This is a genomic window from Pseudomonas sp. LBUM920 (genome assembly GCF_003852315.1).
Taxonomy (GTDB): domain Bacteria; phylum Pseudomonadota; class Gammaproteobacteria; order Pseudomonadales; family Pseudomonadaceae; genus Aquipseudomonas.
This window is the reverse complement of the sequence record NZ_CP027762.1, coordinates 3297010-3409495: the sequence shown is the minus strand read 5'-3', so window position 1 is coordinate 3409495 and position 112486 is coordinate 3297010. Positions and strand designations below refer to the sequence as shown.

At 60.0% G+C, this 112486-nt stretch carries 104 protein-coding genes, 1 tRNA gene and 3 pseudogenes (2 of these 108 running past the window's edge); 37 read left to right on the top strand and 71 right to left on the bottom strand.

Going from position 1 to position 112486, the window contains the following annotated elements; translation table 11 throughout:
* Both C4J83_RS15825 and C4J83_RS15820 read right to left on the bottom strand, forming a co-directional pair.
* Positions 1-730 carry the 5' portion of an SDR family NAD(P)-dependent oxidoreductase gene (locus C4J83_RS15825; protein WP_124417548.1) on the bottom strand. Its footprint begins 125 nt before the window's first position, so only the first 730 of its 855 coding nucleotides appear in the window; its start codon is at positions 728-730; the stop codon falls past the left edge of the window.
* Positions 727-1626, bottom strand: coding sequence for an NAD-dependent epimerase/dehydratase family protein (locus C4J83_RS15820; protein WP_124417547.1), 900 nt, complete (start codon positions 1624-1626; stop codon positions 727-729). Before C4J83_RS15820 ends, C4J83_RS15825 begins: the two co-directional genes overlap by 4 nt.
* A gap of 130 nt (positions 1627-1756) precedes the next feature.
* Here C4J83_RS15820 and C4J83_RS15815 point away from each other — a divergent pair, with 130 nt between their 5' ends.
* Together C4J83_RS15815 and treS are read left to right on the top strand one after the other, a co-directional pair.
* Complete coding sequence (locus C4J83_RS15815; RefSeq protein WP_124417546.1) at positions 1757-2644, top strand: LysR family transcriptional regulator; 888 nt, start codon at positions 1757-1759, stop codon at positions 2642-2644.
* 85 nt (positions 2645-2729) lie between these two features.
* A complete protein-coding gene (gene treS, locus C4J83_RS15810) occupies positions 2730-4796 on the top strand; it encodes a maltose alpha-D-glucosyltransferase (RefSeq protein WP_106579112.1) in 2067 nt (688 codons plus the stop codon).
* Between the two features lie 40 nt (positions 4797-4836).
* On the opposite strand, the gene C4J83_RS15805 is transcribed toward treS, so the two are convergent.
* A complete protein-coding gene (locus tag C4J83_RS15805) occupies positions 4837-5781 on the bottom strand; it encodes a LysR family transcriptional regulator (protein WP_124417545.1) in 945 nt (314 codons plus the stop codon).
* 117 nt (positions 5782-5898) lie between these two features.
* On the opposite strand from C4J83_RS15805, the gene C4J83_RS15800 reads away from it, so the two are divergent.
* The gene (locus tag C4J83_RS15800; RefSeq protein ID WP_119740229.1) at positions 5899-6291 is read left to right on the top strand and encodes a tautomerase family protein; all 393 of its coding nucleotides are present in this window, start codon (positions 5899-5901) and stop codon (positions 6289-6291) included.
* Between the two features lie 46 nt (positions 6292-6337).
* Here C4J83_RS15800 and C4J83_RS15795 read toward each other — a convergent pair whose 3' ends face one another.
* Genes C4J83_RS15795 through C4J83_RS15785 form a run of 3 tightly spaced genes read right to left on the bottom strand, consistent with a single transcriptional unit; the run spans position 6338 to position 8254 of the window.
* A complete protein-coding gene (locus C4J83_RS15795) occupies positions 6338-6943 on the bottom strand; it encodes a cysteine hydrolase family protein (RefSeq protein ID WP_119740231.1) in 606 nt (201 codons plus the stop codon).
* A gap of 23 nt (positions 6944-6966) precedes the next feature.
* Complete coding sequence (locus C4J83_RS15790; protein WP_119740233.1) at positions 6967-7257, bottom strand: DUF1330 domain-containing protein; 291 nt, start codon at positions 7255-7257, stop codon at positions 6967-6969.
* Position 7258: 1 nt separating this feature from the next.
* Entirely contained in the window at positions 7259-8254 is a 996-nt protein-coding gene (locus C4J83_RS15785; protein WP_119740235.1) for an aldo/keto reductase, read from the bottom strand.
* A gap of 275 nt (positions 8255-8529) precedes the next feature.
* Here C4J83_RS15785 and C4J83_RS15780 point away from each other — a divergent pair, with 275 nt between their 5' ends.
* Positions 8530-9069, top strand: a complete 540-nt coding sequence (locus tag C4J83_RS15780; RefSeq protein WP_124417544.1) for a GNAT family N-acetyltransferase — start codon at positions 8530-8532, stop codon at positions 9067-9069.
* A 698-nt stretch (positions 9070-9767) separates the two neighbouring features.
* Here the strand turns inward: C4J83_RS15780 and C4J83_RS15775 are convergent.
* The 9 genes and pseudogenes from C4J83_RS15775 to C4J83_RS15735 all read right to left on the bottom strand — a co-directional run bounded on the left by C4J83_RS15775 (position 9768) and on the right by C4J83_RS15735 (position 17351).
* Positions 9768-11282 carry a sensor histidine kinase gene (locus tag C4J83_RS15775; RefSeq protein WP_124417543.1) on the bottom strand — a complete coding sequence of 505 codons (1515 nt, stop codon included), beginning with the start codon at positions 11280-11282 and terminating at the stop codon, positions 9768-9770.
* Positions 11272-12093, bottom strand: a complete 822-nt coding sequence (locus C4J83_RS15770) for an alpha/beta fold hydrolase (protein WP_119740244.1) — start codon at positions 12091-12093, stop codon at positions 11272-11274. The genes C4J83_RS15775 and C4J83_RS15770 overlap by 11 nt, the downstream gene beginning before the upstream one ends.
* A 256-nt stretch (positions 12094-12349) precedes the next feature.
* A complete protein-coding gene (locus C4J83_RS30760) occupies positions 12350-12625 on the bottom strand; it encodes an NUDIX hydrolase (protein ID WP_256660600.1) in 276 nt (91 codons plus the stop codon).
* The gene (locus C4J83_RS15760; RefSeq protein ID WP_106579221.1) at positions 12610-13140 is read right to left on the bottom strand and encodes a GAF domain-containing protein; all 531 of its coding nucleotides are present in this window, start codon (positions 13138-13140) and stop codon (positions 12610-12612) included. Before C4J83_RS15760 ends, C4J83_RS30760 begins: the two co-directional genes overlap by 16 nt.
* A gap of 87 nt (positions 13141-13227) precedes the next feature.
* Positions 13228-13827, bottom strand: a pseudogene (locus C4J83_RS31165) (methyl-accepting chemotaxis protein); the annotation flags it as partial.
* A 306-nt stretch (positions 13828-14133) separates the two neighbouring features.
* Positions 14134-14853 (bottom strand): annotated as a pseudogene (locus C4J83_RS31160) (MCP four helix bundle domain-containing protein); the annotation flags it as partial.
* Positions 14854-16007: 1154 nt separating this feature from the next.
* Entirely contained in the window at positions 16008-16184 is a 177-nt protein-coding gene (locus tag C4J83_RS15750; protein ID WP_119740252.1) for a DUF3606 domain-containing protein, read from the bottom strand.
* A gap of 203 nt (positions 16185-16387) precedes the next feature.
* Positions 16388-16474, bottom strand: a tRNA-Leu gene (locus C4J83_RS15745).
* A gap of 595 nt (positions 16475-17069) precedes the next feature.
* A complete protein-coding gene (locus C4J83_RS15735; RefSeq protein WP_124417541.1) occupies positions 17070-17351 on the bottom strand; it encodes a hypothetical protein in 282 nt (93 codons plus the stop codon).
* A gap of 182 nt (positions 17352-17533) precedes the next feature.
* Between C4J83_RS15735 and C4J83_RS15730 the strand changes: the two genes are divergently transcribed.
* A complete protein-coding gene (locus tag C4J83_RS15730; protein WP_106579127.1) occupies positions 17534-17992 on the top strand; it encodes a GFA family protein in 459 nt (152 codons plus the stop codon).
* 2 nt (positions 17993-17994) lie between these two features.
* Here the strand turns inward: C4J83_RS15730 and C4J83_RS15725 are convergent, their stop codons facing one another.
* On the bottom strand, positions 17995-18522 hold the full coding sequence (locus C4J83_RS15725) for a DinB family protein (RefSeq protein WP_124417540.1): 528 nt from the start codon (positions 18520-18522) through the stop codon (positions 17995-17997).
* Between the two features lie 125 nt (positions 18523-18647).
* Between C4J83_RS15725 and C4J83_RS15720 the strand changes: the two are divergent.
* Positions 18648-19337: pseudogene (locus tag C4J83_RS15720) on the top strand (tellurite resistance TerB family protein).
* On the opposite strand, the gene C4J83_RS15715 reads toward C4J83_RS15720, so the two are convergent.
* The 9 genes from C4J83_RS15715 to C4J83_RS15675 all read right to left on the bottom strand — a co-directional run bounded on the left by C4J83_RS15715 (position 19334) and on the right by C4J83_RS15675 (position 28136).
* A complete protein-coding gene (locus C4J83_RS15715) occupies positions 19334-20155 on the bottom strand; it encodes a PA4824 family protein (protein WP_124417539.1) in 822 nt (273 codons plus the stop codon). The pseudogene C4J83_RS15720 and the gene C4J83_RS15715 overlap by 4 nt on opposite strands.
* An 18-nt stretch (positions 20156-20173) precedes the next feature.
* Positions 20174-20521 carry a DUF2493 domain-containing protein gene (locus C4J83_RS15710; RefSeq protein ID WP_106579131.1) on the bottom strand — a complete coding sequence of 116 codons (348 nt, stop codon included), beginning with the start codon at positions 20519-20521 and terminating at the stop codon, positions 20174-20176.
* Between the two features lie 64 nt (positions 20522-20585).
* Positions 20586-23300 (bottom strand): magnesium-translocating P-type ATPase, encoded by a 2715-nt coding sequence (gene mgtA, locus C4J83_RS15705; protein ID WP_124417538.1) that lies wholly within the window; start codon positions 23298-23300, stop codon positions 20586-20588.
* A 235-nt stretch (positions 23301-23535) separates the two neighbouring features.
* Positions 23536-23844 (bottom strand): hypothetical protein, encoded by a 309-nt coding sequence (locus tag C4J83_RS15700; protein WP_124417537.1) that lies wholly within the window; start codon positions 23842-23844, stop codon positions 23536-23538.
* A gap of 317 nt (positions 23845-24161) precedes the next feature.
* Positions 24162-24773, bottom strand: coding sequence for a LysE family transporter (locus C4J83_RS15695; RefSeq protein ID WP_124417536.1), 612 nt, complete (start codon positions 24771-24773; stop codon positions 24162-24164).
* Between the two features lie 72 nt (positions 24774-24845).
* Positions 24846-25637, bottom strand: coding sequence for a helix-turn-helix transcriptional regulator (locus C4J83_RS15690; protein ID WP_124417535.1), 792 nt, complete (start codon positions 25635-25637; stop codon positions 24846-24848).
* 173 nt (positions 25638-25810) lie between these two features.
* On the bottom strand, positions 25811-26350 hold the full coding sequence (locus tag C4J83_RS15685) for a hypothetical protein (RefSeq protein WP_124417534.1): 540 nt from the start codon (positions 26348-26350) through the stop codon (positions 25811-25813).
* A gap of 126 nt (positions 26351-26476) precedes the next feature.
* Positions 26477-27760: an arsenic transporter gene (locus C4J83_RS15680; RefSeq protein ID WP_106579136.1), complete on the bottom strand. Its 1284-nt coding sequence runs from the start codon at positions 27758-27760 to the stop codon at positions 26477-26479.
* A gap of 19 nt (positions 27761-27779) precedes the next feature.
* Positions 27780-28136, bottom strand: a complete 357-nt coding sequence (locus tag C4J83_RS15675; RefSeq protein ID WP_119740270.1) for a metalloregulator ArsR/SmtB family transcription factor — start codon at positions 28134-28136, stop codon at positions 27780-27782.
* A gap of 178 nt (positions 28137-28314) precedes the next feature.
* Here C4J83_RS15675 and C4J83_RS15670 point away from each other — a divergent pair, with 178 nt between their 5' ends.
* The 3 genes from C4J83_RS15670 to C4J83_RS15660 all read left to right on the top strand — a co-directional run bounded on the left by C4J83_RS15670 (position 28315) and on the right by C4J83_RS15660 (position 29605).
* Positions 28315-28530: a hypothetical protein gene (locus tag C4J83_RS15670; protein WP_017138831.1), complete on the top strand. Its 216-nt coding sequence runs from the start codon at positions 28315-28317 to the stop codon at positions 28528-28530.
* Positions 28531-28601: 71 nt separating this feature from the next.
* Positions 28602-29297: an AzlC family ABC transporter permease gene (locus C4J83_RS15665; RefSeq protein WP_106579139.1), complete on the top strand. Its 696-nt coding sequence runs from the start codon at positions 28602-28604 to the stop codon at positions 29295-29297.
* Positions 29294-29605, top strand: coding sequence for an AzlD domain-containing protein (locus C4J83_RS15660; protein WP_106579140.1), 312 nt, complete (start codon positions 29294-29296; stop codon positions 29603-29605). The genes C4J83_RS15665 and C4J83_RS15660 overlap by 4 nt, the downstream gene beginning before the upstream one ends.
* Before the next feature lie 140 nt (positions 29606-29745).
* Here the strand turns inward: C4J83_RS15660 and C4J83_RS15655 are convergent, their stop codons facing one another.
* Positions 29746-30003, bottom strand: coding sequence for a hypothetical protein (locus tag C4J83_RS15655; RefSeq protein ID WP_124417533.1), 258 nt, complete (start codon positions 30001-30003; stop codon positions 29746-29748).
* A gap of 110 nt (positions 30004-30113) precedes the next feature.
* On the opposite strand from C4J83_RS15655, the gene C4J83_RS15650 reads away from it, so the two are divergent.
* Positions 30114-30467: a lipoprotein gene (locus C4J83_RS15650; RefSeq protein WP_106579142.1), complete on the top strand. Its 354-nt coding sequence runs from the start codon at positions 30114-30116 to the stop codon at positions 30465-30467.
* Positions 30468-30609: 142 nt separating this feature from the next.
* On the opposite strand, the gene C4J83_RS15645 is transcribed toward C4J83_RS15650, so the two are convergent.
* The 8 genes from C4J83_RS15645 to C4J83_RS15610 all read right to left on the bottom strand — a co-directional run bounded on the left by C4J83_RS15645 (position 30610) and on the right by C4J83_RS15610 (position 38971).
* Complete coding sequence (locus C4J83_RS15645) at positions 30610-31314, bottom strand: YoaK family protein (RefSeq protein WP_119740279.1); 705 nt, start codon at positions 31312-31314, stop codon at positions 30610-30612.
* A gap of 69 nt (positions 31315-31383) precedes the next feature.
* Positions 31384-33018: an ABC-F family ATP-binding cassette domain-containing protein gene (locus tag C4J83_RS15640; protein ID WP_124417532.1), complete on the bottom strand. Its 1635-nt coding sequence runs from the start codon at positions 33016-33018 to the stop codon at positions 31384-31386.
* Positions 33019-33142: 124 nt separating this feature from the next.
* Positions 33143-34192 carry a DNA topoisomerase IB gene (locus C4J83_RS15635; protein ID WP_124417531.1) on the bottom strand — a complete coding sequence of 350 codons (1050 nt, stop codon included), beginning with the start codon at positions 34190-34192 and terminating at the stop codon, positions 33143-33145.
* A 73-nt stretch (positions 34193-34265) separates the two neighbouring features.
* Positions 34266-35345 (bottom strand): molybdenum ABC transporter ATP-binding protein, encoded by a 1080-nt coding sequence (gene modC, locus C4J83_RS15630; RefSeq protein WP_119740285.1) that lies wholly within the window; start codon positions 35343-35345, stop codon positions 34266-34268.
* Between the two features lie 5 nt (positions 35346-35350).
* The gene (gene modB / locus C4J83_RS15625) at positions 35351-36031 is read right to left on the bottom strand and encodes a molybdate ABC transporter permease subunit (RefSeq protein WP_124417530.1); all 681 of its coding nucleotides are present in this window, start codon (positions 36029-36031) and stop codon (positions 35351-35353) included.
* Positions 36032-36805, bottom strand: a complete 774-nt coding sequence (gene modA, locus C4J83_RS15620) for a molybdate ABC transporter substrate-binding protein (RefSeq protein WP_124417529.1) — start codon at positions 36803-36805, stop codon at positions 36032-36034. It abuts the gene before it with no gap.
* A 113-nt stretch (positions 36806-36918) separates the two neighbouring features.
* Positions 36919-37983, bottom strand: coding sequence for an NAD(P)H-dependent flavin oxidoreductase (locus tag C4J83_RS15615; protein WP_124417528.1), 1065 nt, complete (start codon positions 37981-37983; stop codon positions 36919-36921).
* 109 nt (positions 37984-38092) lie between these two features.
* On the bottom strand, positions 38093-38971 hold the full coding sequence (locus tag C4J83_RS15610) for an alpha/beta fold hydrolase (protein ID WP_124417527.1): 879 nt from the start codon (positions 38969-38971) through the stop codon (positions 38093-38095).
* Between the two features lie 172 nt (positions 38972-39143).
* Between C4J83_RS15610 and C4J83_RS15605 the strand changes: the two genes are divergently transcribed.
* Entirely contained in the window at positions 39144-39734 is a 591-nt protein-coding gene (locus tag C4J83_RS15605; protein ID WP_124417526.1) for a CGNR zinc finger domain-containing protein, read from the top strand.
* A gap of 143 nt (positions 39735-39877) precedes the next feature.
* Here the strand turns inward: C4J83_RS15605 and ada are convergent, their stop codons facing one another.
* From ada to C4J83_RS15590, 4 genes are all read right to left on the bottom strand, one after another.
* Positions 39878-40921, bottom strand: coding sequence for a bifunctional DNA-binding transcriptional regulator/O6-methylguanine-DNA methyltransferase Ada (ada, locus tag C4J83_RS15600; RefSeq protein ID WP_124417525.1), 1044 nt, complete (start codon positions 40919-40921; stop codon positions 39878-39880).
* A gap of 75 nt (positions 40922-40996) precedes the next feature.
* Entirely contained in the window at positions 40997-41662 is a 666-nt protein-coding gene (alkB, locus tag C4J83_RS15595; protein WP_124417524.1) for a DNA oxidative demethylase AlkB, read from the bottom strand.
* A 3-nt stretch (positions 41663-41665) separates the two neighbouring features.
* Positions 41666-41833 (bottom strand): hypothetical protein, encoded by a 168-nt coding sequence (locus tag C4J83_RS30515; protein ID WP_164487941.1) that lies wholly within the window; start codon positions 41831-41833, stop codon positions 41666-41668.
* 25 nt (positions 41834-41858) lie between these two features.
* A complete protein-coding gene (locus C4J83_RS15590) occupies positions 41859-42161 on the bottom strand; it encodes a DUF1883 domain-containing protein (RefSeq protein WP_003173824.1) in 303 nt (100 codons plus the stop codon).
* A gap of 212 nt (positions 42162-42373) precedes the next feature.
* Between C4J83_RS15590 and C4J83_RS15585 the strand changes: the two genes are divergently transcribed.
* Both C4J83_RS15585 and C4J83_RS15580 read left to right on the top strand, forming a co-directional pair.
* Positions 42374-42724 (top strand): hypothetical protein, encoded by a 351-nt coding sequence (locus tag C4J83_RS15585; RefSeq protein ID WP_106579154.1) that lies wholly within the window; start codon positions 42374-42376, stop codon positions 42722-42724.
* A 279-nt stretch (positions 42725-43003) separates the two neighbouring features.
* Positions 43004-43234 (top strand): hypothetical protein, encoded by a 231-nt coding sequence (locus C4J83_RS15580; protein ID WP_106579155.1) that lies wholly within the window; start codon positions 43004-43006, stop codon positions 43232-43234.
* Between the two features lie 7 nt (positions 43235-43241).
* Here the strand turns inward: C4J83_RS15580 and C4J83_RS15575 are convergent, their stop codons facing one another.
* Positions 43242-43526 (bottom strand): hypothetical protein, encoded by a 285-nt coding sequence (locus C4J83_RS15575; protein ID WP_106579156.1) that lies wholly within the window; start codon positions 43524-43526, stop codon positions 43242-43244.
* 145 nt (positions 43527-43671) lie between these two features.
* A complete protein-coding gene (locus C4J83_RS15570; RefSeq protein WP_028616218.1) occupies positions 43672-43857 on the bottom strand; it encodes a hypothetical protein in 186 nt (61 codons plus the stop codon).
* A gap of 309 nt (positions 43858-44166) precedes the next feature.
* On the opposite strand from C4J83_RS15570, the gene galU reads away from it, so the two are divergent.
* A complete protein-coding gene (gene galU, locus C4J83_RS15565) occupies positions 44167-45006 on the top strand; it encodes a UTP--glucose-1-phosphate uridylyltransferase GalU (RefSeq protein ID WP_003230743.1) in 840 nt (279 codons plus the stop codon).
* 104 nt (positions 45007-45110) lie between these two features.
* Positions 45111-46469 (top strand): glutathione-disulfide reductase, encoded by a 1359-nt coding sequence (gene gorA / locus C4J83_RS15560; protein WP_124417523.1) that lies wholly within the window; start codon positions 45111-45113, stop codon positions 46467-46469.
* Here gorA and C4J83_RS15555 read toward each other — a convergent pair whose 3' ends face one another.
* Entirely contained in the window at positions 46470-47477 is a 1008-nt protein-coding gene (locus tag C4J83_RS15555) for a DNA-binding protein (protein ID WP_124417522.1), read from the bottom strand. It lies immediately after the preceding gene.
* 170 nt (positions 47478-47647) lie between these two features.
* Between C4J83_RS15555 and C4J83_RS15550 the strand changes: the two genes are divergently transcribed.
* The 3 genes from C4J83_RS15550 to ahpF all read left to right on the top strand — a co-directional run bounded on the left by C4J83_RS15550 (position 47648) and on the right by ahpF (position 50970).
* A complete protein-coding gene (locus tag C4J83_RS15550; protein WP_124417521.1) occupies positions 47648-48580 on the top strand; it encodes a site-specific integrase in 933 nt (310 codons plus the stop codon).
* Between the two features lie 133 nt (positions 48581-48713).
* Positions 48714-49277: an alkyl hydroperoxide reductase subunit C gene (gene ahpC, locus C4J83_RS15545; RefSeq protein ID WP_053255965.1), complete on the top strand. Its 564-nt coding sequence runs from the start codon at positions 48714-48716 to the stop codon at positions 49275-49277.
* A 127-nt stretch (positions 49278-49404) separates the two neighbouring features.
* Positions 49405-50970 (top strand): alkyl hydroperoxide reductase subunit F, encoded by a 1566-nt coding sequence (gene ahpF / locus C4J83_RS15540; protein WP_119740306.1) that lies wholly within the window; start codon positions 49405-49407, stop codon positions 50968-50970.
* 63 nt (positions 50971-51033) lie between these two features.
* On the opposite strand, the gene gloA is transcribed toward ahpF, so the two are convergent.
* On the bottom strand, positions 51034-51555 hold the full coding sequence (gloA, locus tag C4J83_RS15535; RefSeq protein WP_106579161.1) for a lactoylglutathione lyase: 522 nt from the start codon (positions 51553-51555) through the stop codon (positions 51034-51036).
* Between the two features lie 199 nt (positions 51556-51754).
* Between gloA and C4J83_RS15530 the strand changes: the two genes are divergently transcribed.
* Entirely contained in the window at positions 51755-52291 is a 537-nt protein-coding gene (locus C4J83_RS15530) for a DUF4946 domain-containing protein (RefSeq protein ID WP_106579223.1), read from the top strand.
* 112 nt (positions 52292-52403) lie between these two features.
* Here C4J83_RS15530 and C4J83_RS15525 read toward each other — a convergent pair whose 3' ends face one another.
* From C4J83_RS15525 to C4J83_RS15515, 3 genes are all read right to left on the bottom strand, one after another.
* A complete protein-coding gene (locus C4J83_RS15525; RefSeq protein ID WP_106579162.1) occupies positions 52404-52769 on the bottom strand; it encodes a histone-like nucleoid-structuring protein, MvaT/MvaU family in 366 nt (121 codons plus the stop codon).
* Positions 52770-52969: 200 nt separating this feature from the next.
* On the bottom strand, positions 52970-54511 hold the full coding sequence (locus C4J83_RS15520) for an EAL domain-containing protein (protein ID WP_124417520.1): 1542 nt from the start codon (positions 54509-54511) through the stop codon (positions 52970-52972).
* 110 nt (positions 54512-54621) lie between these two features.
* The gene (locus C4J83_RS15515) at positions 54622-55500 is read right to left on the bottom strand and encodes a LysR family transcriptional regulator (RefSeq protein WP_119740312.1); all 879 of its coding nucleotides are present in this window, start codon (positions 55498-55500) and stop codon (positions 54622-54624) included.
* A 76-nt stretch (positions 55501-55576) separates the two neighbouring features.
* On the opposite strand from C4J83_RS15515, the gene C4J83_RS15510 reads away from it, so the two are divergent.
* Positions 55577-56500 (top strand): DMT family transporter, encoded by a 924-nt coding sequence (locus C4J83_RS15510; protein WP_124417519.1) that lies wholly within the window; start codon positions 55577-55579, stop codon positions 56498-56500.
* Positions 56501-56745: 245 nt separating this feature from the next.
* Positions 56746-57822 carry a 4-hydroxyphenylpyruvate dioxygenase gene (gene hppD, locus C4J83_RS15505; RefSeq protein WP_106579166.1) on the top strand — a complete coding sequence of 359 codons (1077 nt, stop codon included), beginning with the start codon at positions 56746-56748 and terminating at the stop codon, positions 57820-57822.
* 55 nt (positions 57823-57877) lie between these two features.
* Here the strand turns inward: hppD and rarD are convergent, their stop codons facing one another.
* The 3 genes from rarD to C4J83_RS15490 all read right to left on the bottom strand — a co-directional run bounded on the left by rarD (position 57878) and on the right by C4J83_RS15490 (position 61049).
* Complete coding sequence (gene rarD / locus C4J83_RS15500) at positions 57878-58759, bottom strand: EamA family transporter RarD (protein ID WP_124417518.1); 882 nt, start codon at positions 58757-58759, stop codon at positions 57878-57880.
* A 295-nt stretch (positions 58760-59054) separates the two neighbouring features.
* Positions 59055-60065 (bottom strand): aldo/keto reductase, encoded by a 1011-nt coding sequence (locus tag C4J83_RS15495; protein WP_106579168.1) that lies wholly within the window; start codon positions 60063-60065, stop codon positions 59055-59057.
* A gap of 81 nt (positions 60066-60146) precedes the next feature.
* Complete coding sequence (locus C4J83_RS15490; protein WP_124417517.1) at positions 60147-61049, bottom strand: LysR family transcriptional regulator; 903 nt, start codon at positions 61047-61049, stop codon at positions 60147-60149.
* A 101-nt stretch (positions 61050-61150) separates the two neighbouring features.
* On the opposite strand from C4J83_RS15490, the gene C4J83_RS15485 reads away from it, so the two are divergent.
* A complete protein-coding gene (locus tag C4J83_RS15485) occupies positions 61151-61855 on the top strand; it encodes an SDR family oxidoreductase (protein ID WP_124417516.1) in 705 nt (234 codons plus the stop codon).
* Positions 61856-61985: 130 nt separating this feature from the next.
* Here C4J83_RS15485 and C4J83_RS15480 read toward each other — a convergent pair whose 3' ends face one another.
* Complete coding sequence (locus tag C4J83_RS15480; protein ID WP_106579171.1) at positions 61986-63296, bottom strand: MFS transporter; 1311 nt, start codon at positions 63294-63296, stop codon at positions 61986-61988.
* Between the two features lie 161 nt (positions 63297-63457).
* On the opposite strand from C4J83_RS15480, the gene C4J83_RS15475 reads away from it, so the two are divergent.
* From C4J83_RS15475 to C4J83_RS15460, 4 genes are all read left to right on the top strand, one after another.
* Positions 63458-64564 carry a sugar diacid recognition domain-containing protein gene (locus C4J83_RS15475; protein WP_124417515.1) on the top strand — a complete coding sequence of 369 codons (1107 nt, stop codon included), beginning with the start codon at positions 63458-63460 and terminating at the stop codon, positions 64562-64564.
* A 91-nt stretch (positions 64565-64655) separates the two neighbouring features.
* Positions 64656-65795: a glycerate kinase gene (locus C4J83_RS15470; protein ID WP_119740322.1), complete on the top strand. Its 1140-nt coding sequence runs from the start codon at positions 64656-64658 to the stop codon at positions 65793-65795.
* Positions 65796-65850: 55 nt separating this feature from the next.
* Positions 65851-66924 carry a DUF1176 domain-containing protein gene (locus C4J83_RS15465; RefSeq protein WP_124417514.1) on the top strand — a complete coding sequence of 358 codons (1074 nt, stop codon included), beginning with the start codon at positions 65851-65853 and terminating at the stop codon, positions 66922-66924.
* Positions 66925-66985: 61 nt separating this feature from the next.
* Complete coding sequence (locus C4J83_RS15460) at positions 66986-67498, top strand: GNAT family N-acetyltransferase (protein ID WP_106579175.1); 513 nt, start codon at positions 66986-66988, stop codon at positions 67496-67498.
* Here the strand turns inward: C4J83_RS15460 and C4J83_RS15455 are convergent.
* A complete protein-coding gene (locus tag C4J83_RS15455; RefSeq protein ID WP_124417513.1) occupies positions 67495-68187 on the bottom strand; it encodes an aspartate/glutamate racemase family protein in 693 nt (230 codons plus the stop codon). The two genes, C4J83_RS15460 and C4J83_RS15455, sit on opposite strands and share 4 nt — an antisense overlap.
* A 161-nt stretch (positions 68188-68348) precedes the next feature.
* On the opposite strand from C4J83_RS15455, the gene C4J83_RS15450 reads away from it, so the two are divergent.
* On the top strand, positions 68349-68843 hold the full coding sequence (locus C4J83_RS15450) for a hypothetical protein (protein WP_124417512.1): 495 nt from the start codon (positions 68349-68351) through the stop codon (positions 68841-68843).
* Between the two features lie 64 nt (positions 68844-68907).
* Here C4J83_RS15450 and C4J83_RS15445 read toward each other — a convergent pair whose 3' ends face one another.
* The 5 genes from C4J83_RS15445 to C4J83_RS15425 form a co-directional block, all read right to left on the bottom strand.
* Positions 68908-69906, bottom strand: a complete 999-nt coding sequence (locus tag C4J83_RS15445; RefSeq protein ID WP_124417511.1) for a DUF3829 domain-containing protein — start codon at positions 69904-69906, stop codon at positions 68908-68910.
* Positions 69903-71471, bottom strand: a complete 1569-nt coding sequence (locus C4J83_RS15440) for a J domain-containing protein (RefSeq protein WP_124417510.1) — start codon at positions 71469-71471, stop codon at positions 69903-69905. Before C4J83_RS15440 ends, C4J83_RS15445 begins: the two co-directional genes overlap by 4 nt.
* A 180-nt stretch (positions 71472-71651) precedes the next feature.
* Positions 71652-73052, bottom strand: coding sequence for a DUF1254 domain-containing protein (locus tag C4J83_RS15435; protein WP_119740331.1), 1401 nt, complete (start codon positions 73050-73052; stop codon positions 71652-71654).
* 327 nt (positions 73053-73379) lie between these two features.
* Positions 73380-73745 (bottom strand): response regulator, encoded by a 366-nt coding sequence (locus C4J83_RS15430; RefSeq protein WP_106579181.1) that lies wholly within the window; start codon positions 73743-73745, stop codon positions 73380-73382.
* A gap of 215 nt (positions 73746-73960) precedes the next feature.
* A complete protein-coding gene (locus C4J83_RS15425) occupies positions 73961-78088 on the bottom strand; it encodes an Mcf1 protease effector domain-containing protein (protein WP_124417509.1) in 4128 nt (1375 codons plus the stop codon).
* Positions 78089-78364: 276 nt separating this feature from the next.
* On the opposite strand from C4J83_RS15425, the gene C4J83_RS15420 reads away from it, so the two are divergent.
* From C4J83_RS15420 to C4J83_RS15400, 5 genes are all read left to right on the top strand, one after another.
* Complete coding sequence (locus C4J83_RS15420; RefSeq protein WP_119740336.1) at positions 78365-81862, top strand: response regulator; 3498 nt, start codon at positions 78365-78367, stop codon at positions 81860-81862.
* Positions 81863-82693 (top strand): CheR family methyltransferase, encoded by an 831-nt coding sequence (locus tag C4J83_RS15415; RefSeq protein ID WP_177410116.1) that lies wholly within the window; start codon positions 81863-81865, stop codon positions 82691-82693.
* Positions 82690-83289 (top strand): chemotaxis protein CheB, encoded by a 600-nt coding sequence (locus C4J83_RS15410; RefSeq protein ID WP_124417508.1) that lies wholly within the window; start codon positions 82690-82692, stop codon positions 83287-83289. Before C4J83_RS15415 ends, C4J83_RS15410 begins: the two co-directional genes overlap by 4 nt.
* Positions 83283-84476, top strand: coding sequence for a hybrid sensor histidine kinase/response regulator (locus tag C4J83_RS15405; RefSeq protein WP_106579185.1), 1194 nt, complete (start codon positions 83283-83285; stop codon positions 84474-84476). The genes C4J83_RS15410 and C4J83_RS15405 overlap by 7 nt, the downstream gene beginning before the upstream one ends.
* Before the next feature lie 78 nt (positions 84477-84554).
* Positions 84555-84932: a response regulator gene (locus C4J83_RS15400; RefSeq protein WP_003217591.1), complete on the top strand. Its 378-nt coding sequence runs from the start codon at positions 84555-84557 to the stop codon at positions 84930-84932.
* A 52-nt stretch (positions 84933-84984) separates the two neighbouring features.
* Here C4J83_RS15400 and C4J83_RS15395 read toward each other — a convergent pair whose 3' ends face one another.
* The 5 genes from C4J83_RS15395 to C4J83_RS15375 all read right to left on the bottom strand — a co-directional run bounded on the left by C4J83_RS15395 (position 84985) and on the right by C4J83_RS15375 (position 95124).
* Entirely contained in the window at positions 84985-89643 is a 4659-nt protein-coding gene (locus tag C4J83_RS15395; protein ID WP_124417507.1) for an Mcf1 protease effector domain-containing protein, read from the bottom strand.
* 138 nt (positions 89644-89781) lie between these two features.
* Positions 89782-91404 carry an ATP-binding protein gene (locus tag C4J83_RS15390; protein ID WP_372239329.1) on the bottom strand — a complete coding sequence of 541 codons (1623 nt, stop codon included), beginning with the start codon at positions 91402-91404 and terminating at the stop codon, positions 89782-89784.
* A gap of 44 nt (positions 91405-91448) precedes the next feature.
* Complete coding sequence (locus C4J83_RS15385; RefSeq protein WP_119740343.1) at positions 91449-92951, bottom strand: ATPase domain-containing protein; 1503 nt, start codon at positions 92949-92951, stop codon at positions 91449-91451.
* Positions 92952-93094: 143 nt separating this feature from the next.
* A complete protein-coding gene (locus C4J83_RS15380) occupies positions 93095-94153 on the bottom strand; it encodes a tetratricopeptide repeat protein (protein WP_119740345.1) in 1059 nt (352 codons plus the stop codon).
* Between the two features lie 77 nt (positions 94154-94230).
* Positions 94231-95124 carry a bestrophin family protein gene (locus C4J83_RS15375; protein ID WP_124417505.1) on the bottom strand — a complete coding sequence of 298 codons (894 nt, stop codon included), beginning with the start codon at positions 95122-95124 and terminating at the stop codon, positions 94231-94233.
* Positions 95125-95350: 226 nt separating this feature from the next.
* Between C4J83_RS15375 and C4J83_RS15370 the strand changes: the two genes are divergently transcribed.
* The 5 genes from C4J83_RS15370 to C4J83_RS15350 are packed head-to-tail and all read left to right on the top strand — an operon-like array spanning position 95351 to position 100908.
* Positions 95351-97000 (top strand): AMP-binding protein, encoded by a 1650-nt coding sequence (locus tag C4J83_RS15370; RefSeq protein ID WP_124417504.1) that lies wholly within the window; start codon positions 95351-95353, stop codon positions 96998-97000.
* A 21-nt stretch (positions 97001-97021) separates the two neighbouring features.
* Complete coding sequence (locus C4J83_RS15365) at positions 97022-97789, top strand: SDR family NAD(P)-dependent oxidoreductase (RefSeq protein ID WP_124417503.1); 768 nt, start codon at positions 97022-97024, stop codon at positions 97787-97789.
* A 12-nt stretch (positions 97790-97801) separates the two neighbouring features.
* Positions 97802-98986, top strand: a complete 1185-nt coding sequence (locus C4J83_RS15360) for an acetyl-CoA C-acyltransferase (RefSeq protein WP_124417502.1) — start codon at positions 97802-97804, stop codon at positions 98984-98986.
* Between the two features lie 9 nt (positions 98987-98995).
* Positions 98996-100123, top strand: a complete 1128-nt coding sequence (locus C4J83_RS15355; protein WP_124417501.1) for an acyl-CoA dehydrogenase — start codon at positions 98996-98998, stop codon at positions 100121-100123.
* 11 nt (positions 100124-100134) lie between these two features.
* A complete protein-coding gene (locus C4J83_RS15350) occupies positions 100135-100908 on the top strand; it encodes an enoyl-CoA hydratase (RefSeq protein WP_106579195.1) in 774 nt (257 codons plus the stop codon).
* 316 nt (positions 100909-101224) lie between these two features.
* Here the strand turns inward: C4J83_RS15350 and C4J83_RS15345 are convergent, their stop codons facing one another.
* From C4J83_RS15345 to arnA, 11 genes are all read right to left on the bottom strand, one after another.
* Positions 101225-102376, bottom strand: coding sequence for an acyl-CoA dehydrogenase family protein (locus C4J83_RS15345; protein WP_106579197.1), 1152 nt, complete (start codon positions 102374-102376; stop codon positions 101225-101227).
* 3 nt (positions 102377-102379) lie between these two features.
* Entirely contained in the window at positions 102380-103483 is a 1104-nt protein-coding gene (locus tag C4J83_RS15340; protein ID WP_124417500.1) for an enoyl-CoA hydratase/isomerase family protein, read from the bottom strand.
* Between the two features lie 131 nt (positions 103484-103614).
* A complete protein-coding gene (locus C4J83_RS15335; protein ID WP_124417499.1) occupies positions 103615-104325 on the bottom strand; it encodes an HPP family protein in 711 nt (236 codons plus the stop codon).
* A gap of 182 nt (positions 104326-104507) precedes the next feature.
* Positions 104508-104684: a hypothetical protein gene (locus C4J83_RS15330; protein WP_237266725.1), complete on the bottom strand. Its 177-nt coding sequence runs from the start codon at positions 104682-104684 to the stop codon at positions 104508-104510.
* A 331-nt stretch (positions 104685-105015) separates the two neighbouring features.
* Positions 105016-106638: an ArnT family glycosyltransferase gene (locus C4J83_RS15325; RefSeq protein WP_124417498.1), complete on the bottom strand. Its 1623-nt coding sequence runs from the start codon at positions 106636-106638 to the stop codon at positions 105016-105018.
* Positions 106639-106641: 3 nt separating this feature from the next.
* On the bottom strand, positions 106642-108021 hold the full coding sequence (locus C4J83_RS15320) for a UDP-glucose dehydrogenase family protein (protein ID WP_106579201.1): 1380 nt from the start codon (positions 108019-108021) through the stop codon (positions 106642-106644).
* Positions 108018-108431, bottom strand: coding sequence for a 4-amino-4-deoxy-L-arabinose-phosphoundecaprenol flippase subunit ArnF (gene arnF / locus C4J83_RS15315; RefSeq protein ID WP_124417497.1), 414 nt, complete (start codon positions 108429-108431; stop codon positions 108018-108020). The genes C4J83_RS15320 and arnF overlap by 4 nt, the downstream gene beginning before the upstream one ends.
* Positions 108428-108775 (bottom strand): 4-amino-4-deoxy-L-arabinose-phosphoundecaprenol flippase subunit ArnE, encoded by a 348-nt coding sequence (gene arnE / locus C4J83_RS15310; RefSeq protein WP_106579203.1) that lies wholly within the window; start codon positions 108773-108775, stop codon positions 108428-108430. Before arnE ends, arnF begins: the two co-directional genes overlap by 4 nt.
* Positions 108772-110427, bottom strand: a complete 1656-nt coding sequence (gene arnT / locus C4J83_RS15305) for a lipid IV(A) 4-amino-4-deoxy-L-arabinosyltransferase (protein ID WP_119740366.1) — start codon at positions 110425-110427, stop codon at positions 108772-108774. The genes arnE and arnT overlap by 4 nt, the downstream gene beginning before the upstream one ends.
* A complete protein-coding gene (gene arnD, locus C4J83_RS15300; RefSeq protein ID WP_124417496.1) occupies positions 110424-111308 on the bottom strand; it encodes a 4-deoxy-4-formamido-L-arabinose-phosphoundecaprenol deformylase in 885 nt (294 codons plus the stop codon). The genes arnT and arnD overlap by 4 nt, the downstream gene beginning before the upstream one ends.
* Positions 111308-112486: the 3' portion of a bifunctional UDP-4-amino-4-deoxy-L-arabinose formyltransferase/UDP-glucuronic acid oxidase ArnA gene (gene arnA, locus C4J83_RS15295; protein ID WP_119740370.1), read on the bottom strand. 813 nt of this gene lie beyond the right edge of the window; only the last 1179 of its 1992 coding nucleotides appear in the window; its start codon lies off the right edge, out of view; the stop codon is at positions 111308-111310. The genes arnD and arnA overlap by 1 nt, the downstream gene beginning before the upstream one ends.

Below are 112486 nucleotides of genomic sequence, written 5' to 3'. Positions count from 1 at the left end.
TAAACCGCAGCGGCGGCACCGGCTCATTGACCAGGCGCACCAAGGCGTTGCCCAGGCGTGCCGGATCGCCGGGCTGTTGGTGGTTGCGCGCAGCGAACACGGCCAGCGCGCTGGCCCGGTAGTCGTCGTAGTCGGGAATGCTGCCGCTGGCCAGCTTCAGCGCGCGCGGGTCGAGGAAGTCGGTGCGAAAGGCGCCGGGCTCGACCACGGTGAGGCGAATCCCGAAGCTGGCGATCTCTTGCGCCAGCGACTCAGAGAAACCCTCGAGGGCAAATTTGCTGGCGGAGTACATCGACGCACCGGCCACCCCTTTGAAGCCGCCATTGGACGACATGTTCAGGATGTGCCCGCTGCGCTGCTCACGCAGGGTCGGCAGGGCTGCGCGTGTCACGTTGAAGGTGCCCAGTACGTTGGTGGCGAACTGGCGCTCGACGGCGTCGGCGTCGATTTCCTCGAAAGGCCCGAACTGGCCATACCCGGCGTTATTGACCAGCACGTCGAGGCGGCCAAAGCGCGCGATACACGCGCTGACGGCGGCATGCGCCTGGGCCTGGTCACGAATATCCAGTTGCAGGCTCAAGACCTGGTCGCCGCAGGCGCCGAAGACGTCGTGCAAGCGCGCAAGGTCAAGGTCGGTTGCCACCACTTGGTCGCCCGCTGCCAGCGCCGCGTGCGCAATACCTTTGCCGATGCCGCTGGCACTGCCGGTAATCAGCCAGACCTTGCTCATAGCACCCTGTCCTGTTCAATCCACTCCAGGACCGACGCGTGGGTGGGCGCCCAGCCCAACTCCTGGCGTGCGCGTTTGGCCGTGACCCGGCTGTTGGTGCCGAAGGTGTAGTGCGCGTGCAAATAGCCCCAGCGCTCGGTCGCTTGCTCCACGCTCCAGAACCCCAGCGGTTCGAGCTTGAGGCGACGGGCTAGCGCCTGGCCGATCTCAAGGAACGACGCCTCGCCGTTTTCGACGAAGCAGAACGCGCCGGCCGGGGCGTTTTGCAGGGCCAGCAGGTAAAGCTCGGCGACATCGTGGATGTGCACGTTGGACCAGCGATTGACGCCAGTGCCGACCACGCGCACCACGCCACTTTCCTGAGCCTGAGTGATCAGCCAGGGAATCTGCACGCTTTGCGTGTGCACGCCGGTCCCGGTGCCATAAATGCTGCTGGGGCAAATCACCACCGCGCGAATGTTTTGTGTGGCGGCGCCGAGCACTGTGAGCTCTATGTCGCGGCGCGGTTGTTTGGAGGCGGCCACCACGAAGATGCTGTCTTCATCAAATACGGCAGGGTTGACGGCTAAACCCTGGGCATCGTCGCCGATCACGCTGGAGCCGCTGGTGTGCAGCAACGGTTTGCCCGAGCCTGCCAGCGCCTGGATGAAGGTCTGCACGGCGCCGAGATGGTCGCTGTCAGCCGTGTGAATGACGCCGTCGGCGGCGCGCGCTTCCTTGGCCAGCAGTGCCAGGTCATCGAGGTTGCCGATGACCGGTTCGATGCCCAATGCCTGCACCTGGCGCGCTTTTTCTTCATCGCGCACCAGGCCTCGAATGGCGTAGCCGGCGTTGATCAGTCGCAGGGCGACGGTGCCCCCGACATACCCATTGGCGCCTGTCAGAAATATGCTCATGAATGCCTCGCTGATAGGTGGATCAAGTCAGCGTGCAATCTAGCGGTTGCCTGGGGCCGGAATAAGTGGGATAGGTGTCAGATCAGTAGTGACGGTTTTGTCATGAATGGCTCAACGATTAAGGACGTTCATGGACAGTTTGGGGGGCATGGCGGTGTTCGTGCAGGCTGGCGAAGTCGGCAGTTTCGTCGGTGCAGGGCGAAACCTGGGTATCTCGGCCTCGGCGGTCAGCAAAAGCATTGCGCGGCTGGAAGTGAAGCTTGGCGTGCGGCTGTTTCACCGCAGTACTCGCAGCCTGACGCTGACGGCTGAGGGCACACGTTTTCTGCAACGGTGTCGGCGGGTCATTCAGGAGCTGGAAGCGGCAGGGGAGGAGTTACGCCAGACCGCCTCTTTGCCTCAGGGGCCTTTGCGGGTAAGCCTGCCGATGATCGGCAAGCCGTTTCTGCCGGTGTTTGCCGACTTCCAGTTGCTGTACCCGGATATCCAGCTGGACCTGGAATTCACCGATCGCCTGGTGGACATCATCGGCGAAGGTTTTGATGCCGTGGTGCGCAGCGGCATGCCCAAGGACTCTGGCTTGTCGGCCCGTTGCCTGGGCCGTTACCGCATGCTCGCGGTCGGTTCGCCGGGGTACTTTACCCGGCACGGTCTGCCAACACGGCCCCGCGATTTGCTTGAACACCGCTGCATTCACTTTCGCTTTCCCGACACGGGCAAGCTGCAGCGCTGGCTGATTCGAGAGCCTGAGCAACCTGAGCTGGAGCTGCCGCGCACGCTGATCAGCAACTCGGTGGAGGGCCGCGTGTGTTTTGCGCTCAAAGGCTTGGGGATCACGTACGCGGCAGACTTCATGGTCAGGGAATACCTGGCGTCGGGTGAGTTGTGTGCGGTGCTGGAGCCGTATAGCGAGGAGACCAGCACCTTCAACCTGTTGTGGCCGTCCGGCAGCCAGGTGCCGCTCAAGCTGCGTGTGCTGATTGATTTTCTCAGCCGTCGAATCGGGTTTCTGTCTTAGCCCAACAGTATCAATGCAACGAATCGCCCTCGTGGCCGCTCCTATGCTTACGAATAACCTTTTCACGCACACAGGTAACGGGCTTATGACGGCGGCGGACAACGATCATGTGAACTGGCTGGTTGAGCAATCGATGCTGCACGCGGCGCGCCAGCGCGCCAAGCTCTATTCGGGGCAAGGGCGGTTGTGGCAGCAGCCGTATGCGCATACCCGGCCGCGTGATGCTTCAGCCTTGTCGTCGGTGTGGTTTACCGCGTACCCGGCCTCGATTGTGACCCGTGAAAACGGCACGGTCCTGGAGGCGCTGGGGGACGAAAGCTTGTGGCACGCGTTGTCGAAGATCGGCATCCAGGGCATTCACAACGGCCCACTGAAAAAATCCGGCGGGCTTTCCGGCACGCGGCATACACCGACCATCGACGGCAATTTTGACCGCATCAGTTTTGAAATCGACCCGCAACTGGGCACCGAGGCACAGTTGCAAGCCCTGACACGCATGGCCGCTGCGCACAACGCGGTGATCATCGACGACGTGATCCCATCCCACACCGGCAAAGGCGCGGATTTCCGCCTGGCCGAGATGGCGTATGAGGACTATCCCGGCCTCTATCACATGGTAGAAATCCGCGAAGAAGACTGGCCGATGTTGCCCGACGTCGCCGAAGGCCGGGACGCGCAGAACCTCAGCCCCGCGCAGGTGGATGCGCTACGCGACAAGCATTACATCGTCGGCCAGTTGCAGCGGGTGATTTTCTTCGAGCCCGGCGTGAAGGAAACCGACTGGAGTGCTACCCCGGTGGTGGTCGGCGTGGATGGCAAGCCGCGCCGTTGGGTCTACCTGCATTACTTCAAAGAAGGGCAGCCGTCGCTGAACTGGCTGGACCCTTCGTTTGCCGCGCAGCAAATGATCATCGGCGACGCCCTGCATGCGATTGACGTGATGGGCGCCAAGATCCTGCGCCTGGATGCCAACGGCTTTCTGGGGGTGGAGCGCAAGCTTGAGGGCGGCGCCTGGTCAGAGAGCCATCCGCTGTCGATTACCGGCAACCAGTTGCTCGGCGGCGCGATTCGCAAGGCCGGGGGGTTCAGCTTTCAGGAGCTTAACCTCACGGTGGATGACATCGCCGCCATGTCACACGGCGGCGCGGACCTGTCCTACGACTTCATCACCCGCCCGGCGTATCAGCATGCGTTGCTGATGGGCGACACCGAGTTTCTGCGCCTGATGCTGCGCGAGATGCACAGCCAGGGCATCGACCCAGGCTCCTTGATTCATGCGTTGCAGAACCATGATGAGCTGACTCTGGAACTGGTGCATTTCTGGACCTTGCACGCCCACGACAATTACCTCTATCAGGGCCAGACTTTCCCCGGCAACATTTTGCGCGAGCATATCCGCGAACAGATGTACGAACGACTGGCCGGCGAACATGCGCCGTATAACCTCAAATTCGTCACCAACGGCGTGTCCTGCACCACCGCCAGCATCATTACCGCAGCGCTGGGTATTCGTGACCTGGAGGCGATTACGCCGACTGACATCGAGCAGATCCGGCAGATCCATTTGTTGTTGGTGATGTACAACGCCATGCAGCCTGGGGTGTTTGCCTTGTCGGGTTGGGACCTGGTTGGCGCACTGCCGTTGGCGGCCGATGAAGTCGCGCATTTGATGGCCGACGGCGATACCCGCTGGGTGCACCGTGGCGCCTACGACCTGGTGGACTTGAACCCCGAGGCCGAGCTGTCGGCGGGGCAGATGCCGCGCTCGAAAGCTCTGTACGGCAGCCTCAACCAGCAGTTGCAGGACCCGCAGTCGTTTGCCTCGCAGCTGCAAAAAATCCTCGCGGTGCGCAGTGCCTATGGCATCGCCGCCAGCCGGCAGATTCTGGTGCCGGACGTCGAGCATCCCGGCTTGCTGATCATGGTCCACGAGTTACCGGCCGGGAAGGGCACGCAGATTACCGCGCTCAACTTTGGCGGCAGCGCGATCACTGAAACCCTGCACCTGCCCAATATCGCGCCGGGGCCGGTGGTGGACATCATCAATGAACGGGTTGAGGGCGACCTCACTGCCGAGGGTGAATTCACCATCACGCTGGATGCCTACGAGGGCCTGGCGCTGCGCGTTGTCAGTCATTCGCCGATGGTTTAAGTGCCGACAGGGCTGATTGGAGCATCGATCAAGTGCCGCATTAACGCGGCGTTTGAGCGTGAGGCTTGCGATGAACTGCATCCTCTGCGTCTCGCTGGCGCAAACCCTCGGTAATGCCTTGGGCCAGCAATGCGTTGGCCTGGCGCAGATTGCCTGGTTGCTGCGGGTGTGCCAGCCAAACGTCCATTTTCAGCTGAAAATCACTCAGCTCGACGGTGGTCAGCTCATCTGCGTGAGCACTGCTGGTTAACAGCGTTGCCGGAATCAGACCCAGCCCGAAACCGGCCGCGACCATGCGCATCTGCATCGCCGCGCCATGGGTGTCCAAGGCCAGTTTGAGCGTGTGGCCGTGTCCGCCCATGGCCGCTTCCAATGCCGCGCGATACCCGCAGCCTTTGGGGTTCAGCACCCACTCGACGGCTGCCAGGTCGTTGATCGTGGCGGTCGGGGCCACCCGCGGTGTGCGCTTGCTCTGTACCACCCGAATGTCGAGTGTTGTGATCAGTTGCGCTTTCAGCGAGGCGGGTGGGCTATTGGCGGCGGGCAGCATCAGCGTGGCTGCATCCAGTTCGCCCAGGAGCAGGCTTTGCTCGAGCTCGGAACTCCAGTGGGTGACGATCTGCAGTTCGAGCCCGGGCAGCTGGTCGCGCATACGCGTGACCACCTCGAGCGCCACCGCGTCCGCGACGACCTGCGTCAACCCCACACGGAAGCGCCCGCTGGGCGTGGCATTTTCCTGGGGGATACTCAGCAGGTGCTCCGCGTCCTTGAGCAGCGCCACGGCTTTTTCGTAGACGCGACGCCCGATGGCAGTGGGCGAGGGCGGACGCGTCGAGCGATCGAATAATGCGTCGCCCAAGGTGTCTTCCAAGTGCTGAATGCGACGAGACACCGCCGACTGCGTCAGGCAAAGCGTTTGCGCTGCCTTGGTCAGTGACGCGCTATCGACCACGGTGACGAAGGCCTTCAAGTTTTGAAATAGCATGCGAAATACTCATCATCTTTTAGAAAATTATGCGCTTGATGAATCTTGCCGTCGCGACTAGCGTGGTACCACTGGCCGCCGGTGTGGATGGCCGCTCACCCTGTTAAGGATATGTTCATGCCTTTAGTCCGAATTGACCTCGCCGCCGACACCTCCACCGACACCGTAACCACCATCGGTGAGGTGGTATATGCGGCGATGACCAGCGTTGCCAACGTGCCTGAGCACGATAAATTCCAGATCATCAACCGGCATGCCAAGGATGAACTGGTGTACCCGGCGGCCGGTTATCTGGGGATCACCTACACGCCCAGGATTGTGTTTATCCAGGTAACGTGGAACGCCGGGCGCAGCATTGAAGTGAAAAAGGCCTTTTATACATTTATCGCCGAAGGCATTCACGCCAGGACCGGGTTGCGCAAGGAAGACGTGTGGATCAGCCTGGTCGATGTGAAGCGCGAAGACTGGTCATTTGGTAACGGTGAAATGCAGTACGCGCCGACCGAGTGACCCAGGCACTAAAAAAGGGGCGACTCAGTCTGAGTCGCCCCTTTTTTTATTCGGCGTTCAGCGCCTGCAGAAACGCTGTGTGTTGCAGCGTTTGCGAAAACATCGGTAAGGTGAACTGCTCGGCTGCGTGCTGTTGTTCTTCACTGAACGTCGCGGTGCAATCGGTCAAGGTCACCACGTCATAGCCTTTCTCGTAACCTGATCGAACCGTGCCTTCGACGCAGCAGTTGGTCAAAAAGCCTGCGACGACCAGGTTCTGGATGCCATTGTTGCGCAGGACCAAATCCAGGCCGGTGGTGGCGAACGCATCCAGCCCGCGTTTGCCTTCAATCACAATATCGGCGGCTTCGCGCGTCAGCGCGTCGCTGATCTCGGCGCCCCAGGAGCCGGCGCGAAAGGCGCTGCCGTCGGCCACGCCCTTGAGGATGCCGTAGGAGCGCGTGGTCAGCTCAGGGTAGCCGTCGGCAAATTGGATCGGTAAGTGGATGATCTTCACGCCCAGCTTGCGTGCCTGCTCAATCGTGGTGGCGGTGTTTGCCAGCATGTTGGAGGTGTGCATGACGTCTTTCACGGCGTCATGGAACACTCCGCCGGGGGTGGTGAAGTCGTTCTGGTATTCAATCAACACAATCGCGGTTTTATGCGGGTGCATGGTCGCTCTCCGATCAATAGGGTTTATTCATTGCTGCTTTCAACCAGGGCGACGCTGTAGGTCGCACCCTTCAAACGGTGTGCAGCGACCGCCTGATACGCGGGGCTGTCGTACCAGGCGCGCGCCGCCGCGGGGGTGGGGAACGCCAGGATTACCATACCTTCTGCCTGTGCGCCCTCGAGCGCGTGCGGCGTGCCCTTGACCACCAGGTCAATGGGGTGCCCGTCAAACGTATCGCGGACCTGGCTTTGGTACAGGTCCAGCTGTGACTGGTCGTGGGTACGTTCTTTGGTGAACACAATAAACGCGGTCATGTCAGTGGCTGCTTGGGGTAGGCGCATCGGGGGCAATAAAGCCCTGGTCTTTCAGCGCTTGCCAAAATTCGCGCGGGACGCGGGCCTTGATTGCCTGCGTGTCTTCGGTAATACGCGAAGGCCGACTTGCGCCAGGGATGACGGCGGCGACCAGCGGGTTGGCCAGCACAAATTGCAACGCTGCTGCCTTGATATCGACGTGGTAGTGCTGGGCGATCGCGTGGATTTTCGCCACCTTGTCGAGCATGGCGGCAGAGGCAGGTTGGTACTCGAAGTGCTTGCCGCCGACCAGCACGCCGGAGCTGTAAGGGCCGCCCGCGACAAACTCGGCGCCTTTGGCCTGAGCTTTGGTGAACAGGCGTTGCAGCGGCTGCTCATGATCCAGCAGCGTGTAGCGACCGGCGAGCAGGAAACCGTCGGGCTGAACCTCCTCCAGATCCAGCAGCAGTTCGCAAGGCTCAACGCGGTTAACGCCCAGCCCCCAGGCCTGAATCACACCTTCTTCCTTGAGACGCGACAGCGCCTTGAAGGCGCCTTTGCGGGCAATGTTGAAGTGTTCGATCCACTCATCACCATGGGTGTCCTGGGCCACATCGTGGACGAATACGATGTCCAGTCGGTCGGTGCCCAAACGCTGCAGGCTGCTTTCGATGGAACGCAAAGTGGCATCGGCCGAGTAGTCGCTGAGCATCTTGTTCGGGTTGCCCTGGCTGAACGGGCCGGAGCCTGCGTTTGCGTGCACTTCGTCAGACACCAGGCGGCCGACTTTGGTGGAAAGGGTGTACGCATCCCGAGGGTGATGGGCCAACGCCTTGCCCAGGCGAGTCTCGGACAGCCCGGCGCCGTACAGCGGCGCGGTGTCAAAGAAACGGATGCCTTGAGCCCAGGCGGCGGCGACGGTAGCGGCTGCCTCGTCTTCATCAATGGCGCGGAACATGTTGCCCAGCGGCGCAGTGCCGAAGCCCAGTTGCCCGATAATGTTGTCTTTCAAACTCATTGCATCACCTCGGCCTCATCAGGCCTTTAATCGTAGGTCAAGCACGACGGTTGGGTCGTGTTCGTTGAGGAATTTCTCAAGCGAGAGTGAAGATACATGAGTGTAAACATCTATTAAATAGATTCTGTATAAAATCTATTTGAGTTTTTTGAGTGTTCAAGCGTGAGTGAGGTTTGCCTGGCTGCTGATCGGTCTGGTGCAAACAGGCTGATTATTGCGATGCTAACGGCCCACGCGTCACGACCCGCCCACATCGAATTCATGGAGAAACATCGATGCAATCGCTGCCCATCCCGCCGTCCATCGTCGGGCACACGCTTGAGTTACGCCCTTTGGACAGCGCTGATTTCGAAGCCCTGTACCGCGTCGCAGCCGATCCGTTGCTCTGGGCTCAGCACCCGAGCCCAACCCGCTATCAAGCGCCGGTATTTCGTGAGTGGTTCGACCAGGCATTGACGTCGCAGAGCGTTGTGGTGGTGATCGACCGTGCCAGCAACGCGTTGATAGGCAGTTCTCGCTACTACGACTTCAGTGAAGAAAAACGTGAGGTTGCGATTGGGTACACATTTTTAGCCCGTGAAAAATGGCGCGGCGCAGCGAATGGTGAACTCAAGCGCCTGATGCTCGACCACGCATTTCGCTGGGTCGACACTGTGTGGTTCCATATCGGCGCTCAGAACATTCGCTCACAACGGGCCATGGAGAAAATCGGCGGAAGGTTGTCGCATTCCGCAACGAAGGATGTCGCCGGGCGCACCCAAGAGAACCTTTTTTATAAAGTTGAGCGTGATGCGTTTGTGGGTAACCAGTTGTAGTGGATCAGGATGCGAGTGTGATTGTCGGTCGGCAGGATGCGGGGGGACTTGCGGAGAGCAAAAAGAGAAGGAACGGCAGCTGTGGTTCGATCTCCAACAGAGACCTGCGTGCACAATGTGATGCTTTGAAGCGTTGATCGATGATCGAGAGAGTGAATTTACTTCCCGAAAAATGTAGAGGTGCCACCTCTAATACATCAGTTTCGACACCGGCGATGCATTGGGAAAATACCCTTCCTGGGCGGCTTCGATGCCGCAAATGCTAAATTGCCGCCCAATCAAAGAGGCGACGACCTGCGAATGTTGATAGCGGCGGTAGGGGTTTAGGAGCTTCAAGATGGGATTCGCAACAACACTCTGGGGAAGCAATCTCCACAACCTCTGGCAACTCTGCAGCAACCGGCCTGAACACGCTTTTCGTTGTGGCGACTGGGTGTTATTCGATCATCAAGAATGGCAGCCCATTCGTGATTACGCCCAGAAACTGCTTGGTCTAATGGAGTGCCTGGAAATACAGCCTCACCTGGACGACCTGACAGTTGATTGTTGCAACGAGGTAAAGGGGGACATCGTTGCCAATTTTAAGCGTACATAACAGCCGTCAATGCCCAGCCCCGCGCTGGGCTTTTTGCATCTGGCGAAAGCATACGTATAAGAAAGGCGCTCCGTAGAGCGCGTTATAGCTACTTGATCCAGGCTTACTTTAACGGAAAGGTAGCCATGAATGCTGTCCCACTTTCAATGGTTGAACTAACCGAAACCGTGCCGCCGTGTGCCTTCACGATTTCGCGAACAATGAAAAGCCCCAATCCAACGCTGCGACTGTCTTGCGCAAGATTGACACCACGGGTCATCGGACTGAAGACCGTGGCCAGAAAGTCTGGAGGAATCGGTATACCCCAGTTGTGCACCACCAACTCGAAACCTTGCTCTGTAATGGAGGAGGTTACTGTCACCGGGCGATCCACCGCTCCGTACGTAACAGCATTGGATATAAGGTTGCCTGCAAGCTGCGTAAGCCTATCGCTGTCAGCCATGCATAGACCCTGGCCATTGATTGAATGCAGAAACTCTCGTTTGGGATAAACGATTCGAAGCTGCTCGACAGCCGCAGCGATCAGCAGGTGTAGGTCGATAGTCGTTTTTGTTACCCCAATACCGCGCCCTATCCTGGCCTGCGTGAAATCCAACAAATCGTTGATAAGCCTGCGTGCCCTTTGCGCCGCTTCCTGAGTGTGCCGAACCAATTGTTGCTGCTTAGGGGACAGATCATTGCGCTCAAGCACCTCGGTGGCCATTGAGATCACCGAGAGGGGATTACGCAGATCGTGACTCACTATGCCAATCATTTGCTCAGAGAACAGAGCACGGTCTTCTGCTGCTGCCTGCTCCCGTTTTACGTCTGTAATGTCATGAAGAATACCGACAAACTGAACGAGCTTGTTATTTGGGTCGAATGCCGCACGCCCAGTGGAGAGTACCGTGCGCTGAACGCCGTCAACGCCGTTCAATCTATAAGTGCAGCGATACTCCTGAGCTACCGATCCGAGAGCCGCCGAAAATAACTCGGCCTCTCTTGGGCGGTCATTAGGGTCTATTAGGTCTGAGTACACTGAGGCCGAAACATCTTGGTTTGACGGGTAACCGAGCAATTGCGCGACGCTGTTATCGTAACGACGCTCAAGTGTCACCGGGTCGACGTCCCAAACGTGCATTTTGGCCGACTCCAGAGCAACCCGCAGCCTCGCATCGGCAATCGACAAATCCCGCTGAAGCGTCAGGTGAGCTTCGAGCGATTCCTCAGCTTGCCGTTTGGAAATCAGCACTTCCTGCTCGAATCGATGCCGCTCGATCACTACAAAAGCGCAAACCTCATCGAAAATGCCTCCAAGGTGCTCCCGCCTTGTTGCGTTGAGAATCATGGGTAATTTTTTACCCTCAGACGTCGCAAACTCAAGCTTTACCTCGCAGATGGAACGCTGCATTTCAAGCAAAGGCATCCAGTGAGTTTGATGGAAAATCCGTCCTCCGATAGTCAGCAACTCTTGAAGCTTACGTCGGCCAACCAACTGATCTTTGGAGTACCCCAGCCACTCGCAGAAGGTGGTATTTGCCCGAAGGATTAAACCGGCCTTGCTGGTGATAATGAGGGCGCAGGGAGCGTGCTCGTAAAGCAAGTCGGCATCAGGGAGTGGGTCGTCATTAGCCCCCATGAGCAATTCGACCCTGAACGCTTGCAATGAAGCTTTGGATCGAATTGATGCATAGATCAGGAGCACTCAGGTGCGGGCAATGCCCCACGTTTTCTATCACCTCAAGACGATTATCCGGGATCACCTTGTTGAGGTAACGACCGACTTCGACAGGTGCAATGATGTCGTCGGAGGACTGAATAATCAGCGCCGGCGCCAGTAGCTTGGCCACGTCATTGCGGTTATCAGATAGGAACGTCACCCTGGCGAACCGCTTCGCAATATCAGGGTCTGTCTGGCAGAAGCTATTGGTTAATTCGACACCAAGATGGGGCTGTTCAGGCGCGCCCATGATGGCGGGGGCCATGGAGCTGGACCAGCCAAGGTAGTTGCTTTCCAACGTCTCCAGAAGTGAGTCGATGTCCTCCCTGCTGAAACCACCAAAATATTCACCATCGTTGATATACGACGGTGAAGGCCCAACCATGATATGCGCCCCAAATAGGTCAGGACGCTTATTGGCGGCGATTACGCCAGCCATAGCGCTGACAGAATGCCCGACAAATATGACCGGGCAGTCCGCAAACTCCTCAATAATCTCCACGATGTCTTGCGCGTACCCTTTTAATGATGAGTACCTCACAACCTCGTAGGCTGAGAGGTCTGACTTCCCACAGCCTACGACGTCGAAAAGAATCGTCCGAAAGTTTTCGCGGAATGCCGGCTCGACCAGTCTCCACATATTTTGATCACACCCAAAACCATGCGCAAAAACTAGAGTGGCAGGGCCTGAACCGTGGACGCGTACATTGTTGCGAATTAGGACAGACATTTAAGCCTCCTGCGCTGATCACACATGGAATTTGAAAGGGCGAGTTTAACAGTCTATGTCATTAAGTGCCGTCGTCCGCCTTGCTTGGCAGCAAAAACCTGGACGATAGCAAGTCTCAACGGGCATGGTCCGGAGGCTTATTTGAAGGCGGCGGACGAGCCCTGGGCTGAGCGCTACATCGCTGACGAACTGCCGGTTGGACAGGCGGTCGGAGGCGGCACGCAAGGTAGGCATGCAGCGCCACCCATTTCAATCCTTAGGTCTCGGCGGTGTCCAGTATGTTGATACGCTGCGCAAGGGGTGTCATTCGACAAATAAAGGAAATATTCGATTTGCCAAATTGATAGGAGTGTTTGCGGGTAAACGCCACGGTGGATTCGCACTTCGACTCGATCCCAGTCTCCTCCAGTACTTCGCGCTCCATAAAAACAAGCGCCTGGCCATCGAGCAGGATCTTGCGGCCCAGGACCGGAAACACACTCGAGTGTTGCACGCTGACGATTAAATCAATGAGTTCTACGTAGCCTGACAAGGACTTGCTGGCTTTTGTTCAGCAGCAAGGTTGGTGAAAAAAATGCAGCCTATTAACTTGGCGAATAAAACTAACGTCTCCTCAAGATCCGGGTCTTCAAACAATATTGAGCGTGAGTCCAGCGCGCATAAAGCGCCAAAGAGGCGTCCATCAGGAAGGAAGATAGGCGCGCCTGCATAACTTTCCAGTCCGTATTGCTTGACGACATGGCGATCTGAATATCTGTGATCGCCACTGATTTTTGGAATGAAGAGGGCTTTGGGGTTTCTTCTCAGTTCGCTGCAGAGGGTGATTTCCAACTCCAGGGTATTTCCAGCCTCTATCCCTAAATGCGTTGGGTCGCACACTGAGCAAACTATCCAGTCCTTTTCCGTGAATTTGGCAATGCCTGCAAATCGCATCCCTGTCAGGCGCGTAACAAGCTGCAAAATAGTGCTCGTGGCCTCCAGTTCAGCTATTTCAGAGCGTTCATCTGCGCTCAGCACAGAGTGCAAGGCAATCTCATGAGAAGCCATTTTTATCCTCTGCTGTCTGTCGCTGAGCGTGTCACTGTTGATTTGTGAATCTGTGCCATGAACCCTGCACTGTGCTTGATCCAGCTTTTAAGTCCGGAATCGGAGAACCAAGTCGTTCAAGTTCACGGCTAGACGTGATAATTCATTGCTTGCAGTCAACGTCTGGCGAGTGCCCTCAGTACTTTGAATTGCCAAGTCACGAATGCTTATGAGACTGCGATCTACGTCACGTGCAACGTGAGCTTGTTCCTCGGAAGCCGTCGCGATCTGAATATTGCGGTCGTTGATTTCCAGCACGGAATCAATAATTTGGCGCAGCGATTGGCCTGCTTGCTCTGCCGTATCTCGCGTGGTGTAAACCTCAGAAGTGCTCTTGTGCATCAACTCCACTGCGGCTGAAGAACCGGCTTGGATGGTGGATATCATCTGTTCGATTTCCTGGGTCGAAGTTTGGGTGCGGTGCGCCAACGCCCGAACCTCATCGGCCACCACTGCAAAACCTCGGCCCTGTTCACCCGCACGTGCCGCTTCAATGGCTGCATTCAACGCCAGGAGATTCGTTTGCTCGGCAATCGCCCTGATCACACTCAGCACTTTGGTGATGTCTTGAGCCTGGCCTGCGAGTTCTTTCACCTGGTCTGAGGAGACTTCGACCAGTTCCGTCAGTCCGCGCATGGCCGTTAACGTTTCAGTCACTTTTTGATTGCCCAGATCAGCCGCCAAGCTGGACTGCGTGGCCGCCTCAGATGTGGAGTTGGCATTGCGCGCGACCTCTTCGACGGCGGCGCTCATTTCGGTCACTGCTGTGGCCGCTTGCTCGATTTCGCTGTTTTGCTGCTGAAGGGTGCGATCGGCACTTTCTGTGATCGAAGTCATTTCAACGGCTGCGGTACTCAGTTGAGCAGACGCTCCCGAGATTTCTAAAATCGTGCTTCTGAGATTTTTCTGCATCCGATTGAGAGCATGCATCAAGCGCGAGGCTTCGTCTGAACCTGTCACTTCAAGGTCGTGGGTGAGGTCGCCAGACGCGATATCTTCCGCCAACTTCAGCGAGGCGCTGATGGGGCTGACAATGCTTTTAGTGAATAGGGTCGCCATGACGAGGGTTAAGATAAATGCGACTACCAGTACCGAAATCAAGACGTTAACGCTATGGGTATATACATCTGTCGCGTCTTGCCCCGACACCACCGCCTGACGCGCATTTTGCTCACGAAGAATTGTTAGCTGCTCCTGATAGGCGCCTGCTCGCTGTGCCTGCTCTGTGTTCGCAAAAAGGACAGCTTGATCATGATCAGCAATATCGAGGGCAAGTACGTTCTTGAGGCCGTCGATGTAGACATTCATAGCTTGGCTTGTCTTCGAAAACTGCAGTTCATCCTGCTGGCCAGAAATCAGGTGTTCACGGTAAAACTCGGTCTTCGACTGGAGTGTCTGTATGGCGCCTTCCACCAATGACAGCGATTTATCATGCACATCCTTGGTCGTGCTCGACAGCATGCGGATACTTTCAAGGCGAGCATGGAGCAGGGCAATTTGAATGTCGTCAATGACCTGGATGCTGGGCAATGAGTTTTGCTCGATGTCCTGCTCTGCATTACGCAGGTGATCTATCTGCAGATACGAGAAGCCCGCCAAGCTGATGAGCAGAAGTGTGATTAGCCCAAAGCAGACGAAAGCCCTGCGCGCGATATTCAAGGATCTTAATTTCATATAGGCCTCCGAAGGCCGGGATTTATTGGCGTGGCAATCCACATCATTTTGTTGAGCGCGAACAAAACAGACTGTTCATGCAGCACAGTGACTCTCGGCTGCAGCTTGGGGGGCAGACGTAAATACAGGAATACAAAAGAATGAATCGAGATAATAGGCGCGCTAAATAATTGCGCGCTTATGAGTTTTAGGCGCTTATGCCGTAAGCGGGCCGGAGGAGAGTTTTCGATTAATCCAAGCGGGGGTGTGCCGCAACGACGTGCGCACCATTGCAGGCTTCGCGCATTGAACTACGCTTGCCGGGAGCGCTCTGACTTCGATCATTTTGGTAACTGATAGGGCATCATGGACAAGCGGCTTGCGGGTCTGTCAATACTGCTGACCCTCGGGTGGGTCGTCACGGTGGCGGCCGTCATGTGGTATTTCTACGACAATTAATCTGAAGGCCGAATCGATTCAGGCCTTTTAATCCTGACGTTCCCCAGGGCCGTATGGCCTTTGCACCCCTCGAAGACTTCCGATGGCATATCCCTGATGCAGTCATAACCTTACCCGTGCGATGGCTCGGGCTGCTCAACCGTGACCCTGAACTACTCACCAGAGCGCTTTCTGGGTTCCCAGAAGATATGGCTGTGCGCAGGATACTGATCGACTTCGCGCTTGGCGGGGTTGGCCATGCCACCCATCATCTTGACGAGTCTTTATTCTTAAGCTGTGTTGACGAGGCGACCTCAGCGCTGGAGCGTGCCAGACGACTCATAGCAGAAGCCCCTGATCCTGAAGCGCTGGGTATCTGATATCTGAAGTGCAGCATTTCGACCGCCTCATCGCGGACTGGAAAGCCTATTCGGAAAATCCCATAGGCGGCTTCCCCGAATGGTGCGCGAAACTGGGACGAGACTACACATATTCCGCCAAGGTCTACTACGAGAGATGAGGCGGCGACAGACCCAGCGCGCATCAGGTTTCCTCAAGTGCGAGTAGGTTTTCATAGCAGTTTGAGAGCGGCGAAGGATCACATCTGAATGTGGCATCGGTGTTCCTCCCTGAGGCGAACAGCGTAGCAGGGAGCTTCTTCGGTGTGGCGCTGTAGGTTGCCGCAGACACCGCGAAGAAATTGAACACGCCCTGCCAAGCGCAGGGCGTGTCTGACATTACTTGCCGAGTTTTTTACGAACGTCAGTCACCATCGGGCCAACGGCTTTAACCGCGTCTTTGAGCTGTTGCTCTGTTACCCCGAACTCCTTCGTCCAGTGATTTAGCTCCCAAGGTTCTGATGTGTTCACTCGAGCACGATCTTGAGGCCCACGGTTTTTCAGATCATCAGACATACTCCACTCCCTGCGGGTTGGCCTGGAGGGCCCAGGCGACTCTCGATAGAGCATGGGAAAGTATGGGTAGTTCGATTGAGGTTACAGGAGGGTAATTGCATTCGGCAGGACGCCGCAGGAGGGCAATTGCGGAACAGGTGTGTCAATTGCGGAAAAAAGAAAAAGGCCTGCATGAGTTTCCTCATGCAAGCCCTTGATATCTATGGTGCCCGAACCCGGAATCGAACCGGGACGCCCTTACGAGCGGGGGATTTTAAGTCCCATGCGTCTACCAGTTTCGCCATTCGGGCGGTAGCGCGGTGCAGCAGGGTTGGGAATATATAGACCCAGGCGCTTGGATGCAAGGTCGAACGTTGTGTTTGTTGCATTCGCGCAAAGTTGAAAAAGCTTGCCAGATCAGTGCCCTACACGAGAAACCTGCCGTCGAGGCGAGGGTTTTGACACGCCACGACATGCTCCCGTCACTATCCGACGCAGCCCTGAATTAGAGTGCGCCTGCGCATTCCTGTCAGGTCGGCTCATGAAATTTGCATCTGATCCCATCGTCACTCAACAGTTTGAGCAACGCATACGGTTATTAAAACCGGTCGACTATCGAGCCGCGGCATCGTGCTGACAGTTTTGCCGAGATGGATTTCGAGGGTGTCGTTCTGGCGATAGGCGACGAGCGCTTGGTCCGCTTGCATCACAACGGATTGGCCGTCACTGCGAGTAACTGCTCGGCGATCCCGGCGTTTCAAGTGGAGGAGGTCGAAGCTGTCCTGCTGCGGGTCAGCAGCACGCAAGTAGTCATGGCCGTGACAATTCTGCCATAGGGCAATACTTGCGCACTGCTGCAGGAACCCGACGGGAACCTGGTGAATATCTTCTCAATACCCGAACAGCTCAGACAAAGTGCTGCCCGCTGAACCCGCGTGGCAAGCGCTGCAACCCGGGCAGGTCGGTCAGGCGTTGCGTCCACGCACTGCGCCAGTCGCTGGCAGCGTGGGTCTGGGGTTTGCGCGCGGATCGGCGGGCGGCATTGCGTTGTGTGCGGCGCGCTTCTTTGTAGGCTTCGGTATTGCGGCAGGTGCGGCATTTAACTCGGTTCAGCTCGGTGCTGGACGTAAGATTGCTGCCGTGATGGCCGCAGGCTAGATGCCCGGCGACCTTGAAGTGAGTGACCATGTAAGCGTCTCCTTCTTATGGGGGTACGCGCATCCCAGACCAGCAGGTGCACGTGAGCAGGGCGGGGCAATTAACCCCGGCGCCTCAGGGTTTTGACTCCAGGCGCGGCGCGGCGTTCGGTTTTGTTCCGCGGCGGGTTCGCGTTACCCTGTGAGGCCAACAATCATAAAAAGGAATGGATGATGACTGTCGACGTGTTGCCGCTGGAAGGCAGTTGCCGTTGTAACCGGGTGCGCTTCAGCGTGAGCCTGCCCCCAGTGATTACCATGGCTTGCCATTGCAGCGGCTGCCGGAAAATGACCTCAAGCGCGTTCTCCCTCAGCGCCTTGATCCCTGCCAGTGGCTTTACCGTGACCCAGGGTTGCCCGGTCATAGGCGGCTTGCACGGTGTGGACCGTCACTATTGCTGCCCGCATTGCATGAGCTGGCTGTTTACCCGTCCCCATGGCATCGACGAATTCGTCAATGTGCGCGCGACGTTGTTGGATGACGCCCACGACTACGTGCCGTTCATGGAAACCTGGACCAGCGAAAAGCTGCCCTGGGCCTCCACGCCTGCCGTCGAAAGCTTTGCGCAATTGCCAGCGCCGCAGGACTTTCCACGCTTGATGCAGGCCTACGCCGCGTTCAGCGCACGCTGAGTTCAGTCAATCAGTGCCAGCAGGTCGGTGTCGCCTACATCCACGCCCGCTTGGGTCAGCAGCGTGGTTGCCTGGCCTCGGTGGTGGGTCTGGTGATTGAAAAAATGCACCAGCAAGCCAAAGAACGGCTTGTGGTTCGCGGCGCCGCGCATGTTGTGATAACGCAGGTGCTGGTCCAGGTCGGAATCGCGCAGGCTGTGCGCCCACTCGATGATGAGCTGATCCAGCCATGCGCGATGGGCTGACAGCACGCGCAGATCGGCAAAGGCCAGCTGCTTGAGGTCGGTGGGTGTGGCAATCGCACTTAAGGGGGCCAGCGCCGAAAAGCCCGCGGGATGCTGGGCAAAACGTTTGAGCCAGACGGTATCCCCCAGCGCGAGGTGATTCAGCGTGCCGAGGATTGAGGCAAAAAACGCCTGTCGATCCGCCGCCAGCTCCGCGTCCGTCAGCGTGCTGGCGGCGTCGTAGAGTTTGCGGTTCATCCACTGGTTGTAGTTGGCCATCAACACGATGTGCTCGATACGGTTCACGGGTGCTCTCTCTCAACGGCGCAGTGGCGTCATCATAGAGCGTGCCTGCCCGGCGGTCATGGTGTTCCAGCAGCGGCGGGCTATGGTTGTTGAATGCCAACACTGCGCCCTGGGAGGGTAAGACCATGAACACCAGCGATCTATTGGAACAATTGCTGCGCGGGCAGTCAGGCAGCGCCTCCTCGGGCGGTGGCCTGGGCGGCCTGTTGGGCGGTTTGCTCAAAAACACCAGCGCCGGCAATGCCTAGGGCGGCGGTGGGTTGGGTGGATTGTTGGGTGGCCTCGGTGGGCTGCTGCGCGGCGGGCCCGCCAGCGGTACGACGCAGGCGCGTTCCGGCGGGATGAATTACGCGGCATTGGCGTCTCTCGGGATGGCCGCGTTTCAGGCGTATCAGGCCTGGCAACGACAGCAGGCGTCTGCACCCCAGCAGGCCATTCAGACGGTTGACCAGCTCGACGGCCCTGAGGCCGAGGCCCACAGCCATGCACTGTTGCGTGCATTGATTGCGGCCGCCAAGGCGGATGGCAAGATCGATGCGCAGGAGCAACAGATGATCAGCACCGAGATTGGCCGCCACACCGACGACCCGCAACTGCAGCAATGGCTTGACGCCGAAGTGGCCAAGCCGCTGAATGCTGCGGATTTTGCCGAGTATGCGCGTGACCCGGCGGTGGCTTCGGAGATCTACCTGGCCAGCGTGATGCTGGTCAATGATCAGCAGCAGGAAGAGCGTAGCTACCTGGATGAACTGGCAGGGCAGTTGCAGATCGATCCTGATCTGCAACTGCACCTGGAACAGCAGGCCAAGGCTTAGAAGCGAAGGGTGGCACCGGTCGTCAACCACTGATCGCGCGCGCCGCTCAGGCTCTGCCCGACGACGACATCCACATCCACCAACGCGCCGAGATGGAAGCGGGGCCCGGCCTGCCACGCCTGGTCGCCGCCTTCCTGGCCGTAGCGCTCACCGATCAGTGTCAAAGCATGCGCAAGCTGATATTCGAAGCCCGTGCCCCAGGTCAGGCGGTGGTGTTGTTCGCCGCCGTTGTAGGCATGTGTCCAGCCGCCATTGAGGTTCAGGCGCAGCGCTTCGACAGGTTGCCAGGTCAATGGCACATTCAGGTCCGCGCCGTCGAACGCGTGCTGGCGGTCCAAGGCAAAATGCGACGTTGCCGAAACCGCCAGCTGTAGCCCAAGGTCCTCGCGTGACCACACCTGCGCCTTCACTTGCGGGCTGACCTGCGTTTGGGCATCACCGGCCTGGCTGGCGCGCGACAGTGCGGCGCTCCATTGCACCGCGGGCAGTGCGTTGAAGGTACAGGCCGGGTTCAAGGTTTCGCTGTGGCTGTTGCCTTGGTGCCGATTGGCGGTGTACCAGGCGTCCACATTGCATTCGCCCGGAGCGTTGACCGCGCCGTCATCAACCACATAGGCACCACCGGCCGCGTGAGCTTTGGAAAGCAGCGCGATGAGCAGGACAAGGCCCAGGGTCACGCCGATAAACGTCAGGTTACGTTGCAGTGCACGCCGCTTGGCCGGCGGCAGCAGCAACAGGGTATGGCGAGCGCCGCGATAGTGACGTGCGCGATATTTGGCAAACCCGTCTTGGCGATGAGGGGTGTGTTTTTTGTGCATGATGCACCTCGCTTGAATTCAGCTTTCTACGGTCAGCACCGAAATGCCGCTGGCTTTGGCCTGGCAGACCAGCTCCGAGGTGTCGTCACCACCCGGCAGGGCGATGACCACGTCGGGGCGGCTGTCGGTCAGCATGAAATGGTTGCGTTGGCGTTCCGCCTGCTTGCCATGGCGTTGCCAATTGGGCGGGTATCGCACCACGTCGATGCCGATTTCCCGCGCCCATTCCTCAACGTCACTGCCCAGAAATTGGTTGCCGCCGTGAATCAATACCTGCACCGGGCGCAGGCGGTGGTAAGCGTCCAGCACTTGGCGGGACTTTTTGGTGTCGGCGTAATGACGACCTGCACAGATCAAGACGCGCATGGTGAGAATCCTTGTGTTGCACGGTGGCCGCCGGGCGACGGCCACCGTTTTCAGAGGCGGGGGATCAGTACCACTGCTTGAAGCGGCGGATGTAGATCGTTTTCATCAGTTGAGCCACGCAGCAGTAGGCCAACAGCGTGCCGACCAGCCATGGGAAGTACGCCAGCGGCAGCGGCTGCAGGCCGACCAGTGTGCCCAGCGGCGAGAACGGCACGTAGATCCCCAAGCCGATGACGATGGCGGTCATCATCAACACCGGCCAGGCGGCCGTGCTCTGGAAGAACGGGATCTTGCGAGTCCGCAACATGTGCACGACCAGGGTTTGCGAGAGCAGCCCCTCGATAAACCAGCCGGACTGGAACAGGGTCTGCATTTCCACACTGTTGGCGCTGAACACGTACCACATCAGCGCAAAGGTGGTGATGTCGAAGATCGACGAGGTTGGCCCGATCCAGATCATGAAGCGGCCGATGTTTTTCGCATCCCACTTGCGCGGTTTGGCCAGGTATTCCTTGTCCATCTTGTCCCACGGCAGGGCCAGCTGGGAGATGTCGTACATCAGGTTTTGCAGCAGCAGGTGGATCGCCAGCATCGGCATGAACGGAATGAACGCACTGGCTACCAGCACCGAGAACACGTTGCCGAAGTTGGAACTGGCGGTCATGTTCAGGTACTTCATGATGTTGCCGAAGGTTTCGCGGCCCTTGAGCACGCCTTCTTCCAGCACCATCAGGCTCTTTTCCAGCAGGATGATGTCGGCCGATTCCTTGGCGATGTCGGTGCCGCTGTCCACCGAGATGCCCACGTCGGCGTCGCGCAGCGCTGGTGCATCGTTGATGCCGTCGCCGAGGAAGCCCACAGTGTGGCCGTTGGCTTGCAGCGCTTTGAGCACCCGGGATTTCTGCAGCGGCGTCAGCTTGGCAAACACGGTGCGTTCTTCCACGCGGCGCAGCAGCGTCGCGTCGTCCATCGCTTCAATTTCCACGCCCAGCAGTGGTTGACCAGGTTCCAGGCCGACCTGGCGGCAGATCTTGCTGGTGACCACCGCGTTGTCGCCGGTCAGCACCTTTACCGCCACGCCAATTTGCTGCAGCGCCGCAATCGCCGGGCCCGCAGTTTCCTTCGGTGGATCCAGGAAAGTCAGGAAGCCCTGGATCACCAGGTTGCGCTCATCAATCGTGGTGTACTGCTGGCGAGCCAGCGATTTAGGGATGTTGCGGGTGGCGACCACCAGTACACGAAAGCCATCCTCGTTGTAGTCATTGGCCAGTGCCAGCAGCTCGTCACGGCGACGATCATCCAGCGGCACTGCAGCGCCATCTTCCATGACGTGGGTGGAAATGCTCAGCATCTCTTCCACCGCGCCTTTGCACACCAGCAACTGGTCGCCGGCAGCGTCCTTGACCACGATCGACAGGCGACGGCGCACGAAGTCGAACGGCAATTCATCGACCTTGCTGTAGGCAAATGGCCGCTGGAACTTGGGATTGTGTTCCGAGAATTGCACCACGGCCTGGTCCATCAGGTTCTTCATGCCGCTCTGGTGGTAGCTGTTGAGCCAGGCCAGGGACAGCACCGCGTCATCACGTTGACCGAAGGCGTTGACGTGGTGTTCGAGGATGATCTTGTCCTGGGTCAGGGTGCCGGTCTTGTCGGTGCACAGCACATCCATCGAGCCGAAGTTCTGGATCGCATTCAGGCGCTTGACCACCACTTTGCGCTTGGCCATGGCGGTCGCCCCCTTGGCCAGGTTGGCGCTGACGATCATCGGCAGCATTTCCGGGGTCAGGCCCACGGCTACCGCCAGAGCAAACAGGAACGCGTCGCCCCAGTCGCCTTTGGAGAAGCCATTAAGCAGGAACACGATCGGCACCATCACCAGCATGAAGCGAATCAACAGCCAGCTGACGCTGTTGACCCCACGGTCGAACGCGGTTTGCACCCGCGAGCCGACAATCGCCTTGGCCAGCGAGCCAAAATAAGTGCGCGGCCCGGTGGCAACCACCACGGCCTTGGCGCGTCCGCTGACCACGTTGGTGCCCATGAAGCAGATGTTGGGCAGGTCCAGCAGGTTGCCCTGGTCGGCCGCCAGCGAAGAGGCGGATTTTTGCGTGACGTCACCGAGCGTGTCGTACTTTTCGACCGGCAAGGCTTCACCGGTCAGCACGGCCTGGCTGATAAACAGATCGCGGGATTCGATCAGGCGCACATCGGCAGGGATCATGTCGCCGGCCGACAGTTGCACGATATCGCCGGCGACCAGGTCGCGCATCGGCACTTCGCGCAGCGTCGGCTGGGCGCCGACTTGCTCACGCCGCAGCACAGTGGCAGTGGTGCGCACCATGGCCTTGAGTGCTTCGGCGGATTTGGCCGAGCGGTGTTCCTGCCAGAAGCGCAGCAGGCTGCTGAGCAGCACCATGGTCATGATGATGATGACTTTGGTCAGGTCGACTTCTTCACCCGCCTGTAACGGCAGCCAATAGTCGGTGACAAAGCTGATGCCCGCCAGGGTCAGCAACACGTAGATGAAGGGATTGTTCAGCGCCTGCAGGAACTGGACGATGGCGTGAGGCGGCTTGTCGTGGGCCACTTCGTTGTAGCCTTCGCGTTGCAGACGCGCCGAGGCGTCCAGTTCGGTCAGGCCATCCTGGGTGGCGCGCACATTGGCGAGGGTGGCCTGCAGGCCGTTCTGGGCTTCGCGGGCGGCGCGCATTGACAGTTTGGTGTCGGTGTCGGTGCCATTTTTCTTGTGCAGAGGCGTGTTTTTTACGGCGCTCATTGTCTGTACTCCTGTCGCCAATTCTCGACAAAACATACCCGGTACTTACCTGAAGACAGGCGAGCGAAAGCATGCCGAGCCGCAAACTTCGCGATCGGTTTAAATAAGGTGTTCACATAACTTCTACAGCGCCCGCCAAACGCGCGTTAGTTAACTAACGCGCAGCGGGCTACTACTGGACGTGTTCATAAAGAACTCCAGAACATTAATTAGAAAGTTGCTGTTTCCAGCCGGGTTAAGCGCTGCGAGTGCTCAGGTAAAGTCCGAACATCAGGCGCGCTTGAGCCAGCATGGAAACCTGGGGTCTCTGCGGGTCTTGAGGGTCGGCATGGTCCCAATGCTGCAGCAGTTGGCCGCTGGCAGGGCACAGGTGCCAGTGCGCCAACACAGGGGCCGGACGCGCCTGGTCTTTGCTGGCTTGAGGGGAGGGTGCAGCAAACGTGGCCCGGGTAGGCGAAAAGCCTACGGGCTCGCGGCACAGCTTGGCGCGCAGGGCGGCGGCCAGCGTACGTACATCGGGCAAAGCAATGAGTTGGAAGGTCATAACACACCTCGGGACCGGACGGGCGACCGGTGAGGCAGTTACGGTGGAGCATCAAGCTCTAGCGCAGCTTACCGGACCTGGAAGGCGAGTCCTGTCATATTCTGGGTTTGGCGCCCGATGCCCGCTAAAGCGGTGCTCGGACAGCGACTAGATACTGTGTCCATTGGCTTCTTTTGTGAGGTTTAAAAAAGGCCCCAGTTGCGGGCACGGGCAATCTACTCAGACGGTTACAAAATGTCAACGCATGATTAATTAAATGAGCCCGTGTTCAGAGTTTATTCAGACAAGGGGCACGGTTAGTTGTGGGCTATATAACTTCATACACCCCGTGCAGCCAGAACCGCCAGATAGATCAACACTAAACCACACGCGCCGTAACTGACGCGCTGCCACAGCGGCGAGGCATTTTTGCGTAACAGATGGACCAGCGCCGCAATCAGAAAACACGACAGCACTGACGCCAGCATGAAACCTGCAAAAAACATCAGGGTTTGCCCAGCGCTGGGCGTAGCGCCGACGATCCCGGACAAGGCGCTGCCCAACGCGCCCCAGTACACAATGTTCTTCGGGTTAGCCAGGGACATGGCCGCGCCAACCGCCAGTGCGTTCCGACCGGAGTGGGCCGGCCCGCTGTCTGCTGCGGGCAGGTGCCAGGCGTCGATCAGACTGCGCACGCCGAGCCATGCCAGGTACACCGCGCACACTATCGTCAGCGGAACGCGCACGGCTTCGTGTTCAATCAGCAGGGCGATGCCGGTGAGGCCGATCACCGCCCAGGCGGCGTCGCCCACTAGCGAACCGATTTGCACCAGCAAGGCAGAGGTGAACCCATGGAGCAAGCCACGGCGCAGGGTTTCTGCCAGCACCGCGCCGGGCGAGAGGCAAAACACAAAACCGAATACCAGCGCGTAAAAAAAGATCGTCACCATGCCCGCTTTCCTTCAACAGAGGCGCGCAGTGTGCGGCTGTATGGCCCAGGCGTCTTGAACCAGATTGCGCTTTCAGCGTTTCAACAGGCTTTGATAGCGGCCTGGGGTGATGCCATAGGCGGCGCGAAAGTGCCGGTTGAGATGGCTTTGGTCAGCAAACCCCAGCTCATGGGCGACGTCGCTGGCCGAGGCGCCGCGGCGCAAGAGTCCCTTGGCACGACAGGTACGCAATTGCATCGCCCACTGCCTGGGGCTCAGCCCGGTTTCTTTCTGGAAGGTGCGCAACAGGTGGAATTTGGACAGGCCCAGCTCATCGCCCAACTGGTCCAGCGGCAGCGCTTGGCTCAGTTGCTCGGCGAGCAGCTCCTGGGCCCGGTGGATCATGCCTTTGCCGCCCGTGGCAGCGCCGGGCAGGCGCACACCGCTGGCACCCACCACTTCACCCAGCAGCAGAACCAAGGCGTCTTCGTTAATCTCGCGGAGCAATGGGTCGTCGTTCAAGGCACCTTTGACCGCCGCAGCCAGACGCTGTGCCAAGTCTGGCTGGAAGCACAGCGAGCGATCAAACTCCAACTGGGCCAGCCCCAGGTCAGCCGCCAACGCGTCGGCCGCGACGTACAGGCTGACAAAATGCCAGGGCGCACCATCAGCTGCGCCGCCACCTTGAATCTGCCCAGGGTTGTACAGCGTAATGCTGCCGGGCCCGGCCTGGAACTCGCGGCGGTCGAGCCAAACGCTTTCCTCGCCGACCAGGTTCACGCCGATCACGCATTCATCATGGCTATGGCGGGCAAAGGTCAGGCCGGTGCAGCGTGTATGGGTGACTTCGTAGTTGCCCAGCCAGGCGTGTTGCATGGCGCTCATCGGGTCGGCTCGATAGAAAATCAGCCGTGAGCATACGCTGACAAAGGTGTTCAGATCGACCATTGGCTGCGACGCGCGCCTAAGATGCGCACTGTGAGCCGGTCGCTATTTGGGGGCTGAGCTCACTGGCCAGGATGACGGTTCAGTAAGCTCTGCACCTTCCAAAAACAGGTTCAGGGTTTTAAATACTTCATTGACGCAAACGTGGAAGCGAGCTTTTTATAAATACGCTCGTCATCACTGTCGATATCGCCATCCCCGTCGGCATCCAGTGCACCCTTGATGGTGCGGTAACTGCCCAGGTAGTCAGGGTTGCTGGCGACGACAATGACGTCGGGACGGTTAAGGTCGCGATTGCCTTTTCGGTAATGCAGGATGCTGACATCGGTTGCCGGGCTGTCGCTGAAGCCCATCAAAATACGGTCATAGAGCCTCTTGCTCTCATCCCTAGGGCTCAAGGTGGCCATGGCAGTGATGAGGTTCGCGGCAGCCAGGTAGTAGGAGGCATCTTCCTCGTCATGGTCGCCATCCCCATCTGCGTCATTGGTGGGGGACGAGGCGTCGTACGTCCAATTGTCGTTCGTTGAATACAGGGTGATGCGGCTATTGGGGTTGCTTAAATCACTGTTGCCTTCGTCAAAGCGAGACATCACCACTTCAGGATTGCCTGCGCCGTCGGTGTCTCTGAATTCGTAGAGCTGTTTATGTTTCATGTCGGTGTCCCTTTTATTCAGTGCGAAGTCCCTCTGGCAATTGAATTTAGGCACCTGTCCTTTAAGCGTCTACTGTGAGAGTTGACAGGTGTTTACTCATCCAGTGACGGTTCACGGCGCAAGTCTTCAGAGACTCAGGCGCAAGGCGAGCGCCGCCAGAGTGATCAACAGCACCGGCAAGGTCAGCACAATTCCGACCTTGAAGTAGTAGCCCCACGTGATGGTGATGCCTTTGCGCGCAAGAATATGCAGCCACAACAACGTGGCCAGGCTGCCGATCGGAGTGATTTTCGGGCCCAGGTCGCTGCCGATCACGTTGGCATAAACCATCGCGTCCTTGACCACGCCCACGGCATGGCTGGATTCGATGGACAGCGCGCCGATCAACACCGTCGGCAGGTTGTTCATCGCCGACGAGAGCAATGCCGTCAGCACCCCGGTGCCCATCGCCGCGCCCCATACGCCATACGTGGCGAAGGTGTCGAGCCAGGTTGCCAGGTAGGTGGTCAAACCCGCGTTACGCAAGCCGTAGACCACCAGGTACATGCCCAGGGAAAACACCACGATCTGCCACGGGGCTTCTTTCAGCACTTTGCGCGTAGAAATTTTGTGGCCTTTGGCGGCGATCACCAGCAGTAACACGGCGCACACGGCGGAGATCGCACTGATCGGAATGCCCAGCGGCTCCAGGGCAAAACAGCCGACCAACAAAATACCGAGTACCCACCACCCGGCACGAAAGGTCGCACGGTCGTGGACGGCGCTGGCCGGGTCGTCAAGGTCGGCGGGGTCGTAGGCCTGCGGAATATCGCGGCGAAAAAACCACAGCAACACCGCCAGTGTCGCTGCAACGCTGACGAAGTTGACCGGCACCATGACCGCTGCGTATTCGTTGAAGCCGATCTTGAAATAATCTGCAGAAACGATGTTCACCAGGTTCGACACCACCAACGGCAAGCTCGCCGTGTCTGCGATAAACCCGGCGCCCATCACGAAGGCCAGGGTGGCCGCCGGGGAAAAGCGCAACGCCAGCAGCATCGACATCACGATCGGTGTGAGGATCAACGCCGCGCCGTCGTTGGCAAACAATGCCGACACCAGGGCGCCGAGCAGCACCATATAGGCGAACAGGCGCCGACCACGCCCACGGCCCCAGCGCGCAACATGCAGCGCGGTCCAGGCAAAGAACCCGGCCTCATCGAGCAGCAGGCTGATGATAATCAGCGCGACAAAAGTGCCGGTGGCGTTCCAGATGATGTGCCACACCACCGGGATGTCAGCCAGGCTGATGACCCCGCACGCCAGGGCCAGAATCGCGCCCATGGTTGCGCTCCAGCCGACTCCAAGGCCCTTGGGCTGCCAGATGACCAGAACGATGGTGAAGATAAAGATCGCAATTGCGACAAGCATGAATAAACGCTCCGATGGCTCAGCAGCAGGTGCTGGCCCGTTGTGGTCTGTCGCCCATTGCATCAAGACGCTGCGCGTCGTTTTGCAACCATGGCTGGTTAGCTTGCAAGGTAATGTCCAGCACTTGGGTCACCCACTCGGGCAGTGCCGGGTTGATGCGGTAGTAGATCCATTGACCCTGGCGACGGTCCAGCAACAGCCCGCCACTGCGCAGTTGCGCCAGGTGGCGGGAGATTTTCGGTTGACTGTCGCCAAGAGCATGGATCAGTTCGCACACGCAAAGTTCGCCCTCGCGCAGGATCAATAACGTCAACCGTACGCGGGTGGCATCGGCCAGGCATTTGAACAGCTCGGGCGCGGAGAGGGGAGCGGACATGATCGAGGTCTTCGTATGGATGGCCGGGTGAATATATGGATAGCCATATATGTAGGTCAAATCCTGAATTCCGTTGACGTGGATCAAATGCCCGACAATCCGCCACAAGTGTCTGAAATTAAAATGAAACACGAATGTCCTAAAGTGCCTGCCCATTGCTGATGAAGGAAGAACTCGCGTGACCCGTGCCACTCGCAACCTGCGCAAAACCCTCGATTCTGTCGCGGACAATAATGAAACTGCGGCGTTTGACCTGATGCGCGCCGTCGAAAAACTCGGCGATGAAGTGCTGCGCCAACGCCTGCTCAATACCATTCACCGGCTCAACCAGGATGCCCATGAGTTGCGCGAAGCGCGTGATTCGGTGGAGCAGGTCTCGGTCAAACTCGCCTGAGCACGATCGTTCAAGACAAGCCCCGTATCACGCTGGCATGCTTGTCGACTGTCTGTCGATGAGCCGTCTCCATGCCTACAGCCTTACCTCATTACGCCTTCGGTCGCGGCGCCCTTGCCGTTATTCCACTGTCTCTGGCCTGTGCCCCCTGGGGATTGTTGGCCGGCTCCATGGCGATTGATGCGCAATTTACTCCGCTGCAAGCTCAGGGTTTGTCCGCCATTGTGTTCGCCGGTGCCGCGCAGTTGGTGGCGATCGGCATGGTCAAGAGCGGTGCCAGCCTGATCTCGATTGTGCTGACCACCTTGCTGCTCACATCCCAGCATTTGCTTTACGGCATGCACATGCGCCCGACGCTCTCGTCGCTCAATGTACGGTGGCGCATGAGCCTGGGCTTTTTGCTGACTGACGAGTTTTTCGCGCTGGTCAACCACTATGACCGTCAGACCTTCAATCGCTGGTATGCGCTGGGCGTCGGCCTGACGTTCTACATCATCTGGAACCTCTTCACCCTGGCGGGCATCGTGCTTGGCAAAAGCATTCCGGGGCTTGATCAGCTGGGGCTGGAGTTTTCCATCGCTGCGACTTTTATCGCCTTGATCACGCCGGTGGTGCGCGATGTGCCCACGGTGGTCTGCGTGGCGGTCTCGCTGCTGTGTTCGGTATGGCTGAGTTACTTGCACTGGGAGTCGGCGGTGGTGGTATCGGGCGTGCTGGGGATGGGCGCAGGGTTTGCCTGCAAGCGGCTGGGAGTAGGGCAGCGATGATCTACATCATGATTGTGGCCATGGGCCTGGTGGTATTTCTCAACCGCTACTTGTTTATCGAGCCGCGCCTGCCGGTGCGCCTCAATCGCGGCGCGCGCGAGTTTCTCGGGTTTGCGGTGCCGGGAATGCTGACGGCGATTTGCGGGCCGATCATTTTTCTCGCCGAGCATAAGCTCAACCTGAGTCCGGCCAACCCTTACTTGCTGGCGGGGATCTGTGCGGTGGCGTTGATGTTCTGGACGCGTAGCGTGTTGATCACGGTGCTGTTGAGCATGGGGCTGTTTTATGTGTTTCGTTGGTGGCTCTGATGCGCAGGTGAGTTGCTGGAGGTCACCCACCGACACCCAGGCAAAAAAAAGCCCGCGGGAGGGCGGGCAGAAGGGAGACTTCTTAAAAATGAGCCTGCCAACTATAGGCAGCGCGAGCGCCCTTCACAGTGAAACTAAATTCATTCGGCCGCAGGTTTTGGTGGCTTCTCGGCCTTGGCCTCCGCCGCCAGGCATTCCAGGGCGAACTGCTCGGTATAGGTCATCTGGATCGGCGTGCTTTCACCTTTTACCGTGCGTTCGCCATCAAGGATGTAGCGGATGCGCTTGTCGGTGACGCCGATGCGCTTGGCGATCCACGTCGGCGTCTGGCTGATGCGGCTGATCAACTTGTCGGCGTACTCGGTGGACGGGTTATAGCGTTCGGCGTTGGGCGTCATCGGGGTTCCAGGGGCAAGCGGGGGCATAAGTAGGCGACAGCGTGACGTAATAATCCTTGAGTGTCGCCTGCTAATGGTAGAGTCGCGTTTTTTTCCAAGGAGGCGATGGCATGCGAAAGCTGGTAATTGGCGCATTGGCACTGGCAGTACTGTCCGGTTGCGCGGGCTCGAAAATGAACGACGCGCGCACCGGCGTGCCGTACAAAACGCTGGCCTCGGACAAGACGCCGTTGGTGGTCGCCCAATGCATTCAGTTCGGCTGGCAGGACGAGGCGGTATTTGGCGTTGACGCCGGAGGCTTCAAGGAGCCGATCGAAGCAGGCGGTTTTACCGTGTACACCACCGGCGGCGATTATTTTGTCGACGTGCGCAGTGCCGGCGCCGGTTCCAGCGTCAATTACTTTGCCGTTGCCGACACGATGCCTGCCAAGCGTCGCCTGGCCGCGCTCGCGACCTGCCTGTAATCCTTTGCCTAAGTGATATTCGGAAAAGCCTGGCGGGACAGCCGACGGACATTGGCTTATCATTCCCCCGCTCGCTCGACGTGATGGCTCTTTACCAGTACACGGACGTCGAGGCCGCAACGTCGAGCGGGCCTCGTTTCTCCTAGCGTGGCATGTAGCCCAAGTGCCAGCGCCGCGGAATCTTCAGCGACACGACGCCCAGCAACGCGGCGAGCGCGCCACTGACCAGCAGCGCCTTCAGGCCGAGCTGGTGCTCCAGCACCGCGCCGATCACCGCGCCCACGAACATGCCGGCCCACGGAATCAGTTGCACCCTCCAGCCATTGCGCCGTTCTCCCAGCATCCAGCGGCCCAGCCCGCGGCCGAAGCGCGAGAGGGCGCCCGTCACATAAGTCAGGCCCACCGGCAAACCGTTTACCTCTTCCACAGCAGCATTGAGCATACCCATCGCCACAATCGCTGCCAGCAGCGCAGGCAAGGTGTCGTCGAAGGGCCACACCGCGCCGCCGCACAGCAAAGCCGCAATGCACAGCAGCAAGGGCAGCGCGTGCCGACGGCTGAGGCGGCTGATCACCACACCCAGGGCGTTGCCGACGACAAATGTTGCGACCAGCAGCAACAACCGTCCGGTGAGGCCCAGGTCGCCTGCGCTGATTGCCACGGCCAGGCGCGTGGTGTTACCGCTCATGAACGAAACAAAATCGCCGCTGGCCATAAAGCCTATCGCATCGGTCATGCCGGCCAGCACGGATAGGCTGGCCACCAGCATCAAGCCGACGCGCCCACGCCAGCGTTGGCGGTGGGCGAGTGCGGCGTTGGCGTAGGGTTTGCGCGATGAAGGCAGCATGGCCCCATGTTCCTCGGTGAGATTATTCGGCCACCACCGTAGGACGCTTTGGTTGCGCGCGCAATGACCTCAGACACACTCCAGTCGCCAGCCCTGACGCTGCCAGGTCAAAAGGTGCGTCGGCCCGAGGGCTTGCACGAACGTCTCGTCATGGGACACCACCACCATCGCCCCAGTAAAACCTTGCAACGCCTGCTCAAAGGCCAGCACGGATTCAAGGTCCAGATGGTTGGTCGGCTCGTCCAGCAACAGCAGTTGCGCCGGCACCTCGCGCCACAAGGCAATCGCCATCGCGGCCTTTAAGCGCTCGCCGCCGCTCAAGTGGCGGGTGGGTTGAGTCACCCGCAAGGCATCCAGTTGCAGCAACGCCAAACGCGTGCGCAGCTCGGCTTCGGCCAGAGGGGTGTCGAGCAGGTTGAGCTGTTCGACGATACTACGGTTGCCATCCAGCAGTGCCAGGTGCTGGTCGATATAGGCACTGGCCACATGCACGGTGCATTCGCCACTGACCACCGGCCATTGGCCCGCAAGCGCCTTGAGCAACGTGGATTTGCCGCACCCGTTCGGCCCGCGCACGGCCATGCGCACCGGGCCCGCCAGGTTGAGCGTGACGTAGCTGCAGGCATGGTGCGGATCAAGCCATGGCAGTTGAGCGTTTTCCACGCTTAGAACCTGGCGGCCATTGGGCAATACTGAACCGGGCAGCGCCAGCAGCGTGGGCGATTGATCCTCCACACGCTCATGGGCTTGGCGTACCTGCGCATCGAGCGCGTGTTTATACGCGTGATGCGCGCTGCGCACGCTGCTGACGATCTCCTTGGCGGCGCCCTTCCAGCGGGCTTTGGTGAACCCGGTGACATTCGCGGTTTCTGCGTGCTTACGTGCGCGGGCGGCGTTGCGCTGCAGGTTGTCATGATCTTTCTGCAGACGTTTGCGTTCGCGGCTGCGCGCCAGGCGGGCGTGTTCCAGGGCGGCCACGGCCGCATGCTGTTCGCTGTCGCGTTGCAAGCGATAGGCATCGTAGTTGCCGCCATACACCTGCGCGCCAAGCGGCGACAGCTCGATGATGCGCGCCATTGCATTGAGCAGTTGCCGGTCATGGCTGACCACCACCAGGCCGCCGGGCCAGGCTGCCAGCGTGCGCAGCAGCCAGTCACGGCCGGCGCTGTCGAGGTGGTTGGTTGGCTCATCGAGAATCAACAACTGCGGCGCGGCCAGCAGCGCACCGATCACCGCAACCCTGGCCAGTTGGCCGCCACTGAGTTGATCGGCTGGCGTGGCAGCGTCGAGTCGATGCAACCCGGCTGCACCCAGCGCGGTGCGCAGGCGTTCGGCAAGGTCCCACCGATCATCGACCAGCGCCAGATCATCCGCGCGGGCCTCACCGTGGGCCAGTCGCTCAAGGGCGGCCAACACCTGCGCGGTGCCGGTGACATCGGCGACGGTTTCGCCCGGTTGAACCGCCAGCGCCTGCGGCACATATGCCACGCTGGCCGAGCTTTTCAACGTGCCGGCAGTGGGCGTCAGCAAACCGGCGAGCAGCTTGGCGAGCAGGCTTTTGCCCCGGCCATTACGCCCGACAATCCCGGTGGGGGTGTGATCGATCGACAGGTTGAGGTCGTTCAGCAGGGTTTCGCCATCGGCGAACTGCAAGGACACGTGTTGCAATGAAACGAGTACGGGCGGCCGTTTGACGTCAGTCATCAGCACCTCCAAAAAAATGTCGGACAGGCCAACAAGCGCGCCAGGCGGCTCGTTGCAGATACATTTTGGAAGGCTTAGTTGTTCACGTCGGCGTGCATCCCGTGATTCAGAGGAGGCGCAAAGGCTAACCCACCTTGGCGTTTTTCGGCAAGTCCGCGGCCAATTGCTCGAGGAACATTGCCAGCGCAACTTCTTCGGCTTTCAAGCCTTTGCGCACCCGGGGCTTGGGCAGCTTGGACAATTCGCCCAGGCTGAAATGCTCCAGCACAGCAGGGTGGATATAGCACTTGCGGCACACCGCCGGGGTATTGCCCAGTTGCTTGGCGACGTCCTTGACCATGGCGACCACATGCCGCTTGGCATCCGATTCCGGTTGCCACTCCAGTTCGCGCAATACCGCCAGGGCCAGGGCGGTGCCTGCCCAGGTGCGGTAATCCTTGGCAGTGAAGTCGGCACCGGTGAGGCTGTGCAGGTAAGCGTTGACGTCATGGGAGCTGACGGTATGCCGCTCACCGTCTTCATCCAGGTACTGAAACAGATTTTGCCCTGGCAATTCCAGGCAACGCTTGACCACCGTGGCCAGGCGCCGGTCCTTGACGCTGACCTGATGCTCGACGCCGCTCTTGCCGCGAAACTGGAACAGTATCTCGCTGCCCTTGATGTCGACATGACGGGTGCGCAGCGTGGTCAGGCCGTAGGATTTATTGTCCCGCGCGTATTGAGTGTTGCCCACGCGAATCAGCGTGGCATCGAGCAGCATCACCACGGTGGCCAGGACTTTTTCGCGGGTGAAACCGGGCGCGGCAATTTGTGCTTCCAGTTGCGCGCGCAGTTTCGGCAATGCATTGCCGAACTGTTGCAGGCGCGAATACTTGTCGGTGTCGCGCACCTCACGCCAGCGCGGGTGGTAGCGGTATTGCTTGCGGCCACGGGCATCGCGGCCGGTGGCTTGCAAGTGGCCGCGCGGGTCGGCGCAGATCCACACGTCGGTGTAGGCGGGTGGCACAGCCAATGAGTTCAGGCGTTTGATTTCGTCGGCATCGGTGATGCGCTCACCGTTGGCGTCGAAATACTGAAACTTGCCGCGCAGCTTCTTGCGGCGGATACCCGGTTGGGTGTCGTCAACGTAATGCAGATCGCGGGGCAGGTCGGCAAGCAACGCGGAGTCGGGCATGGTGCAAATTCCTTGGCAGTAATCAGGCCGGTATGTCTGATTGACCGCAGGGTTTTGCGCTCGTGCCAAATTCTTAAGCCAGCACCGCCACCGCCTTGATTTGCGCCCACAGCGCCTGGCCGGGATGCAGCTGCAACTGGTCGCGGGAAAACCGCGTGATGCGCGCCAGCAACGGCGTGCCGCCGGCGTCGAGGCGCACCAGCACATGGGCGTTGTTGTCGGCAGAGATCTCCCCGGTCACCGTCACCGGCAAGCGATTGAGGATGCTGCTGGGTTCCTGCGCCTGCAGGCTGAGGCTGACATCCCGTGCCTGTACCTTGATGCGCAACTGTTTGCCCAGTGCCAACGGCGCATGGGCAACGCGCATCGATAACGCACTGTCGGGCAATTGCAGCGTCAGCAGTTGGTAGTGCGTGTCGTAGGCACTGACGCTGCCATTGATCACTACCCCGGCATCGTCACCCAGGGCCATGGGCAAATCGAGCCGCGCCAGGGTTTCACCGATGGGGCCGCTGGCCAGCACCTGGCCGTCACTGAGTAACACGATGTGATCGGCCAGCCGCGCCACTTCGTCCTGGGCATGGCTGACGTACAGCACGGGGATATCGAGCTCATCGTGCAGGCGTTCGAGGTACGGCAAAATTTCACTTTTGCGTTTGCTGTCCAGCGCCGCCAAGGGTTCATCCATCAACAGTAATTGGGGACTGGTGAGCAGCGCGCGGGCGATGCCGATGCGTTGGCGTTCACCCCCGGACAAATGCTGCGGGTGGCGGTCGAGCAAATGAGCAATGCCCAGCAGTTCGGTGGCGTGAGCCATGTCCACGCGCCGCTGCTGACGAGCAATACGCTTGAAGCCGAATTCCAGGTTGGCCCGCACCGACAGATGTGGAAACAGGCTCGCCTCCTGGAACACATAACCCAAGGCACGTTTGTGCGGTGGCACAAACAGCCCGTTGCGGCTGTCTTGCCAGACTTGATCGTTGATCTGCACAAAGCCGTCTTCGGCACGCTCCAGCCCGGCGATACAGCGCAGGCAGGTGGTCTTGCCCGAGCCGGAATGCCCGTACAACGCGGTGACGCCACGGCCGGGCAATTTCAAATCCACTTCAAGCGCAAAGCCTGGGTAGTTCAGTTTCAGGCGTACCTCAATCATCGCGATCAGCTCCAGCCCATCTTGGTTTTACGGCTGGAGTAAAGCGCCAGCAACACGAGGAAGGCGAACACCACCATGGAGCCGGCCAGCCAGTGCGCCTGGGCGTATTCCATGGCTTCGACGTGGTCGTAGATCTGCACCGAGACCACGCGGGTTTTGTTGGGGATATTGCCGCCGATCATCAGCACCACGCCGAATTCACCGACGGTGTGCGCAAAGCCGAGAATCGACGCGGTGATAAACCCCGGGCGGGCCAGGGGCAGGATCACCGTGAAAAAGGTGTCCCACGGATTGGCGCGCAAGGTCGCGGCCACTTCCAGTGGGCGGGTACCGATAGCGCCGAAGGCGTTATGCAACGGCTGCACCACAAACGGCATGGAGTAGATCACCGAGCCCAGTACCAGCCCGGTGAAACTGAAGGTCAGGGTGCCCAGGCCCAGCCATTGGGTGAATTGGCCGAAATAGCCATTGGGCCCCATGGTCAACAGCAGGTAAAACCCGATGACCGTTGGCGGTAATACCAACGGCAGGGCGACGATTGCGCCGATGGGGCCGCGCCACCAGGAACGGGTGCGCGACAGCCACAGGGCAATCGGAGTGCCGATGACCAGCAGGATCACAGTGGTCAGTGACGCCAGTTTGACCGTCAACCAGATCGCGGAAAAATCGGCACTCGACAGCGGCATTTACTGGGCCAGCTCATAACCGTAGGACTTGATCACCGCAGCGGCTTTCGGGCCTTTGAGGTAGTCGACCAGGGCTTTGGCCGCGGCACTGTCCTTGCCTTTGGCGAGGATCACCGCGTCTTGCTTGATCGGATCGTGCAGCGAGGCGGGCACGATCCACGCCGAACCGCTGGTGACTTTGCCGTCCTTGTAGATCTGCGACAGGGCGACGAAGCCCAGTTCAGCGTTGCCGGTGGAAACGAACTGGAAGGCTTGGGTGATGTTCTGCCCGGTGACCAGCTTGTCTGCGACCTGCTCGCTCAGACCTTCCTTGGCCAGCACTTGAGTGGCGGCGAGGCCGTAGGGTGCAGTTTTGGGGTCGGCGATCGACAAGTGCTGGTATTGGTTTTTCTTCAGCACCTCGCCTTTGGCATCGACGTAGCCTTCCTTGGCCGACCACAGCGCCAGGGTGCCGACCGCGTAGGTGAAGCGTGAACCTTTGACGGTCGCGCCTTCGTCATCGAGCTTTTTAGGCGTGGTGTCATCTGCGCTGAGGAACACTTCGAACGGCGCGCCGTTCTTGATCTGCGTGTAGAACTGGCCGGTGGCGCCATAGGCCGCAACCAGTTTGTGGCCGGTGTCTTTCTCGAAGTCGGCGGCGATCGCCTGGATCGGCGCGGTGAAGTTGGCGGCCACGGCCACCTGCACTTCGTCGGCCTGCGCCGAGCCCAGGGCGAAGGCCGCGATCAGGGAGGCGAGGGCTGTGGGGGCCAGACGTGAGGCGCGGATCATCATGAAGCAGCTCCTTTGAGGATGTACGGCTTGTTATAGATAGAAGGCTTTATCGCTATGTAGAGGAATATATAGCGGTTAGCCATCGCCGGTACAGCGCAAAGTTGCCCGCGGCATCAGTTGTGCTTGAGCTTTGCCAGCGCCTGCGCGGCCAGCTCGCGAGTCAGGTCGTAAGTAGATGCATCTTTGCACAAGCGCAGAGCCTGGCCCGACCACAGGTTGCTGAAACCCGCCTCGTCCTTGGCCTTGAGCGGCATCAGGGCACCACCGGACGTGGGGAAGGCAGGCGCCGCCGGATTGATCGCACCCAGTTCACGCATCACGCGGTTGACGATGCCGCGCGCCGGGCGGCCGGTGAACAGGTTGGTCAGTGCGGTTTCGCTGGCCTGTGCTTGACGCAACGCAGAGTAGTGGGAGGCGCTGACGCTGGCTTCGGGTGTAAACAGGTAGGCGGTGCCGATTTGTACGGCTGATGCGCCCAGAGCAAGGGCCGCGACAATGCCGCGCGCATCAGCAATACCGCCGGCCGCAATCACGGGCACGCTGACGGCGTCGACGATCTGCGGTACCAGCGCCATCAAGCCGATCTGGGTATTGAGATCGTCGCTGAGGAACAAACCGCGATGCCCGCCGGCCTCAATTCCCATCGCGATGATTGCATCGCACCCATGCTGTTCCAGCCAGACCGCTTCTTCCACGGTGGTGGCGGATGACAGCACCTTGGCGCCGGTGGCTTTTACCCGGTCGAGCAAGGTTTTTTCCGGCAGGCCAAAGTGAAAGCTCACCACCTCGGGGCGAAACGCCTCGACCACCTGGCAGGCGGCCTCGTTAAAGGGCGCGCGGTTGGAAACGGGTGTTGGCGCATCGAAATCGGCGCCCAGTTCGCGGTAGTAGGGTTGCAACAAGTCCTTCCAGCGACGGTCGCCGGCCTCGTCGGCGTCGGGCGGTCGATGGCAGAAGAAATTCACGTTGATGGGGCGCGTACCAGCCTGGCGGATCGTGCTCAAGGCTTCGCGCAGTTGCTCGATGGTCAGCGCTGCGGCGGGCATCGAGCCCAGCGCACCCGCTTCATTGGCGGCAATCACCATGGCGGCGGTCGTAGCGCCGGCCATGGGGGCCTGGATGATGGGCAATTGAATGCCCAGCAGGTCGATGATGCGCGAGTCTGGCCAGGTGCTCATGGGATGCGTCTCCAGCGTGAGTAGGACTTTGCGCTGTTTTAACAGGGCCATTGGCACCCGGCCAGTCCGTATTATTCACTGGACGAGGGCAGGGTTTCGTGCAGCGCCATCAGTCGATGGCATGCCCCAGCACCGCGTGAATGCGCTCGGCAATATGGGCCGCATGGGTTTCCAGGGCAAAGTGGCCGGTGTCCAGCAGTTCAACCACCGCGTTGGCGTTGTCGCCCTTGTAGGCATGGGCGCCAGGCGGGATGAAAAACGGATCGTTCTGGCCCCAGATCACCAGCATCGGCACCTGGCTGGCTTTGAAAAATGCCTGGAACGCCGGGTACAGCGTGAGGTTATTGCGGTAGTCGAGAAACAGGTCCAGCTGGATTTCGTCGTTACCCGGGCGTTGCATCAACAGCACGTCCAGCATGTAGGACTCCGGTGCGACCAACTCCGGCTGACTCACCCCATGCAAGTACTGGTAGCGCGTGCCTTCCAGGCTGATGACCGCGTTGCGGATCACCTCGCGATTGGCTGCGCTCGCGTCCGCCCAGTAGGCGCGAATCGGCGCCCAGGCATCGCCCAGCCCTTCCAGATACGCGTTGCCGTTTTGCGAGACCAGCGCGCTGACCCGTTCCGGATGCGCCACCGCCAGTCGCAGGCCCACGGGTGCACCGTAATCGAATACGTACAGGGCGTAGCGGCTCAGTTTCAGCGCATCGACGAAATGCCCGACGCTGATCGCCAGGTTATCGAAGCTGTACAGGTAATCGCGCTCGAGGGGCACCTCGGTGAAGCCGAAACCGGGCAAATCGGGGGCGATGACCCGAAAGCGCGTGGCGAGCAGCGGAATGAGGTCGCGGTACATGTGCGACGAGCTGGGGAACCCGTGCAGCAGCAACATGACCGGAGCCGAAGGATCGCCGGCTTCACGGTAGAACATGCGCACACCATCGACATCAACGTGCTGGTAGCGAACGACGGGGGTTGCGATAGACATGATGAGGACACCTCTGTAACTGGATTGACTGGTAATACGGGTTACTGATTTAGAAGCTGCGCCCAAAAATGTAACCTGTCAAACCAATTATTACGGTTATCTTTTTTCATGCTGTAACTATCCAGGGGCAAAAATAGCGGTTACGATTGCGCGGTGCTCGAGAGGACAAATCATGGCCACCCTTACGCCCCATGCGCCACCATCACAACCCTATGTACTGGCCGATGAGCCGGTGCTGGACATGCTCAATACCCTGGCGAATATCGACGGCCAGCCGGTGGATTTCTGGCACACCGACGCCGACGTTGCGCATTGGCTGGTGCGCCTGGAGTGGGTAGCGCAAGCGAGCATTCCCACATTTGAAGAAGGCGCATTGCTGGGAGCTGCACGCCAACTGCGCGAGGTAGTCCGTGAACTGGTGGCTGCGCGCAAGAACGGTGAGACGGGCGACCCTGCGGTGCTCAACGGTTTTTTACGCAAAGCGGTCAGCTATCCGCAGTTGGTCTGGCCTGCGTGCGGGCAGCCTCAACTGGAGCGCCAGCGCAAGCAACAGACAGCGGAGCAGTTTTTGTCGCCGATTGCCGAAGCAGCGGCTCAGTTATTGGTGGCCGGCGATTTCAGCTTGATTCGCCGCTGCGAGCATCCGGAATGTGTCCTGTGGTTTTATGACCGGACCAAAGCGCACAAGCGCCGTTGGTGCAGCATGGCGTTGTGTGGCAACCGGCATAAGGTCGCGCAGTTTCGTAAACGCAAGGCCTTGTAAACGCACTGGCGCTATAAAAGGAGAGGGCGGTGCAGGCATTTTCGGGTGGCCGGCCTCAACCTGCGCACGCGTAATGCGGATGAAGGTCTAGCCTCCAGCGCACAACGTCGGACCGGTGTGGCGCTGATTTGTGCGCTGAGTCTTTACTGACTTTCCCGCTCCAGCAGCTGCCGCTTGCGCTCAACCCCCCAACGGTACCCGGAGAGTTCGCCATTGCTGCGTACGACGCGATGGCAGGGGATCGCCACTGCCAGGTGATTGGCGCCACAGGCCTGGGCCACCGCGCGAAAGGACGTGGGCGCGCCGATACGCTGGGCGATCTGCGCGTAGCTGGCCGTGCTGCCCACCGGAATGTCGCGCAGTGCCTGCCACACACGCTCCTGAAAGGCGGTCCCGCGCAAGTCCAGGGGCAAATTCAGGCCCAGCGCCGGTGCTTCGACAAAGCCCACGATCTGGGCGATCAATTGCTCGAAATGCCGATCCGCGCCGACCAAATCGGCCTTGGGAAATTGATCCTGCAGGTCGCGCACCAGCGTGTCCGGATCGTCTCCCAGCAAAATCGCACACACGCCCCGTTGGCTCTGCGCCACCAGAATGGCCCCCAGTGAGCACTGGCCCACGGCAAAATGGATCTCGCTGTTCGTGCCGCCGGCCTTGTAATCGCTGGGTTTCATGCCGAGTAACTGATCGGCGGATTCATAAAAACGGCTGTTTGAGTTAAAGCCTGCGTCGTACACCGCGTCCGTCACGGAATGCTCGCCCTTGAGGCCAACGCGTACTTTGCGTGAGCGAAGGGCGCTGGCGTAGCCCTTGGGCGTCAAGCCGGTGATGGCTTTGAAGACACGATGGAAATGGAACGAACTCAAGCCGGCCAGGCGCGCAAGTACGTCCAGGCTGGGCGGTGTTTCGGCCTGCTCTAAATGCCGGCAAGCATCGGCGACTATTTGCGCGTGGTGCGCGGCCAATTGGGTCTGGTCGCCCGCGGCGCGTTTACTCGGCCTATAACCCGCCGCTTCGGCCTGGGCGGGGGAGTCAAAAAATTCGACGTTCTCCGGCCGTGGCAAGCGCGAGGCGCTGCTGGGGCGGCAATAAACGCCGGTGGTCTTTACGCCGTAGACAAACAGCGCGTCGGCCTTGGCGTCGCGGGCAACGATGGCGGCCCAGCGAGGGTCTTGTTGGTTGTTCATGGCCTGCACTCTTGACGGGTCACGGGCAGATTAACCGCGCGAGTTGCGCTCGACACTCCGAAGCTTGCGGTCAAATCAACCGGCCGTGCGGAAAGTCAGGTTGATACGTTGTGGTCCCATCACCGGATGCACACCTTCCTTGATCGGCATCACCCCATGAAAACGCAAGCGATCGACGCCGCCCCAGACCACGACATCGCCGTGAAACAACGAGATTTTCTGCGTGCGGTTGCCACGCTCATGCCCACCGAACAGGAAAACAGCCGGCAGCCCGAGGGAAACGGACACCACCGGGGCGCTATAGCAGCGTTCGTTTTTGTCCTGGTGCAGCGACATTTTGGCCCCGGGCACATAACGGTTGATCAGGCAGGCATCCGGGGAAAAGTCATTGAAGCCGGCTTCTGCGGCCGCCAGCCTGGCAAGCTCGCGCAAAGCGTCCGGCATTGCCGGCCAGGGTTGCCGGCTGCGCGGATCAACCGGGCTGTATCGATAGCCAGAGCTGTCGGTGGTCCAGCCCAGTGCGCCGCAACTGCTCAGGGCGGCCGACATGGTAAATCCGCCGGGTGTGACCATCTGCCGAAACGGGGATTGAGCCAGTACGCGCCGCAACTCAGGTAGCAGGCGATCAATCCAGGGCAGGGCGTAGCCCCTCAGCACGTAAGACTCTTCGCCGATCTGCTCGCGCCCGGCCGGTTGTTGCAGCGCATCGTCGGCGAACAGATCCGCCGTGGGGCCGGACATGGCTTACAGCGCCTTGCTCACAGTGATGTCGGTGATTTCGTCACTGGCATCGTGGATTTTCGCCAGCGCCTGCTGGGCTTCTTCGACACTGTTGGTGTGCAATTGCGCGAACTCAAAGCGACGTTCGCCGTTGAGTTTGTACTTGATGACGTATTTGGTTGTGGTAGTCACAGTGTTTTCCTGTCGAGTGTTCGGGTCAGCTCAGTTTGGTACTGGTGCGGCGAACGATGCGAATTTTGTGCGACAACGCGGGCTTGCGCGTAACGCTGATGGCGCGGCGTGTCACTACATCCAGGGTGATGTTCCAGAAACCGGTGCTGGGGGCGGTGATTTTTGCCGGGAACTTGTCGAATGCGCCGCCGTGATAGGTGTGGCGGCCGCCGTTCTTGAAGCTGCGAAAATTGGCGTCGCTCATCAGGCGAATGTTGCACGTCTGTGAGCATTCAATGACAACGATGTCGCCCTCGTTGAGGTGCTCGCGCTGGTGGATGAATTTCATGGGGTGTCTCCAGAAGGGCTTTTTCTGAAAAATCAGAATGATACGTAGGTTAAGATAGAGTTTATCAGCCCCAGCGCGTTTATTATCGGGTCGTCGTCGACGACTTCGACAATTTAAAACAGTTATTTCCCGAGTTTTTAGAGATAAATCCTACATTGGCGGGAGAAATTTACTCTCTACGCTGTCGTAGGATCTTTATCGGAGGTTTAAGTATGAAGTGGAGTGTGTTGGTTCTGGCCTTGGCCTTAGGTGGGTGTGCTTCGGTTGCAGATATCAAGCAGACCCCGCCAACATTGGTGGTCATTTCAGGTAAAAAACCGCCGGAATACGCCGCGTGTGTCGTGCGCAAGCTCGCCGCCACCCGCAGACCGCCGCAGATCGAGCCTCACAAGGACGGTGTACAGGTGATTGTGCCGCAGAAATTCTCGGCTGACCCGTCGGCGATCTTCGAGATTGAAGAGCGCTCCAGCGGCAGCAGTATCAAACTTTACGAAAGCATGTCGAACGTGCCCATTCGACCTGGTGATGTGAAAAAAGCCGCAGAGGATTGCATCTCCGGCTGAGCCCCAGCCTCATTGGGCGCTTGAATCCGATAAAAAGCCTGACGCTGCACTGCAGCGTCAGGTTTTTTTTGCAGTCATTTTGGGTGTTTTCGCAAAAGGTCCATTCCCCGACCGTTTGTAAGCTTATGCGCTCGTGATCTAAACCTATAACTCTAAAAATGCAGCCGTGATGAGCGTGTTGATCGGGCAAGGCATCCGTTAAACTGTTGGGCATTCAATGCAAAAAATGCCGCGCAACCTCATGGATGCGCGGCATTTGTCTTTTTCTGGAAAACCGTCATGAAGCGTGAACACGTCAAAGCCCGCCAGGCCGAGGGTCAGATTTCGGCCACCCATGTCATTCAGAACCCTGCCGATCTTGGCGAGTGGATCGTGTTTTTCAAGAAAAGCGGCGGACGCAGTTTTTTTCTGGTGGACGAGCAGGACGAAGTCGAGTCATTCGCGCGCCTGGATGACCTCATCGAGCTTCTGCGCGGGCTGGGCATCAAGTTCGCCGAAATTCACCTGTAGCCGTTGGCTATTTGCACACGACCACTACGCTTCGGCTCTTGAAGTTGCCTACATCTTTGCCCAGGGTCTTGTCGTCTTCCTTGAGCGAGGGCGTGCCTTCGGTGCCGACGATACGGTAGCCGGTGCCCGCGCAGGAGGCGTCGGCTTTCTCGTAGCAGCTGGCCCACGAGTTGGCTTCGCCCGAGCAGTCGATGGTCAGGCCTTGTTCGCCATTTTTCAGAAAGGTGTCGGAGGTCGTGGTGCAGCCGGTCATCAGCGCCAGGGCCGCAGTCAGTGCCAGAATCTTGTTCATGAGTTGAGTCGTCGTCGAGGGTGTTGGAGGGAGCGCTGACACTGTCGTGGGGCGTTCGCAGCAGATTATAGCGAACTGCCACCTAGGTACAGACAAACACAAAAAAGCCCCGTCAAACGGGGCTTTTTGCGCAAGTCGCCGTGGCTTACTTGCCTTTGGGTCTTTTGCTCGATGCGTGGCCGGCTTCGTCCACAAACACTTCGGCTACCGCAATAGCCTGGCTTTCAGTCGGGAATACCCCGGCAACGCTGTCACCGTGAAAGTTGATCAAGTGCCAGCCGTCTGCTCGCTGTGTGATCAGGTAGCCGTTTACGCCTTTTGGTTCTGACATCTATTAACAATCTCGTGGTCTGGTTCAAGCGGCTCATGATAGCGCCAAATGCCGGGGGAAAGCGCAAGTTGTTGCAGGTCAGTGTGACGCGCGGCAAAGCGTGCTAAAACAGTTACACCCTTTTAATCATTGGGGGATGGCAGGTTTTGCCGAACCGCTGGGCAAGCTCTTGGCAGGATCAGCGGAACTTACGCCGACATTTTTTCTCTATGATGACATCGCAACGCCAGCAGGACCCCATTGTAAGGTGACTGCGGCCTCATTAGACTGCGCCGAATTCCGTACGCACAGCCCTTTGTAAGGACTCATATGATCAAGAAATGCTTGTTCCCAGCAGCCGGTTACGGCACTCGCTTCTTGCCAGCGACCAAAGCCATGCCCAAAGAGATGCTGCCGGTGGTGAACAAGCCACTGATTCAGTACGGCGTCGAAGAGGCATTGGATGCCGGTCTGAACGAAATCTCCATCGTCACCGGCCGTGGTAAGCGCGCACTCGAAGACCACTTCGACATCAGCTACGAGTTGGAAAACCAGATCAAGGGCACCGACAAGGAAAAATACCTGGTCGGTATCCGCAAATTGCTCGACGAGTGCTCGTTCTCCTACACCCGTCAAACCCAGATGAAAGGCCTCGGCCACGCGATCCTCACCGGCCGCCCGCTGATCGGTGACGAACCGTTCGCCGTGGTACTGGCGGACGACCTGTGCGTCAACCTGGAAGGCGACGGCGTACTGACCCAAATGGTCAAGCTGTACCAGAAATACCGCTGCACCATCGTTGCGGTGATGGAAGTCAATCCGGCCGAAACCAACAAGTACGGCGTGATCGCCGGTGACGACATTGGTGATGGCCTGATCCGCGTACGCGACATGGTTGAGAAGCCAGCGCCGGAAGACGCGCCGTCGAACCTCGCGATCATCGGCCGTTACATCCTGACGCCGGACATCTTCAAGCTGATCGAAGAAACCGAGCCGGGCAAGGGTGGCGAGATCCAGATCACCGACGCCCTGTTGAAGCAAGCCAAAGACGGCTGCGTGATTGCCTACAAGTTCAAAGGTCAGCGTTTTGACTGCGGTGGCGCTGAAGGCTACATCGAGGCGACCAACTTCTGCTACGAGCACTTCTACAAGACTGGCAAGGCTTACTGATTCACGCTTGCTGAGTGTTTTAAGAGAAAGCCACCCTCGGGTGGCTTTTTCGTTTTTCAGCCCCATCTAAATCGGTATGCTGATGACCTGCCGAGGAGAGTGAAATGGCCTACGATTTTGACCTGTATGTGATTGGCGCCGGTTCTGGCGGTGTTCGCGCGGCGCGTTTTGCCGCTGGCTATGGCGCCAAGGTGGCCGTGGCGGAAAGCCGCTACCTGGGCGGCACGTGCGTTAACGTCGGTTGCGTGCCGAAAAAACTGTTGGTGTACGGTGCGCATTTCGCCGAAGACTTCGAGCAAGCGAGCGGTTTCGGCTGGTCACTGGGGGAGGCTGACTTTGATTGGGCGACCCTGATCGCCAACAAGGATCGCGAAATCAACCGCCTCAATGGCATCTATCGCAACCTGCTGGTCAACAGCGGTGTGACCCTGCATGAAGGGCATGCGCGTCTGGTGGATCCGCACCAGGTAGAGATCAATGGCGAACGTTTCACCGCCAAGCACATCCTGATCGCGACAGGTGGGTGGCCACAGATTCCAGAGATTCCAGGGCGCGAACACGCCATTGGTTCCAATGAAGCATTCTTCCTTAAGGCGCTCCCCAAGCGTGTACTGGTGGTGGGCGGTGGTTACATTGCCGTTGAGTTCGCGGGCATTTTCCATGGTTTGGGCGCGCAGACTAAGCTGCTGTATCGCGGCGATCTGTTCCTGCGCGGTTTCGACGGTTCAGTGCGTACCCATCTGAAGGAAGAGCTGACCAAGCGCGGCCTCGACCTGCAGTTCAACGCTGACATCGAGCGTATCGACAAGCAAGCCGATGGCAGCCTCAAGGCCACCCTCAAAGACGGCCGCGTGTTGGAGGCCGATTGCGTGTTCTACGCCACTGGCCGCCGCCCGATGCTGGACAACCTGGGCCTTGAAAATACCGGCGTCAAGCTGGACGAGCGCGGCTTCGTTGAGGTGGATGACCTGTACCAGACCGCTGAGTCGTCAATCCTGGCGATCGGCGATGTGATCGGTCGCGTGCAATTGACGCCGGTGGCTCTGGCTGAAGGCATGGCGGTGGCACGTCGTCTGTTCAAGCCCGAGCAATACCGCCCGGTGGATTACTCGATGATCCCGACAGCGGTGTTCAGCCTCCCAAACATTGGCACTGTCGGCCTGACTGAAGAAGAAGCGAAGAAGAACGGCCACAAGGTGCAGATTTTCGAAAGCCGCTTCCGACCCATGAAGCTGACGTTGACCGATTGCCAGGAAAAAACCTTGATGAAGCTGGTGGTCGACGCCGACACCGACAAGGTATTGGGTTGCCACATGGTCGGCCCGGATGCCGGCGAGATCGTGCAAGGCCTGGCGATCGCGCTCAAGGCGGGCGCGACCAAGCAGCATTTCGATGAGACCATCGGCGTGCACCCTACGGCGGCGGAAGAGTTCGTCACCATGCGCACGCCTGTGGCTGACTGATCAGGCTTGCGGTGTTGCCTCTGGCGCCGTTGCAACGACGGCCGCCAGGCGCAATGCTTCGATACTAGCCTGGGCCTTGATAAGGTCCAGTTCCAGATTTTTGTTGGCAAGCTGGTGTTCGGTCAGCGCTTCCTGGCGCGATTGGCTCTCCAGTACCGCCACCCGCAGGCGTTCCTGAAGCAGGGTGCGTTCGCTTTCAATCAGGTTTACCTGTTCGCTAAGTTTTTGCTGCAGGGCCTGGTCTTTGCGGGTTTGCGCTTGCAGCGCGCTCAGTTCCTTCAGGGTTACACGGTGTTCGATCAATAACCGCTCATTGTCGCGATGCAACTGCGTGATTTCATCCTGGCGCACCATGGCGCTTTGCTGGGCCTGACGCAGTTCCGCCTGCACTTGTTGCAGTTGGCCTTCATGGCGTCGCTGTTCCTGCTCGCGCTGCTCCTTGATTGCATTGCGGTAATGCTCCAACGCCTCGCGCGCGTGCAGGTGCTTTTCTTCCAGTGATCGAATCTGTTCGTCTTTGTCGGTAATCCTCAACTCGTAATCGCTGCACGCCTGGCTGAGCCCGGCGTTGCGGGTTTGCTCGGTCTGCAGACTGGTATTGGCGGTCTGCAGGGCGGCGCTTTCTTCTGCCAATGCAGAGGCCTGGATATCAAATTGCTGCTTGAGCTCGGCGTGAGCCGCCTCCAGCGTCTCTACCTGGGCGAGCAGGGCGGCTTTGTGCTGTTCGAACTGCGCCAAGGCCAGGTCGATAGGTTCCTGAGCCTTCTCTTTCAAGCGCAAGGCCAGCCGTGCAACCAGTTCGCCAAGCTCGTCGTCGATTGGCGCCTCGGTGATCGTCAGCCGGCTTTCGCTATCGTCCAATTCCTTCAAGTAACGATGAATCGTGGTTTTCGAGCCGGTGTTTCCCATCTCGATGCGCACTGCGTCGATGCTGGGGTTTTCGCCGCGGGCAAGGATCGCCAAGCGTGCCGTTTGAACTACTGCTTTGTTTATGCCGCCGCGAGCCATGGAGTCTCCGTCGATTTCGTACTGTGGTACAGAGTATGTATATACATACTGTAACATAAATAAAAACACGTTTAAATTCATGATTTGACAGATGGGATATTGGCGTATTATCCCGTGTCATAGCGGTTTTAAACGCGGATTCACCTTGCAGCAGTACGAATAGGCCTTTCATGAGCGAACTGGATCGATACCTCAACGCCGCCACGCGCGATAACACGCGCCGTAGTTACCGGGCGTCCATTGAGCACTTCGAGGTGAGTTGGGGCGGTTTCCTGCCGGCGACCAGCGACAGCGTCGCGCGCTACCTGGTGGCGCATGCCGGCGTGCTGGCGGTGAACACCTTGAAGTTGCGGCTTTCGGCACTGGCGCAATGGCACAGCAGCCAGGGGTTTCCCGACCCGACCAAGGCGCCGGTGGTGCGCAAGGTGCTCAAGGGCATTCGCGCGGTGCACCCGGCGCAGGAGAAACAGGCCGAGCCGCTGCAACTCAAGCACCTTGAGCAGGTGGTTGCATCGTTGGAGGCAGAAGCGCGGCAGGCGAGCAGCGACCAGGACACGCCTCGCTTGCTGCGCGCCAAGCGCGACACCGCGCTGATCCTGCTGGGCTTCTGGAGAGGGTTTCGCAGCGACGAGTTATGCCGCCTGCACATCGAACACGTGCAGGCCGTGCCCGGTGCTGGCATCAGCCTGTACCTGCCACGCAGCAAAAGTGATCGAGACAACCTCGGCAAAACCTACCAGACCCCGGCATTGCTGCGTCTGTGCCCGGTACAGGCCTACAGCGACTGGCTCAGTGCTTCGGCGTTGGTGCGTGGCCCGGTGTTTCGTGGGATTGATCGCTGGGGCAACCTGGGCGAGGAGGGCTTGCACCCCAACAGCGTGATCCCGCTGCTGCGCCAGGCGCTAGAGCGCGCGGGTATCCCGGCTGATCAATACACCAGCCACTCCCTGCGCCGAGGCTTCGCCACCTGGGCTCATCGCAGTGGCTGGGACTTGAAGTCGCTGATGAGTTATGTCGGTTGGAACGACATGAAATCCGCCATGCGCTATGTTGAAGCGACGCCCTTTCTTGGCATGACCTTGGCGACTCAACCGTTGATTTGAGATTTCTTCTATTAATACGGTCACCTGATAGGCAAAACCAATCGTCAGCATCAGGTTTGCCAATGAGCCAACGGCCAAGAGAGTGGGTAGGATTCACCCCATCAACTTCTTAACCCCTGACGGAGAGTCAACGATGCCTATCATCAACAGCCAAGTAAAACCGTTCAAAGCAACTGCTTACAAAAACGGCAACTTCGTAGACGTGTCGGACGCTGACCTGAAAGGCAAATGGTCCGTAGTGTTCTTCTACCCAGCCGACTTCACCTTCGTTTGCCCAACCGAGCTGGAAGACCTGGCTGACAACTACGCCGAATTCCAGAAACTGGGCGTCGAAATCTACAGCGTTTCCACCGACACCCACTTTGCCCACGCTGCCTGGCACAACACTTCGCCAGCCATCGGCAAAATCCAGTACACCATGATCGGCGACCCAACCCTGACCATCTCCCGCAACTTCGACGTACTGATCGAAGAAGCTGGCCTGGCAGACCGCGGCACCTTCGTGATCGACCCAGAAGGCAAGATCAAGATCGTTGAACTGAACGACGGTGGTGTTGGCCGTGACGCTTCCGAGCTGCTGCGCAAAATCAAAGCTGCTCAATACGTAGCTGCCCACCCAGGCGAAGTATGCCCAGCCAAGTGGAAAGAAGGCGAAGCGACGTTGGCTCCGTCCCTGGACCTGGTCGGCAAGATCTAAGTCTGTGAAGCACCAAGGGCGGAACTCCGCACTTAAGTAAGCCGCAACCGCCCTCAAAACGCCCGGGCGAGATTCGCTCGGGCGTTTTTTTGTCTGCAATAAACCGAATTAATAGGAAATCGCCCGTATGTTGGACGCCAATCTTAAAGCTCAGTTGAAGTCATACCTGGAACGGGTCACCCAGCCGATCGAGATCGTCGCCTCCCTCGACGACGGTGCGAAATCCCAGGAAATGCTTGCCCTTTTGCAAGACGTAACCAGCCTCACCACGCTGATTACTCTGAAAACCGATGGCGATGATGCGCGCAAGCCGTCGTTCTCCATCAATCGCCCGGGTGCCGATATCAGCCTGCGTTTCGCCGGCATCCCCATGGGCCATGAATTCACTTCGCTGGTGCTGGCCCTGCTGCAAGTCGGTGGCCACCCGTCGAAGGCGAGTGTCGAAGTGATTGAACAGATTCGCGCCCTCAAAGGCGAGTTCAGCTTCGAGACATACTTCTCGCTGTCCTGCCAGAACTGCCCCGACGTGGTCCAGGCACTGAACCTGATGGCCGTGCTCAACCCGAACATCCGCCACGTCGCCATCGACGGTGCGCTGTTCCAGGCTGAAGTCGATGAGCGCCAGATCATGGCGGTACCGAGTGTGTACCTCAATGGCGTGAACTTTGGTCAGGGCCGCATGGGCCTGGAAGAAATCCTCGCCAAGCTCGACACCAGCGGCATCGAAAAAGCAGCAGAAAAAATCAGCGCCAAAGACGCCTTTGATGTTCTGGTAGTCGGCGGTGGGCCAGCCGGTTCGGCGGCCGCTATCTACGCCGCACGTAAGGGCATCCGCACGGGTGTGGCGGCTGAACGCTTCGGCGGGCAAGTGCTGGACACCATGTCCATCGAGAACTTCATCTCGGTGCAGGAGACCGAAGGGCCTAAGCTGGCCAGCGCGCTGGAAGCCCACGTGCGTCAGTACGACGTGGACATCATGAACCTGCAGCGTGCCAGCAGCTTGATCCCTGCAAAAAACGCCGGTGACTTGCACGAGATTCGCTTCGAAAGTGGTGCGACCCTCAAGTCCAAGACCGTGATCCTGGCCACTGGCGCCCGCTGGCGCGAAATGGGTGTGCCGGGCGAGCAGGAATACAAAGCCAAGGGCGTGTGCTTCTGCCCGCACTGCGATGGTCCGCTGTTCAAAGGCAAGCGCGTGGCCGTGATCGGCGGTGGTAACTCTGGCGTTGAAGCGGCTATCGACCTGGCGGGTATCGTCAGCCACGTGACCTTGCTTGAATTCGACAGCAAGTTGCGCGCCGATGCCGTGTTGCAGCGCAAGCTCTACAGCCTGCCGAACGTCGACGTAATCACCAGTGCGCTGACCAGTGAAGTAAAAGGTGATGGTCAGAAAGTCACTGGCCTGGCGTACAAGGACCGCGACAGTGGCGAGTTCAAGACCCTCGACCTGGAAGGCATCTTTGTCCAGATCGGCTTGTTGCCCAACACTGACTGGCTCAAAGGCACAGTGGAGCTGACCCCACGTGGCGAGATCATTGTCGATGCGCGTGGTGAAACTTCGCTGCCAGGTGTATTCGCCGCCGGTGACGTCACCACCGTACCGTACAAGCAAATCGTGATTGCGGTAGGCGAGGGCGCCAAGGCTTCCCTGAGCGCGTTTGATCACCTGATCCGCACTTCCGCACCTGCGTAAAGTCGGACCCGGAAATGAAAAACCCCATGAGTGATCATGGGGTTTTTTTATTGCGCGAGGCTTTTACATCGGCGCTGGCTGAATAATCTCGACCCAGTACGCATCCGGGTCCTTGATGAAGGCCAGGCTTTTCATGCGGCCGTCGGTCAGGCGCTTCTGGAAGTCGCAGCCCAGGGCTTCGAAGCGTTCGCACGCAGCGACAATGTCCGGCACCGAAATGCAGATGTGGCCAAAGCCACGCGGGTCGGTGTTGCCGTTGTGGTATGCGAAGTCGGCATCGTTTTCGGTGCCGTGGTTGTGGGTCAGTTCCAGGATGCCCGGGATCGACTTCATCCACTGGGTGCGTTCAGCGGCGTCGGCCGGGATCTGAGCCTTGTCTACCAGGGCCAGGAAGTACAGGCTGAATTCGGCTTCCGGGAAGTCGCGCTTTTCAACCAGGGAAAAACCCAGGACGCGGGTGTAGAAATCCAGCGACTTGGTGATGTCCTTGACCCGCAGCATGGTGTGGTTGAACACGAAGTTCGTGGTGGCGGTGTCAGGCTGGGCGGTGACGCCCGGGAAAGTATTCAGTTCGTGCAGGCTCATGGGCCCTCCAGAAAAAAATGGGGCAAACGCGACTTGACATGATAGGCGCGGTCCGTTGGCTTGCGGCAAGCGTCCATGCAGCCGAGTCATGATACGCAAGGGCCGCCCACTGCGCCAAATGAAAAAGGTCACGCAGCGCTTGCGACCAGCGGGTGCCGGGGCTCAAACTTTGACGCTTGAACCTTGGGCGTTTTTTGCAATGATCGAATTTCGTAAATCGCTGTTGAGCTCGTTGTGTCTACTGCTGGGCAGCCCGTTCGTACTGGCGGCCGACCCGGAAATTCACTGGCCCAGTGGCTGGCAGGTCGAGGAAGTGGAGCCGGACGGCGAAGCCCCGGTAAAACCCCAGGCCGTGTCTCGCCAGCGCGCGATCAAAAATGACGAAAATGGCAATACCTTGATGGTCATGGAGTTGACCGGCACGCCGATCGAGGCGGGTCATAAAGTTAATCTTCAAGGCGTGTTGCTGGAAATGCGTAAATCCATCCAGAAAGACTTTGCCGGCAGCGGTTATCAAAGCGTGTGCACCAAGATGCACCCAACCACATTGAGCCGTCTTGATGCATTGGAAACAACTTGCGTGATTACCGAGAATGGGCGGCACGTGTTGTCGCAAACATTAGTCGGTGCGGTAGATACTGACAAAGCCTATGTTTTTTCATACGCCGGCCAAGCCGAAGCCTATGAGGCCAGCCAGGGCGAAGTCGGATCGGTACGCGACAGCCTGAAACTTTGAATGTGCCAGGTTGATCGGATTTGAACAAAGTGAAATGTTAGTTAAGTTCGTTTTCGAATCCTTAACCAAAAAAAGCCCCGCATCAGCGGGGCTTTTTGTTAGTGCAGTGCGATCAGCCGCGAAGCCAGGAATCTACAGTGGCGGCGCCATACTGTTCTTTCCAGGCTTTGAGGCCGCGGTGGTTGCCGCCTTTAGTCTCGATCAGCTCGCCGGTGTGCGGGTTATGGTACACCTTGACCACGCGTGCGCGGCGCTGTTTAGGGGCGGCGGCCGTTGCAGCACCGGCCTTGGCAGGGTGTGGATCAAGGATCGCGATGATGTCGCGCAGGCCTTTGCCGTAGTGCTTCATCAAGCCTTGCAGCTTTTCTTCGAATTCGATTTCTTTCTTCAGGCCGGCGTCGTTCTTCAGTGATTCCAGCTGGGCCAGCTGCTCTTGAAGGGCTTTTTCTGCTGCGCGAAATTCGGCGAGTCTGGACAAAATCTGTACTCCAATAATGTAGTTTGCTGATATCAACTGCAGACAAAGCTATAAGCCAAGCGCTTATAAGGTGACTCAAAGAAAGAGGCCTTTCTGCGAGTTCAGCACAGGCAGGAAAAATTGTAGTAGTTAATGCCCCACGAGTAAATCACGTCGTTTACCTAAATAAGATTATTTCATCAAGCGTAATGAGTGGCTATTCAATGGCTGGCCAGCGACTTAATGAATTCGTCACCGGGGAGTGGTCGGCCAAACAGGTAACCCTGCAGAAAATCCACACCGTGGGCCGCCAGATATTCACATTGCTCTGCTGTTTCCACGCCCTCGGCCACGATGCCCAGGTCCAGCTTGCCGGAGAGTTCGATGATGCTGTCGAGGATATGCCGTGAAAGTGCATCAGCGCCAATCATGGCGACAAAGCTTTGATCGATTTTCAAGTAATCGACATTGAAGTTGCGCAAGTAACCGAGGCTGGAGTGCCCGGTACCGAAGTCATCAATGGCAATCATCACGCCCAGTTGATGCAGGGCGTCGAACAGCTGACGCGTGATATCCGTAGGCTTGATCAGTTCACGCTCGGTCAACTCCAGCACCAGCGTCACTTGGCCTGGGGCGAACGCGGCGAGAAACGTTCGACAATCTTCCACCAGGTCCAGATCCTCACAGTGGCGTGCCGTGATATTCACGCCAATATGAAAGCCCGGACGCCAGCGCGCGGCATGCGGGGCCAACTGCGCCGCCGTCTGGTGCAGCAAGGCGCGGGTCATCGGCACGATCAGGCCGGAATGCTCCGCCAACGGGATAAACAGGTCGGGACGCACCAGGCCTTCTTTCGGGTGCTGCCAACGCATCAGCACTTCACAGCCGGCCCATTCACGCGTGTCGCCGCGGACCACGGGTTGAAAGTACGGAATGAACTCGTTGGCACCCAAGGCGCGTTGCAGTTCATGGGTGGGCGCAGACGAGCGCTTTTGCAGCCAGTGCGCAAGCACGCCCGACAGTACGCCAAAAAACACCAGCAGGCTGAACAGGGCCGGATAGCGCGCTTCCATGTACCGCCACACTTCACCGGCCGGCATGCCGGCGTCGACACTGTAGTGATAGCGCTGCGAGGCCAGGTGGTGATGGGCCACCTCGAACACCGGCACGGGCGTGTTGTGCACCTTGCCGTCGGCATCCAGCCAGTTGGGGCCCACTTGCAACACCAGGTGTGCGTAACGGCTGATCAAGCGCAAGGCGTTGGTCAGGTGATAACCATCAATCGAGGCGAACGCCGCCTTGTCGCCTTCGACCAGCCGGTTAACCAGCAGCGCAGTATCGGGTGTGACCGGATTGCCATTCATCAACCACAGGCTCCCGTCCACGTAATCATCCGGGTTGACCGCTGACTGGTAGTGATCGCCGAACAGCGAGCTGCAATAGATGTTTTTCTGCCAGGACAACGTTGTTGCGCGCACAAAGGGCCGGCGCGTGACTTGTTCACGCAGCGCCAGCTGCGCGCCGTTGTCGCACGGCTGACCCGCCAGTGGCAGCAAGGCCTGGGCGGCGAGGGTGGTGTTATCGAGCATCAGGTCAAACTGGCGCACGGCTTCACGGGCGGTTTGCGCAGTGCTTTGTTGCAGGGTGCGTTCGGCTTGCCAGTGCAGAATGACCATCCCCAGCGCGATCGGCAGCAGGCCACTGAGGGTGGTAAGCAAATAGCGGGTGGCGCGTTTTCGCGGGCCGTTTACGGTCAGGGGCATGGAGAGACGGCCTGTCGCAGGATGGGAAAAGCCCCGAAGGGCTAATCAGATACATCAAATGATAGATGGCGCGTGCGAAATAAGCTCGCTGTACCTGGCGGTCAGGTGAGTCAGCCCCGCTGGAAGTTCAGCGTCTGCGCCAGTTGGATAAACGCCAGGGTCGCAGGTGTCGCCTGACGTTGGTCCAGCACCGCCAGGCCAATGTCCCGATTCACTCGTGGCGACAGCGGGCGCACCTGGTAACGTGCGTCTGGCGTCTGCGGCAAGGACGCCTGCGCCACCACACTCACGCCGTCGCCGCGGCTTACTGCCGCAAGCGTACTGAGCAGTTGCGAGCAGCGGTAACGCACATTCGGGGTTAGTCGCGCGCTGCTGAACAATCGCGAGACCAGCTCCTGCGAGCCGGCGTCGGTGAGAATGAACGGGTCGTCACACAGCGCCTTCAAAGTCACGCAAGGCTGCGCAGCCAGCGGGTGCGCAGCGGGCAGCAGGGCGACCATCTGGTCGTTGAACAGCGCAAACGTATCGAAGCGCTCCTGTTCCAGCACCACAAATCCCACGTCGATGCGCCGCTCGTCCAGCCACTGGATCACTTGGCGGTCCGGGCCTTCGTCCACGTGCACCTCAATGCCCGGGTGCTGACGCCTGAATGGCTCGAGAATGCGCGGCAGCAGACAATTGGACGAAGTCGGGCCAAAAGAGCCGATGCGCAGCGTGCCGCGCTTCATGCCCCGCGCATCCGAGGCTTCCTGTTGCAGGGTGTCGGCCACGCCCAGCAAGGTGCGCGCACGCATCAGCAATTGCTGGCCGATATCACTGAGTTCGACCTGGGACTGATGGCGCCGGAACAGTTCGACGCCCAGTTCCTGCTCAAGGGCCTTGATGGCATGCGACACGGCTGACTGGCTGATACCCAGGCGGTGGGCGGTGTGGGTGAAGCTTTGCAGCTCGGCCACGCGCGAGAAGATTTGCAGCTGCGTAAGGGTCATGAGCAATTACTCATTTTACGATGATCAGTCATTAGCCACAGGATATCCCAATCCTGACATCCACTGAGCCTCACCGATGACGTCCTCTCCCGATCGCCTGACTTACCTCAAACTTGCTGCTGTCACCATGATCTGGGGCGCGACCTTTGTGGCCGGCCGCTACCTGGCAGCCGACGTGGAGCCGCTGCTGGCGGCCACGCTGCGTTTTGTGTTGGCCAGCGCAGCGCTGCTGGGCTTCATGGCCCTGGCACGCGTGCGCCTGGCGCGGCCCAGCGCCAGGCAACTCGCGCAGTTGGCAATGCTGGGGTTCTGCGGAATCTTTTTCTACAACCTGTGTTTCTTCTACGGTCTGCATTACATCAATGCGTCGCGGGCGTCGCTGATCGTGGCCTTGAACCCGGCGGTGATCGGCCTGGGTTCGTGGTGGCTGTTCAAGGAGCGGCTAGGCACGGCCAGATGCCTGGGCATTGCCTTGTGCCTGGGCGGCGCGGGTGCGGTCATCATCAGCCGCAATCCCCAAGTGCTGCAGGGTGCGGCCAACGCCTGGCTGGGCGATCTGCTGATTTTTGGCTGTGTGTTGGGGTGGGGCGCCTACTCGCTGTTTTCCCGCAGCCTCAACCAGAGCCTGGGGCCATTGCAGACGGTCACCTGGTCGATCTTGCTGGGCACGGCGATGTTGACGGTCACCACACTGGTCGGTGGCAAGCTCACATTAAAAGCCCTGAGCGCGATCCATTTACCGCAAATGCTCAGCCTGTTGTACCTGGGCGTGTTCGGCTCGGCGCTGGCTTACATCGCCTGGTATGACGGCATTCGCCGTATCGGCGCAACCCGCGCCGGCGTGTTCATCGCGCTCAACCCGCTGACGGCAGTGATCTGCGGCGCCATGCTGCTGGATGAGCACCTGAGCACGCCGATGCTGGTGGGCGGGGCGGTGATCCTGCTGGGCATCCATCTGTGCAACAAACCCCTTGCGCAGCCCAAGCCATTGAGGATTTGATAAGAGTGCGGACAAACGCTGTTACGCTGTGTAGAATCGATTTACGCATACAAGAATATGGACTTGCGCTCACGCAAGCCTCGGCCGTCAGAGACTGATGTAACCATGAAGCTACTCGGCTCCCCCCTCATCTTTGGTGATTTCCTCGCGCGCAGTGTGCGAGGCCTGTCCTGTGCGCCACCCTGCAACCTCATCCTTGCTCGCAAATAACCCTGTGTTAATGACAAGAATGATGAGGTGCCACCATGGCAGACCAATACGAAAACCCAATGGGCCTGATGGGCTTTGAATTCATCGAATTCGCATCGCCAACGCCGGGCACTCTGGAGCCGATCTTCGAGATCATGGGCTTCACCAAAGTCGCCTCCCACCGCTCCAAGAACGTGCACCTGTATCGCCAGGGCGAAATCAACCTGATCCTCAACAACCAGCCCGACAGCCTGGCCTCGTACTTTGCGGCCGAACACGGCCCGTCGGTGTGCGGCATGGCGTTCCGCGTCAAGGATTCGCAGCAGGCGTACAATCGCGCGCTCGAACTCGGCGCACAGCCGATCCACATCGAAACCGGCCCGATGGAGCTTAACCTGCCAGCCATCAAGGGCATCGGCGGCGCGCCGCTGTACCTGATCGACCGTTTCGGCGAAGGCAACTCGATCTATGACATCGACTTCGTGTACCTCGAAGGTGTGGACCGCAACCCGGTGGGCGCCGGCCTCAAGGTCATCGACCACCTGACCCACAACGTGTATCGCGGGCGCATGGTCTACTGGGCCAACTTCTACGAGAAGCTGTTCAACTTCCGTGAGGCGCGCTACTTCGATATCAAGGGCGAATACACCGGCCTGACGTCCAAGGCCATGAGCGCTCCTGACGGCATGATCCGCATCCCGCTGAACGAAGAATCGTCCAAGGGCGCGGGCCAGATCGAAGAGTTCCTGATGCAGTTCAACGGCGAAGGCATCCAGCACGTGGCGTTCCTCACCGACGACCTGGTCAAGACCTGGGACGCGCTGAAGAAGATCGGCATGCGCTTCATGACCGCGCCGCCAGACACCTACTACGAAATGCTCGAAGGCCGCCTGCCTAACCACGGCGAGCCGGTGGACCAACTGCAAGCGCGTGGCATTCTGCTCGACGGTTCGTCGATTGCCGGAGACAAGCGCCTGCTGCTGCAAATCTTCTCGGAAACCCTGATGGGCCCGGTGTTCTTCGAATTCATCCAGCGCAAGGGCGATGATGGGTTTGGCGAGGGCAACTTCAAGGCACTGTTCGAGTCGATCGAGCGTGACCAGGTGCGTCGTGGTGTATTGACCGCCGACTAAGCGTAAAAAAGCCCGGCCGAGGTAACCCTCGGCCGGGCTTTTTATGGCCTGCGCATCACGCTTTGCGCTGACGCACCAAGTGCTTGAAGCCCTCGTACACCAGCACCATCACCGCCAGCCAGATCGGGATATAGGTCAGCCACTGGCCGCCCTTGATGCCTTCGCCCAATATCAACGCCACCGCCAGCAGCAACACCGGTTCCACATAGCTGAGCAGCCCGAACAGGCTGAAAGGCAACAGCCGGCTGGCCACGATATAGCTGACCAGTGCCGAGGCACTGATCACGCCCAGCATCGGAATCAATGCATACAGCTTTGGATGAATGTCCATCACGGCAAAACCTTGTTCACCGTGCTGCACAAACCACCAGGCCACGGGCAGCATCAGCGCCATGTCCAGCCACAACCCGCCCAGGTGATCAGTGGTCAGGTATTTGCGCACCACAAAATAGATCGGGTAACCAATGATCACCACCAGGGTTGCCCAGGAAAAACCACCGGCCTGATACAACTCGTTCAGCACGCCGAGCGCGGCAAAAAATACCGCGATCTGCTGCAGGCGCGACAAGCGTTCGCCGTACACCAGGCGCCCGGTCAGCACCATGGTCAGCGGCAGCAGGAAGTAGCCGACCGACACATCCAGGCTGCGCCCATTGAGCGGTGCCCACATAAATAGCCACAGTTGCACGCCGAGCAAGGCCGACGACAGCAGCACGCCGCCGATCAGCCGCGGCCTGGCCACCAGCATTCGCACCAGCTCCCAGACCCGCCGCCATTCGCCGCTGATGATCATGAACACGGTCATGCACGGCACGGTCAGCAACATGCGCCAGCCGAAAATTTCCAGGCCGCTCAATGGCGTGAGCAGCGAGGTGAAGTAATACATCACGGCAAACAACACCGAGGCCAATACCGACAACACAACACCTTTAGACACACTGTCCTCGCGAAAACGAATAGCTATAAATAGGGGGGATATTTCAGGAGGGGATTATGGTGCTTTTGGCGCAAGACGGTTGCGCTGTTTTGGGGCGTTTTGCAGGAAATTTTCTCACCACACCAGGTTCATGCAAGCGCCTGTGACGAGCGGGCTTGCCCCGCGCTGGGCTGCAAAGCAGACCCAAAACCAGACCCCGCGCTGTGCCTGACACAATACGGTGTCCTCGATGGTGCCGCTTCGCAGCCCAACGCGGGCAAGCCCGCTCGCCACACACACCTACACGTTGCAGGCGCTACGCGCGTGCCACGCGGCCCGAAACAAAATGCCCCACATCATTAAAGCCCGGCGTGGACGAATGCCCCGGCGTTACCAGTGAATCAATAAAGGCCTCATCTTCAGCGCTGATCTTCACCTCCAACGCGCCGGTGTAGGCATCCCACTGCGCTTCGGTGCGCGGCCCGACAATTGCCGAGCTCACGGCCGAGTTGTTCAGCACCCAGGCAATCGCAAACTCGACAATGCCGACGCCGCGCCCTTGGGTGTACTGCTGAATCTGTTGGGCGATGCGCAGTGACTCCACGCGCCATTCGGTTTCCAGAATGCGCTTGTCCTGACGCGCCGCACGGCTGCCCGCTTGAGGAGCGACGTCGGGTGCGTACTTGCCGCTGAGCACGCCGCGCGCCAACGGGCTGTAAGGCACCACGCCCAGGCCGTAGGCGGCTGCGGCGGTGAGCTGCTCGACCTCGGCCTGGCGATTGACGATGTTGTACAGCGGCTGGCTGATGATCGGCTGGTCCACGCCCAAACGCTCGGCCACGCGAATCACTTCGGCGATGCGCCAGCCCCGGTAGTTGGACAGGCCCCAATAGCGGATCTTGCCCTGGCGGATCAGGTCGCCAATCGCCGACACCGTGACTTCCAGCGGCGTGTCATGGTCTTCGCGGTGCAGGTAATAGATGTCCAGGTAGTCGGTGTCCAGGCGCGTCAAGCTGGCTTCCAGCGCGTTGAAAATGCGCTTGCGGCTCAAGCCGCTGCGGTTCGGCACGCCGTCCGCCGGGCCGATGCCGACCTTGGACGCCACCACCCAGTCCTGGCGATGACGAACGATGGCCTCGCCGACGATTTCTTCGGAACGCCCGCCGGTGTAGACGTCGGCGGTGTCGATAAAATTGATGCCCTGGTCCCAGGCCTTGTCGATGATGCGCAGCGAGTCTTCGGTGTTGGTCTGTTCGCCAAACATCATGGTGCCCAGTGTCAGTGCGCTGACCTTCAACCCGGACTGGCCCAATGTGCGGTAAATCATGCAAAGCTCCTCATGGCAGGGAAACGTGAACCCTGCAATACCAGACTCGAGGGCTCTGGAACAAGCCCGGCGCGCGTTTCTTCATGCACTGAGCAAGGCCTGACAGCGTGCCTGCAGAAATCGGTGCAGCACTTTCACCCGTTCCGACACTTGCAGGCGGTGCGGGCACATCAGGTTGAACGGCGTGGGTTCGCCTTGCCAGTCAGGCAACAACCGCACCAGGCGCCCGGCCTTGATATCGCTGGCGATGTCCAGGTTGGCCTTGTAGGCAATGCCATGGCCTCCCAGCGCCCAGCGCCGCACGATTTCGCCGTCGTCGCTGAGGTAATCGCCCGTCACCTCGACTTCCTGCAGCAGTGCGCCCTGACGAAAGTACCAAGTGTTGTTGGCCTGCCCACGGCGCATGTAGCGCAGCGTGCTGTGCTGCGCCAGGTCTGCCGGCGTGCGCGGTGTGCCATGGCGCGCCAGATAGTCGGGGCTGGCGCAGGGAATACGGTGGTGGCCCGGCACCACCGGCAGCGCGACCAGGCTGGAGTCGCGTGGCACACCAAAGCGCAGGGCAATGTCGACGGTGTCGCGGAATAAGTCGGCGTTGCTGTCGTTGAGCAACAACTGCAAACGGATGTTCGGGTGTTCGCGCTTGAATTCATCCAGCCAGCCCAGCAGCACATTGCGGCCAAAATCCGAGGGCGCCGCCAATTGCAATAAACCGCTGAGGCTCTGGCCTTGTTGCTTGATCGCCTGCTCGCCTTCCGACAAGGCTTCCAGCGCAACCCGCACGCTGTCCAGGTAGCGCCGGCCTTCTTCGGTCAGGCGCATGCTGCGCGTAGAGCGGGCCAGCAGGCGGATGCCCAGCCGGGTTTCCAGCCGCTTGAGCGCAATGCTCGCTGCAGCCGGTGTGAGGTTGAGGCTGCGCGCCGCCGCTGACAGGCTGCCGGTGTCGGCGGTGCGCACGAACACTTCAAGGTCGAGGGTTGAGCTCATTTGTAAAAATCCTTTAAAGATCTTGTCGTTTTACCGGGATTTTTCGCTGATTGCCAAGCTGAGAAGATCAGCGCTCACTTTCTTAGTCAGGTAGTTAACCCATGACATCTTCCCTCAGCGGTAAAACCGTCATCGTCATCGGCGGCAGCAGCGGTATCGGCGCCGCCGTGGCCAAGGCAGCCACGGCACGAGGCGCACAGGTGGTGCTGGCCGGGCGCCGGTTGACCTCCGGTGTCGACAACGGCGTACGCGGCGAGCCGGTCGATGTGACCGACACTGCGTCCTTGCAACGCTTGTTCGAGGCGGTGGGGCGCTTTGACCATCTGGTCTACACCTCTGGGCCGTCGGTGCGGGCCAAACCCTTGCTCGACACTGACCTGGATGAAGCCCAGGACAATTTCAACGTGAAGCTCTGGGGCTCGCTGCGCGCGATTCAACAGGCGCTGCCATTTCTCGACGAGCACGGCAGCATCACGCTGACCTCTGGCCAACTGGGCCGTAAATTGGCGCCCGGCCAGTTCATCAAGACCGGGATCAACGCCGCGACCGAGGCGCTGGGCAAACAGCTGGCGAAGGAGCTGGCACCACGTCGGGTCAATGTGATCAGCCCGGGGGTGATTGACACGCCTGCTTATGCAGGCTTGCCAGAAGAACAGCGCCAGGCGATGTTTGCCAAGGCCGGCGGGGCCTTGCCGGTTGGGCGCGTGGGGCAGGCTGAAGAAGTGGCGGCGGGGTACGTGCTGGCCATGGAAAATGGCTTCGTCACCGGCGCCGTGATCGACATCGACGGCGGCGGCCTGTTGTAAACCCGGCAACCAAAAGTGGGAGCGGGCTTGCTTGCGAAAGCAGTGTGTCAGTCACTGAATGTATCGACTGAACCACCGCATTCGCGAGCAAGCCCGCTTTCACATTGAACTCATTGCTGCTGGGCGCGCGTTATACCTTCAACGTGCGCGTCATGCGCAGCGCCAACACGCTACCGGCAACGATCACCGCCGCCAGCAAGTACAACGCCACATCCGTGGACCCGGTGGCATCCTTCACAAACCCTACGATATACGGGCTGAGGAAGCCGGCCATCTGGCCCATGGAGTTGATCAGGGCCAAACCACCGGCCGCTGCGCCGGCACTGAGCAGAGCCGTCGGCACCGGCCAGAACATCGGCAGGCCGGTGAGGGCGCCCATGGTGGCGATGGTCAGGCCAAGAATCGCAATCGCCGGAGTAGTGGCGAAATTAACGGCGATCACCAAACCGATAGCGCCCATCAACATCGGCACCACCAAGTGCCAGCGACGCTCCTTGCGCAAGTCGGCGGAGCGGCCCACCAGCAACATGAACACCGCGGCCAGCAGGTACGGAATCGCGCTGAGCCAGCCAATCACCAGGTTATCGCTGAAGCCCAGGCTCTTGATGATCGACGGCAGCCAGAAGTTGATCGCGTACACGCCGCTCTGGATGCAGAAGTAGATCAGGCCAAACGCCCAGATGGCCGGGTTCTTGAACACCTCGCCGAGCGAATCTGTGGTGGTTTTCGGTTTGTTCGCCAGATCCGTCGCCTGGTCGGCCTCCAGCACTGCACGCTCATGCGGCGTAAGCCACTTGGCATTGGCGAAGCTGTCGCTGAGCAGGAAATAAGCGAGCGCGCCCAGAATCACCGTCGGGATGCCTTGCAACAGGAACATCCACTGCCAGCCGGCCAGGCCACCCTGGCCGGCGGCAAAGTGGTTGAGGATCCAGCCGGAAAACGGGCTGCCAAGCAGGCCGGACACCGGGATTGCCGACATGAACAACGCCATGATCCGCCCACGGCGGAAGGTCGGGAACCACTGCGAGAGGTACAGCACCACGCCTGGGAAGAACCCGGCTTCAGCGGCACCGGTCAACAGGCGCAGGCCATAGAAGTGTGTCGGCGTGGTCACGAACAGCAAGCATGTGGAGAGCGTGCCCCACACGATCATCATCAGCGCAATCCAGCGCCGCGGGCCGAACCGGGTCAGCGCCAGGTTGCTCGGCACGCCGCACAGTACATAACCGATAAAGAAAATCCCGGCCCCCAGGCCGTAGACCGTTTCACTGAATTTCAACGCATCGAGCATCTGCAACTTGGCAAAACCAACGTTTACCCGGTCAAGGTAATTAAACAGGTAGCAGATGAAAATGAAGGGAATCAGGCGCAGGGTGATGCGCTTGTAGATGGCGTTTTTATCGTCATCGGTGGCCAGTGTGGCAGCGGCGCTCTGTGACATGTCAGTCTCTCTTTATTATGATTTTTCGCGATGCGAAGGTAACGTTGATCGCTCAATGAGTCTCGGCCACCTTGCGGGGTGCTGTCTTTGTGCTTGCGCACAGTCAGGCACGCTTTGCGCTGTGCCTATGACCAACTCGCTTTTTTCAGGAACTTAGCCCCATGTTCGAGCTGGATCATGACCTGGCGCAGGATATCGTCAATCGCACCATGGCGATCCTGCCCTATAACGTCAACGTCATGGACAGCCAGGGCCTGATTCTGGGCAGCGGCGAGCCTGAGCGCATCAATACCCGCCATGAGGGTGCGCAGCTGGTGCTGGCCAACGGCCGGGTAGTCGAGATCGACGGCCAGACTGCCAAGCACCTCAAAGGCGTGCAGCCGGGTATCAACCTGCCCTTGATGCACGACCAACGCCTGATCGGCGTGCTGGGCATTACCGGTGAACCCGAGCTGTTGCGCACCTACGCTGAACTGGTGCGCATGACCGCCGAGATGTTGGTCAGCCACCGTCATCAGCAAGCCGAGCAGCAATGGCGACGCCAGCGGTGCGACGACCTGCTTGCGTTATTGCTGGCCGAACGCGGTGACTCGCCGCGCCTGGTGGACGAGGCCCAGCAACTGGGGCTCAAGCCGCACATGCCGCGCACGCCGTACTTGTTTGAGCTGGGCGTGGGTCAGTCGGCCGAAGCGCTGAGCGCCTGGCTGACCAGCCGTTACCCGGACAGTTGGTGTGTCAGCTCTGCGCAGTTTTCCCTGTTGTGGTGCCGGCCGGCGGCGGTGCAGGTGGACAACCCACGGCTGCTGGAAAAACTTCAGGGCCTGGGCTGGAACATCCTGCGGGTTGCCGTCGGTGGGCAAGCAGATGGCCTGGCGGGCCTGCGCCGGTGTTATCGCCGGGTCGGCGATCTGCTGGCCTACGGTCGTGACATCTTGCCCCAGTCACGTTTGTTGACGCTCAACCGCTATCGCCTGCCGGTGATGCTCTGGCGCCACCGCAACGACGATGCGCTGGATGAACTCTTGAACCCGTTGCGCAAAGTGCTGACCAAGGACACCAACGGCCAGCTGCTTGCCACGCTGCGCAGTTGGTGCGACCACGACGGCCAGAGCCAGGCCTGCGCCGACGCGCTGGGCATCCACCGCAACAGCTTGCGCTACCGCATGGAACGCATTGCCGAGCTCAGCGGCGTCGACCCGTTGACCCTCGACGGCATGCTGGCCCTGTACCTTGGCGTACAGCTTTTGCCCCAGGCTTTGTCGGAATGAACAACAAACCTGCGCCACACTTGTGCATCGGACCGGCGTCATTGCCGCAGCCAACTGGCAGCATGGGCGTTATAAAAACCGGAGAACGCCCATGAAAATCATCATCGCCCCCGACTCGTTCAAGGACAGCCTGAGCGCCGAAGGCGTCGCCCAGGCCATCGCCGAAGGCTTGGCCGAGGTCTGGCCGCAGGCACATCTGGTCCAGTGCCCGATGGCGGACGGTGGTGAAGGCACGGTGGATTCGGTCCTTGCTGCCTGCAAGGGCGAGTTGCGCAGCCAAACCGTTCGAGGCCCCTTGGGCGCGTCGGTTGAAGCACGCTGGGGCTGGTTGGCCGACAGCCATACCGCCATTATCGAAATGGCCGAAGCCAGTGGTTTGCAACTGCTGGCGCCGGGTAAACGCGACGCCTGTTCGAGCAGCACCTACGGCACGGGCGAACTGATCCGTGCAGCCCTGGACGCCGGTGCCCAGCGCATCATTCTGGCGATTGGTGGCAGTGCGACCAACGATGCCGGTGCCGGGGCGATGCAGGCGCTGGGTGTGCAACTGTTTGATGCGCAAGATCAGGCACTTGCCCCGGGTGGCCTGGCGCTGGCGCGGCTTGCGCGGATCAGCCTTGAACAGCTGGACCCACGTTTGGCTCAGGTGCGTTTTGAAATTGCCGCCGATGTGAATAACCCGCTGTGTGGTCCGCACGGCGCATCTGCCATTTTCGGCCCGCAAAAAGGTGCCAGCGCGCAGCAGGTCGAACAACTGGACGCAGCCCTGGGTCACTTTGCCGATCATTGCACCAAGGTCCTGCCCAAAGACGTGCGCGATGAACCCGGCAGCGGCGCCGCCGGTGGCCTGGGCTTTGCCGCCAAAGCGTTCCTTGGCGCGCAATTTCGCGCGGGTGTTGAGGTGGTGGCCGAACTGGTCGGCCTGGATGCAGCGGTGCAGGGGGCTGACCTGGTGGTCACCGGCGAAGGCCGTTTCGACGCCCAGACCCTGCGCGGCAAAACCCCCTTCGGCGTGGCGCGCATCGCCCAGCAGCACAACGTGCCCGTCATCGTGATCGCCGGTACCCTGGGCGACGGCTACGAGCATATGTATAGCCACGGCGTGAGCGCCGCATTCGCCTTGCCGTCCGGGCCGATGAGCCTTGAACAGGCGTGCAGCGACGCGCCGCGCCTGCTGCGCGAGCGCGCGGCAGATATTGCGCGACTGTGGCGCACAGCGACCGGGCGCTGACGCAACACCGTGAACGTGGGACAATCCGCGCCGTTTTTCGACACGGAGAGTCCCCATGCTGCGCACCACCGCTTTGCTGGCCCTGTTGCTGACTGGCATCAGCGCCCCGGCCCTCGCTCAACCCGCGACTGAAACCGTCCCGCTGCTGCGGGAAATCAAGAATTGGGTCACCGGCTGCGACAACCTGCGCAATTGTCACGCCCTCAGCGCGCCCAGTGGCGTGGATGAGGAAGATGCCAGCTCCCTGACCTTGCATATCTGGCATCAAGCCGGCCCCGAAGGGTACCTGCGCTTACGCGTTGATCATCGCGGTGAGGCGCTGGACCTGTCTACTCTGCAATTGGACGGAAAGCCCCTGGGCCAGGCACTGACGCGCAGCCTGGAGGTGCAGTTGGACGATCAGGGTGTTGATCCCCACCTGCAATCCTACGGCGTGATCGAGGACGCGCCGGCGCGGCTCTGGCTACAGCGCTTGCGCAACGGCCAGCGTTTGCAGTTACCGGGCGACGACACCGCGCATGTGTCCCTGAGCGGGCTGAGTGCCTCGCTGCTGTTGATGGACGCGGTGCAAGGGCGGGTGGATAACGTCACCGCACTTGCGCGGCCTGGCAAGAGCGCGGCCAGCGACGTGCCGGCACGCTTGCCGCCACCGGTGCTGCGCCCCTTCACGTCGGCGCCGGCGCTCAACGACCAGGAACACGCCGCGCTGGCCGCCGCTGCGGTGAAGGCGATCACCACCACCGACACCGCGATGAAACCCGAGGCCGAAGTTGGCGCGTTGAGCGAGGCTCAAGCCCTGACAGTGGTGCGCTATGACTGCGCGGCCTACACCTGCGAGTACGAAGTCGGCAGCCGTGAGCGCAAGGCGCCGTACGCCGAAACCACGTTGAGCATTCAACCGCTACCTGTGGACGGCGCTGCCTTGCAAGGCTCGGTCGGCTACGACCCAACCACCGGCACCTTGAGCTATTTCTACAAACTGCGTGGCGTTGGTGATTGCGGCGAGGGCGGTGTCTGGGTGTTTGACGGCAAGGCTTTCCAACTGCGCGAGTTGCATCAGATGCCGCGCTGCAATGGGGTGGGTTACGGCGATTGGCCGACGTTGTGGACGACAGTGCCAGCACCCTAGCCAGCGTGGCGGCTTGGCCTCTACACTGGGCGGCCACTTGTTTTTCCAAGGAAGAAACGCAATGCGCACACCTGAATCCCCTATCGTGATCCAGCGCTTCACCGAGGCCCACCTTGAAGGCGTCGCTGCGCTCTACAACGAACCGGCTGTGTGCCGTCAGGTGCTGCAAATGCCTTTTCAGTCGGTGCAGGCGTGGCGTAACAAGCTGGCGCTGGATAACGAGCGGCGGCTACAGCTGGTGGCGATGCATGCAGGGGAAGTGATCGGCCAGCTTGGCCTGGAGCAAACCCTGCGGGTGCGCCGCAGCCATGTCGGTTCGTTCGGCATGGGCGTCGCCACGGCCTGGCAAGGCAAGGGCGTCGGCTCCAGGCTGTTGACGGCCGCGCTGGACGTGGCCGACAACTGGATGAATTTGCGCCGCGTCGAACTGACGGTGTACGCCGACAACGAAGCCGCGCATAACCTCTATCGCAAGTTCGGCTTCGAGGTCGAAGGCCGGATGCGCGATTACGCCCTGCGTGACGGCGTCTTCGTTGACACCCTGAGCATGGCGCGCCTGCGCCAGACTGCTTAACCCCCCAGAGCAAACGCCACCGCAGCCTGCGCATGCAGCTCGGTGGTGTCCAGCAATGGCAGGTTGCTGTGCTGCGGTTTGATCAGCAGGCCGATTTCCGTGCACCCAAGAATGATTGCCTGGGCGCCCCGTGCGGCCAGCGACTCGATTACCCGCTGATAGACCTGGCGCGAGGCAGCGCTGAGCACGCCGACACACAACTCCTCATAGATGATTCGGTGCACGGCCTGACGCTCGTCAGCGTCGGGCACCAACACGGTCAAGCCTTGGGCGGTCAGGCGTGCGGTGAGAAAGTCCTGCTCCATGGTGAACGCCGTGCCCAGCAAACCGACTGTCAGCGTACCGGCTTCTACCGCAGCGGCACCGGCGGCATCGGCAATATGCAGGAACGGAATCGACACGGCCGCCTCGATACGCGCTGCAACCCGATGCATGGTGTTGGTACACAGCACCACGCAATCCGCACCGCCAGCCTGCAAGCGGCGCGCCGCATCCTCGAGGATCAGCGCGGCGTCATCCCAACGGCCGGCATGCTGCGCCTGCTCGACCGGGCCGAAATCCACGCTGTACATTAACAGTTGCGCCGAGCGCAGCGGGCCCAGCTGGTCACGCACGCGCTGGTTGATAATGCGGTAATACTCGGCGCTGGACTCCCAGCTCATGCCGCCGATAAGGCCGATGGTGCGCATGCGATGCTCCTGACAGGGGATGTCGCCTCACCTTACCCATCGGCTGCGCAATAGTCATACGCAGTTGCCGGTCAAATGACCGGTGCAGTTAAGCCGCACGCTGAACCGCCGCATCTGCCATGATCAGCGTTCGCAACCTGGCCCACCCAAGGAAATCCGCAATGGACGATGTACAGCAATTGGGCGAGATGCTTCGTCATTACGCCGACAGCGAAGCGCACAAAAAACAGCAGTTCGACGTGCAGTCCGCACGCTGGGCGCAAAAGCTCGGCGAGCTGTTCGGGCAGATCGAGCAGTGGCTGGAACCCGTCAAGATCACTGGGCTGCTGGAAGTCCACCGTGAGGCCTATGTCGCCAGCGGCCCGAGCCTGCCGGTTGAGACGTCGACCTTCAAAACCGAAAAACTGACGGTGCACATCACCGGCAAGACGGTGGAGTTCGTGCCGGACGTGATGGGGGCGGGCGGCTCGATTGCCGTGTCGGTGATGGGCTTGACCGCTGCACGGCACGGCAGCGTATCGCTGGTGCTGCCGGCTGATAAAAACGACTGGCTATGGAAAAAAACCAACGGCCTGAAGGACCCGGACACGTTTACCTTCGACGCTAATTTTCTGGCGTCGCAGTTGCAGAGCCTGATCCCGCGCGATCGCGTTTGAGCGGGCTCGACCGGCGCCGGGTGCCCCGGCGCAATCCTGAGCTGGGCGCAGCACGCACTCAGGGCTAGAACGCATTTCTTGCCGGGCGGTTGTAATAACTGAGCAGCGCGTCGTAGCGGCGAGTCACGAGGTAGTAATCGTCACTCAGCTGTTGCGGCGGGGCGTGGTCCAGCCAGTCTTGAAGCAGATTGTGCAGCGCGATGAGGTAGGCATCGGCGGGCTGCCTGATGACGTACCAAAGGTGCAGGGCTTCATCATTAAGGTTTTTATTCGGGATGTGGTCCACGAAGGTTGCGCTGTTTTCGTTGGCGCGCTGCACCGCCGCCGTCAGCTTCGCCAGCGCCTGGGGCGTCAGGCTGGCAGTGCGCACGCCGTCGTCGATCTGGTCCACCGCCGCGCGTGCGCTGATCATGTAATTGAGCAGGTGCCAGTGCAGGTCCTGGCCCAGACGCGCTTCCAGCACAGCCCGTTGCTCAACGCGCAGACGCTGATCTTGCACCGCCAGGCCGCGGCGCAGCTGGCTGGACACCGTCGCGTAGGCTTCGCCATTTCTGCTGAGTTCGTCTTGAATGCGTTGCTGCAAGACGTCGCCGAACAGCCGCCGCTGGTTCGAGGTGCCCAGCGTAAAGGAGATTTTCTGCAGGCTCGCGAGGTACTCAGCGGTCATCCCGATCAAGGGGCTGGCGGGGTGCTGATGCGCCAGCTTGGTGGTGAGGGTGGGGGCGCACACGTCGTTCTGGATCACCCGCGCCTGCGGCTCGCTGTTGTCGCCGAACTCTTCGCGTGACCTGGCGTAGCGACCTGCCGGCAAAGAGGTTTGCGCTTCAGGCGCTGACTCGGCCATTGGCGGGTGTACCAAACGCTGGTAGGCCAGCCGCGTGTCTCGGTCAACGCGGTTCATGCAGTCGATGATCGGCGCCAGCGCACTGGCGGCCGCGGTTTGCGGGCCGTCGAGCCTATCCAGCCACAACTCGAGCACTTGGGTGTGTTTGCCCGCGCCGGCCAGGCCGACCAGCATCAGCATAAACGCGAGGCCAATGGGGAGTAACAGGGCTGGGTTCATTGCTCGGCCTCCTGGCCATACCATTGCGCGTGTGTGGCCGGGGCCTGACAGTCCTCAGCGGTTTGCGGCATGCGGCTGCACACGCGTTCGGTCCATTGCTGCAGACCTTGGTGGCGACCGACCTGATGGCGGCTGTCGAGGTATTTAAACCCGGCAAACACCAGGGCGAAGGCGAGGGCGCTCAGGCCGATGGCGCCCAAGGCCCGGCGCGGAAAATGGGCGGCCCACTCCTTCACGCTCATGCCTGCCCGGCGCTTGCCCGCGCCGACGGCAGCCAGGACCGCCACCAGTGTCAGGCCGGCGACGGGCCCGAACTGAGCGCTGATGGCAATGCCCATGGCCGCACCCGGGATCAGGTCGCGTACCGGCAACAACGGCAGGCGGGTGGGGCTCATCCAGCGCGGCAGTGTTGCACCGAGACGTTCATCCAGCACGCGCAGCCAATGCGCCAACGGGCGCCACACCTGCCAGGCCAGTGCGCCAACGGCCATGTAGGCCATCGACCAGGCCAACGCGTCCCCCGCAGTGTCCACTAACGCGCCCGCTTGCCAGGACGACTGGAACAGCGCTCCGACAAGGCAGCCCAGCACAATCGCGAGCAGCAGCGGCAAGGTGTCGAAAGCGGTTTCCCAATCCTGCCAGAAATACGGCGTGCCGCCTGGCATCGCCTGCGCTACGTCGGGATGGTCGGCTTTAAGGGTCGCGGCCAAGGTTCGGCACGCCTCCCAGTCTTGTTCACTCAGACGCTGGGCGAATGCACGCCGCTGGCCCAGAGACATCGGCGCCAGCAATAAGCGCGCGGCGCGTTGCTGTGGGGTATTCGGCGCTGTGGCCGCCAACGCGTACTGGTGGGCCATGAATACCGGGCCTTGCTGGCGCCGCATCAAGTGTTGCCATTCGTCTGCAGGGCAGGCGTGTTCGCTGCCCTGCCATCCCTGGCCGGTGCGCACGGCCTCAAACACGGCGGGGGACCAGAACTGGCTTTCGGTCAACAGCGTCGCCAGCATGTGGTGAACCCACTGGGCATGCGCCGGTTGCTGGAGCCAGGGCTGATCAACGCGCGCGGCATAAGCTGCGAGAAAAGCCGCTTCGTCACGCTCGGCCATGGCCAAGCTCAGTGTGTGTTGGAAGGCTTGCCTGCGCTGTTCGGCCAAGGCTTCGATCAGCGCTTGCGGCAACTCCAGGCGTTGCCAGGCGCTGAGCCACTGGAAAGTGTCAAACGCCCAACGCCGATCCTCTTCATTGAGCTCCTCGTCCCAGAGGCAGCGTTTAAGCAGCCCCACTTCAAATTCCAGCCCGGCACCCGCGGCCATCGCCAGCGTGTAGTGCTCCTGCAAGGTTTGGGCAGCCAAGGCCGTCGGCACCGTGGCCACGGCCAGCTCAGCGCCGTCGTCTTCCTGCGTCCATTGTTGCCAATTCAAGGCGTGTTCGTACGCTTCACGCAGGCGTTGAAAACCTTCCGGATCATCATCCGGTCGGGTTTTCTTCAGCAAGGTGGCGTATTGGCGTTTGATCGTGCGGCTATCGGCATTCGGGGATAGGCCGAGGACATCCCAGCAAGTCATGTGCGGTACAACTCCATAAATAACGCGCGCACCTTACCCGGTTTAGTGTCCGCTGAACCAGTGGGAGTGAGGGAGGGCGCGGTCTTGCTGGCGTACTTGGCGCACCCGCTTCGAAGACCCGCAGGGTGCGTGCCCGGTCGCAAACCGGTGGCGAACGGGCACGCGGCTGTCAGCCGAGGGTTATTTGAGCGGCGTCAGCGGTGGCAACTTCCATTGGCCGTTACTTGCTTCAGGCTTGGGCAAGTAGATGCGCAGTACTGCGTAGAACGGGCCTGGCGGTGCCGGCAGCCAGTTGCTCTGTTCGGCTTTCGGTGGCTCGTGGTGCTGCAACGCCAGGGTCAGGCCGCCGTCGGCGTCCAGTTTGAGGTTGGGCAACATCCGCGAATTGATCAGGTAGCGCTTCTTGAGGTTGGGCGCCAGCAGCTTGGTCTTGGCGTCGTACATGGTCAGCGACCAGAACGCTTCAGCGGGCGGCAGTTGATCCTTGTCAAAGTGCACGGTGTAGCTGTGCCGTGCGCCGTTGGCCGGTTTACCCTCGCTGTCGACGAAGTAGTTCAGGTAAATGGCCTCATCGGGGGAGTTGCCGAAAATTCCCAGGTCCGCACCGGCGTAGCGGTACAGGTAGTTGTTTTTCAGGCGGTCGCGGCTGCCGAACAGGTCGCCGCTGGCCACTTGGTGAGTGTCGATTTTGTCTTTCTTGAACGCGGCGAATTCGGCTCGGCCGTCGGCAATCCCGTCTTCCAGGGCTTTGCGCTGCTCTGCGGTCAAGTCCTTGACCTTGAACGGCGCGCCCGGGGCGATGCCGATCTTGGCAAAGCGCGCCAGCAGGTCCTTTTCGCTGTCCTGAGGGGCGGCGAAGGCCAACATGAAGTTCAGGTAACGAAACAGCTGCGGGCCTTCGGTCATGGTGGCCATCGGCTTGGGCCATTCAATTTTCGGCACCGCGGCCGGCGCAGGCTGTTTTACGTAGCTGCTCAGGGGCTGCACTTTGTAGCCGTTCTGGATCTGCTTGACCTTGTTCAGGTCCTTTTCATCAAACAGCTGCGTGCGGTACAGGGCGTAGGCGATATTGCTTTCGCTGTACACCACGCGGTCCACGTCAACCGGCTGCTGACCTTTCCAGTCCGGGCCGGCGATCATGTAGTGGCCGCCGTTGTTGCCGGTGCTGCGGGTGCCCAGGTAAGCGATGTTCTGCGTGTAGAGGTCGATCAGCTGCACCGAGTAGTAACGGTTGTCTTCGATCTTGGGCAGGGTCAACACCAACGGCTCTTTGCGCAGGTCCATCCATACGAAGGAGTAGGGCGTGTCCGAATTCGGGGTGGCGAACGCAGTGTCCTTGGGGGTGAACACCTGCGCGGTATTGCCGATATGGTTGAACGGCGCCTTGAAGTTGGGCCCGCCTTTATCGACGGCCTGGGTGTAGAGCGTCTTGTACATCGCCACGACCGGGTAGCCATACAGGTAGGCTTCCTTGGCAATCGCCCGTGCTTCGGCGGGGGTTGCCGTGAAGTCAGCCCAGGCACCGGTGCTCATGAATATCGAGAGGCTCGCCAACAGCAGGCGCGTCGGTTTTCCAATCATGTTGTTGCGTCCTTCCAGAGTTCTTTTGACTGACGGGAGTTGAAGGCGACGAGTTTCCAGTTTTATTTCGCGAACGTCACGTTAATCCCTGCAAACCAGGCCAACTGAGGTAAATCATCGCCTTGGCGCGCCCCTGTCTGTTGCGGTTTGACGCAGGTGTTGACGATGACGCGCTTGGGCATTCACGGATGATATCGATTCAAGCTAGCAGCAAATCCCTGACGCGCGAGCGGCTCAGGCAAATGAGCGCGCAGCGCCATTGGGAACGGCGAAATACGCTGAGGTCGGGAATGCCCCCGTATCCGGCGGCCTGCGGCAAATGAGGGACTATGCGTGGGGCAGCATGGATTTGACTTTGTCGCGCAATTGATCGATGGAGAAAGGTTTGCCAATTACTTGCATGCCGGCCGGCACGTCGATGCTTTCGGCATAGCCGCTGGCAAACAGGATTGGCAGGGCAGGGCGTAGCTCACGCACCTTGGCGGCCAGTTCTTTACCGTCCATATCAGGCAGGCCAACATCGGTCATCATCAGGTCGATCACCTGTGCAGTGTTTTCGACCACTTTCAAAGCTTCTTCAGCGTCCGCCGCTTCTATCACTGTGAACTCCAATTCTTCGAGTACATCGACGATCAGCATGCGCACGATGGCGTCGTCTTCGACTACAAGGAGGGTGGAGGGGGTGGCGGACATAATCAAAATTCCCGAAAAAATGAAGTGGGCAGGTCTTTAGCGGTTGAAAGACCATTCTCTAATGAGTCGCGTCAATCTCGGCAAGTTCCGTTGGCGCAGGCATTGTGAAGGGAATGGGCGCAAATGTCGCGTGCAAGTCCGCGGCCAGGGGGATGACGCGTTGCATGAATGGCACCGTCCAAAAGTGCCATTCACGCCAGTGAGTCACCTGTGGATCAGAGCGCGGTATTGAACAGTGCGTACGGGTTGTTGTAAGGAACCGTCGCCAGAAAGTCCAAGTCATTGAAGGTGCTGACGTCGTACTCCGGAATGCCGTGGTTAATGGCAACCGGTTTAAGCGTGCCGGCGCTCCAGCCGCTATTCAAGGTAGCGTCCAGCCCCCTGCGCATAGAAGCTTCGTCCGGGAACTTCGCCAGGCCGAAGTTGGGGTCAAAGAAAAACCATTCTTTCTGGTTGTTATTGACAATGACGCCCGCCAGAAGCCCGTGATTTTGGGTGCTGATCTTGAGGGTGGTTGATGTGGTTCTATTACTGAGGTCAGTAATAATGTCGGTGTACGCTTGCCGGGAAACCGGATTGGTGCCGTGAAAGTTCACGCGAAGCGCTTGGTGCATGCTGTTCAGTTGTCGGCGGAAACCAGTAATGGTGGGGTCGATGGAATTTAAGCTGGCTTTGAAGAAGTTATCGATCAGTACACGCTCTTTACCATGCTGAATAGCCAACGCCATGGTGTTAGCCAACGCAGCACATTCTCCTGATGAAGTAATGTCGTTTGAAGCCAGGTAGAAGGTTTGCGGCATGCCGATCGCTTTACCGCCTGCCTTTGCAATTTCTTCGCTAAACATCCTGGAGTACTCAAGACTGTTTTTGGTCTGGAGATTTTCTATCAGTTTGGCCAGTGCCCCTGTCTCTTCGGGGGTTCGGCGGGGGAGGATGGCCAGCTCTTTAAGTTCAAGCACGTTCATGGTGGGGTAGTAACCGTCTATGGTTTGGCCCCTTGGGTTAGCGTAGCCACGGTTGTAACCGGCGATATCCTTGAGCTTGACGTCATCTATGGCCTTCTTAAACACTTCGCCAAGATTAGGGGTCCGGGGGGTTGGCGCCACCCACGTGGACAACCAGTTAATGAAGTTGTGGTTTATCTCACCATTCCCAGCAACAGTGACAGGTTTGAAGTCGAGCAGCGGTTGCCCAAAGGGTTTCTGGCTGAGGGGGTCAAGGGCATACCATTTATTGTTCTGTAGGGTCGCGCCCACGTCCACTCGTTGCTCCAAAAACTTGTAGGTGCCCGTTGCTGTTATGCCCTGGCTTTTACTCGCGGCTTTAAGCAGGTCATAGCTACCGGTAGCCCCTTTGAGTTTGTTAACGGCTTCAAGACTTTTGTTCAGTGCGTAACGCCCGCCTTTGAGCAGCAGCTTGCCCCCCTGCGCCGCCATTTCATTCAAGCCACTGAGAGGGTTAAGTAGGGAAATGGCTTCGGCACCAATGACGCGGGTGCCACTCAGTACCTTGGAGCCAATGGAGAGCGCTGAGCGGCCGATCTTGATCAGCTTGCCTGCGACTGCAGCGCCGGCAGTGAGAAAGCCGAATATATCCATGGTGAGGTCTTGGGCTGCTTCACCGTAGTTGCCGCTATTGAAATTGACAATGGCTGATCTGAACGGGATCAGATTCAACAAAAAATCGTCAAGTGGCTTGGGCCCGCCTTGTAACGTATCCAGGGTGGTTTGCCCGCGGGCGTCTTCTTTTATGCTGGGGTCATCAAGTTCGAGGTGATCAACAAATGCGCTGGCAATCAAGTTAGATCGAATGCTGTTAAAGCTATCCATAGGTAATGCCAGCACGCCACGTTCTGTACCCAAGTCATGCACGTGATGGTTGAACGTGATTTCCTTGGTCTCATGCACCTGGTTGGCTACTCTCGACACCTTGGTGTGTGCCCGGCTCAGATTGATCTGTTTGATCGTGCTTTCATTTAAATTGATTTCGTAGGCTTGAGACTGACCATTCAGTTCGGTTCGGAATATCAGCCCTGGTTCTTTTTGGTGCTCCGTGTTATTCGGTAAAAAGCCCATGCCCAGCCGATGTGAACTCTCTTCAAAGACAGTGACTTTTCCAAACTCAAAGTTTTGTCTGTCTTCGAGTGGAAGCTGCGCGATCATATGCCTGACCGTGGCGTTAGTGCCGGTCTTTTTATCCCAGATCGCTTGGGTGAACTGCTGATCGAAGGCTTTCTGTACACCCACTATCGGGGCTGCATTGAGCTGCTCCAATGGGATGCTGGGGTCGTCTGACCTCCAAGGACGCGGATTCGGCATGTCCATCATGGCGATATCCAACATCGAATGTCGGCCGACCAACCCGGTTTGGTCCTCGGTGCCGCGATAGCTATCAGTGCCCAACACTTTCTTTTCAAATACCGGGCCCAGATCCCCAAAGCGTTCCTTTAATGTAGCCAGGGCAATTTCTTTTCGCGTCGGTATTGCTCCGTAGAGCATTTTGGAAGCCGAGAGCCGCTCTTCCAGTTGTTGGTTGAAGCTGTTTTTTATGCTGTCGAGTTGTGCGGGCGTATAGGTGTCGTCAGCATTTTTTGCAATGACGCCGTTGGCGACAGCCCAATCAACCAGCGCGGTACTTTGGGCGTATTCGGTAGCGGGTGATCGGCCTTTGGAGGCGTTGTACTCCAGCATGACCTCGGCGTACGTCATGTGCCTCACAGCGCCAGGTCGCTCGGCTTCTATAGTTGCCGCTGCAATCGACAGGAAAGCCCACGCCTGGCTGCCGACGGTCAGGTTGCCGGGAATATCTTTAATTAGAAACTGCGGGGCCGTATGGCCTAACAACAGGTGAGTGGCGAGCTTGGCGGTATCTACCGTGGCTTTTTGGGTGGCGACAAGATGCTGGCCAAGGCTTTCAATGACCGAGGAGGGTGAATGACCCCAATGCTGCGGGTCCGCCAGGTCAAATTCGCCCACCACGTTGCGTTCACGCGAGAGATAGGACTTTGGATCCATTCCAAGGTTGAGCGCGGTCAATAGATAGTCGTAGATACTGCTGTCCGAGGAGGCGCCGTTCATCTGCGTTTGCAGGGTTTTACCCAACGCCTGGGCCCTGGGGGTGTCGAGCAGTTTTTGCAGGGCCTTTTCTGGGTCCTGCAAATCGTTCGCCGTCAATGCACTGCCTCTGATCAAGTAACCGAGCGTCGCCTGGCTGTCAGGTGACAATGCCCCGCCGGGCGCACCGGGCTCGGCGCTGTAGAGGAAATCCAACATTTTTTGTTGATCGGCTTGCGACATCGGAATTGGCCAGGAAAGTGCGCCACCCAGATTGCCCAGAGGGCTCAATTGCGACTGCTGCTCCAACGTGGTCGCCAACGCAGTGAGCTCTTCCATGGTGCGCGGAAGTGCCAGGCCGAGGTCGGTCAGCGCTACTGCCAATGTGGGCGCCGGGCCTTGCGCCATGGCGTATGTCGAACCGACAAAAGGGACTAACCGTTCATTGTTCAAACTGTATGCGATCTGGGCAGCGGTAGCAGGCTGACCATCACCCTGGGTGGCTGCGTACCTAAGCTTGACGGCCAAGTCGTAAAGATCTGCCTTGTCTGCTATGAGGTGTTTTACCGTTTTGGTCAGCACCGCCGTGCCTGTGGCGCTACCGTCCTGGGGCTTGGCGGCATAGAACGTTTCAGCACTTAACCGTTGATCTGCAATTGCCAGCACAGAGCGGGTCGCGGCAGGTCGCAACGGGTCGCCTGCCGAGATAGGGCGTAGGCGCTTGGTGGCGATCAATATCTGGATTTCGCGTTCTACCTGAACCTCGTCACCGTCCATGCGCGGTTGACCATAAAAATCGCCCACAACCGCCAGAGGCACCTTCAGGACGCCATTCTCGAACGACAGGTGCAACGGGGTTTCCGGCGTGGGCGTGATGACGCGCGCCGCTGCCAGTATTGGCTCGGCGATAGCCTTCCAGCCTGGGGTGTCGCTCAGGGTAAATCTTCTGGCTACGCCATCAACCGTGGCATGCAACACGCCGGTGCTGGCAACGATGCTGACGGTGGCAGGATCGATGTGCTGCTGGCGCATCCACTCCTGTACAACCGGACGCTCAAGCTGAGCGTGATAAAGGGTCAACCACTGACCCAGCAGCGTGTTTTTTGGCACCTCGATCTTTTCATCGACGCCTTTCAACTTGTTCTGCAGGGCAGCGATATATTCGGCGAGCAACGTTACGTCATCGTTGGCGGCGCCGGTCGCGGCGTTCAGCGCAGCCGGTGTAGGCGCTTTGGCCATCGGCGCCAACTGTAGCCTGAAGGTTTGCTGTACTGCATTCGTGTTGGTCATCTGGTTTACCTTGCTGGGTTAAAAAGACGCCTTCCCAAAAGATCTTCCGTGTTCCTGAGGCGCACACCTGAGTGCTGAAACGAGGAAATTTCGTTCCAGCACGGCGCCACGTACCTGTATTTATTTGTGTAAATGAATTGATGAATTCGGACAGAATCCTTTGGAAATTCACGTTTAGAGCGTAGGAAGTCACCTCAAATCAATGCAGAAACATAGCCTTGGCCGTCGATATTCGGGCAAACTCCCAGTTTTTCCATACCTGGCCAAGGCATGCCCATGACTCCCGCGTCGTCTGTCGATGAAAAGAGCTTTCGTAAACTCCTGAGCCGTAACGTGGCCCTCCCTTTGGGTGTGGGCGTGCTCAGCGCGGCGTTTTTCGTCGTGCTGATCACTTACCTGTTGTCGGTGATCCAGTGGGTAGAGCACACCGACCGGGTCATCAATAACCTCAATGAGTCTTCGAAGCTGACGGTGGACCTGGAAACCGGGCTGCGCGGCTTCCTGATCACCGGCGACGAGCATTTCCTGGACCCGTATGAAGTGGCAAAGCCGCGCATCATTGGCGATTTGCACAATTTGCAGGAGCTGGTAGCGGATAACCCGCAACAGGTGGACCGCCTCAAGCGTCTTGAGGCCATGCAGGCCGAATGGAACAAATACGCCCAATCGATGATTGACCTGCAGCGCCAGAGCGGTGACTACCGCGCAGCGGTCAAGGCCGGCCGGGGCAAGAGCCTGACCGACGCGATTCGCCAGGAATACGCGGACGCGGTAGACATGGAGCAGCAGTTCCGTGTGACCCGTAACCAGGACGTTACCCGTACGACGGTGGTCAGCGTCACGTTGTACCTGGTCTTTGTGCTCGGTCTGAGCGGTTTTCTTGCCTATGTGGGTCGCAAGAATTTAATCGCTCTATCAGACAGTTACAGCGCAAACCTCGCGTCGCAACAGAAAATTGCGCGTCGCCTGGAACAGCAAGCCTGGCTGCGCAACGGCCAGACCGAATTGGCCGAACAAGTGCTGGGGCAACTCAGCCTGAACATGCTGGGCCGTAACATCCTGCAGTTCTTTGCCCAGTACATGGGCTCGGCGGTCGCCGCGCTGTATGTGCGTGAAGAACACGGCGGTCTCAGGCGTGTGGCCACGTATGGTTTCTCCCGCGAACAGGAGCAACGCGAGCAGGCGATCTACAGTGACGAAGGCATTGTCGGCCAGGCGGCCCAGCTCGATCGCCTGATTCGCCTGGACGATGTGCCGGTGGACTACTTCAAGGTCAGCTCCGGTTTGGGCGAAGGCGCTACGCGCAGCGTACTGGTGATGCCGACCAGCGACGACGACCGTGTCAACGGCGTGATCGAACTGGGTTTCCTGCGCCCACTGGACGAGCGTGACGTCGAACTGGTGGAGCTGATTGCCGGCAATATCGGCACCTCCATCGAAGCTGCGCGCTATCGCCAGCGCCTGCAGGAAGTGCTGGCCGAAACCCAGCAGCTCAACGAAGAGCTGCAAGTGCAGCAAGAAGAGCTCAAGACCGCCAACGAAGAACTCGAAGAACAGTCGCGCATCCTCAAGGAATCCCAGGCTCATCTGGAAACCCAGCAGGCCGAACTTGAGCAGACCAACGAACAGTTGGCCGAGCAGACCCAGACCCTGGCCGAGCAGCGCGACGCCATGGACCGCAAGAACGTCGAGCTCAACCAGGCCCAGCTTCAACTCGAAGACCGCGCCGACGAACTGCAGCGCTCCAGCAAGTACAAGTCCGAGTTCCTGGCCAACATGTCCCACGAGCTGCGCACGCCGCTGAACAGCTCATTGATCCTGGCCAAGCTGCTGGCGGAAAACCCTCAGGACAACCTCAGCGCCGAGCAGGTCAAGTTTGCCGAGTCGATCTATTCGGCAGGCAATGACTTGCTCAACCTGATCAACGACATCCTGGATATTTCCAAGGTGGAAGCCGGCAAGCTCGAAGTGCGCCCGGAAAACTCCAGCGTTGTGCGCCTGGTGGACGGCCTGCGTGGCATGTTCGAGCCGCTGGCCGCCGACCGCAAGCTGGGTTTCCAGGTGGAGGTTCAGGCCGATGCGCCGACGCTGATGTTCACCGACCGCCAGCGTTTGGAGCAGATCCTCAAGAACCTGCTGTCCAACGCGGTAAAGTTCACCGAGCAGGGCGAAGTCAGCCTGTCCGTGTCCAGGGCGCCGGGCGAGGGCATTGCCTTTACGGTGCGCGACTCCGGCATCGGCATTGCCCCGGACCAGCAGGAAAGCATTTTCGAAGCGTTCCGCCAGGCCGATGGCACCACCAACCGTCGTTACGGCGGCACCGGGCTGGGCTTGTCGATCTCTCGCGACCTGGCGACATTGCTCGGCGGCTATATCAGCGTGAGCAGTGAGCCGGGCAAAGGCAGTGTGTTCACGCTGGTATTGCCAGAGCAGTACGTCGAACGCGAGGAGGGCGCCGCACCTGTCGAGCAGCCGCGCCAAGCCGTAACGGCCCCTGCGCCCAAGCCCGTGGCGGTCTCACCCCTGCCGGTGGCCGACGTTCAACAGATCCCGCGGTTTGCCGATGACCGTGACAAAGCGCCGTTCACCACCCGATGCATTCTGGTGGTGGAAGACGAACCGAATTTCGCGCGCATCCTGTTCGACCTGGCCCATGAGCTGGGCTACAACTGCCTGGTGGCGCACGGTGCGGACGAAGGCTACAGCCTGGCCGAAGAGTTCATTCCCGACGCGATCCTGCTCGACATGCGCCTGCCCGACCATTCCGGGCTGACCGTGCTGCAACGTCTGAAAGAACACGCCAGCACCCGCCACATCCCGGTGCACGTGATATCCGTCGAAGACCGCGTCGAAGCCGCCATGCACATGGGCGCGATCGGTTATGCCGTCAAGCCCACCACCCGCGAAGAGCTCAAGGATGTGTTTGCGCGTCTGGAAGCCAAACTGACACAAAAGGTCAAGCGCGTGCTGCTGGTGGAAGACGATGACTTGCAGCGTGACAGCATTGCCCGCCTGATCGGCGATGATGACATTGAGATCACCGACGTCGGCTATGCTCAGGCCGCTCTGGACCTGCTGCGCACCAATGTCTACGACTGCATGATCATCGACCTCAAGCTGCCGGACATGCTCGGCAACGAGCTGCTCAAGCGCATGGCTACCGAGGATATCTGCTCGTTCCCGCCGGTGATTGTCTACACCGGGCGCAACCTGACCCGCGATGAAGAAGCCGAACTGCGCAAGTATTCGCGCTCGATCATCATCAAGGGCGCGCGCTCACCCGAGCGCCTATTGGATGAAGTGACACTCTTTCTGCACAAAGTCGAATCCCAGCTCTCCCATGATCGCCAGAAGATGCTCAAGACCGCCCGCAGCCGCGACAAGGTCTTCGAGGGCCGCAAGATCCTGTTGGTGGACGACGATGTGCGTAATATCTTCGCCCTGACCAGCGCCCTGGAGCACAAAGGTGCGGTGGTGGTGATCGGGCGTAATGGCCGTGAAGCCATCGACAAACTCAATGAAGTTGACGACATCGATCTGGTGCTGATGGACGTGATGATGCCGGAGATGGACGGTTACGAGGCAACCGCCTTGATTCGCCAGGATCCGCGCTGGAAAAAGCTGCCGATCATTGCGGTGACGGCCAAGGCCATGAAGGACGATCAGGAACGCTGCCTCGCGGCGGGCTCCAACGATTACCTGGCCAAGCCGATTGACCTGGACCGCCTGTTCTCGCTGATTCGCGTCTGGCTACCGAAGATGGAACGTATTTAAGTGGAGCAACGTTTTTTGGATAAAAGCAGCGATATTGAGCTGCGCCTGTTGATTGAGGCGATTTACCTCAAGTACAGCTACGACTTTCGCGACTATTCCGGTGCGTCGGTCAAACGACGCGTGGCCCATGCCTTGCGCCAGTTCGATTGCGCCACGATCTCGGCGTTGCAGGAGCGCGTGCTGCACGACCCGTCCGCGTTCATGCAGTTGCTGCAGTTCCTGACGATCCCGGTGAGCGAGATGTTTCGCGATCCGTCGCACTTCCTGGCGATCCGTCGGGAAGTGGTGCCGCTGCTCAAAACCTACCCGTCGATCAAGGTCTGGATTGCCGGCTGCAGCACGGGCGAGGAGGTGTACTCCATGGCGATCCTGCTACGCGAGGAAGGGTTGCTGGAGCGTACGATCATTTACGCCACGGACATCAACCCGGCGTCGCTGGACAAAGCCAAGCAAGGCATTTTTTCTTTGGAGAACGTACGCGCCTACACCGCCAATTATCAGCAGGCCGGCGGACAGCGTTCATTTGCCGACTACTACACCGCGGCCTACGATTACGCGATCTTCGACAAGTCCCTGCGCGAGAATGTGACCTTCGCCGACCACAGCCTGGCGACCGATAGTGTATTCTCAGAAACTCAGTTAATTTCGTGCCGTAACGTACTGATTTATTTCAATAAAAAATTGCAAGACCGAGCGTTTGGATTGTTCCACGAGTCGCTGTGTCATCGCGGCTTCCTGGTGCTGGGCAGCAAGGAAACCCTGGATTTTTCCGCCTACAGCAAACAATTCGAACCCTTGGTCAAGCAGGAACGGATCTACCGCAAATCATGAGCGACGTTGCAGCCAACCCGATTGTCGGGATTGAAGCCATCGTCGTCGGCGCTTCTGCTGGCGGCGTCGAGGCGTTGCTGACTATTTTTGGTGCATTGCCCCAGGGCTTTGGCTTGCCGATCATCGCGGTGCTGCACCTGCCGGACGAACGCCGCAGCCAATTGGCCGAGGTCTTTGCCCGGCGCCTGCGAATCCCGGTGCGTGAAGCGCGTGACAAGGAAGTGATCGAGGCGGGCACCCTGTATTTCGCCGGGCCCGGTTATCACCTCTCGGTGGAGCATGACCGCAGCCTGTCCCTGAGCCAGGAAGACCGCGTACACCATTCGCGGCCCTCCATTGACTATCTGTTTGCGTCAGCCGCCGATGCCTACGGCAAAAGTCTGCTGGCCATTTTGTTGACCGGCGCCAACCAGGACGGTGCCCGCGGGCTGGCGCACGTCAAGCGCTCAGGCGGGACCACCGTTGTACAAGACCCCAAGGATGCACGCATCGCCGTGATGCCGCTGGCGGCCCTGGCCCTGCAAACACCTGACTATATTCTGACTCTGAGCCAAATTGGCTCGTTGCTGGCTTTGCTGGAATCTTCCCCATGTTAAGTACTGTCCAGGCCAAACTGCTGATCGTCGACGATCTGCCGGAAAACCTGCTGGCCCTTGAAGCGCTGATCAAGCGCGAGGATCGCCAGGTCTACAAGGCATTGAGCGCCGACGAGGCCTTGTCACTGTTGCTGGAGCACGAGTTCGCCATGGCGATTCTCGACGTGCAGATGCCCGGCATGAATGGTTTCGAGCTGGCCGAACTGATGCGCGGCACCGAAAAGACCAAAAACATCCCGATTGTGTTCGTCAGCGCTGCCGGCCGTGAACTCAACTATGCCTTCAAGGGCTATGAAAGCGGCGCCGTCGACTTCCTGCACAAGCCGCTGGACATCCATGCGGTCAAGAGCAAGGTCAACGTGTTCGTCGACCTGTACCGCCAGAGCAAGGCGATGAAGCTGCAGGTCGAAGCGCTGGAGCGCAGCCGCCGCGAGCAGGAACTCTTGCTGACCCGCCTGCAGGCCACCCAGGCCGAGCTGGAGCAGGCAGTGCGCATGCGTGACGATTTCATGTCGATCGTCGCCCATGAGGTGCGTACGCCGCTCAACGGGCTCATCCTGGAGACTCAACTGCGCAAAATGCACCTGGCCCGGGACAACGCCGCCGCGTTCACCCTGGACAAGATGCACGCCATGGTCGATCGCGATGAGCGGCAGATCAAAAGCCTGATTCGGCTGATCGAGGACATGCTCGATGTGTCACGCATCCGCACCGGCAAGCTGTCGATTCGCCCGGCGCGGTTTGACCTGACCCAGTTGGTGCACAACCTGGTGGAAAACTTCGCGCCACAAGTGGCCGCCGCCGAGTCGTCGATGCACCTGGAGGTTCAGGGGCCGGTAGAAGGCAACTGGGATGAGTTCCGCATCGAGCAGGTGATTTCCAACCTGCTGACCAATGCGCTGCGCTACGGGGCCAAAAGCCCGGTGGAAGTACGGGTGTATACCGAGCATAGTGAGGCAAGGGTTGAAGTGCGCGATCACGGGATCGGCATCAGCGCAGACAACCAGAAGCGAATTTTTCAGCAGTTCGAGCGCGTTTCCGCCAGCCATGTTGCGGCTGGCCTGGGCCTGGGGCTGTTTATTTCCGAGCAGATCGTGGCGGCCCACGGCGGCACCATCGAGGTAGAAAGCCAGATAGGCGAGGGCGCCTTGTTTCGGGTATGCCTGCCCCTTGAGACGCCGGCGTGAAATCTATCGTCAGCTCGACGCAACCTCTGCGTGACCCGATGGTCGTAACTGCAGCAATTGACCGGACAAAGGCTTCCCATGAGTGAAGATGCACAAGATGTTGTTCTGATCGTCGAGGACGACGAATCGATTATGTTCGTGCTGGGTGAATACCTGGCCGGGCTGGGGTATCGAGTATTGAAGGCGATTGATGGGGAGCAAGCCTTCGAAATTCTCGCGACCAAGCCGCACCTGGACCTGATGGTCACGGACTACCGCCTGCCGGGCGGAATTTCCGGGGTACAGATCGCTGAACCGGCGATCAAGTTGCGACCGGAATTGAAAGTGATCTTTATCAGCGGTTATCCGCAGGAAATCCTCGACTGCAACAGCCCGATCACGCGTAACGCGCCGATCCTGGCCAAGCCGTTTGATCTGGATACGCTGCAGGAGCATATCCAGCGATTGTTGGCTTGAGTGCGGTCTGTGCCAGGGACGCGTATCACCGTCCCTGGCAGCATTCACCGGCTTAGTCGCGCGCCCAGTCCAGAATTTCGTTGATCTTCGAGCGGTCGAACACGCCCGCCCCCTCATCATCACGCAGCTTGAAATTGCCATCGGGATAGACTTCTACCCCGACGGAGCTGGCGTAGGTCACGGACACGTTTTTCTTTTGCAGGATCGATAACAACGGTTTGTTACCGTTGCTATCGACTTGGCCTATTACCCTGCCCACCATCAGCGATGAGCGTGTTGCGGTGCCACCGACAAAAATGACCTTGCCGCCATTCTCCAATGCGCTGTCCAGCTGCTGGAGCAGGGCAAAGGCATTGTGCTCAGCCCCCACAGGCGCCTCCAGATTGCTGCCGTTCAAGTGCACCAAGGTGCGTTTGTGGTACACCCCGTCGTGCAGATCGGTCAGCACCACCAGTGCCGAGCAGTCACCGAGTCCATGGGTGCTGAGGATGCTTGTGGGGTCATCGAGGGTTTTCGCCTCGGCCACGAACACTTCAACGTTTTGCACGGCGGGCTTACTGGCGCTGTTGGCTATGAGCGGTGGCTGCACAGCCGCATCAGCGACCGAAGGCTTCGCACCCAGGGCGTCGTCGAACAGCGACTGAACATGTGCGTCGGCAATATCGTTGGTTTTCTTCCATGCGTCACTGTGAGTGCTGACGTTGAACTCTAGCCGGGTGGGGTCTCCGCCCGCGGTTTTGTAGGGCAACGGCAGGTGTTTGTCGGTAAACAGCTTGCCCAGGCTCTTCTTCATGGCGGCAGCGTTCGTAAACTCGGCGAGGCCGTAGTTGGGGTCGTAATAAAAAAACCGCTTGGCGACGCCTTCGCCCTGCGTGCCGATCATCATGGCGTGGTCGGCGGTGCCGATCATCATGGTCTTCGGGCCGCTGGCGTCAGCAATGTCATCCATCAGTTGGGCGTAGCCCATTTTGCGAACGGGCGCACCGGCATGAAACTGCGTGGGTGTATCCAGTTGCTTTTGAATGTGCGTCAGGTTCGCCACGAACTGCCTGGACTCGGCGGCGGTGGGGTTGGCCGCTGCGCTGAATAAATTGGCGGCGAAACGGGTGTGCTTGCCTTGCTCCATGGCCGTCGCCATGACGCGCGACATCGCTGCGCATTGGCCTTTGCTGAGCGGGGTGGTCTGGCTGAGATAGAACAGCTGGGGAACGGGCGTGAACGTGCCGCCGCCCCCGCTGATGTGCTGGTAAAACGCATTGACCCCGCTGAAGCTGTGCTGCACCGCCAAACGCTCGCGCTGGCGTACCAAGGCGCCGACCTCGGCCGGTGTGCGGCCAGGAGCGCGCGCCAGCGCCATCACTTCAGCGGATTTCATTCCGGCGCGATAGCCGCTGATCGTCAGCGGGTCGACCTGGGTATAGCCATGGTTGAACTGCACACTGTTTGCACCGTGTTGGTGGTGTTCAACCCAGGCGGTCCAGGCGCTTTCACCGGCGGTCTGCTGAGCCTCGTGTAATTCTCCGCTGGCTCTGATCGAGGGTTGGAAGTCCTCCAGAGCCTTGCCATATGGCTGGCCACTTAGCGTGTCGAAGGCAAACCACTTGCCACGTTGAAGCACTGCCGGCCCTTCAGCGATGGCGCCGCCCAGCCTGAAGGTGCCCACTGCGCTGGCATCAAAATGTCGACTCGCCTTGATCAGGCTGTAACTCTCGGCACTGCCGCGCAGTGTGTTGTAGGCATACAGCCCGCCTTTTTGCACCCCTCCCGCGGCACGGGAAATCAGGCTGCCCACGCCATCCAGCGGGTTGAGTGCGCTCAGCGCAGCACGCCCCACGATCTTCACGCCCTGGGCCAGCCTGGCCGCCGCGCTGGTACCTGCTTGCAGTGCCTTGGCGCCTTTGGCTGCGAAGCCTACGCCGACGACAAACCCGAAGGCGTCGAACGCCAAGTCAACGATGCCGTCGCCCACGGCGCCGGCTCGAAAGTTCTGGATTGCCGAGCGCAGGGGAATCAGGTTGAGCATGAATTCGCGGGCTCTTTTGTAGAATGGCTCCTCGGTATCAAACGTCGTCACACCCCGCGCCTCACTCTGCAGCGCCCGGATGTTCAGGTCTTCGACCAGGGCGTCGGCAATGTAGCGGGACCGTTCGCTGGCAAAGCTGTCGGGTGTGCCCGCTCGCCGTTTCTCTTCAGCAATGCGCGCTGAATACCGGCCGGAAGGTTTAACCTCCAGCAGCATTTTCGCGTAGCGCCACTTATCCGCTTCATCAGTCTGGCGCCCGATCGGGTGGTCTTTGAGCTCTTCGCGCTGGCGGATGTTGCTGTCTCTTAAATTGACTTGATAAACAGTGACGACGCCGTCGAGCTCTGTTTTCAGCAGCAGGCTGTCGGGTACCTTGGTTTCAACACGGTTCTGGTTGAAGGCGGTATGAGAGATGCTGTGCTCGGTCAGCAGGGTCACTTTCCCATACTCAATGGCTTTTCGATCTTCCAGGGGCAGTGTGGCGATCAGGTGTTTGATTTGCGTGCTCGTCGCCTGTTCTGCCGCGTGGAAGTACCGCTGAAGTTCAGTGTTGAACACAGCATTGATGTCGGAAAGTTTGTTTGCATGGCCCGCGAGCGTGCGTGTGTCGACGTCACCGGAGGATGACGTCCATGCCGTTGCCTTGAGTTGCCCGTGCAGGTAAAGGTCCAGCACCGAGTACGGCCCGGGGAAGTCGCGGCTCTGATCAAATGGGGTGATGCATTTTTTCTCGAAGGGCAGGTCACCATACACGCGCTTGAGTTCCTCCAGCGCCATCGCCCGGCGCTCGGGCATTGGTGTCGAGTAGGCTTTCGAGGCTTGGCCCAATGCTGAAATCCGCGCGCTGTAGGCGCCAAAGACGCGGTTCATCTGCTCGTCGGTGTAGTTATCCAGCGTGTTCAGCGGGAGCAAGCCCTGGGCAACTCCCCAATCTTTGAGCGCATCGCGCCGCGCCATGCCTTCTACCTGCCGGTCCTGGTCGGTGACAGGTGCCAGATCGGCTCGTTGCATGACCTGTGCGAAGGTCATACGCGCCGTTGAGCCGGGCGCCTGGCTCTCGAGGCGCGCTACCGCCGTGCTGAAGGTGACCCAGGTGTGTGAGTCACACGTCACCTTGGCGGGAATGTCGTTGACCAAAAAAGCGGGGGCTCGGCGTGACAGCAACAGGTGGGCCGCAACGGGTGCCAATTCGGCGCTGACACGGCCCGAGGAAACCAAATACGTCACCAGCCCCGCGACCACCGTTGAAGGATGCTGACCCCAATGTTGATGACGGGCCCTATCAAAACCGGCAACGCCGGTCCTGGCTGGCGCCGAGGTGTTTACGGCTTCATCCAGGGTCGCGCCAAGGGCTGCCAGCGTCCAATCGTTAGGGCTTTGCGGGGTCGAGACGCCATTGAATTTTTCCTGCAGCGCCAGCCCCAGCGCCTGGGCATCAGGCGTAGCGAGCAGGCGTTGAATAAACCGCCGCGGGTCGTGCAGTTCGGACGGCGCAAAACGCTGATTGCGCGTCAGGTAACCGAGTGCACCGGTGGCCTCGTGATAATTTTGCAGACCCTTGAGCCCCAGCGTGTTCTGACGCACGGAATCTCTCAGGTTGTAACGATCGTCAGCACTCAATGGGGTTGGCCAGGACAAGGCTCCGCCGAGATTGCCGTCGGGAAGCTGCGAAAGGGCTGGCGTTGTCAGTAACCGTCCCAGATTTAACAGCTCGTCGCGGCTGCGGGGCCTGTCCCAGCCATTGTCGCTGAGGTATTTGTCCAGACTGACACTAGGGTCCGCTTGCAACAGCCTGTGGGGCGAATCGGCATGCAACGTGATGCGGGTGTTGCCCATTTTGTCGCGAATAAGTTGCTCAATCCGGCTTTGTACAGACGAGGGCGAGAGGTACAAGCTGTCGAGGGGATCTTTGGTGGTACGGTCTAGCCACTGTTCGGACAAACCGTCGATCTGCTGAATGACAGCGATCAGTTTCAAGGCCACGTTGCTGTGATCATGAGCACTGCCCAGCTTGGCCCGTTCGTGTTGCAGCACCTCGGCAGCGCGGTCTGGCCTGGGGCGCGAAAGGCCGAAGGCTTTAGCAGCCTCTAGCTGCGCTGCACGGGCTTCAGCGGATGCCCGGGTTTGCCCCGTGATGGCTTCGCCATAAAAGTCCGCGACCGCCCGGTAGGGTGCCGATGTGCGGCTGGAGGGGCTCAGAATATAACCAGCGCTTGAAGTCAGGGCTGTTGCCGCTTGCATGATGGGCGCCATCATCGAAGTCCAGAGGTGGCCATGCTCAAAGCCTGAAAAGGGTTTGCGCTGACCGCCGACGAAGGCGCTGATGAGGTTGTCTCGGGGATTGATCTCAATGGGCTTTGACAGATCGATCTGCTGATGCGTTGCCCAACTGACAAAGTACGGGCTCTTCATCAAATCGTGCAGGTGTGACCACCATTGGCCGAAGGCAGAGGCGGGCGCAATGGTGTCGATGTCGCCCAGTCGTCCACTACTGGCCGCGGCGCGCAGCGTTTGCGCCAGATAACCGGCCAGCTGACTGTCGCCGTCGACTTGCGCACGCTCAGCCGCGTCCGGGCCCGCGGGGTTGCAGTCCCGATCCGCCAGGCGTGACCGGCGTATTGTGGGGGGCTCAGGTGCAGCATTCAGCGGCCATTGATGCAGTGGAATAAGGTTGCGGGCAGCGATCATGATGGGACTCGTGAGGTAAGTTTCAGGTTAACGACGGGCACCTTTCATGCGTCGCGATTTGAAACTTCGTGTCCGATCCCTCAACGCCGGTTCCAGCCTGTCAGCCACCAGATATTGCGGTAACGTGCAGCAACTACCTCACGCCTGAATCATTTCCCGCACCTTCGCCGTCAACAAATCAAAGGTGAATGGCTTGGTGATCAACTGCATTCCAGGATCGAGGAAGCCGCCGCGCACCGCCGCGTGTTCGGCATAACCGGTGATGAACAGGACCTTGAGCTGAGGGCGAATCTGCCGACCAATTTCCGCCATTTGCCGGCCGTTCATGCCCGGCAGGCCCACGTCGCTGATGAGCAAGTCGATACGCTGGTCGGATTCGATGATCGGCAGCGCCGTGTCCGCATCACCGGCCTCGACGAAGGCATAGCCCAACTCTTTGAGCACGGCGCTGACCAACACGCGTACTGCCGGGTCATCCTCGACGATCAATACCGTTTCACCCGCATTGGCATAGGGCGCCAAGGCGGGATTGAAGTGTTCCGGCGCCTGCAGTTCACCGACAAAACGCGGCAGGAACAGGCTCACCGTGGTGCCTTTGCCCACTTCGCTGTAAAGGGTGACGTGGCCATGGGACTGGCGGGCAAAGCCGTAGATCATCGATAAGCCGAGGCCGGTGCCCTGGCCAATCGGCTTGGTGGTAAAAAATGGATCGAACACGCGGCCCATCAGGTGCTCTGGAATGCCGCAGCCGGTGTCGCTAACGCTCAGCTCGACATAGTCGCCGGGCTTCAAGGTGCCGTAGGCCGCAGTGAACACGTTGTCCAGGTGGCGGTTGGTGGTTTCAACCACTAACTTGCCGCCGCCCGGCATGGCGTCCCGCGCGTTGATCACCAGGTTGAGCAGGGCGCTTTCGAGCTGATTGGGATCAGCTTCGGCAGTCCAGAGCTGACTGTCGAGGCGCATGTCGAGGACAATGCTTTCATTGATGCTGCGTTGCAGCAGCTCACCCATGGAGGTCACCAGTTGGTTGATCTCCACAGGCTTGGAATCCAGCGATTGGCGACGGGAAAACGCCAACAGGCGATGGGTCAGGCCGGCCGCGCGGTTGGCCGAGGTCACGCCCAGGTCGATAAGGCCGTCCAGGTCATCGAGCTTGCCGCGCGCAATGCGCCGTCGCAGCAGCTCCAGGCTGCCGATAATCCCGGTGAGCATGTTGTTGAAGTCATGCGCGATGCCGCCGGTCAACTGACCTACGGCTTCCATTTTCTGCGATTGGCGCAAGGCTTCTTCATTGCTGCGCAGTTGCGCCGTGCGCTCCTCGACTTGCTGCTCGAGGGTTTCCATGGTGCGTTGCAGGCGCAGCTCGCTTTCACTCAAGTCAATCAAGCGGTCGCGGGCGTCATATTGCCGGCGCCGGCCACGCAGGGCTGCGCTCACCAGGCTGATCAAGGTGATGGGATGGAAGGGGCGTTCGAGGAAGGTCACGTTGCCCAGCAGCCCGCTCAAGTGCGACGAACCATTCTGCTCGCTGCCGCCGTGATGGGTCATCAGCACAATCGGCAAGTCCGACCACGCCGGCTGCTGATGCAGATGCTCCAGCAACGGCTCCAGGTCAACCCCGCGCAACGCCTCCGCCGCAATTACCAATAAGCCGGCGCCGTCTTCGAGCAATTCGCACAGATGGGCCAGGTTGCTGGCAACAATACCGCTGTAGCCAGCTTCATTCAGCATCATCAGCGCCAATGAGCCGTCGCGACCCATCGGCGCCAGGATGATTGCGCGCTCGGAGGCAGGAGAAACGCCGATCACGATCCCTCTTCCTTGAGCAAGGGTGAGCCGCTGCCGTTGAAAGTCGGGATGCCGCGCAGCACGCCCTGGAAGTTGTCGAGCGGCTCGCCCACCGTCATGCCACGGCTGCCAATGCGGTACTCGCGAATGGTCGACTCATGCGAACCGGTGCGCTTTTTGATGATCGAGATGGCCCGGCGTACCTTGCCCAGTGCTTCGAAGTAACGCAGCAAAATCACGGTATCGGCCAGGTACGTAATGTCGACAGGGGCTTGCATGTCACCGACCAGCCCGTGCTGGGCGACGGTCATGAACGTGGCAGCTCCCCGGCGATTGAGGTACAGCAACAGCTCATGCATGTGCAGGATCAGCGCGTTTTCTTCCGGCATCGCCGCCTGGTAGCCGTTGATGCTGTCGATGACCACGGTTTTGATCCCGCGCTCGTCAACACAACGGCGCACTCGGTGCGAGAACTCGCCGGGCGACAACTCGGCCGCGTCCACCTGTTCGATCAGCAGGTTGCCGGTGTCCTGCAGGGCAGCGAGGTCGATGCCCATGTTTTTCATGCGTTCGAACAACAAACCCAGTTCTTCGTCGAAGATAAACAGCGCAGCTTTCTCGCCACGCGCCACAGCCGCTGCGGCGAAAATCATGGAAATCAGGGATTTACCGGTGCCCGCAGGGCCAAGAATCAGGCTGCTGGAGCCGGTTTCGACGCCGCCGCCCATCAGCCTGTCCAGTTCGACAATGCCGCTGCTCAGGGTCTGGCGGACATACCCGCCGCGATGCTCGGCGGCGACCAGCCGCGGGAACACATGCACGCCGTCGCCCATGATGGTGAAGTCATGAAAGCCGCCGCGGTATTTTTGCCCACGGTATTTCACCACCCGCACCCGGCGGCGTTCGGCGCCGTAGTTGGGCGTCAGTTCTTCCAGGCGAATCACCCCGTGCGCCACGCTGTGTACGGTTTTATCCAGCGATTCGGTGGTCAGGTCATCCAGCAGCAGCACGGTGGTGTCGTAGCGCACGAAGTAATGCTTGATTGCCAGGATCTGCCGACGATAACGCAGGGAGCTTTGCGCGAGCAGACGGATCTCCGAAAGGCTGTCGATGACCACGCGGGTCGGTTTGACCCGCTCCACCACTTCAAAAATTTGCCGTGTGGCTTCGCCCAGCTCCAGGTCGGAGGAGTACAGCAGGCTTTGCTGATGGTTGGCGTCGAGCAGGCTCTCTGGCGGGGTCAGCTCGAAGATGTGGATATTGTCATCCAGGTCCCAGCCATGGGACTTGGCGCCCTGACGCAATTCGCGCTCGGTTTCGGAGAGGGTGATGTACAGCGAACGTTCACCGTTCTTCGCACCGGCCTGCAAAAAATGCAGCGCAATGGTGGTTTTGCCCGTGCCGGGTTCGCCTTCCAGCAGGAACAGGTGGCTGCGCGATAACCCCCCGGAAAGAATGTCATCAAGACCTTCGATGCCGGTGGCCGCCTTTTCACTGAACAGCTCGTTGGATGTAGACAAGAAGTGCCCTCAGGTCACGTACAAATAGAGGAGCGCGCCGCCTCGGGCGCGCCATATTCACTTGACCGTGGAGGCCCGTGGCGGTTCAACGTTTCGCGAAAATTGTACAAGCCTGGGTATGGATTACAACTTTTTGCAATGCCCTACAGACCTTGCTGCAACGCCGGGTCATCCGGGTTCTGTTGCTCAAGTTGCGCCAGCAATACCTGCACGTTTTGCAGCTGGCCGCTTTCTTTCCAGTAATTGACCAGCAACACCCGCGCCTTGCGGTTGGCCGGATGGCGCTGAATGATGTCTTCCAGCTGACGCTGGGCGGCTTCCAACTCTTCCTGGGCGTGCAGGGTCGTGGCGAGGTCGTAACGGTAATCCTGATTGTCCGGTTCAAGCTCTACCGCTTTGGACAGGCCGAGCAGGGCGTACGGGCGCTCGCCATGGTGCAACAGCCACATGCCCAGCGCATGCTGCAGGTAAGCCGAGTCGGGGTGAGCCGCCAACTGACGTGCCAGCAGTTGCCGCGACTCATCGGTCTTGCCTTGTTTGTCCAGCAGTTCGATTTGCGCGACCACCGCCTGCAGGTTGTCCGGTTGCAAGCGCATGGCCTGTTCGAGGGCATTTTGGGCGTCTGGCAGCAGCGCACTATGGATGTAGAGGCGCGCCAGTTGAATCCAGCTTTCGGCCGTTTCCGGCTCACTTTTGAGGGTTTTCACAAACTCATCGAGCACTTGCTGCAACGGCCCGAAGTACAGCCCCAGGGTGTCCGGCGACAGACCGAGCAAGGCATTGGCGGCAGCAAAGCGCACCGCCTGTTCGGAATCGTCGAGCACCGGCCCCAGCAACAAGACGCGTTGGCCGCTGGGCACCAGGCCGACAATGCTGTGGATCGCCGCCTCACGCACCACTGGCGAATCATTGGCCAGGTCTTTGTCGGCGAGCTTCAGCGCCTGCGGGCTTGGGTAGTTGGGCAATTCGGCGTGCAAGGCAGCGCGACGTTCAGGCGACAGGTCCGGCCGGCCGAGCTGTTGGTACAGCACGCGCGCGGCGCCGGGTTCGCCGTTATGCGCCTGCTTCAAGGCTTTGGCGTAACCATGGGCAATCGCCGGCGGCACGGCCACCGGGGTAGGGCGGGAGAAAAACCAGGTGAGCAACACAATCAACAACAGGGCGCACAGGCCGATGATGGAGTAACGGCGTGACTTTGACATGCAGGCGTCCAAAAGCTGGTGGCAGCTAGTGCAAAGCCATCAGCTTCGGTCAGACCACGGCGAGTGTCAAACCCGCATCAGGTCAGCACGTATTCAATCGGTTCCAGGGCAGGCGGTAAGTCGCTTTCGCCGAGAGCGGCAAGAATCTCCCGCTCCAACGTGCGCACGATGGCATTGCACGGCAGGTCATTTTCATCAAAACCGAACGGGTCTTCTAGGTCGTCGCCGATTTCATCCAGGCCAAAGAAGGTGTAGCTGACGATGGCGGTGAACACCGGCGTCAGCCAGCCCAGCGGCTCGGCCATGGCAAACGGCAGCAGAATGCAGAACAGGTAGATGGTGCGGTGCAACAACAGCGTGTAAGGAAAGGGCAGCGGCGTGTGCTTGATCCGCTCGCACGACGCCTGCACCTGGCTGAGGCTGACCAGTCGGGTTTCCAGCTGGGTGTAGCGCCATTCGCTGATGACGCCTTGCTCGGCCAGCCCGGAAAAGCGCGCGCCCAGTAGTTGCAGCACAGCGTCTGGAAGGTTCGGGTGCGCGCGAACAACGCCGATCCACGGCGTGATGGCGCCGGCCTCGTCTTCATGGCGCAGGCGCGCAATCAGGCCATGGGCAAAGCCGCACAGACCGCGCAGTAGCCCACTGCGCTCAGCCGGGTCAGTCAGCACCTGGGTTTCGCGGATCAGCGAGCGCACATCGATGATCATTTGCCCCAGCTGCTTGCGGCCTTCCCACCAGCGGTCATAGCAAGCGTTATTGCGAAAGCTCATGAAGATCGACAACGACAAGCCCAGCAAGGTGAACGGCGTGGCGTTGACCTTGGAAAAATACGCCGGGTGCAAGGTTTCAACCAGCACGATCACCGAGGCCAGCAAGGTCACCAGCAGGCTGCGCAGCGCGATGCGCTTGGCAATCGAGCCCTTGAGGGAAAACAGGATGCCCAGGAGGTTGGGTTTGGGACGAACGATCATTGCAGGGAGGCTTCTTTGGTGGTGCAGGCCCCAAGGTTAGAAGCAACCCGGGCGGGCGTCCAATCACTTGAACTGACCGGCTGATCAGCGCGCTCAATGATTGGCCAAACCAGTCAGCCAAGTTGAAGGCTTTGACCATTGCTGCTGTAACGCTGCAGAGCGACTATTTCCACGGTTTACGTGTTCAAAAACGTCCTGAAAATAAAAACCACAAGGATTTGAAGCGATGCGTGAGTATTTGGCTGCCACTACCGAGTTTGATTACCAGCACACCGTCGACGCCGCACTGGCCGGCAACCTGCAGGCACTCAATGCCTGCGTGGAATGCTGCGACCGGCATGCGCTGCCGGGCCGCATCGCGCTGTTCTGGGAAGGCAAGGACGGGCGCAGCGCCACGTCCACCTTCACAGACTTGCAGGACCAGGCCGCCCGCTTCGCCAATTTCCTCCTGGCCCAGGGCGTCAAACGCGGCGACAAGGTGGCCGGCCTGCTGCCGCGCACCGCAGAATTGCTGGTGGTGGTGTTCGCCACCTGGCGCATCGGCGCGGTCTATCAGCCGCTGTTTACCGCTTTCGGGCCCAAGGCCATTGAACATCGCTTGAGCAGTTCGGGCGCCGCACTGGTGGTCACCGACGCGGTGAATCGGCCCAAGCTTGCGGACGTGGAAGGTTGCCCGACCATCGTTACCGTCGCCGGGGCCAGGGGCGAAGGCATCGTGCGTGGCGACTACAGCTTCTGGGCCGAACTGCCGAATTATTCCAACGCCTGCGAGCCGGTGATGCTGGACGGTGACGCGCCGTTTTTGCTGATGTTCACCTCGGGCACCACCGGCCCGTCGAAAGCCCTGTCGGTGCCGCTCAAGGCCATCGTTGCCTTTGAGCGCTACACCCGCGACGCAGTAGACCTTCGCCCCGAAGACGCGTTCTGGAACGTTGCCGACCCGGGTTGGGCTTACGGCATCTATTTTGGCGTGACCGGGCCGTTGTCCATGGGCCACCCGATCACCTTTTACGATGGGCCGTTCACCCTGGAGAGCACCTGCCGGGTGATCAACAAGTACGGCATCACCAACCTGACGGGCTCACCGACCGCGTACCGCCTGCTGATTGCCGGCGGTGAGCAGTTCGCCCGCGCGATCAAGGGCAAACTGCGCATTGTCAGCAGCGCCGGCGAACCCCTGAACCCGGAAGTGATCCGCTGGTTCGCCGATAACCTGGGCGTGACCATCCACGACCACTATGGCCAGACCGAACTGGGCATGGTGCTGTGCAACCACCATGGCCTGGCGCATCCGGTGCATGTTGGCTCAGCCGGCTTTGCCTCGCCGGGGCACCGCATCGTGGTGCTCGATGACAACCATCAGGAACTGCCCGCCGGCCAGCCGGGCATTCTCGCCATTGACCGCGAACAGTCGCCGATGTGCTGGTTCGCCGGTTACGACGGCGTGAAGACCAAGGCCTTTGTCGGCAAGTACTACCTCAGCGGCGACACCGTGGAGCTGAACCCGGACGGCAGCATCAGTTTTGTCGGGCGCAGTGATGACGTGATCACCACCTCTGGCTACCGCGTCGGCCCCTTCGACGTGGAAAGCGCCCTGGTTGAGCACCCGGCCGTGGTCGAAGCCGCGGTGGTCGGCAAGCCCTGCCCGGAACGCACCGAGCTGGTGAAAGCCTTTGTGGTGCTCAACGAGCAATACCGCGCTACGCCTGAACTGGCCGAAGAGCTGCGCCTGCACGTGCGCAAGCGCCTCGCCGCGCATGCCTACCCGCGAGAAATCGAATTTGTCAGCGACTTGCCGAAAACCCCGAGCGGCAAGCTGCAACGTTTTATTTTGCGTAATCAGGAAATCGCCAAGGCTCAAGCAGCCTTGGCGTGATCCCTTTCAAAGGAACTAAAGATGCAGATTGAAAACAAGGTATTCCTGGTCAGCGGCGGGGCTTCGGGCCTCGGCGCGGCCACCGCTGAGATGCTGGTAGCCGCCGGTGCCAAGGTGATGCTGGTGGACCTCAACGCCGAAGCCGTCGCGGCCAAGGCCCGGCAGTTGGGTGATAACGCCCGCAGCGCCGTGGCGGACATCAGCCAGGAAGCCGCTGCCGAAGCGGCCGTGCAAGCAGCCGTCGCCGCGTTCGGCGGTTTGCATGGGTTGGTGAACTGCGCCGGTGTGGTGCGTGGCGAGAAAATCCTCGGCAAGAACGGCCCGCATGCGCTGGCAAGCTTTGCCCAAGTGATCAACGTCAACCTGATCGGCAGCTTCAACCTGCTGCGCCTGGCCGCCGCCGCCATCGCTGAAACCGAGGCGAATGCCGACGGCGAGCGTGGCGTGATCATCAATACCGCGTCGGTGGCCGCCTTTGACGGGCAGATCGGCCAGGCGGCGTATGCCGCGTCCAAAGGCGCCATCGCCAGCCTGACGCTGCCGGCTGCCCGCGAACTGGCGCGCTTTGGCATCCGGGTCATGACCATCGCCCCAGGCATTTTCGAAACGCCCATGATGGCCGGCATGACCCCAGAGGTGCGCGATTCCCTGGCCGCCGGCGTGCCATTCCCGCCACGCCTGGGCAAACCGGCCGAGTACGCCGCGCTGGTGCGGCACATCATTGAAAACAGCATGCTCAATGGCGAGGTCATCCGTCTCGACGGCGCCTTGCGCATGGCCGCCAAGTAAGGAGAATTTTTCATGCACGATCCGATTGTTATCGTCAGCGCCGTCCGCACGCCCATGGGCGGGTTCCAGGGCGACCTCAAGGGCCTGAGTGCGCCGCAACTGGGTGCCGCCGCGATTCGCGCCGCCGTCGAACGCGCCGGCATCGCCCCGGACGCGGTGGATGAAGTGCTGTTCGGCTGCGTATTGCCCGCCGGCCTCGGCCAGGCGCCTGCGCGTCAGGCAGCGCTGGGCGCCGGGCTGGACAAGGCCACGCGCTGCACCACGCTGAACAAAATGTGTGGTTCGGGCATGGAGGCGACCATTCTCGCCCACGACTCGCTGCTGGCCGGCAGTGTCGAGGTGGTGGTGGCCGGTGGCATGGAGAGCATGTCCAACGCGCCGTATCTGCTGGACCGCGCGCGCAGCGGCTACCGCATGGGCCACGGCAAGGTGCTCGACCACATGTTTCTCGACGGCCTTGAAGACGCCTACGACAAGGGCCGCCTGATGGGCACCTTTGCCGAAGACTGTGCCGAGCACAACGGCTTTACCCGTGAAGCCCAGGACGCCTTCGCCATTGCCTCGCTGACCCGTGCCCAGGAGGCGATCACCCACGGCAGCTTCGCCGCCGAGATCGTCCCGGTGCAGGTCACCGTCGGTAAAGAGCAAAAAACCATCCTGCATGACGAACAGCCCCCCAAAGCCAAGCTGGACAAGATCGCCAGCCTGAAACCGGCTTTCCGCGAAGGCGGTACGGTGACGGCGGCCAACTCCAGTTCGATCTCTGACGGCGCGGCGGCGCTGCTGCTGATGCGTCAGTCCGACGCGCAAAAGCGTGGGCTCAAACCGCTGGCAATCATCCATGGGCACGCGGCGTTCGCCGACGAGCCGGGGCTGTTCCCGGTGGCGCCGGTGGGGGCGATTCGCAAGCTGATGAGCAAGACCGGCTGGCACCTTGGCGAAGTGGATTTGTTCGAGATCAACGAAGCCTTTGCGGTGGTCAGCCTGGTGACCATGAGCAAGCTGGAAATCCCCCACAGCAAGGTCAACATCCACGGCGGCGCCTGCGCGCTGGGGCATCCGATCGGCGCTTCGGGCGCGCGCATTCTGGTGACCTTGCTCTCGGCGCTGCGCCAGAAAGGCCTCAAGCGCGGCGTTGCGGCCATTTGTATCGGCGGCGGTGAAGCCACGGCCATGGCCGTTGAATGCGTGTATTAAGGACTTTTTATGCTGCCCAATGACGAACAACTGCAAATCAGCGAAGCAGCCCGGCAATTTGCCCAGGAGCGCTTGAAACCGTTCGCTGCCGAGTGGGACCGCGAGCACCGCTTTCCCAAGCAAGCCATCGGCGAGATGGCCGAGCTGGGCTTTTTCGGCATGCTGGTACCGGAACAGTGGGGCGGTTGCGACACCGGCTACCTGGCCTATGCGATGGCCCTGGAGGAAATCGCCGCCGGTGACGGCGCGTGCTCGACCATCATGAGCGTGCACAACTCGGTGGGCTGCGTGCCGATTCTGAAATTCGGCAACGATCAGCAGAAAGAACAGTTCCTCACGCCGCTGGCCAGCGGTGCCATGCTCGGCGCCTTTGCGCTGACCGAACCGCAGGCCGGTTCCGATGCCAGCAGCCTGAAAACCCGCGCGCGCCTGGACGGCGATCACTACGTGCTCAATGGCTGCAAACAGTTCATCACCTCCGGGCAAAACGCCGGGATCGTGATCGTGTTTGCGGTCACCGACCCGGCCGCCGGCAAGCGCGGGATCAGCGCGTTTATCGTGCCCACCGACTCACCGGGTTACACCGTCGCACGGGTCGAAGACAAGCTCGGCCAGCATGCGTCCGACACCTGCCAGATTCTGTTTGAAGACGTGAAGGTGCCGGTCGCCAACCGATTGGGCGAGGAGGGTGAAGGCTACAAGATCGCCCTGGCCAACCTTGAAGGCGGCCGCGTCGGCATCGCTTCGCAATCGGTGGGCATGGCGCGTGCGGCATTTGAAGCCGCACGTGACTATGCACGCGAGCGCGAAAGCTTCGGCAAAACCTTGATCGAACACCAGGCCGTGGCGTTTCGCCTGGCAGACATGGCCACGCAAATTGCCGTCGCCCGGCAGATGGTGCATTACGCCGCCGCCCTGCGCGACAGCGGCAAGCCAGCCTTGGTCGAGGCTTCGATGGCCAAGCTGTTCGCCTCGGAAATGGCCGAAAAAGTCTGCTCGGCCGCCTTGCAAACCTTGGGCGGTTACGGTTACCTGAGCGACTTTCCCTTGGAGCGGATCTACCGCGATGTGCGGGTCTGCCAGATTTACGAAGGCACCAGCGATATCCAGCGCATGGTCATCTCACGCAATCTTTAAGGAGCCATTCCATGAGTTACGAAACCATTTTGCTCGAGGTCCAGGGCCGCGTCGGGCTGATTACCCTCAATCGCCCGCAAGCCCTGAACGCCCTGAATGCGCAACTGGTCAGCGAGTTGAACCAGGCGCTGGACAGCCTGGAAGCCAACCCGCAAATCGGCTGCATCGTGCTGACCGGCTCGAAAAAAGCCTTCGCCGCCGGTGCCGACATCAAGGAAATGGCCGAGCTGACCTACCCTCAGATTTACCTGGACGACCTGTTCAGCGACAGCGACCGCGTAGCCAACCGGCGCAAGCCGATCATTGCCGCCGTCAACGGCTTTGCCTTGGGCGGCGGCTGTGAACTGGCGTTGATGTGCGACTTCATCCTCGCGGGCGACGGCGCCAAGTTCGGCCAGCCGGAAATCAACCTCGGCGTGCTGCCGGGCATGGGCGGCACCCAGCGCCTGACCCGCGCGGTGGGCAAGGCCAAGGCCATGGAAATGTGCCTGACCGGGCGTTTTATCGATGCGGTGGAAGCCGAGCGTTGCGGGATTGTGGCGCGTATCGTGCCGGCAGATGAGCTGCTGGAAGAGGCGCTGAAGGTGGCGACGCTGATCGCCGGCAAATCCGTGCCGATCAGCATGATGGTCAAGGAAAGCGTGAACCGCGCGTTTGAAGTGAGCCTCTCCGAAGGCGTGCGCTTTGAGCGCCGGGTGTTCCATGCGGCGTTTGCAACGCAGGATCAGAAGGAAGGGATGGCGGCGTTTGTGGCCAAGCGTGCGCCGGAGTTCAACGATAAGTAACCGGCTTCAAGACTGCTGGAACGCAACGTGTGGGAGCGGGCTTGCTCGCGAATGCGCTGGATCAGTCGATACATTCGCTGACTGATACGCCGTATTCGCGGGCAAGCCCGCTCCCACTTTGGTTTTGCAGCGTATTGGTTAGCGTGGGGAGCGCTTGAATACGCTGGCAATCAGGCGAACACGTTCGCCGATTGCAACGTCATCACCGATCAAGGTGTGGGAGCTGGCTTGCCTGCAATAGCTTCACTTCGGTCCAACAGGTGAACCGAGGTGCCTGCGTCGCTGGCAAGCGAGCGCCTGCACAGCCTGTATTAGCTTAGAGCTGGTAGTTCTTCAGCTCGCGCGCGATCACCATCCGCTGAATCTCGCTCGTGCCCTCGTAAATCTGCGTGATTCGCGCATCCCGGTAGTAACGCTCCACCGGATAATCTTCCAGATACCCATACCCACCGTGAATCTGCATCGCTGAGGAGCAGACCTTCTCGGCCATTTCCGAGGCGAACAGCTTGGCCTGGGACGCTTCCGACAGGCACGGCTTGCCGGCACTGCGCAAGCGCGCGGCGTGCAGGATCAGCAACCGTGCGGCATTCAGGCGGGTTTGCATGTCGGCCAACAGGTTGGCGACGCTCTGGTGCTCGATAATCGCCTGGTTGAACTGCACGCGATCGCGCGCATACGCCAGCGCCGCCTCAAAGGCCGCGCGGGCGATGCCCAGGGCCTGGGCAGCAATGCCGATGCGCCCGCCCTCGAGGTTGGACAGGGCGATAGCCAGGCCTTTGCCACGCTCACCGAGCAAATTGGCTTCAGGCACCGTGCATTGGTTGAGGGTGACGGCGCAGGTATCCGACGCGCGAATGCCCATCTTGTGTTCTGTGCGGTCAACCACAAACCCTGGCGTATTGGTGGGCACCAGGAACGCGGAAATGCCTTTTTTGCCCAAGTCCGGATCCGTCACCGCAAACACAATGGCCAGCTTGGCGCGTTTGCCGTTGCTGACAAACTGCTTGGCGCCATTGATCACCCACTGGCCGTCGCGCAGTTCGGCGCGTGTGCGCAGGTTATGGGCTTCGGACCCTGCCTGGGGTTCGGTCAGGCAAAAACAGCCGATGGCCTGGCCACTGGCAAGGTCGGGCAGCCAGGCTTCTTTCTGCGCTTGTGTTCCGTAGTTGAGGATTGGCCCGCAACCGACTGAATTGTGGATACTCATCAGCGCACCGGTGGCGCCGTCGCCGGCCGAGATCTCTTCAACCGCCAGGGCGTAGGCGACGTAATCGACATAGGTGCCACCCCATTCTTCGGGCACCACCATTCCCAGCAGGCCCAGTTCGCCCATCTTCGCGACCAGGGCATCATCGATCCAACCGGCTTTCTCCCACGCTTGGGCATGGGGCGCGATTTCACCGCGGGCAAAGTCGCGCGCCATGTCGCGAATCATCACTTGTTCTTCTGTGTATTCAATATCTTGCATGGCTTATCTCCCAAACTGCTTGAAGTCGTGGAAGAAGCTCTCCACATGGGTGGCGTTCAGGTCGTGGATCGTGGCTGGGCGCCAGCGCGGCGTTTTGTCCTTGTCGATGATCAACGCGCGTACCCCTTCGATCAGGTCGCCGCGCTCGAACCACTGGCGATCCAGGTGCAATTCCAGCGCGAAGCACTGTTCCAGCGGCAGGCGGCGGCCCCGGCGCAGCATTTGCAGGGTGACGGCCATCGCCAGCGGAGAACGGGTCTGCATCAGTGCGACGGTGTTCAGTGCCCACTCATGGGAGTCGGCGACGGTGACTTGCTGCAACTGCTCGACGATGCTTGGCACGTCCGGCAGGGCGAAGAAATGGTCGATGGCCGGGCGCAATGCTGCCAGCGGCGCGTCGGGCAATTGCTGCACAGCCAGTTTGGCGAGTACGCCTTGCAGGTCTTTGAGCGGCGAGTCCTGCCATTGCAGGCGGTCGAGTTTCTGGTCCAGGTCGGCGAGCCGGGTGCTTTCGAGGTACCAGTCCGCCAGCCCGCAATACAACGCGTCGGCCGCGCGAATCTGTACGCCGGTGACGCCCAGGTAAATCCCCAACTCGCCGGGTATGCGCGGCAGGAAGTAGCTGCCGCCCACATCCGGGAAATAACCAATGGCCGTTTCCGGCATCGCCAGGCGGCTGCGCTCGGTGACCACGCGCAGATCAGCGCCTTGCACCAGGCCCATGCCGCCGCCGAGCACGAACCCGTCCATCAGCGCCAGGACGGGTTTGCGGTAATGGTGGATGGCCAGGTCGAGGGCGTACTCCTCGACAAAAAAGTCGGCGTGCAGGCTGTCGCCGTTCTTGAAGCTGTCGTACAGCGAACGGATGTCGCCCCCGGCGCAGAAGGCCTTTTCGCCAGCACCGCGCAGCACCACGGCGTAGACCTGCGGGTCATCCGCCCAGGCCTGTAACTGCGCTGTCAGGCTGCGAACCATGTCCAGGGTGATGGCGTTCAAGCCAGAGGGGCGATTGAGGGTGAGGTGGCCGATGTGGTTGCGAACGTCGGCCAGCACTTCGTCCTGAAGAATTTCGGCGCGGCTTGCTTCGGATGAAACCTGAGCAGTCATCTGTAACTCCCTGCTTTTATTGTTCTTTATCAAGATGTTCGCGGACGAACCTTCTCGCGATCGTACCAGTGCAAATTTGCCCAGTACAACCCGGAATCCTGCAGGTCGTTTTTGCATTTATGCACGCAGGCTCAGGCGGCGCGGCGGGCCAGTACTTCGCCGATGCTGCGGCGTCGCGCATGGCCTTCTGCGGCATGGATCAACTGTTCGAGTTCGCTCGGTTGCACATCGTAAAACTGCTCCATCTCGGCCAGCGCCAGTTTCAAGTCGGCCGCCGTGATGGCCGGGTCTGTTGCGGACGCCGTATTGCCCATGACCGCTGCCGGTGACTCGACCGCACCCCTGGGATAGCGCGCGCGCGTGGCGTTGTTATACGCCAGTGCACACGCCAGCAGCGCACCCGCGCCCAGCATGACCGGCGCCAGCACCTGCCACCCAAGGGCGATGGAGGCCGGGTCTGCCAGTACCAACGTCATTGCCAGGCCACCGGCCGGCGGGTGCAGGCAGCGCAGCCAGCAAATCAGGATAACGGTCATGCCCGCCGCCAGGCATGCGCTGCCCAGCGTACGCCCCAATACGCGGGCGACCAGCAGGGCAACAACACCCGCGCACAAATAGCTGCCGATGATCGACCAGGGTTGGGCCAGCGCGCCGGAAGACACCGCAAACAGCAACACAGCCGAGGCACCCAGCGGGCCAAGCAGGTGCAGCGCGACCTCCATGCCAAACACTTGGGCGCACACCCAAACACTGAACAGCGTGCCCAGGGCCATGCCGATCGCTGCACGGCTCCATTCAGCAGGGCGGGTATTGATTGCAGCAGGTAACCAACGGGTAAGCATTAAAGCGGTCCTGAAATTGCGGGCGAAAAAAAAGGCTTGCCTGGTTGCCCGGAAAAGCCCTTGAAAGTTCCAACGTTTGGGGGAGGAACCTGCACAGTGTGCCGACCTTTGCTCAAGGGCTCCACTGCATATTAATGAGGGTTGAGTGCAAGTTTATTGAAATCAAATTGTTGCAAGTGCGTTCAAATGACTTCGCCGAAAGGAATCAGGCGCGTCATCTGCGCAAAGGGTGGGCTGACATGGCCCAATACGCGCCTGTCGGTCTCTTCATTGAACAGCTGTCTTTGCAGGTTTTCCTGCAGCGTCAGGTCGCTGGCCAGGGGCCCCTTCAACGCCACCAGGGCGTCGCGCAGTGCCATCAACCGATCCAGCCTCGGCACGGGAATTGACATCGGATCTTGCGCCACGGCATTGCCCTCGTATGCGTAAACCGCCGTGTGTATGGGCGGGCCTACTGCGTTCTTGTTATCCAGGGTGCGCCAGCCTCGGGCTGGTGAGATAAGCCAGACGTTGGGGCCGGAATGGGTAAGCGCACCTGGCAAACGAGTCTACATTTGGGTTCCAGGCGCCGGAAGACAAAGTGCACCAGCCGTTACGCATAGCTGTGTAGGTGCTTTCTCGGTTGCAGCAACGAAAACGCCCACTCCAGTTGAAGTGGGCGTCGTCTTGTACACACGGCCAGCACCGCGATCAGGGTGCCGGGGTTTTCCCCAGATGCAGCAGCACATAAGGGTCTTTGTCAAACTCCCCGGTAAGCGTCGGCGTAACCGATTTCAAGCGCGGGTCCTGCAGGTTTTCGAAATCCTGCGCGCTCATCACCAGCCAGGCAGGCCCTTGCAGCGGGGCCAGGTCTGCGGAGGAATGGGTAAACAACGGCACCTTGTCGCAGTTGAAGTTGACCATGAACTTGATGGCTTTCGCATCCTTGCCCAACCCGTGCAATACCACAGGCGCCGGCTGCTGCGTGATCTGGTCTTTGACCGCCAGGGTGAAGGTGCGCGTGTCGTAGAGCGCGCGCTCCAGGGGTTCAACCACCACGATGTAAGTCGTCCAGAGCGCCAGTGCCGCAGCGAAGGCTGGCCCCGTCGCGCGTATCCGCACGTTGAAGACCGCCAGCAGCGCCAGTACCTGAAGCACGCCCAGTACGCCGAATATCACCCCCAGGTTGCCCAGTTGCTCGGCGTAACGTCGGCGCGCCACCACCAGCCCGACGGCCAGCAGTGCCGGCATCAGCGTCCAGATACCCAGCATCAAGGCGCGCAGCCCTGCAAACAGCCGCCCCTGGGTGACCTGGAACGGGTAGGCCGCAAGGATCGCCGCCATCGGCAACATCGGCAGGATGTAGCGCGCCTTTTTTGCCTGAGGCACCGACAAGCCCAGCATCACCAGCAACCCGGCGGCGGCGCAATACAGCACCAGCTGCAAGGCCGGGTCTGGCGTGCGGCGCCCGCCGACGGCCACCGCCACCAGCACCAACAGTGCCAGTGGATAGGCCAGGGCATAATTGCCCAGCGAGCTGGTGAAGTAATACAGCGCGCCGCTGGAGCCTTCGGTGCCATCCATGCGCCCCAGGAACTGCATGCGGATCACGTCTTGCATGAAGTCCTCGCCACCGCTGAGCTTGGCCAGCAACAGCAACAGGCCCACACAGGCCGCCAGCAACGCCAGGGCAATCAGGCCGAAGGTGAACAGTTGGCGCCACTGCCGGTTGAGCAGGTAATAGCTGCACAGCACGCCGGTCGGAATCACCAGGCCGATCGGCCCACGGATGGCGAAGCCGACGATCAGCAACAGGAACAGCCAGTGCAGGCGTTTCGGGCTGGCGAAGTGATCATGCGCATACCCCAGGTAAAACACCGCCAAGGCCACTGCCGCGAGCATCTGGTCGAGGGACACCGCCCGGGTTTCACTGATGAAGGTGCTGCTGAGCAGCAACATCGCAATACTCAGCAGGCCCCAGCGCACGGAGTAGGGCGCCGTCAGCCGATACACCAGCATCACAATCAGCGCCGAAGCGATGGCCGTGGGCAACCAGGCGGTCAAGCTGGTGACCTGGCCCAAGGGCAACGAGAACAACCACGTCAACACGGTCGAGGTGGCCAGGTAATCGGCGTAGGGCTGCCCGTAGGTCGTGGGGAAAAAACTCGGCCCATGACGCAGCATTTCCTGGGCAAACACCACGAAGCGCGAGTCAAACCCGATAATCGCCTGGTGCCAGTTGCCGGCAATAAACAGCACCAGCGCCAGGAGCCCAAGCCCCAGCGACTGGTGACGGATCGTTGCAGTGAGCAGGGGCGGATAAGCTTTGTTCACGTATCAGGCTTCCTTGACCTGCTGTACCCAGTTTTGCTGAGGGATCGGCAGTTCACAGGAGTCGCCACGGCCCATCGGGAAGTACTTGAAGCCTTTGCGTGCCAGGCGTTCGCCGTCATACAGGTTGCGACCGTCGAAGATCACCGGGTTTTTCAGGCGTGCGTGGATCAGGTCGAAATCCGGCGCCTTGAACTGCTGCCATTCGGTGCAGACGATCAGCGCATCGGCGCCGCTCAAGGCCGATTCCGGCGTGCCCAACAGCGTCAGGCGTGACTCGTCGCCGTAGATGCGCTGAGTTTCCTGCATGGCTTCCGGGTCAAATGCACGGACATTGGCACCCGCGGCCCACAAGGCCTCCATCAGCACACGGCTCGGTGCATCGCGCATGTCATCGGTGTTGGGCTTGAACGCCAGGCCCCACAAGGCAAAAGTCTTGCCCTGCAGGTTGCCCTTGAAGTAAGCGTTGATGCGCTCGAACAGCTTGCTCTTCTGGCGCTGGTTGATCGCTTCCACGGCTTCCAGCAAGTCACTGGAGCAGTTGGCTTGCTTGGCGCTGTGGATCAAGGCGCGCATGTCCTTGGGGAAGCAGGAGCCGCCGTAGCCGCAACCGGGGTAGATGAAGTGGTAACCGATCCGCGAGTCGGCACCGATGCCCAGGCGCACGGCTTCGATGTCCGCGCCCAGGTGTTCGGCCAGCTCGGCGATCTGGTTGATAAAGCTGATCTTGGTCGCCAGCATGCAGTTGGCGGCGTACTTGGTCAGTTCGGCGCTGCGCAGGTCCATGAAGATGATGCGGTCATGGTTGCGGTTGAACGGCGCGTAGAGGTCGCGCATCACTTCACGCACTTCCTCGCGCTCGCAGCCAATGATGATGCGGTCCGGACGGCGGCAGTCGGCGACGGCCGAGCCTTCCTTGAGAAATTCCGGGTTGGAGACGATATCGAACTCCAGCTGCCGGCCGGCGGTGCGCAGGTTCTTTTCGATGTGCGCACGCAGGGTGTCGCCGGTGCCGACGGGAACGGTGGATTTTTCCACCAGGATCACCGGCTCCACGCGGTGGCGGGACACGGCATCGCCCACCGACAGCACGTATTTGAGGTCGGCCGAGCCGTCTTCATCCGACGGCGTGCCCACGGCAATAAACAGCACTTCACCGTGTTCGACCGCGAGCTTTTCATCGAAGGTAAAGTGCAGGCGCCCGCTTTCCAGGTTTTCCTTGACCATGGCCGCAAGCCCCGGCTCGAAGATGGTCACATGGCCTTTCTGGAGCGACTCGACCTTGCTCTTGTCCACGTCCATGCAGATCACATCGTGACCGACTTCGGCCAATACGGTGGCCTGCACCAGACCGACGTAACCGCTACCAAATACACTGATTTTCATGGGACATTCCTGGGGCTTGCAACGCTAGCACGACGAGAGTTAATAACCAGAACACCGAGGATGACCAACGCCACCCCCAGGGTTTTTGAAAGCGAAAAAGCTTCGTGGAACACCGGCAGGCTGGCAGCCAGCAGGTAGACCAACGCGTAGCTGATGCTGAGCAGCGAATAGGCGCGACCCAGCGGCAAATGCTTGAGTGCGCCAAGCCAGCACAGCATCGACAGCGCATAGGCGATGATCGCCAGGATCACCACGCCCAAGGCGCCGAGGTCGATGGCATTGCTGTTGAACGCATTCAGCCAGTCGGCTGGCAGCGGCAGGCGCGTCATGCTCCAGCGCATGCCCAATTGGGCGGCGCTGACCAGGCCGACACTGCCTAGGGCCAGGGCAAAGCCTTGAGTCCGGCTCATACGTGACGCCCCAGCAACACCACACCGCCGATCACCAGCGCCACGCCCAGCCAGTGCCGGCCGTCGATGTGTTCATGGAAAACAAAGCGCGCCATCAGCGTGACCAGTACAAAATTCAGGCTGAGCATCGGGTAGGCGATGCCCACTTCCAGGCGCTGCAACACCAGCAGCCAGACCAGCAGGCCCAGGCCCAGGCACACCAGCGCCGACCACAGCCACGGCGAGCGCAATTTGGGCGCCCAACCCTCCGGCTGGTCGCGCCAGCTTTCCACGGCAAACTTTTGCGAGACCTGGCCCATGCACGTCAGCAGGCATGCGCCCAGCAATAGAAGCAGGGTGATCATTGCGCGGCCTGTGGGAAAATCAGGATCACAATGTTGCCTTGCTCATAGCGTTTACCGTCCTTGGGCAGCAGGTTGACTTCGGCGACTTCATCGTCACCCTTGACCCGCATGACCACACCGACAGAACCTTTCTTGCGCGCCTCGCTCATCCATTGCTGGACTTCGTGGGTATCGATCCTGCGGTGCGCGGTGTCCGGGTAGGCGATGCCGTATTTCACTTCGCCGACCGTGTTGTAGAGGCTGACGTCCGGACGCCCCATGCGCCACGACAGCGCCGAGGCCGCGCCAAGGTCATTGCTGAGCAGGGAGGCAGTGGGTTGCAGTTCGTCCAGGTGATCGATGATGAACTGGTCCGGGGTCTTGTTGTAAACCACCGAATGCGGCAAGGCGGCGGGCACCAATGCCACCAGCAGCCAGCTGCCGATCACCGGCGCGGCCCACAGTTTCAGCGGGCGCGCCGCCTGGAGCAGGTTGACCACGATCCAGCCGAACAGAAAGGTGAACAGCAGCACCAGGCTGAGGGTTTCTTCGCCGTGGTCATACACAGGCTTTTTCAATTGGAACCAGCTGAGCGCCAGCACCGCCAGAACACCCAGCGCCAGGTTCAACCAGCCGTTGATGCGCAAGGCCCGGCCGTGGCCCAGGGCGAGCTTGTCGCTCAGGGTCGAGCCCATCAACAAGGCCAACGGCAGCAGGCACGGCATGATGTACGACGGCAGCTTGCCTTTGGCCAGGCTGAAAAATGCCAGGGGCATCAGCAGCCACAGCAACAGGAAGGCGGTCTGCGGCAGGCGTTTTTGCAGCCACGCCTGTTTGATCGTGGACGGCAACAGCGCAATCCACGGCAGCGAGAACGCGACCATCAGCGGCAGATAGAACCAGAACGGCTCGGCGTGCTGGGCGTCATCACCGGCAAAGCGCTGGATATGCTCGTGCCAGAAGAAGAAGTTCCAGTAATCCGGCTCTTGCAGGTGCACGGCCAGCGCCCAGGGCAGGCTGACGATAATGGCCACGACCACGGCAACCACGCCGTACCCGAGTAACTCACGAAAACGCTTCTGCCAGATTGCATAGGGCAGGGCGATCAACACCGGCAGCAACCAGGCCAGAAACCCCTTGGTCATGAAACCCATGCCGCAGGCAAAACCCAGCAACGCCCAGGACCCCAAGCGGCCCTGGCGGGTGCTGCTGTCAAAGCAGAACCACAGCGCAACGCCGGTCAGGTTGACCCAGAAGGTGAATTGCGGGTCCAGGTTGGCGTAGCCACCCAGCAATGCCACGCTGACAAAGCTCATGTACAGCACGGTGCTGACCAGGCTTTTTTGCGGGTCATTCCACAAGCGGCGCGACACCAGGTAAACCAGCAGAATGCTCAGCCCGGTGCTCAGGGCCGAAGCAAAGCGCACACCGAACAGGTTCTGACCGAAGATCGCCTGGCCCAGCGCGATCATCCAGTAGCCGGCAGCGGGTTTCTCGAAGTAGCGGATGCCCATGAAATGCGGCGAGGCCCATTTGCCGGTCAACAGCATTTCCTGGCTGATCTGCGCGTAACGGGTCTCATCGGGAATCCACAGGCCGTGGCTGGCCAGCGGTAACAGGTAAAACACGCCAAACGCCAACAGGAGCAGGGGCAGTGCCCAGCGCCGGATCATGCCTGCTGCACTCCGAGCCAACCCTCACGGCCGCTCAACGCGCCGCGCACCAGGTGTTGCTGGGGCAGGGTGGTCACATCCGCGGGCAGCAGGTCGCCCAGGGGTTGAAAGTCGATGCCGCGCTGCCCGGCCTGGGCAAGCAACTGGCGAAAATCATCAGCCATCAGAATCCCTTCTACTTCTGCGTGGATCGTGTAGACGTTCAGCTTCGACGCGTTAAACCGGTCAAGAATGAAGCTGTTGAAGTCTTTGGCAGCCACTACCGGCCCGACCACTTCGTCGAAGGTCGGCAGGTCTACCGGAATTTGTGGGGTGCCCGCACTGCCATCGGCCAAGGTCGGACGAAACAGGCTGGTGCCCCGGCAATCGCTGTTGTAGCGAAAGTTGAACGTTTGCTTGGCTTGCACCACGCGCTCATCGGCACGCCAACCGGCGGCCGCTGAACAGTCGATGCGTTCACCCAGAATGTCGCTCAGGGTGTCTACGCCACGACGGATCTGCTCGATGAGCTGTGCCTCGCTCCAGCGCCCGGTGTTGGCCTGCCAGCCGTGGTGATCCCACGCGTGCAGGCCGACTTCATGGCCGGCCGCCTTGGCCTGGCGCATCAAGTGCCCCAGGTCACGGCCAATCGGTTTGCCCGGCCAGGCGGTGCCGGCCAGCAAGATATCCCAGCCATACAGCCCGGCGGCATTGGAACGCAGCATCTTCCACAGAAATTGCGGGCGGATCAGGCGCCACAAGTGGCGCCCCATGTTGTCCGGCCCAACGCTGAAGAAGAACGTCGCTTTAACCCCGGCTTCATCCAGGGATTCGAGCAACCGCGGCACACCTTCACGGGTGCCACGGTAGGTGTCGACGTCAATGCGCAAGCCTGCCTTCATTACTTCTTGTCCGCGATTTCGAGCATGGCTTCCTTGAGGAAGAAGTCCAGGGTGTTGCCGATGGTTTCGCTCATCTCAACGGTAGGCTCCCAGTTCAGCAGGCGCTTGGCGTTTTCGATGCTTGGCTTGCGGTGTGCCACGTCCTGGTAACCGGTGCCGTAGAACGCCTTGCTCTCTACGTCGCGGAAACCGGCGAACGGCGGGAAGTTGCTGCGCAGCGGGTGAGCTTCGAACTGACGCAGCAGTTCTTCGCCCAACTGACGGATGCTGGCTTCGTTTTCCGGGTTACCGATGTTGATGATCTGACCGTTGCAGTTGTCATTGTCGTTATCAATGATGCGCGCCAGGGCTTCGATGCCGTCGGCGATGTCAGTGAAGCAGCGCTTCTGCTCGCCACCGTCGAACAGACGGATCGGCGTGCCTTCCACCAGGTTCAGGATCAACTGGGTGATGGCGCGAGAGCTGCCGATACGCGCAGAGTCCAGACGGTCAAGGCGCGGGCCCATCCAGTTGAACGGACGGAACAGGGTGAACTTCAGGCCTTTGTCGCCGTAGGCCCAGATCACGCGGTCCAGCAGTTGCTTGGAGACCGAGTAGATCCAGCGCTGCTTGTTGACCGGCCCGACGACCAGGTTGGAGGTGTCTTCGTCGAAGTACTGGTCCTGGCACATGCCATAGACTTCGGAGGTCGACGGGAAGATCACGCGCTTGTTGTACTTGACGCAGTAGCGAACCAGTTTCAGGTTCTCTTCGAAGTCCAGTTCGAACACGCGCAGCGGGTTACGGGTGTATTCGATCGGCGTGGCGATGGCCACCAGCGGCAGGACCACGTCGCACTTCTTGATGTGGTACTCGATCCACTCGGAGTGAATGCTGATGTCGCCTTCCACGTAATGGAAGTTCGGGTGGCTGCGCAGGCGCTCGATGGCGTCGGAGCCGATGTCCAGGCCGTAGATTTCGTAACGGTCGTCACGCAGCAGGCGCTCGGACAGGTGGTTACCGATAAAGCCGTTCACACCCAGGATCAGTACGCGGGTACGGCGTGGCTTGCGGCCGGACTCGGCGCCGCGCAGCACGGAACCGTCCACCAGGCCCAGTTCATCCGCCAGCGAAGGGCCGGCCAGGTACAGGCCGTTTTCGTTGCGCTGGCCGAACTTGACCACCAGCGAGTCTTCGCC

Excerpts from the sequence above, each read along its gene's own strand:
- C4J83_RS15820 (WP_124417547.1), bottom strand. The coding sequence starts at position 1,626 with ATGAGCATATTTCTGACAGGCGCCAATGGGTATGTCGGGGGCACCGTC.
- C4J83_RS15815 (WP_124417546.1), top strand. The coding sequence starts at position 1,757 with ATGGACAGTTTGGGGGGCATGGCGGTGTTCGTGCAGGCTGGCGAAGTC.
- treS (WP_106579112.1), top strand. The coding sequence starts at position 2,730 with ATGACGGCGGCGGACAACGATCATGTGAACTGGCTGGTTGAGCAATCG.
- C4J83_RS15805 (WP_124417545.1), bottom strand. The coding sequence starts at position 5,781 with ATGCTATTTCAAAACTTGAAGGCCTTCGTCACCGTGGTCGATAGCGCG.
- C4J83_RS15800 (WP_119740229.1), top strand. The coding sequence starts at position 5,899 with ATGCCTTTAGTCCGAATTGACCTCGCCGCCGACACCTCCACCGACACC.
- C4J83_RS15795 (WP_119740231.1), bottom strand. The coding sequence starts at position 6,943 with ATGCACCCGCATAAAACCGCGATTGTGTTGATTGAATACCAGAACGAC.
- C4J83_RS15790 (WP_119740233.1), bottom strand. The coding sequence starts at position 7,257 with ATGACCGCGTTTATTGTGTTCACCAAAGAACGTACCCACGACCAGTCA.
- C4J83_RS15785 (WP_119740235.1), bottom strand. The coding sequence starts at position 8,254 with ATGAGTTTGAAAGACAACATTATCGGGCAACTGGGCTTCGGCACTGCG.
- C4J83_RS15780 (WP_124417544.1), top strand. The coding sequence starts at position 8,530 with ATGCAATCGCTGCCCATCCCGCCGTCCATCGTCGGGCACACGCTTGAG.
- C4J83_RS15775 (WP_124417543.1), bottom strand. The coding sequence starts at position 11,282 with ATGGGGGCTAATGACGACCCACTCCCTGATGCCGACTTGCTTTACGAG.
- C4J83_RS15770 (WP_119740244.1), bottom strand. The coding sequence starts at position 12,093 with ATGTCTGTCCTAATTCGCAACAATGTACGCGTCCACGGTTCAGGCCCT.
- C4J83_RS15760 (WP_106579221.1), bottom strand. The coding sequence starts at position 13,140 with ATGGCTTCTCATGAGATTGCCTTGCACTCTGTGCTGAGCGCAGATGAA.
- C4J83_RS15750 (WP_119740252.1), bottom strand. The coding sequence starts at position 16,184 with ATGTCTGATGATCTGAAAAACCGTGGGCCTCAAGATCGTGCTCGAGTG.
- C4J83_RS15735 (WP_124417541.1), bottom strand. The coding sequence starts at position 17,351 with ATGGTCACTCACTTCAAGGTCGCCGGGCATCTAGCCTGCGGCCATCAC.
- C4J83_RS15730 (WP_106579127.1), top strand. The coding sequence starts at position 17,534 with ATGACTGTCGACGTGTTGCCGCTGGAAGGCAGTTGCCGTTGTAACCGG.
- C4J83_RS15715 (WP_124417539.1), bottom strand. The coding sequence starts at position 20,155 with ATGCACAAAAAACACACCCCTCATCGCCAAGACGGGTTTGCCAAATAT.
- C4J83_RS15710 (WP_106579131.1), bottom strand. The coding sequence starts at position 20,521 with ATGCGCGTCTTGATCTGTGCAGGTCGTCATTACGCCGACACCAAAAAG.
- mgtA (WP_124417538.1), bottom strand. The coding sequence starts at position 23,300 with ATGAGCGCCGTAAAAAACACGCCTCTGCACAAGAAAAATGGCACCGAC.
- C4J83_RS15700 (WP_124417537.1), bottom strand. The coding sequence starts at position 23,844 with ATGACCTTCCAACTCATTGCTTTGCCCGATGTACGTACGCTGGCCGCC.
- C4J83_RS15695 (WP_124417536.1), bottom strand. The coding sequence starts at position 24,773 with ATGGTGACGATCTTTTTTTACGCGCTGGTATTCGGTTTTGTGTTTTGC.
- C4J83_RS15690 (WP_124417535.1), bottom strand. The coding sequence starts at position 25,637 with ATGAGCGCCATGCAACACGCCTGGCTGGGCAACTACGAAGTCACCCAT.
- C4J83_RS15685 (WP_124417534.1), bottom strand. The coding sequence starts at position 26,350 with ATGAAACATAAACAGCTCTACGAATTCAGAGACACCGACGGCGCAGGC.
- C4J83_RS15680 (WP_106579136.1), bottom strand. The coding sequence starts at position 27,760 with ATGCTTGTCGCAATTGCGATCTTTATCTTCACCATCGTTCTGGTCATC.
- C4J83_RS15675 (WP_119740270.1), bottom strand. The coding sequence starts at position 28,136 with ATGTCCGCTCCCCTCTCCGCGCCCGAGCTGTTCAAATGCCTGGCCGAT.
- C4J83_RS15665 (WP_106579139.1), top strand. The coding sequence starts at position 28,602 with ATGCCTACAGCCTTACCTCATTACGCCTTCGGTCGCGGCGCCCTTGCC.
- C4J83_RS15660 (WP_106579140.1), top strand. The coding sequence starts at position 29,294 with ATGATCTACATCATGATTGTGGCCATGGGCCTGGTGGTATTTCTCAAC.
- C4J83_RS15655 (WP_124417533.1), bottom strand. The coding sequence starts at position 30,003 with ATGACGCCCAACGCCGAACGCTATAACCCGTCCACCGAGTACGCCGAC.
- C4J83_RS15650 (WP_106579142.1), top strand. The coding sequence starts at position 30,114 with ATGCGAAAGCTGGTAATTGGCGCATTGGCACTGGCAGTACTGTCCGGT.
- C4J83_RS15645 (WP_119740279.1), bottom strand. The coding sequence starts at position 31,314 with ATGCTGCCTTCATCGCGCAAACCCTACGCCAACGCCGCACTCGCCCAC.
- C4J83_RS15640 (WP_124417532.1), bottom strand. The coding sequence starts at position 33,018 with ATGACTGACGTCAAACGGCCGCCCGTACTCGTTTCATTGCAACACGTG.
- C4J83_RS15635 (WP_124417531.1), bottom strand. The coding sequence starts at position 34,192 with ATGCCCGACTCCGCGTTGCTTGCCGACCTGCCCCGCGATCTGCATTAC.
- modC (WP_119740285.1), bottom strand. The coding sequence starts at position 35,345 with ATGATTGAGGTACGCCTGAAACTGAACTACCCAGGCTTTGCGCTTGAA.
- modB (WP_124417530.1), bottom strand. The coding sequence starts at position 36,031 with ATGCCGCTGTCGAGTGCCGATTTTTCCGCGATCTGGTTGACGGTCAAA.
- modA (WP_124417529.1), bottom strand. The coding sequence starts at position 36,805 with ATGATGATCCGCGCCTCACGTCTGGCCCCCACAGCCCTCGCCTCCCTG.
- C4J83_RS15615 (WP_124417528.1), bottom strand. The coding sequence starts at position 37,983 with ATGAGCACCTGGCCAGACTCGCGCATCATCGACCTGCTGGGCATTCAA.
- C4J83_RS15610 (WP_124417527.1), bottom strand. The coding sequence starts at position 38,971 with ATGTCTATCGCAACCCCCGTCGTTCGCTACCAGCACGTTGATGTCGAT.
- C4J83_RS15605 (WP_124417526.1), top strand. The coding sequence starts at position 39,144 with ATGGCCACCCTTACGCCCCATGCGCCACCATCACAACCCTATGTACTG.
- ada (WP_124417525.1), bottom strand. The coding sequence starts at position 40,921 with ATGAACAACCAACAAGACCCTCGCTGGGCCGCCATCGTTGCCCGCGAC.
- alkB (WP_124417524.1), bottom strand. The coding sequence starts at position 41,662 with ATGTCCGGCCCCACGGCGGATCTGTTCGCCGACGATGCGCTGCAACAA.
- C4J83_RS15590 (WP_003173824.1), bottom strand. The coding sequence starts at position 42,161 with ATGAAATTCATCCACCAGCGCGAGCACCTCAACGAGGGCGACATCGTT.
- C4J83_RS15585 (WP_106579154.1), top strand. The coding sequence starts at position 42,374 with ATGAAGTGGAGTGTGTTGGTTCTGGCCTTGGCCTTAGGTGGGTGTGCT.
- C4J83_RS15580 (WP_106579155.1), top strand. The coding sequence starts at position 43,004 with ATGAAGCGTGAACACGTCAAAGCCCGCCAGGCCGAGGGTCAGATTTCG.
- C4J83_RS15575 (WP_106579156.1), bottom strand. The coding sequence starts at position 43,526 with ATGAACAAGATTCTGGCACTGACTGCGGCCCTGGCGCTGATGACCGGC.
- C4J83_RS15570 (WP_028616218.1), bottom strand. The coding sequence starts at position 43,857 with ATGTCAGAACCAAAAGGCGTAAACGGCTACCTGATCACACAGCGAGCA.
- galU (WP_003230743.1), top strand. The coding sequence starts at position 44,167 with ATGATCAAGAAATGCTTGTTCCCAGCAGCCGGTTACGGCACTCGCTTC.
- gorA (WP_124417523.1), top strand. The coding sequence starts at position 45,111 with ATGGCCTACGATTTTGACCTGTATGTGATTGGCGCCGGTTCTGGCGGT.
- C4J83_RS15555 (WP_124417522.1), bottom strand. The coding sequence starts at position 47,477 with ATGGCTCGCGGCGGCATAAACAAAGCAGTAGTTCAAACGGCACGCTTG.
- C4J83_RS15550 (WP_124417521.1), top strand. The coding sequence starts at position 47,648 with ATGAGCGAACTGGATCGATACCTCAACGCCGCCACGCGCGATAACACG.
- ahpC (WP_053255965.1), top strand. The coding sequence starts at position 48,714 with ATGCCTATCATCAACAGCCAAGTAAAACCGTTCAAAGCAACTGCTTAC.
- ahpF (WP_119740306.1), top strand. The coding sequence starts at position 49,405 with ATGTTGGACGCCAATCTTAAAGCTCAGTTGAAGTCATACCTGGAACGG.
- gloA (WP_106579161.1), bottom strand. The coding sequence starts at position 51,555 with ATGAGCCTGCACGAACTGAATACTTTCCCGGGCGTCACCGCCCAGCCT.
- C4J83_RS15530 (WP_106579223.1), top strand. The coding sequence starts at position 51,755 with ATGATCGAATTTCGTAAATCGCTGTTGAGCTCGTTGTGTCTACTGCTG.
- C4J83_RS15520 (WP_124417520.1), bottom strand. The coding sequence starts at position 54,511 with ATGCCCCTGACCGTAAACGGCCCGCGAAAACGCGCCACCCGCTATTTG.
- C4J83_RS15515 (WP_119740312.1), bottom strand. The coding sequence starts at position 55,500 with ATGACCCTTACGCAGCTGCAAATCTTCTCGCGCGTGGCCGAGCTGCAA.
- C4J83_RS15510 (WP_124417519.1), top strand. The coding sequence starts at position 55,577 with ATGACGTCCTCTCCCGATCGCCTGACTTACCTCAAACTTGCTGCTGTC.
- hppD (WP_106579166.1), top strand. The coding sequence starts at position 56,746 with ATGGCAGACCAATACGAAAACCCAATGGGCCTGATGGGCTTTGAATTC.
- C4J83_RS15495 (WP_106579168.1), bottom strand. The coding sequence starts at position 60,065 with ATGATTTACCGCACATTGGGCCAGTCCGGGTTGAAGGTCAGCGCACTG.
- C4J83_RS15490 (WP_124417517.1), bottom strand. The coding sequence starts at position 61,049 with ATGAGCTCAACCCTCGACCTTGAAGTGTTCGTGCGCACCGCCGACACC.
- C4J83_RS15485 (WP_124417516.1), top strand. The coding sequence starts at position 61,151 with ATGACATCTTCCCTCAGCGGTAAAACCGTCATCGTCATCGGCGGCAGC.
- C4J83_RS15480 (WP_106579171.1), bottom strand. The coding sequence starts at position 63,296 with ATGTCACAGAGCGCCGCTGCCACACTGGCCACCGATGACGATAAAAAC.
- C4J83_RS15475 (WP_124417515.1), top strand. The coding sequence starts at position 63,458 with ATGTTCGAGCTGGATCATGACCTGGCGCAGGATATCGTCAATCGCACC.
- C4J83_RS15470 (WP_119740322.1), top strand. The coding sequence starts at position 64,656 with ATGAAAATCATCATCGCCCCCGACTCGTTCAAGGACAGCCTGAGCGCC.
- C4J83_RS15465 (WP_124417514.1), top strand. The coding sequence starts at position 65,851 with ATGCTGCGCACCACCGCTTTGCTGGCCCTGTTGCTGACTGGCATCAGC.
- C4J83_RS15460 (WP_106579175.1), top strand. The coding sequence starts at position 66,986 with ATGCGCACACCTGAATCCCCTATCGTGATCCAGCGCTTCACCGAGGCC.
- C4J83_RS15455 (WP_124417513.1), bottom strand. The coding sequence starts at position 68,187 with ATGCGCACCATCGGCCTTATCGGCGGCATGAGCTGGGAGTCCAGCGCC.
- C4J83_RS15450 (WP_124417512.1), top strand. The coding sequence starts at position 68,349 with ATGGACGATGTACAGCAATTGGGCGAGATGCTTCGTCATTACGCCGAC.
- C4J83_RS15445 (WP_124417511.1), bottom strand. The coding sequence starts at position 69,906 with ATGAACCCAGCCCTGTTACTCCCCATTGGCCTCGCGTTTATGCTGATG.
- C4J83_RS15440 (WP_124417510.1), bottom strand. The coding sequence starts at position 71,471 with ATGACTTGCTGGGATGTCCTCGGCCTATCCCCGAATGCCGATAGCCGC.
- C4J83_RS15435 (WP_119740331.1), bottom strand. The coding sequence starts at position 73,052 with ATGATTGGAAAACCGACGCGCCTGCTGTTGGCGAGCCTCTCGATATTC.
- C4J83_RS15430 (WP_106579181.1), bottom strand. The coding sequence starts at position 73,745 with ATGTCCGCCACCCCCTCCACCCTCCTTGTAGTCGAAGACGACGCCATC.
- C4J83_RS15425 (WP_124417509.1), bottom strand. The coding sequence starts at position 78,088 with ATGACCAACACGAATGCAGTACAGCAAACCTTCAGGCTACAGTTGGCG.
- C4J83_RS15420 (WP_119740336.1), top strand. The coding sequence starts at position 78,365 with ATGACTCCCGCGTCGTCTGTCGATGAAAAGAGCTTTCGTAAACTCCTG.
- C4J83_RS15410 (WP_124417508.1), top strand. The coding sequence starts at position 82,690 with ATGAGCGACGTTGCAGCCAACCCGATTGTCGGGATTGAAGCCATCGTC.
- C4J83_RS15405 (WP_106579185.1), top strand. The coding sequence starts at position 83,283 with ATGTTAAGTACTGTCCAGGCCAAACTGCTGATCGTCGACGATCTGCCG.
- C4J83_RS15400 (WP_003217591.1), top strand. The coding sequence starts at position 84,555 with ATGAGTGAAGATGCACAAGATGTTGTTCTGATCGTCGAGGACGACGAA.
- C4J83_RS15395 (WP_124417507.1), bottom strand. The coding sequence starts at position 89,643 with ATGATCGCTGCCCGCAACCTTATTCCACTGCATCAATGGCCGCTGAAT.
- C4J83_RS15390 (WP_372239329.1), bottom strand. The coding sequence starts at position 91,404 with ATGGGTCGCGACGGCTCATTGGCGCTGATGATGCTGAATGAAGCTGGC.
- C4J83_RS15380 (WP_119740345.1), bottom strand. The coding sequence starts at position 94,153 with ATGTCAAAGTCACGCCGTTACTCCATCATCGGCCTGTGCGCCCTGTTG.
- C4J83_RS15375 (WP_124417505.1), bottom strand. The coding sequence starts at position 95,124 with ATGATCGTTCGTCCCAAACCCAACCTCCTGGGCATCCTGTTTTCCCTC.
- C4J83_RS15370 (WP_124417504.1), top strand. The coding sequence starts at position 95,351 with ATGCGTGAGTATTTGGCTGCCACTACCGAGTTTGATTACCAGCACACC.
- C4J83_RS15365 (WP_124417503.1), top strand. The coding sequence starts at position 97,022 with ATGCAGATTGAAAACAAGGTATTCCTGGTCAGCGGCGGGGCTTCGGGC.
- C4J83_RS15360 (WP_124417502.1), top strand. The coding sequence starts at position 97,802 with ATGCACGATCCGATTGTTATCGTCAGCGCCGTCCGCACGCCCATGGGC.
- C4J83_RS15355 (WP_124417501.1), top strand. The coding sequence starts at position 98,996 with ATGCTGCCCAATGACGAACAACTGCAAATCAGCGAAGCAGCCCGGCAA.
- C4J83_RS15350 (WP_106579195.1), top strand. The coding sequence starts at position 100,135 with ATGAGTTACGAAACCATTTTGCTCGAGGTCCAGGGCCGCGTCGGGCTG.
- C4J83_RS15345 (WP_106579197.1), bottom strand. The coding sequence starts at position 102,376 with ATGCAAGATATTGAATACACAGAAGAACAAGTGATGATTCGCGACATG.
- C4J83_RS15340 (WP_124417500.1), bottom strand. The coding sequence starts at position 103,483 with ATGACTGCTCAGGTTTCATCCGAAGCAAGCCGCGCCGAAATTCTTCAG.
- C4J83_RS15335 (WP_124417499.1), bottom strand. The coding sequence starts at position 104,325 with ATGCTTACCCGTTGGTTACCTGCTGCAATCAATACCCGCCCTGCTGAA.
- C4J83_RS15330 (WP_237266725.1), bottom strand. The coding sequence starts at position 104,684 with ATGGCACTGCGCGACGCCCTGGTGGCGTTGAAGGGGCCCCTGGCCAGC.
- C4J83_RS15320 (WP_106579201.1), bottom strand. The coding sequence starts at position 108,021 with ATGAAAATCAGTGTATTTGGTAGCGGTTACGTCGGTCTGGTGCAGGCC.
- arnF (WP_124417497.1), bottom strand. The coding sequence starts at position 108,431 with ATGAGCCGGACTCAAGGCTTTGCCCTGGCCCTAGGCAGTGTCGGCCTG.
- arnE (WP_106579203.1), bottom strand. The coding sequence starts at position 108,775 with ATGATCACCCTGCTTCTATTGCTGGGCGCATGCCTGCTGACGTGCATG.
- arnT (WP_119740366.1), bottom strand. The coding sequence starts at position 110,427 with ATGATCCGGCGCTGGGCACTGCCCCTGCTCCTGTTGGCGTTTGGCGTG.
- arnD (WP_124417496.1), bottom strand. The coding sequence starts at position 111,308 with ATGAAGGCAGGCTTGCGCATTGACGTCGACACCTACCGTGGCACCCGT.